The 115,343-nt window shown below is 32.1% G+C and carries 104 protein-coding genes, 23 pseudogenes and 1 riboswitch (2 of these 128 running past the window's edge); of the genes and pseudogenes, 77 read left to right on the top strand and 50 right to left on the bottom strand.

From position 1 onward, the window contains the following. From BAU28_RS18855 to BAU28_RS18825, 7 genes and pseudogenes are all read left to right on the top strand, one after another. A protein-coding gene (locus BAU28_RS18855; protein ID WP_071719533.1) for an acyl-CoA carboxylase subunit beta crosses the window boundary here: on the top strand, positions 1-379 show its 3' portion. Its footprint begins 1,163 nt before the window's first position; 379 of the gene's 1,542 nt are visible here — the last part of the coding sequence; its start codon lies off the left edge, out of view; it ends in the stop codon at positions 377-379. A gap of 49 nt (positions 380-428) precedes the next feature. Further along, positions 429-2,369 (top strand): AMP-binding protein, encoded by a 1,941-nt coding sequence (locus tag BAU28_RS18850; protein WP_071719532.1) that lies wholly within the window; start codon positions 429-431, stop codon positions 2,367-2,369. Between the two features lie 66 nt (positions 2,370-2,435). Then, a pseudogene (locus tag BAU28_RS18845) lies at positions 2,436-2,627 on the top strand (hypothetical protein); the annotation flags it as partial. Between the two features lie 124 nt (positions 2,628-2,751). Then, positions 2,752-3,279: a GNAT family N-acetyltransferase gene (locus tag BAU28_RS18840; protein WP_071719531.1), complete on the top strand. Its 528-nt coding sequence runs from the start codon at positions 2,752-2,754 to the stop codon at positions 3,277-3,279. Positions 3,280-3,339: 60 nt separating this feature from the next. After that, positions 3,340-3,900, top strand: a complete 561-nt coding sequence (locus tag BAU28_RS18835) for a nucleoside/nucleotide kinase family protein (protein ID WP_033718983.1) — start codon at positions 3,340-3,342, stop codon at positions 3,898-3,900. Next, positions 3,893-4,657, top strand: a complete 765-nt coding sequence (locus tag BAU28_RS18830; RefSeq protein WP_071719530.1) for an alpha/beta fold hydrolase — start codon at positions 3,893-3,895, stop codon at positions 4,655-4,657. The genes BAU28_RS18835 and BAU28_RS18830 overlap by 8 nt, the downstream gene beginning before the upstream one ends. Beyond that, positions 4,635-5,093 (top strand): DinB family protein, encoded by a 459-nt coding sequence (locus tag BAU28_RS18825; RefSeq protein WP_071719529.1) that lies wholly within the window; start codon positions 4,635-4,637, stop codon positions 5,091-5,093. Before BAU28_RS18830 ends, BAU28_RS18825 begins: the two co-directional genes overlap by 23 nt. A 54-nt stretch (positions 5,094-5,147) precedes the next feature. On the opposite strand, the gene BAU28_RS18820 is transcribed toward BAU28_RS18825, so the two are convergent. From BAU28_RS18820 to BAU28_RS18810, 3 genes are all read right to left on the bottom strand, one after another. Next, positions 5,148-6,164: a D-alanyl-D-alanine carboxypeptidase family protein gene (locus BAU28_RS18820; RefSeq protein ID WP_071719528.1), complete on the bottom strand. Its 1,017-nt coding sequence runs from the start codon at positions 6,162-6,164 to the stop codon at positions 5,148-5,150. A 181-nt stretch (positions 6,165-6,345) separates the two neighbouring features. After that, a complete protein-coding gene (locus tag BAU28_RS18815) occupies positions 6,346-7,503 on the bottom strand; it encodes a sensor histidine kinase (protein WP_071719527.1) in 1,158 nt (385 codons plus the stop codon). Next, entirely contained in the window at positions 7,493-8,188 is a 696-nt protein-coding gene (locus tag BAU28_RS18810) for a response regulator transcription factor (protein WP_071719526.1), read from the bottom strand. Before BAU28_RS18810 ends, BAU28_RS18815 begins: the two co-directional genes overlap by 11 nt. A 198-nt stretch (positions 8,189-8,386) precedes the next feature. Here BAU28_RS18810 and yqeK point away from each other — a divergent pair. From yqeK to BAU28_RS29915, 10 genes and pseudogenes are all read left to right on the top strand, one after another. Beyond that, positions 8,387-8,995 (top strand): annotated as a pseudogene (gene yqeK, locus BAU28_RS18805) (bis(5'-nucleosyl)-tetraphosphatase (symmetrical) YqeK). Positions 8,996-9,007: 12 nt separating this feature from the next. Then, on the top strand, positions 9,008-9,688 hold the full coding sequence (locus tag BAU28_RS29920; protein ID WP_071719580.1) for a DUF3885 domain-containing protein: 681 nt from the start codon (positions 9,008-9,010) through the stop codon (positions 9,686-9,688). 18 nt (positions 9,689-9,706) lie between these two features. Next, positions 9,707-10,417, top strand: a complete 711-nt coding sequence (gene mtnN / locus BAU28_RS18795) for a 5'-methylthioadenosine/S-adenosylhomocysteine nucleosidase (RefSeq protein WP_071719525.1) — start codon at positions 9,707-9,709, stop codon at positions 10,415-10,417. A 16-nt stretch (positions 10,418-10,433) separates the two neighbouring features. After that, a complete protein-coding gene (locus BAU28_RS18790) occupies positions 10,434-11,069 on the top strand; it encodes an SDR family oxidoreductase (protein ID WP_071719524.1) in 636 nt (211 codons plus the stop codon). Between the two features lie 14 nt (positions 11,070-11,083). Next, the gene (locus BAU28_RS18785) at positions 11,084-11,824 is read left to right on the top strand and encodes a class I SAM-dependent methyltransferase (RefSeq protein ID WP_071719523.1); all 741 of its coding nucleotides are present in this window, start codon (positions 11,084-11,086) and stop codon (positions 11,822-11,824) included. A gap of 27 nt (positions 11,825-11,851) precedes the next feature. Beyond that, positions 11,852-12,700 (top strand): GNAT family N-acetyltransferase, encoded by an 849-nt coding sequence (locus tag BAU28_RS18780; RefSeq protein ID WP_071719522.1) that lies wholly within the window; start codon positions 11,852-11,854, stop codon positions 12,698-12,700. Positions 12,701-12,753: 53 nt separating this feature from the next. Continuing rightward, on the top strand, positions 12,754-13,491 hold the full coding sequence (locus BAU28_RS18775; RefSeq protein WP_071719521.1) for a hypothetical protein: 738 nt from the start codon (positions 12,754-12,756) through the stop codon (positions 13,489-13,491). 98 nt (positions 13,492-13,589) lie between these two features. After that, positions 13,590-14,072, top strand: coding sequence for an SRPBCC family protein (locus BAU28_RS18770; protein WP_071719520.1), 483 nt, complete (start codon positions 13,590-13,592; stop codon positions 14,070-14,072). Positions 14,073-14,148: 76 nt separating this feature from the next. Beyond that, positions 14,149-17,319, top strand: a complete 3,171-nt coding sequence (locus tag BAU28_RS18765; RefSeq protein ID WP_071719519.1) for an ATP-binding cassette domain-containing protein — start codon at positions 14,149-14,151, stop codon at positions 17,317-17,319. A gap of 166 nt (positions 17,320-17,485) precedes the next feature. Then, positions 17,486-17,563 (top strand): annotated as a pseudogene (locus tag BAU28_RS29915) (MerR family transcriptional regulator); the annotation flags it as partial. A 114-nt stretch (positions 17,564-17,677) separates the two neighbouring features. Here BAU28_RS29915 and BAU28_RS18760 read toward each other — a convergent pair. Beyond that, positions 17,678-18,904: pseudogene (locus tag BAU28_RS18760) on the bottom strand (MFS transporter). Positions 18,905-19,206: 302 nt separating this feature from the next. Here BAU28_RS18760 and BAU28_RS18755 point away from each other — a divergent pair. From BAU28_RS18755 to BAU28_RS18725, 7 genes and pseudogenes are all read left to right on the top strand, one after another. Continuing rightward, positions 19,207-19,482 (top strand): annotated as a pseudogene (locus BAU28_RS18755) (NUDIX hydrolase); the annotation flags it as partial. A 265-nt stretch (positions 19,483-19,747) separates the two neighbouring features. After that, positions 19,748-20,500: a class I SAM-dependent methyltransferase gene (locus BAU28_RS18750; protein WP_071719518.1), complete on the top strand. Its 753-nt coding sequence runs from the start codon at positions 19,748-19,750 to the stop codon at positions 20,498-20,500. Positions 20,501-20,636: 136 nt separating this feature from the next. Continuing rightward, positions 20,637-21,470: an alpha/beta fold hydrolase gene (locus BAU28_RS18745; protein ID WP_071719517.1), complete on the top strand. Its 834-nt coding sequence runs from the start codon at positions 20,637-20,639 to the stop codon at positions 21,468-21,470. A gap of 117 nt (positions 21,471-21,587) precedes the next feature. After that, positions 21,588-22,382: pseudogene (locus BAU28_RS18740) on the top strand (VOC family protein). Positions 22,383-22,498: 116 nt separating this feature from the next. Then, positions 22,499-23,251: an aminoglycoside phosphotransferase family protein gene (locus BAU28_RS18735; protein ID WP_071719516.1), complete on the top strand. Its 753-nt coding sequence runs from the start codon at positions 22,499-22,501 to the stop codon at positions 23,249-23,251. Between the two features lie 118 nt (positions 23,252-23,369). Next, positions 23,370-24,170: an ABC transporter ATP-binding protein gene (locus BAU28_RS18730; RefSeq protein WP_071719515.1), complete on the top strand. Its 801-nt coding sequence runs from the start codon at positions 23,370-23,372 to the stop codon at positions 24,168-24,170. Then, positions 24,155-26,038 carry a hypothetical protein gene (locus BAU28_RS18725; RefSeq protein ID WP_071719514.1) on the top strand — a complete coding sequence of 628 codons (1,884 nt, stop codon included), beginning with the start codon at positions 24,155-24,157 and terminating at the stop codon, positions 26,036-26,038. Before BAU28_RS18730 ends, BAU28_RS18725 begins: the two co-directional genes overlap by 16 nt. Before the next feature lie 76 nt (positions 26,039-26,114). Here BAU28_RS18725 and BAU28_RS18720 read toward each other — a convergent pair whose 3' ends face one another. Then, the gene (locus BAU28_RS18720) at positions 26,115-27,083 is read right to left on the bottom strand and encodes a phosphotransferase enzyme family protein (protein ID WP_116500389.1); all 969 of its coding nucleotides are present in this window, start codon (positions 27,081-27,083) and stop codon (positions 26,115-26,117) included. 276 nt (positions 27,084-27,359) lie between these two features. Here BAU28_RS18720 and BAU28_RS31445 point away from each other — a divergent pair, with 276 nt between their 5' ends. After that, a complete protein-coding gene (locus BAU28_RS31445) occupies positions 27,360-27,590 on the top strand; it encodes a helix-turn-helix transcriptional regulator (protein WP_071719512.1) in 231 nt (76 codons plus the stop codon). 51 nt (positions 27,591-27,641) lie between these two features. Further along, positions 27,642-28,435, top strand: a pseudogene (locus BAU28_RS18710) (AraC family transcriptional regulator). Positions 28,436-28,504: 69 nt separating this feature from the next. Here BAU28_RS18710 and BAU28_RS18705 read toward each other — a convergent pair. Both BAU28_RS18705 and BAU28_RS18700 read right to left on the bottom strand, forming a co-directional pair. Continuing rightward, on the bottom strand, positions 28,505-30,196 hold the full coding sequence (locus BAU28_RS18705; protein WP_071719511.1) for a M3 family oligoendopeptidase: 1,692 nt from the start codon (positions 30,194-30,196) through the stop codon (positions 28,505-28,507). A 17-nt stretch (positions 30,197-30,213) separates the two neighbouring features. After that, positions 30,214-31,152, bottom strand: coding sequence for a DMT family transporter (locus BAU28_RS18700; protein ID WP_071719510.1), 939 nt, complete (start codon positions 31,150-31,152; stop codon positions 30,214-30,216). A gap of 127 nt (positions 31,153-31,279) precedes the next feature. Here BAU28_RS18700 and BAU28_RS18695 point away from each other — a divergent pair, with 127 nt between their 5' ends. The 4 genes and pseudogenes from BAU28_RS18695 (at position 31,280) to BAU28_RS18680 (ending at position 34,253) form a co-directional block, all read left to right on the top strand. Further along, complete coding sequence (locus tag BAU28_RS18695; RefSeq protein WP_071719509.1) at positions 31,280-32,650, top strand: aminotransferase-like domain-containing protein; 1,371 nt, start codon at positions 31,280-31,282, stop codon at positions 32,648-32,650. A 20-nt stretch (positions 32,651-32,670) separates the two neighbouring features. After that, a pseudogene (locus BAU28_RS31015) lies at positions 32,671-33,016 on the top strand (carboxypeptidase regulatory-like domain-containing protein). Positions 33,017-33,026: 10 nt separating this feature from the next. Continuing rightward, on the top strand, positions 33,027-33,905 hold the full coding sequence (locus BAU28_RS18685) for an SDR family oxidoreductase (protein ID WP_071719508.1): 879 nt from the start codon (positions 33,027-33,029) through the stop codon (positions 33,903-33,905). Between the two features lie 144 nt (positions 33,906-34,049). After that, a complete protein-coding gene (locus BAU28_RS18680) occupies positions 34,050-34,253 on the top strand; it encodes a hypothetical protein (RefSeq protein ID WP_002172077.1) in 204 nt (67 codons plus the stop codon). 35 nt (positions 34,254-34,288) lie between these two features. On the opposite strand, the gene BAU28_RS31590 is transcribed toward BAU28_RS18680, so the two are convergent. Further along, positions 34,289-34,531 carry a hypothetical protein gene (locus tag BAU28_RS31590; RefSeq protein WP_071719507.1) on the bottom strand — a complete coding sequence of 81 codons (243 nt, stop codon included), beginning with the start codon at positions 34,529-34,531 and terminating at the stop codon, positions 34,289-34,291. Between the two features lie 122 nt (positions 34,532-34,653). Between BAU28_RS31590 and BAU28_RS29910 the strand changes: the two are divergent. The 5 genes and pseudogenes from BAU28_RS29910 to BAU28_RS18655 form a co-directional block, all read left to right on the top strand. Continuing rightward, a pseudogene (locus BAU28_RS29910) lies at positions 34,654-34,773 on the top strand (alcohol dehydrogenase); the annotation flags it as partial. 108 nt (positions 34,774-34,881) lie between these two features. Further along, the gene (locus tag BAU28_RS18670) at positions 34,882-35,739 is read left to right on the top strand and encodes an NAD-dependent epimerase/dehydratase family protein (protein ID WP_071719506.1); all 858 of its coding nucleotides are present in this window, start codon (positions 34,882-34,884) and stop codon (positions 35,737-35,739) included. 66 nt (positions 35,740-35,805) lie between these two features. After that, a complete protein-coding gene (locus BAU28_RS18665; protein WP_071719505.1) occupies positions 35,806-36,303 on the top strand; it encodes a DUF421 domain-containing protein in 498 nt (165 codons plus the stop codon). A 573-nt stretch (positions 36,304-36,876) separates the two neighbouring features. Beyond that, positions 36,877-37,392, top strand: a complete 516-nt coding sequence (locus BAU28_RS18660) for a DinB family protein (RefSeq protein WP_071719504.1) — start codon at positions 36,877-36,879, stop codon at positions 37,390-37,392. A 601-nt stretch (positions 37,393-37,993) separates the two neighbouring features. Further along, positions 37,994-39,190 carry a 3D domain-containing protein gene (locus BAU28_RS18655; RefSeq protein ID WP_071719503.1) on the top strand — a complete coding sequence of 399 codons (1,197 nt, stop codon included), beginning with the start codon at positions 37,994-37,996 and terminating at the stop codon, positions 39,188-39,190. Between the two features lie 1,144 nt (positions 39,191-40,334). Here the strand turns inward: BAU28_RS18655 and BAU28_RS31010 are convergent. Further along, positions 40,335-40,605 (bottom strand): annotated as a pseudogene (locus BAU28_RS31010) (hypothetical protein); the annotation flags it as partial. A gap of 236 nt (positions 40,606-40,841) precedes the next feature. Beyond that, a riboswitch (M-box (ykoK) riboswitch) is annotated at positions 40,842-41,018 on the top strand. A gap of 212 nt (positions 41,019-41,230) precedes the next feature. Here BAU28_RS31010 and mgtE point away from each other — a divergent pair. The 6 genes and pseudogenes from mgtE (at position 41,231) to mgtA (ending at position 47,226) form a co-directional block, all read left to right on the top strand. Next, complete coding sequence (gene mgtE / locus BAU28_RS18650) at positions 41,231-42,559, top strand: magnesium transporter (RefSeq protein ID WP_002172084.1); 1,329 nt, start codon at positions 41,231-41,233, stop codon at positions 42,557-42,559. A 144-nt stretch (positions 42,560-42,703) separates the two neighbouring features. Next, positions 42,704-42,868 (top strand): annotated as a pseudogene (locus tag BAU28_RS18645) (FtsW/RodA/SpoVE family cell cycle protein); the annotation flags it as partial. Positions 42,869-43,091: 223 nt separating this feature from the next. Continuing rightward, positions 43,092-43,418: a heterocycloanthracin/sonorensin family bacteriocin gene (locus BAU28_RS18640; RefSeq protein ID WP_071719502.1), complete on the top strand. Its 327-nt coding sequence runs from the start codon at positions 43,092-43,094 to the stop codon at positions 43,416-43,418. Between the two features lie 168 nt (positions 43,419-43,586). After that, positions 43,587-43,844, top strand: a pseudogene (locus BAU28_RS31005) (DNA polymerase thumb domain-containing protein); the annotation flags it as partial. Beyond that, positions 43,839-44,258 (top strand): annotated as a pseudogene (locus tag BAU28_RS30715) (replication-relaxation family protein); the annotation flags it as partial. The pseudogenes BAU28_RS31005 and BAU28_RS30715, both read left to right, overlap by 6 nt. 274 nt (positions 44,259-44,532) lie before the next feature. Continuing rightward, positions 44,533-47,226, top strand: coding sequence for a magnesium-translocating P-type ATPase (gene mgtA, locus BAU28_RS18630; protein ID WP_071719501.1), 2,694 nt, complete (start codon positions 44,533-44,535; stop codon positions 47,224-47,226). 435 nt (positions 47,227-47,661) lie between these two features. Here the strand turns inward: mgtA and BAU28_RS18625 are convergent, their stop codons facing one another. Continuing rightward, positions 47,662-47,862 carry a DUF2187 domain-containing protein gene (locus BAU28_RS18625; RefSeq protein WP_002172089.1) on the bottom strand — a complete coding sequence of 67 codons (201 nt, stop codon included), beginning with the start codon at positions 47,860-47,862 and terminating at the stop codon, positions 47,662-47,664. A gap of 250 nt (positions 47,863-48,112) precedes the next feature. Here BAU28_RS18625 and BAU28_RS18620 point away from each other — a divergent pair. Next, positions 48,113-48,283, top strand: a pseudogene (locus tag BAU28_RS18620) (SAM-dependent methyltransferase); the annotation flags it as partial. Positions 48,284-48,425: 142 nt separating this feature from the next. Here the strand turns inward: BAU28_RS18620 and pdxR (BAU28_RS18615) are convergent. Continuing rightward, positions 48,426-49,856 carry a MocR-like pyridoxine biosynthesis transcription factor PdxR gene (gene pdxR, locus BAU28_RS18615; protein WP_071719500.1) on the bottom strand — a complete coding sequence of 477 codons (1,431 nt, stop codon included), beginning with the start codon at positions 49,854-49,856 and terminating at the stop codon, positions 48,426-48,428. Between the two features lie 148 nt (positions 49,857-50,004). Between pdxR (BAU28_RS18615) and BAU28_RS18610 the strand changes: the two genes are divergently transcribed. Further along, a complete protein-coding gene (locus BAU28_RS18610) occupies positions 50,005-50,922 on the top strand; it encodes a DMT family transporter (protein ID WP_071719499.1) in 918 nt (305 codons plus the stop codon). Positions 50,923-50,993: 71 nt separating this feature from the next. On the opposite strand, the gene secY is transcribed toward BAU28_RS18610, so the two are convergent. Next, complete coding sequence (secY, locus tag BAU28_RS18605; protein WP_071719498.1) at positions 50,994-52,298, bottom strand: preprotein translocase subunit SecY; 1,305 nt, start codon at positions 52,296-52,298, stop codon at positions 50,994-50,996. A 496-nt stretch (positions 52,299-52,794) separates the two neighbouring features. On the opposite strand from secY, the gene BAU28_RS18600 reads away from it, so the two are divergent. Continuing rightward, positions 52,795-53,109 carry a hypothetical protein gene (locus tag BAU28_RS18600; RefSeq protein ID WP_131801209.1) on the top strand — a complete coding sequence of 105 codons (315 nt, stop codon included), beginning with the start codon at positions 52,795-52,797 and terminating at the stop codon, positions 53,107-53,109. A 585-nt stretch (positions 53,110-53,694) separates the two neighbouring features. Continuing rightward, a complete protein-coding gene (gene pulA, locus BAU28_RS18595; RefSeq protein ID WP_071719496.1) occupies positions 53,695-56,265 on the top strand; it encodes a type I pullulanase in 2,571 nt (856 codons plus the stop codon). 726 nt (positions 56,266-56,991) lie between these two features. On the opposite strand, the gene BAU28_RS18585 is transcribed toward pulA, so the two are convergent. Beyond that, entirely contained in the window at positions 56,992-57,993 is a 1,002-nt protein-coding gene (locus tag BAU28_RS18585; protein ID WP_071719494.1) for an alpha/beta hydrolase, read from the bottom strand. A gap of 683 nt (positions 57,994-58,676) precedes the next feature. Here BAU28_RS18585 and BAU28_RS18580 point away from each other — a divergent pair. Then, a pseudogene (locus BAU28_RS18580) lies at positions 58,677-60,106 on the top strand (ABC transporter permease). An 11-nt stretch (positions 60,107-60,117) separates the two neighbouring features. Continuing rightward, on the top strand, positions 60,118-60,795 hold the full coding sequence (locus BAU28_RS18575) for an ABC transporter ATP-binding protein (protein WP_002172100.1): 678 nt from the start codon (positions 60,118-60,120) through the stop codon (positions 60,793-60,795). 293 nt (positions 60,796-61,088) lie between these two features. Here BAU28_RS18575 and BAU28_RS18570 read toward each other — a convergent pair whose 3' ends face one another. Both BAU28_RS18570 and bla read right to left on the bottom strand, forming a co-directional pair. Continuing rightward, positions 61,089-61,271 carry a hypothetical protein gene (locus BAU28_RS18570; protein WP_071719493.1) on the bottom strand — a complete coding sequence of 61 codons (183 nt, stop codon included), beginning with the start codon at positions 61,269-61,271 and terminating at the stop codon, positions 61,089-61,091. A gap of 327 nt (positions 61,272-61,598) precedes the next feature. Beyond that, on the bottom strand, positions 61,599-62,531 hold the full coding sequence (gene bla / locus BAU28_RS18565) for a class A beta-lactamase (protein ID WP_083594796.1): 933 nt from the start codon (positions 62,529-62,531) through the stop codon (positions 61,599-61,601). A gap of 469 nt (positions 62,532-63,000) precedes the next feature. Here bla and BAU28_RS18560 point away from each other — a divergent pair, with 469 nt between their 5' ends. From BAU28_RS18560 to BAU28_RS18550, 3 genes are all read left to right on the top strand, one after another. Continuing rightward, on the top strand, positions 63,001-64,293 hold the full coding sequence (locus tag BAU28_RS18560) for a hypothetical protein (RefSeq protein ID WP_071719578.1): 1,293 nt from the start codon (positions 63,001-63,003) through the stop codon (positions 64,291-64,293). Positions 64,294-64,385: 92 nt separating this feature from the next. Continuing rightward, positions 64,386-64,694, top strand: coding sequence for a hypothetical protein (locus tag BAU28_RS18555; protein ID WP_244158132.1), 309 nt, complete (start codon positions 64,386-64,388; stop codon positions 64,692-64,694). A 2-nt stretch (positions 64,695-64,696) separates the two neighbouring features. Next, entirely contained in the window at positions 64,697-65,014 is a 318-nt protein-coding gene (locus BAU28_RS18550; RefSeq protein ID WP_071719492.1) for a DMT family transporter, read from the top strand. Positions 65,015-65,054: 40 nt separating this feature from the next. Here the strand turns inward: BAU28_RS18550 and BAU28_RS18545 are convergent, their stop codons facing one another. Further along, the gene (locus BAU28_RS18545) at positions 65,055-66,527 is read right to left on the bottom strand and encodes a sensor histidine kinase (RefSeq protein WP_071719491.1); all 1,473 of its coding nucleotides are present in this window, start codon (positions 66,525-66,527) and stop codon (positions 65,055-65,057) included. After that, positions 66,520-67,185, bottom strand: coding sequence for a response regulator transcription factor (locus tag BAU28_RS18540; protein WP_071719490.1), 666 nt, complete (start codon positions 67,183-67,185; stop codon positions 66,520-66,522). Before BAU28_RS18540 ends, BAU28_RS18545 begins: the two co-directional genes overlap by 8 nt. A 317-nt stretch (positions 67,186-67,502) precedes the next feature. Here BAU28_RS18540 and BAU28_RS31000 point away from each other — a divergent pair. From BAU28_RS31000 to BAU28_RS18520, 5 genes and pseudogenes are all read left to right on the top strand, one after another. After that, positions 67,503-67,764, top strand: a pseudogene (locus tag BAU28_RS31000) (DinB family protein); the annotation flags it as partial. Positions 67,765-67,848: 84 nt separating this feature from the next. Next, positions 67,849-68,526 carry an HAD family hydrolase gene (locus BAU28_RS18535; RefSeq protein WP_071719489.1) on the top strand — a complete coding sequence of 226 codons (678 nt, stop codon included), beginning with the start codon at positions 67,849-67,851 and terminating at the stop codon, positions 68,524-68,526. A 167-nt stretch (positions 68,527-68,693) separates the two neighbouring features. Further along, positions 68,694-69,062 (top strand): DUF4180 domain-containing protein, encoded by a 369-nt coding sequence (locus tag BAU28_RS18530; protein ID WP_071719488.1) that lies wholly within the window; start codon positions 68,694-68,696, stop codon positions 69,060-69,062. Between the two features lie 237 nt (positions 69,063-69,299). Next, positions 69,300-69,803, top strand: coding sequence for a MepB family protein (locus BAU28_RS18525; RefSeq protein ID WP_071719487.1), 504 nt, complete (start codon positions 69,300-69,302; stop codon positions 69,801-69,803). A gap of 224 nt (positions 69,804-70,027) precedes the next feature. Further along, positions 70,028-70,795 carry an arylamine N-acetyltransferase family protein gene (locus tag BAU28_RS18520; protein ID WP_071719486.1) on the top strand — a complete coding sequence of 256 codons (768 nt, stop codon included), beginning with the start codon at positions 70,028-70,030 and terminating at the stop codon, positions 70,793-70,795. Between the two features lie 19 nt (positions 70,796-70,814). On the opposite strand, the gene BAU28_RS18515 is transcribed toward BAU28_RS18520, so the two are convergent. Continuing rightward, positions 70,815-70,997, bottom strand: coding sequence for a hypothetical protein (locus BAU28_RS18515; protein WP_071719485.1), 183 nt, complete (start codon positions 70,995-70,997; stop codon positions 70,815-70,817). Positions 70,998-71,141: 144 nt separating this feature from the next. Between BAU28_RS18515 and BAU28_RS18510 the strand changes: the two genes are divergently transcribed. Then, positions 71,142-71,795, top strand: coding sequence for a YdeI/OmpD-associated family protein (locus tag BAU28_RS18510; protein ID WP_071719484.1), 654 nt, complete (start codon positions 71,142-71,144; stop codon positions 71,793-71,795). Between the two features lie 126 nt (positions 71,796-71,921). Then, a complete protein-coding gene (locus BAU28_RS18505; protein ID WP_071719483.1) occupies positions 71,922-73,037 on the top strand; it encodes an NAD(P)/FAD-dependent oxidoreductase in 1,116 nt (371 codons plus the stop codon). Positions 73,038-73,079: 42 nt separating this feature from the next. On the opposite strand, the gene BAU28_RS18500 is transcribed toward BAU28_RS18505, so the two are convergent. Continuing rightward, positions 73,080-73,337: a hypothetical protein gene (locus BAU28_RS18500; protein WP_071719482.1), complete on the bottom strand. Its 258-nt coding sequence runs from the start codon at positions 73,335-73,337 to the stop codon at positions 73,080-73,082. Positions 73,338-73,473: 136 nt separating this feature from the next. Here BAU28_RS18500 and BAU28_RS18495 point away from each other — a divergent pair, with 136 nt between their 5' ends. The 4 genes from BAU28_RS18495 (at position 73,474) to BAU28_RS18480 (ending at position 76,831) form a co-directional block, all read left to right on the top strand. Next, entirely contained in the window at positions 73,474-74,904 is a 1,431-nt protein-coding gene (locus tag BAU28_RS18495) for a PQQ-dependent sugar dehydrogenase (RefSeq protein ID WP_071719481.1), read from the top strand. A gap of 181 nt (positions 74,905-75,085) precedes the next feature. Then, the gene (locus tag BAU28_RS18490; protein WP_071719480.1) at positions 75,086-75,658 is read left to right on the top strand and encodes a YybS family protein; all 573 of its coding nucleotides are present in this window, start codon (positions 75,086-75,088) and stop codon (positions 75,656-75,658) included. 151 nt (positions 75,659-75,809) lie between these two features. Beyond that, complete coding sequence (locus tag BAU28_RS18485) at positions 75,810-76,373, top strand: GNAT family N-acetyltransferase (protein ID WP_071719479.1); 564 nt, start codon at positions 75,810-75,812, stop codon at positions 76,371-76,373. Between the two features lie 77 nt (positions 76,374-76,450). After that, the gene (locus BAU28_RS18480) at positions 76,451-76,831 is read left to right on the top strand and encodes a nucleotide excision repair endonuclease (protein ID WP_071719478.1); all 381 of its coding nucleotides are present in this window, start codon (positions 76,451-76,453) and stop codon (positions 76,829-76,831) included. A 57-nt stretch (positions 76,832-76,888) separates the two neighbouring features. Here BAU28_RS18480 and BAU28_RS18475 read toward each other — a convergent pair whose 3' ends face one another. Continuing rightward, positions 76,889-77,095 carry a hypothetical protein gene (locus tag BAU28_RS18475; protein ID WP_002172120.1) on the bottom strand — a complete coding sequence of 69 codons (207 nt, stop codon included), beginning with the start codon at positions 77,093-77,095 and terminating at the stop codon, positions 76,889-76,891. 132 nt (positions 77,096-77,227) lie between these two features. Here BAU28_RS18475 and BAU28_RS18470 point away from each other — a divergent pair, with 132 nt between their 5' ends. The 5 genes and pseudogenes from BAU28_RS18470 to BAU28_RS18450 all read left to right on the top strand — a co-directional run. After that, the gene (locus BAU28_RS18470; RefSeq protein WP_071719477.1) at positions 77,228-78,007 is read left to right on the top strand and encodes an undecaprenyl-diphosphate phosphatase; all 780 of its coding nucleotides are present in this window, start codon (positions 77,228-77,230) and stop codon (positions 78,005-78,007) included. A gap of 81 nt (positions 78,008-78,088) precedes the next feature. After that, positions 78,089-79,411: an FAD-dependent monooxygenase family protein gene (locus BAU28_RS18465; RefSeq protein ID WP_071719476.1), complete on the top strand. Its 1,323-nt coding sequence runs from the start codon at positions 78,089-78,091 to the stop codon at positions 79,409-79,411. 63 nt (positions 79,412-79,474) lie between these two features. After that, positions 79,475-80,002 carry a GNAT family N-acetyltransferase gene (locus BAU28_RS18460; RefSeq protein WP_071719475.1) on the top strand — a complete coding sequence of 176 codons (528 nt, stop codon included), beginning with the start codon at positions 79,475-79,477 and terminating at the stop codon, positions 80,000-80,002. A 16-nt stretch (positions 80,003-80,018) separates the two neighbouring features. Then, complete coding sequence (locus BAU28_RS18455) at positions 80,019-80,540, top strand: YfiT family bacillithiol transferase (RefSeq protein ID WP_071719474.1); 522 nt, start codon at positions 80,019-80,021, stop codon at positions 80,538-80,540. A 1-nt stretch (position 80,541) separates the two neighbouring features. Then, positions 80,542-81,015 (top strand): annotated as a pseudogene (locus BAU28_RS18450) (GNAT family N-acetyltransferase); the annotation flags it as partial. 121 nt (positions 81,016-81,136) lie between these two features. On the opposite strand, the gene BAU28_RS18445 reads toward BAU28_RS18450, so the two are convergent. After that, positions 81,137-81,514 (bottom strand): PH domain-containing protein, encoded by a 378-nt coding sequence (locus BAU28_RS18445; RefSeq protein WP_071719473.1) that lies wholly within the window; start codon positions 81,512-81,514, stop codon positions 81,137-81,139. 179 nt (positions 81,515-81,693) lie between these two features. Between BAU28_RS18445 and BAU28_RS18440 the strand changes: the two genes are divergently transcribed. The 5 genes and pseudogenes from BAU28_RS18440 to BAU28_RS18420 all read left to right on the top strand — a co-directional run bounded on the left by BAU28_RS18440 (position 81,694) and on the right by BAU28_RS18420 (position 85,080). Continuing rightward, positions 81,694-82,545, top strand: a complete 852-nt coding sequence (locus BAU28_RS18440) for a patatin-like phospholipase family protein (protein ID WP_071719472.1) — start codon at positions 81,694-81,696, stop codon at positions 82,543-82,545. Positions 82,546-82,557: 12 nt separating this feature from the next. After that, the gene (locus BAU28_RS18435) at positions 82,558-82,929 is read left to right on the top strand and encodes a YxiJ-like family protein (protein ID WP_071719471.1); all 372 of its coding nucleotides are present in this window, start codon (positions 82,558-82,560) and stop codon (positions 82,927-82,929) included. Positions 82,930-83,067: 138 nt separating this feature from the next. Then, positions 83,068-83,753, top strand: a pseudogene (locus BAU28_RS18430) (alpha/beta hydrolase); the annotation flags it as partial. A 21-nt stretch (positions 83,754-83,774) separates the two neighbouring features. Beyond that, positions 83,775-84,182, top strand: a complete 408-nt coding sequence (locus BAU28_RS18425) for a DnaJ family domain-containing protein (protein ID WP_025149064.1) — start codon at positions 83,775-83,777, stop codon at positions 84,180-84,182. 78 nt (positions 84,183-84,260) lie between these two features. Beyond that, positions 84,261-85,080 (top strand): annotated as a pseudogene (locus BAU28_RS18420) (YwqG family protein). 811 nt (positions 85,081-85,891) lie between these two features. Here the strand turns inward: BAU28_RS18420 and BAU28_RS18415 are convergent. Together BAU28_RS18415 and BAU28_RS18410 are read right to left on the bottom strand one after the other, a co-directional pair. Further along, positions 85,892-86,287, bottom strand: coding sequence for a RidA family protein (locus BAU28_RS18415; protein WP_048373803.1), 396 nt, complete (start codon positions 86,285-86,287; stop codon positions 85,892-85,894). 155 nt (positions 86,288-86,442) lie between these two features. Next, positions 86,443-87,528 carry a hypothetical protein gene (locus BAU28_RS18410; RefSeq protein ID WP_071719470.1) on the bottom strand — a complete coding sequence of 362 codons (1,086 nt, stop codon included), beginning with the start codon at positions 87,526-87,528 and terminating at the stop codon, positions 86,443-86,445. A 317-nt stretch (positions 87,529-87,845) separates the two neighbouring features. Between BAU28_RS18410 and BAU28_RS18405 the strand changes: the two are divergent. Then, a pseudogene (locus BAU28_RS18405) lies at positions 87,846-88,202 on the top strand (MBL fold metallo-hydrolase); the annotation flags it as partial. A gap of 47 nt (positions 88,203-88,249) precedes the next feature. On the opposite strand, the gene BAU28_RS18400 reads toward BAU28_RS18405, so the two are convergent. From BAU28_RS18400 to BAU28_RS18330, 15 genes are all read right to left on the bottom strand, one after another. Further along, positions 88,250-88,495, bottom strand: coding sequence for a hypothetical protein (locus BAU28_RS18400; RefSeq protein WP_071719469.1), 246 nt, complete (start codon positions 88,493-88,495; stop codon positions 88,250-88,252). Positions 88,496-88,555: 60 nt separating this feature from the next. Continuing rightward, positions 88,556-89,392: an alpha/beta fold hydrolase gene (locus tag BAU28_RS18395; protein WP_071719468.1), complete on the bottom strand. Its 837-nt coding sequence runs from the start codon at positions 89,390-89,392 to the stop codon at positions 88,556-88,558. A 56-nt stretch (positions 89,393-89,448) separates the two neighbouring features. After that, entirely contained in the window at positions 89,449-90,387 is a 939-nt protein-coding gene (locus tag BAU28_RS18390; RefSeq protein ID WP_071719467.1) for a hypothetical protein, read from the bottom strand. 145 nt (positions 90,388-90,532) lie between these two features. Next, complete coding sequence (dnaN, locus tag BAU28_RS18385) at positions 90,533-91,663, bottom strand: DNA polymerase III subunit beta (protein WP_071719466.1); 1,131 nt, start codon at positions 91,661-91,663, stop codon at positions 90,533-90,535. 30 nt (positions 91,664-91,693) lie between these two features. Further along, complete coding sequence (locus tag BAU28_RS18380) at positions 91,694-92,137, bottom strand: NUDIX hydrolase (protein WP_071719465.1); 444 nt, start codon at positions 92,135-92,137, stop codon at positions 91,694-91,696. A gap of 182 nt (positions 92,138-92,319) precedes the next feature. Further along, entirely contained in the window at positions 92,320-92,736 is a 417-nt protein-coding gene (locus BAU28_RS18375) for a GNAT family N-acetyltransferase (protein WP_071719464.1), read from the bottom strand. 180 nt (positions 92,737-92,916) lie between these two features. Continuing rightward, positions 92,917-94,125, bottom strand: coding sequence for an L-lactate MFS transporter (locus tag BAU28_RS18370; protein WP_071719463.1), 1,209 nt, complete (start codon positions 94,123-94,125; stop codon positions 92,917-92,919). Positions 94,126-94,406: 281 nt separating this feature from the next. Next, on the bottom strand, positions 94,407-94,550 hold the full coding sequence (locus BAU28_RS30460; RefSeq protein WP_025149072.1) for a hypothetical protein: 144 nt from the start codon (positions 94,548-94,550) through the stop codon (positions 94,407-94,409). Between the two features lie 31 nt (positions 94,551-94,581). Continuing rightward, on the bottom strand, positions 94,582-95,610 hold the full coding sequence (locus tag BAU28_RS18360) for a serine hydrolase domain-containing protein (RefSeq protein ID WP_071719462.1): 1,029 nt from the start codon (positions 95,608-95,610) through the stop codon (positions 94,582-94,584). 113 nt (positions 95,611-95,723) lie between these two features. Next, positions 95,724-95,981 (bottom strand): heterocycloanthracin/sonorensin family bacteriocin, encoded by a 258-nt coding sequence (locus BAU28_RS18355; protein ID WP_071719461.1) that lies wholly within the window; start codon positions 95,979-95,981, stop codon positions 95,724-95,726. Between the two features lie 199 nt (positions 95,982-96,180). Beyond that, positions 96,181-96,627, bottom strand: coding sequence for an NUDIX domain-containing protein (locus BAU28_RS18350; protein WP_071719460.1), 447 nt, complete (start codon positions 96,625-96,627; stop codon positions 96,181-96,183). A gap of 25 nt (positions 96,628-96,652) precedes the next feature. Then, positions 96,653-96,991, bottom strand: coding sequence for a divalent cation tolerance protein CutA (gene cutA, locus BAU28_RS18345; protein ID WP_071719459.1), 339 nt, complete (start codon positions 96,989-96,991; stop codon positions 96,653-96,655). Between the two features lie 30 nt (positions 96,992-97,021). Then, positions 97,022-97,480 carry a GNAT family N-acetyltransferase gene (locus BAU28_RS18340; RefSeq protein ID WP_071719458.1) on the bottom strand — a complete coding sequence of 153 codons (459 nt, stop codon included), beginning with the start codon at positions 97,478-97,480 and terminating at the stop codon, positions 97,022-97,024. Between the two features lie 77 nt (positions 97,481-97,557). Further along, the gene (locus BAU28_RS18335) at positions 97,558-98,481 is read right to left on the bottom strand and encodes a nucleoside hydrolase (protein ID WP_071719457.1); all 924 of its coding nucleotides are present in this window, start codon (positions 98,479-98,481) and stop codon (positions 97,558-97,560) included. Positions 98,482-98,765: 284 nt separating this feature from the next. Continuing rightward, positions 98,766-99,674 carry a DMT family transporter gene (locus BAU28_RS18330; protein WP_071719456.1) on the bottom strand — a complete coding sequence of 303 codons (909 nt, stop codon included), beginning with the start codon at positions 99,672-99,674 and terminating at the stop codon, positions 98,766-98,768. Between the two features lie 153 nt (positions 99,675-99,827). Here BAU28_RS18330 and pdxR (BAU28_RS18325) point away from each other — a divergent pair, with 153 nt between their 5' ends. Further along, positions 99,828-101,261 (top strand): MocR-like pyridoxine biosynthesis transcription factor PdxR, encoded by a 1,434-nt coding sequence (pdxR, locus tag BAU28_RS18325; RefSeq protein ID WP_071719455.1) that lies wholly within the window; start codon positions 99,828-99,830, stop codon positions 101,259-101,261. A gap of 45 nt (positions 101,262-101,306) precedes the next feature. Here the strand turns inward: pdxR (BAU28_RS18325) and BAU28_RS18320 are convergent, their stop codons facing one another. Next, positions 101,307-101,837, bottom strand: a complete 531-nt coding sequence (locus BAU28_RS18320; RefSeq protein ID WP_002172152.1) for a DUF4269 domain-containing protein — start codon at positions 101,835-101,837, stop codon at positions 101,307-101,309. Positions 101,838-102,012: 175 nt separating this feature from the next. On the opposite strand from BAU28_RS18320, the gene BAU28_RS18315 reads away from it, so the two are divergent. Next, on the top strand, positions 102,013-102,462 hold the full coding sequence (locus tag BAU28_RS18315) for a DUF2306 domain-containing protein (RefSeq protein ID WP_071719454.1): 450 nt from the start codon (positions 102,013-102,015) through the stop codon (positions 102,460-102,462). 103 nt (positions 102,463-102,565) lie between these two features. On the opposite strand, the pseudogene BAU28_RS18310 reads toward BAU28_RS18315, so the two are convergent. Together BAU28_RS18310 and BAU28_RS18305 are read right to left on the bottom strand one after the other, a co-directional pair. Next, positions 102,566-103,429 (bottom strand): annotated as a pseudogene (locus BAU28_RS18310) (glycerophosphodiester phosphodiesterase); the annotation flags it as partial. Positions 103,430-103,475: 46 nt separating this feature from the next. After that, a complete protein-coding gene (locus BAU28_RS18305) occupies positions 103,476-104,276 on the bottom strand; it encodes a GNAT family N-acetyltransferase (RefSeq protein ID WP_071719453.1) in 801 nt (266 codons plus the stop codon). Positions 104,277-104,794: 518 nt separating this feature from the next. Here BAU28_RS18305 and BAU28_RS18300 point away from each other — a divergent pair. Beyond that, on the top strand, positions 104,795-105,493 hold the full coding sequence (locus BAU28_RS18300) for a hypothetical protein (protein ID WP_071719452.1): 699 nt from the start codon (positions 104,795-104,797) through the stop codon (positions 105,491-105,493). A gap of 191 nt (positions 105,494-105,684) precedes the next feature. Here BAU28_RS18300 and BAU28_RS18295 read toward each other — a convergent pair whose 3' ends face one another. Beyond that, entirely contained in the window at positions 105,685-106,257 is a 573-nt protein-coding gene (locus BAU28_RS18295; protein WP_071719451.1) for a GNAT family N-acetyltransferase, read from the bottom strand. A 593-nt stretch (positions 106,258-106,850) separates the two neighbouring features. Next, positions 106,851-108,146, bottom strand: coding sequence for an MFS transporter (locus tag BAU28_RS18290; protein WP_071719450.1), 1,296 nt, complete (start codon positions 108,144-108,146; stop codon positions 106,851-106,853). Between the two features lie 166 nt (positions 108,147-108,312). On the opposite strand from BAU28_RS18290, the pseudogene BAU28_RS30995 reads away from it, so the two are divergent. After that, positions 108,313-108,582, top strand: a pseudogene (locus BAU28_RS30995) (MFS transporter); the annotation flags it as partial. A gap of 384 nt (positions 108,583-108,966) precedes the next feature. Continuing rightward, positions 108,967-109,899: an NAD-dependent epimerase/dehydratase family protein gene (locus BAU28_RS18280; RefSeq protein ID WP_071719449.1), complete on the top strand. Its 933-nt coding sequence runs from the start codon at positions 108,967-108,969 to the stop codon at positions 109,897-109,899. A 239-nt stretch (positions 109,900-110,138) separates the two neighbouring features. Here the strand turns inward: BAU28_RS18280 and BAU28_RS18275 are convergent, their stop codons facing one another. From BAU28_RS18275 to BAU28_RS18245, 7 genes and pseudogenes are all read right to left on the bottom strand, one after another. Further along, the gene (locus BAU28_RS18275; protein WP_025149089.1) at positions 110,139-110,690 is read right to left on the bottom strand and encodes a TetR/AcrR family transcriptional regulator; all 552 of its coding nucleotides are present in this window, start codon (positions 110,688-110,690) and stop codon (positions 110,139-110,141) included. Positions 110,691-111,038: 348 nt separating this feature from the next. Further along, positions 111,039-112,262 carry a methyltransferase domain-containing protein gene (locus BAU28_RS18270; RefSeq protein ID WP_071719448.1) on the bottom strand — a complete coding sequence of 408 codons (1,224 nt, stop codon included), beginning with the start codon at positions 112,260-112,262 and terminating at the stop codon, positions 111,039-111,041. A gap of 152 nt (positions 112,263-112,414) precedes the next feature. Further along, complete coding sequence (locus tag BAU28_RS18265; RefSeq protein WP_025149091.1) at positions 112,415-113,221, bottom strand: DegV family protein; 807 nt, start codon at positions 113,219-113,221, stop codon at positions 112,415-112,417. A 199-nt stretch (positions 113,222-113,420) separates the two neighbouring features. After that, the gene (locus tag BAU28_RS18260; RefSeq protein WP_071719447.1) at positions 113,421-113,927 is read right to left on the bottom strand and encodes a DUF3189 family protein; all 507 of its coding nucleotides are present in this window, start codon (positions 113,925-113,927) and stop codon (positions 113,421-113,423) included. 79 nt (positions 113,928-114,006) lie between these two features. Continuing rightward, positions 114,007-114,462 carry a CcdC protein domain-containing protein gene (locus tag BAU28_RS18255; protein ID WP_071719446.1) on the bottom strand — a complete coding sequence of 152 codons (456 nt, stop codon included), beginning with the start codon at positions 114,460-114,462 and terminating at the stop codon, positions 114,007-114,009. A 223-nt stretch (positions 114,463-114,685) separates the two neighbouring features. Next, positions 114,686-114,910: pseudogene (locus BAU28_RS18250) on the bottom strand (VanZ family protein); the annotation flags it as partial. Positions 114,911-115,017: 107 nt separating this feature from the next. Further along, a protein-coding gene (locus BAU28_RS18245) for a GNAT family N-acetyltransferase (protein WP_071719445.1) crosses the window boundary here: on the bottom strand, positions 115,018-115,343 show its 3' portion. Its footprint extends 268 nt past the window's final position; the window shows 326 of its 594 coding nt (coding positions 269-594); its start codon lies beyond the right edge, outside the window; its stop codon occupies positions 115,018-115,020.

The following is a 115,343-nucleotide window of genomic DNA, read 5'->3' as shown; positions in this document are numbered from 1 at the left end:
TGTACCGAAAATTTCTATCGTTGTTCGTAAAGCATATGGCGCTGGTTTATATGCAATGGCAGGTCCAGCCTTTGAACCAGATTGCTGCTTAGCATTACCGACAGCTTCTATTGCAGTAATGGGTCCAGAAGCAGCGGTCAATGCTGTATATGCAAATAAAATTGCAGCTTTACCAGAAGAAGAACGTGCAAGCTTCATTGCTGAAAAACGTGAAGAGTATAAGAAAGATATTGATATTTATCATTTAGCATCAGAGATGGTGATTGATGGTATTGTTCATCCAAACAATTTACGTGAAGAGTTAAAAGGACGATTCGAAATGTATATGAGTAAATATCAAGTGTTCACGGATCGCAAACATCCTGTATATCCAGTTTAAAAGCCCTATTTAGGGCTTTCTTGCTCAAAAAGTCAAGGAGGGGAAAACATTGAAACAAGCAGTTTGGTTTCCAACAGAAGAATATAAAGAAAAAACGCGTCTATTTAGTTGGATGAAATCATTAGGCTATGAAGATTACGAAGCTTTTTATAATAAGTCGATTGAAGAAACAGCGTGGTTTTGGGGAGAAGCTGAGAAAGCAGTTGGCTATCAGTGGATGAAACAATATACAGAAGTATTAGATTTAGAAAATGGTACACCTTTTGCACAGTGGTATAATGGGGGAACTTGTAATGTAGTAGAATCTGCTTTATCTCGCTGGCTTGCTGACGATGAAACGAAAACACAGCCAGCACTTATGTATGAAGGAGAAAATGGAACAACGAAGTCATTTACGTATGAAGAGCTTGATAGCTGGGTAAGCCGTGTTGCAAATGGCTTAAAACATGCAGGTATTGAGAAAGGCGATCGTGTAACAATTTATATGCCGATGATTCCCGAAACAGTTGTTGCTATGCTAGCTGTAATGAAAATTGGAGCGATTATTTCGCCAATATTTTCAGGATTTGCTGCTGATGCAGTTATGACTCGCGTACAAGCAGCTGGTTCAAAAATGATTATTACTGCAGATGGATTTTCACGTCGTGGGAAAATTGTTTCTTTAAAAGATGAAGTAGATAAAGCTTGTGAACATTGCCCAACAGTTGAAAAGGTTGTAATTGTTCGTCATGCAGGAAATGATTTTACACCGCATAACTATGATTTTTCATGGAGTACGTTAGAAAAAGAAAAACCATTCACACATGCTGAAGAAATGCATAGTGATGATCCGTTAATGCTCATTTATACATCAGGAACGACTGGAAAACCGAAAGGAACGGTACACACGCATGCTGGTTTCCCACTAAAGTCTGCATTTGATGCGGGATTTGGTATGAATATAAAACAAGGCGACCGGGTATTATGGGTAACCGATATGGGCTGGATGATGGGGCCATTTTTATTATTCGGTTCTCTTATTAATGGAGCAACGATGGTTATGTACGAAGGCGTTCCAGATTTCCCAGAGGCAGACCGCTTATGGGAGACAGTCGATAAATATAAAATTACTCATCTCGGTATTTCACCAACATTAATCCGTGCGTTAATGTCAAAAGGTGATGAGTATGTAAATAAACACTCGTTAAAGAGTTTAGAAGTATTCGCATCAACAGGAGAGCCTTGGAATCCAGATCCATGGATGTGGCTATTTGAAACGGTTGGAAAAGGGAAAGTACCAATTTGTAACTATTCAGGAGGAACAGAAATTTCTGGTGGGATTTTCGGGAATGTCCTTATTAAGCCGATTGCACCAATTAGTTTTAACGCATCTTTACCAGGAATGGCAGCAGTTGTACTCGATAACCAAGGTAAACCGATTCGTGATGAAGTTGGAGAATTATGTTTAGAAAAACCTTGGGTGGGTATGACGAAAAGTTTCTGGGAAGATGATGAGCGTTATGTAAACACATATTGGTCACGTTTTGAAAATAAATGGGTGCATGGTGACTGGGTCATTTATGACGGTGAACAATATATCATAACAGGACGTTCAGATGATACGCTAAATATTGCTGGAAAACGTATTGGACCTGCTGAATATGAATCTATTCTTGTGAAACATAATGATGTAATAGAAGCAGCAGCAATTGGTGTCCCTGACGAAGTAAAAGGTGAGGTTTGTCATTGCTTCGTAGTATTGCGAGACGGTGTAATCTTCTCGGGAGAATTAAAGAAAGAATTAATGAGCTTAGTAAACTCTCATATTGGAAAAGCATTATGCCCTAAAGATATTCACGTTGTAGAAGATTTACCAAAAACTCGTAATTCCAAAGTTATGAGACGTGTCATTAAAGCTGCATACTTAGGAAAAGAATTAGGAGATTTATCGTCACTTGTAAATCCTGAAGTGGTTCAGTTTATTCAGGGGTTACAGTCTAGCAAACTATAAAATTAAAAATATAAAAACTGACCTCTAACAATTAGAGGTCAGTTTTTATATTTTTCTCGCTTTGCAATTAATACAGAAGGACGTACTTATGTAGGTACTGTTTCTTCGGTAACTTGTGATGTCGTGAAGCTTGCTGCTATTCCTGGTTCAGTTGCAGCAATTATATCTGTATGTAAAATTGTAGCAATTATACCACCTGCTACAACTGTTACTGCTGAGTTTGATTTAAATGGTGTTGACGTAGCAAATAAAGCATAATTATGCTTTATTTGTGTAAAGCCATTCTTGTGAATGGCTTTTTATTTTATACAAGAGGAAATATATTTTTCATATAGAAATAAGTTTGAGGGTATATAGAAGGGTGTACGAAAGGAGAATAGGAATGATTAAACTAGAAAACTTTACAAGAAATGATTTTAAGCAATTAATAAATTGGATCGATTCCAAAGAATTTTTAATACAATGGTCAGGAAATGCATTTACATATCCATTAAATGAACAGCAATTAGAAAGATATATCGAAAGCGCTAATTGTGAGAATGCAAATACGTTCGCTTTTAAAGTAATAGATGAAGAAACTAAAAACGTTATTGGGCACATTTCGCTTGGACAAATAGACAATGTAAATAAGTCTGCCAGAATTGGAAAAGTATTGGTTGGTGATACAAATATGAGAGGACGTTCTATAGGGAAGAAAATGTTGAAAGCTGTACTATATATTGCATTTAATGAGTTAAAACTGCATCGAGTTACACTTGGTGTTTTTGATTTTAATACTTCAGCCATTACATGTTATGAAAAAATAGGGTTTGTAAAAGAAGGATTATTAAGAGATGCGAGAAAAGTAGGAGATACGTATTGGAATTTATGGGAAATGAGTATGTTAGAATATGAATGGAACAATAATTAACAATAGTATTTTATAATTATATTATGTTAACAACAATGAAAAGGGTATGGTGTGAAAATTATGAATGAGAAAACAAAGGTAATTACAATTGCAGCTGTTTCAGGGGGTGGGAAAACAACAATTACAGAAAGATTAACTCAGGAGTTAAAAAATTCAAAAGCTCTATATTTTGATAGTTATAAGTTTAATAACTGCCCGGCGGACATTTGTAAATGGATAGATGATGGGGCCGATTATGATGAATGGGTACTAACACCATTGATTACTGATATTCAGCAACTCCTAGAAAATAGTAATATAGACTATCTTATTGTAGATTATCCGTTTGCCTACTTAAATAGTAGCATGCGGGATTTAATTGATGTAACTATTTATGTTGACACTCCTTTAGATATTGCGATGGCTAGACGGATTATAAGGGACTTTAAAGATGAACCAATTATTGAACTGCATAAAGATTTGAAGCATTATATAACGCATGCGAGAAAAGCTTATTTAGAGGCAAGTAATACTGTTAAGCCAAATTCGGATATCGTTTTAGATGGTTCATTATCTGTAAGTGAAATAATTGATCGAATAGTAGAGGAACTTAATCGAAGAGAAGTGATTGTGAATGGTTAAGTGTATAGAGGAATATGTAAAAGTTGATGACTTTAAAATATATACGAAAATATTCCAAGGAGAGAAGCTGCAGCCTGTTATTATAATGGAAGCAGGTTATGGTGATTATTCAAAGGCATGGGATCATATTGCGGAAGGACTGACTGAATATGGGACGGTACTTACATATGATCGAGCTGGATTAGGGAAAAGTGGGAAGAGTTCCAAGCAACGTATTAGTTCTGAAATGGTAAAAGAATTAAGAGATTGCTTAAAGCAATCACAACTTAAGCCACCCTATATTTTTGTAGGACATTCCTTTGGGGGGATAAATGTACGTTTATTTACGGCTTTTTATCCTGAAGATACGATGGGAGTAGTTTTAGTTGATTCGACACCAGAAAATTATAAAGAGGATTTTTTGCCAATAATGTCTTTTGAATTTCAAGAAGCTTACTATAAGCAATTTATATATGAAAGCCCATACGAAGAGTTCATGTATAGTTTAGGTGAAGCAGGTAAACATTGTAAGTCAATGAGAGATATTCCACTTGTCGTGTTAGCTGCAGGTAAAAAAGCTTTTTATTCGCAAGATGCACAAATGAAATGGTTACAATTGCAAGAAGAATTATTACAATTATCAACCAATAATAAATTTATAATTGCAGAAAATAGTGGTCACCATATTCAAAAAAATGAGCCACATTATGTAATAGATGCTGTAAAGTGGATAATAGATATGGAGAGTACTAAATGTGCTAGTTTTATTTCGGTATAACTGGCAAGTAGGAGAGGATTGGTTTAAGTGGTGTGAGCAACTTACTGAGGAAGAATTGCTTCGCAAACGTATTGGCGGTGTTGGGAGTATTTTAAAAACACTATTTCATATTGTAGATGTAGAGTATAGCTGGATTAGTGCTCTTCAAGGAAAAGAAGATAGAGCATCGCAGTTTAAAGATTATCAATCAATCCAAAAAGTGAAAGCGTTATCTGATTTATATCGACGAGAATTAGAAGAGTTTTTGCAAGTATGGTCTGTTGATTTAGAAAGTAAAACATTAAAAGCTTCATGGACGGACAAAACATATACATACGGAGAAGTTTTACGACATGTAATTGTACATGAGATTCATCATATAGGGCAAATATCTGTATGGGCAAGAGAGTTAAACATTCAGCCCGTTTCAGCGAATTTAATTGGAAGGGGATTATAGATTTAGAAACCGACTTGCTAAATGCAAGTCGGCTTTTTATATAAAAGAGAACTTTTAGTTAAAATCCTCTGATTTTTTTTGACGTATATGTAAAAACATTAAAATTGTAATGATGAAAAAGATCATAATCGTTTGTATAATTAAATTTTTAAACTGAAGCAATATTGTCCAAGATGTAACAGCGTCTTTGAAAGCTTGTAGTGCAGAATAGGAGGAAGGTTCAAAACCGTATTGAAGTAGTTTTTTTGTTTCAACAAAAGCCGTGTTTTCTTGATTAGCGTCTAAAACTATAGAAATATACCTTGTATCTCCTTGTTTTGCTGTGCCGACAAAACTATAATTACCGTTAGTTGAAAAACTTGTTTGTAAGCCATCAACACCTTTGAATTTAATGTTTTCATCAAGGGAATAAATCATTTTATTTGTGTTGAAAACTTGGAAATCTTTGAAGGTAAATTGGTAAGAGGTTAGTTTAGTAATATTTAATACATCAGGATAATCTTTTATTAATTGCGCTGTTATTTCAGCTGCGTCTATTGCTGTTGTAATCGATTGTTTATTATTCTCGTTATTTATTCCAGTAGAATTTAAAAATGGAGATTGTTGTGATAACTTTAGCTGTTTTGCTTTTTCATTCATTAACGTTGTAAAATTATCCTCATTTCCAGCAATGTGTTCTGCTAGTGCAAGTGCAGAACGATTATTTCCTGTTAAAAGCAATGCATGAAGTAAGTCACGAACAGTTGTGTTATCCTCCGATGTTACTTGTAGTGGACTCGTTTCTGTGTGAAAAACTTCGTTACTTATTTTCACAGATTCATCTAATTGTATTTTGCCATCATGAAGTTGTTCCAATACGATATACTCCGTCATTAATTTAGTTAAAGTGGGTGATTGAATAGGAGTTCTTTCATTTTTTTTATAAACAACTTCACCTGAATTAGCATCTATTAAAATGGCTGATTTAGCCTGGATAATTGGACCATTAACATATAAATAAAAATATAAAACAATAATTACTGTGATAAGAAAAGATAAAAATAATATTGCTATTTTCTTAAAGAATTGCATACGCGATCCTCCTTCAATTACATTAGTAACATTATTGTAAAAAGGAATGCTTAAATAGGAAGAAAGAAAAGGTAAAGAATTTCTAAAGAATTTTAAGGAATTATTAAATTTTGGATATTAATGGAAAATAAAAGGTTCAATTTCTTATCATATAAGAAATTGAACCTTAAAAGATGTAATATTAATTTTTATATGGAAGTAATTTTACAGTGAAAGTTGTCTTTTTATCATCACTATATACTTCAATTGTTCCTTTATGCAGTTCGACAATACTTTTCGCAATTGCTAAGCCGAGCCCAGATCCGCCTGTGTTTGTTGAGCGTGATTTCTCTACGCGATAAAAACGTTCAAAAATATGAGGTAAATCAGTACTTGGAATAGGTTGCCCGTAATTTGTAATATCAATTGCAATCATAGTATTGCTTTCATAAGTTGTAATGTCTATGTGATCTCCATCATTTCCATAAGTTATAGCGTTTATGATTAGATTTTCAAACACACGCACTAATTTATCGCCATCAGCTTGTACCATTAGCTTTTGCGATGGGAAAGATGGGCGACATTCAATATTTGCTTCTTGGAGCTGTATCCGGAATTGGACAGTTAATTGCCCAAGCAGTTCTACAATATCAATGGGAACAGAATTTAAACTTAACTCTTTATTTTGAACACGTGTATATTCAAACAAATCATTCATTAATGTGTTTAGACGAGTAACTTTATCGTAAATGACTTGTATATAATGACGCAATTCCACTTCGTCTCTATAATTATCATGATGGATTAAATTCACATATCCAACTATAGATGTAAGGGGAGTCCGTAAGTCATGTGATACATTTGTAATAAGTTCGCTTTTTGCTTGTTCCGCCTGTCTTTCTTCATCAATTGACACTTTTAACTGTTCAACAATGTGATTGACTCCAGTAGCTAACTCTTCTAAATAATTATGATGTACAATCGATACTTTATGATTAAAGTGTCCGCTCGCAATATAACGAATTTCCTCGATCATTTTTTTTATACAAGCTTCATAGTAAAGCTTCTTTTCGTGGCGATAAAAAATGTAAAGGTAGGATGAGAAAATGGAAAATAAAAACAAATAAGAAACGGTCATCATCCATAAAGATTCCTTTAATCCTTTATATTTTTCATACCCAAAGATTCTAATAAATTCTTTGCCAAGTTCACTTAGAGTAAGTGAACTTTCAATTACACTTGTAACGAGACGATATATAATTAATTCGGTAATAGGTGTTAGTGTAATAGCCAATGAGAGCCAAAAAATTATTTTCCATTTTGGAATATCTTTCAGAATATCAAATGCTTCATTTCTCAATTTTATAGCCTACTCCCCAAACAGTATGAATAAATTTATCTCCATTCATTACAGTTTCAAGTTTATCTCGTAAATTACTAATGTGTACCATTACTGTTTTATTAGAACCATAACCATCTTCATTCCAAACGCGTTCAAATATTTCTTCAGAACTAAATACTCTTCCTGTATTACTTGCAAGTAAATATAAAATATCAAATTCAATAGATGTGAGCTTAATATATTCACCATGTACCTTAACAGTATGATTATGTTTATGTATTTCAACTGTGCGAATACGAATATTGCCGTCTTCTTTCCTTTGTGTAGAAGCGTTTTGGAAAGAGGATCTTCGTAACAAGGCTTTCACTCTAGCGACTAATTCTAGTGGATTAAACGGTTTGATCATATAGTCATCTGCACCGGTCATTAGGCCTAATATTTTATCCATATCTTCAGCTTTGGCACTAAGCATAAGAATAGGTACAGTATTATTTTCTCTTACCTCCTGGCAAACTTCTAATCCGTTTCGTTTTGGCATCATAATATCCAAAATCATAAGGTCAACTTCATATGTAGAGACCATTTGTAATGCTTCATCACCATCATAAGCTTTATAGATGTTGTAACCTTCATTTCGCAAATAAACTGCAAGCAATTCTACAATTTCTTTATCGTCATCAATTATTAATATGTTCTTATTCATTATATAGTTAATTCCTTTCCTTACAATTAATCAACATTACTATAATATCAAACATTTATGTGTTTTGTAGTAAAGATTCCATATAAAATTTCATGTAACGTATTAAAAAGGTATAAAAACTTTTATAACGAATATAGAATAGAAGGATTATTTAAATTTCACATTATATTGAAAAACAGTAATCAGGAGGATATTAACGTGCTATATAATGACATATATACATTTACTCCAACTGGAAAAATAGAAAATGATATAAATTCATTTCTATTAAAATACAATAAAGAAATTACAAATAAACACTCTATTCATGTAGCAAATGAAGCACGAAAAATCGCAAAATTGTTTCATGAAAACGAAGAAAAAGTAGCTATTGCAGCATATTTACATGACATTAGCGCAATCTTTCCGAATAAGGAGCGGATAGCAGTTGCTGAATAATTTGGAATAGAAATTTTACAAGAAGAACGAAAATTACCGATGATCATTCATCAAAAACTATCGAGAGTAATTGCGAAAGAGGTATTTAAAGTGGAAGACGAAGAAGTATTGAATGCAATTAGTTGTCACACTACTTTACGTAAAAATGCAACGAAGATGGATTTAGTACTGTTTATTGCGGATAAAATTGAATGGGTTCAAAAAGGAACGCCGCCATACATATTAAAAGCGAAAAATGGACTGGAAAAATCATTGGAACATGCTGCTTTCGCATATATCTCATATTTATGGGAAAGAAAAGATACACTGAAAGTTATACACCCATGGCTAGAAGAAGCATATTGGCATTTAAAAGAAATTGTAGAGTAGAAAGATATGAAAATGCAATTAAAAGACTATATGAGTCACACATTTCCAGGAGTAACATTAGTACCATATACATACTCTCAATGGGAAAACCATCTTCATTTTGATTTTGGGAAAGACATATATCAAAACATTGAAGGCTCCGATGATTTAAATATGGAATACTTCTCTCAACTATATACATATAATAAATATTTATTTGAAGATATATTTTCAAAAGGAGACACAGTTTTTATAGTTACAAATGTTTATAGATATAAAAAGGAAAATATAAAAAATCCGCAGAAAATAAATGTATACAACCGATTTATTAAGAATATGGATTTGAAGTTTCATATAAGACAAGAAACATTACCTTTTCTATTTGAAGATGAAGAAGCTGACTTGTATTGTACATATCAATTTTCTTTAAAATGCCTTACGGAGGATATAAAACCTGTACCACTAATTAAAGCTGCTAATCATGAAGATTTTCCAGGGCTTTATCCGCGTTTTGGACGTAAGAAAGAAATTTCTTATCCGGATGTATTTCTCATAAACAAAACGAAAGATATTGTCATGTTTATTTATGATGATAGAGGATGTGAAGTAATCGCGAAGAATAAAGAAATGATACGGGATTTATATGAAAAATATAAAGAGTGGATTCCAGATTATGAACGAGAAAGTATAGATGACTTATTTAGACGAAAATAGGAGGAAGTGAAGTATGTAATGAAACGTATTGCAATTGTATCTGCATGGGAACCAGAACTTACGTATTTGCATCAACATTATCCAAGTGATCGTGTAGAAAAGAGAGCAGCTTGGGAATTTCATTTTCATTATATTAATGAATTAGAGGTGATTTCAGTTGTAACAGGCGTCGGTAAAGTAAGTTGTGCTAGTTCTGTGCAACTATTAATAAGTGAATTCCAACCAGACCAGTTATTTATGACAGGAATTTGCGGGAGCTTATCAGATAAAGTGAAAAATGGGCACATCGTTGTAGCTCTTAATACGTTACAGCACGATGTTACTGCGGCTGGGTCAGGAGAAGATATTTTTAATCTATATAATGGTAGAACAGCACCGATTGAAACAACTAAATCACTCGTAAAACGAATGAAAAAATTGCGTTCGTATGACCCAGTTCATTTTGGTACCTTTTTGTCAGGGGATCAGCGTATTCGTAGTTCAGAAATGAGATATTTACTGCATACTGTATACGGAGCTTTAGCCGTTGATCAAGAAGTGGCGGCATTCGCTTATGTGTGTCATGTAAATAATAAACCATTTTTATGTTTAAAAGCTGCTTCAGATCAAGCGAATGATAAAACGAAAGAAGAACAAAAGATTTTTAAAATGTTAGCCTGTGAACGAGCATGTGAGCATTTAATTGCTTTTTTACGTGTTTATGAAATTACAGTAGTAAACAATGGATAATAAGAGGAGTATAGTGATGGAAGCTACAAATAAGATAGCGATTCTTGGTGCGAATGGAAAAGTCGGAAAATTCCTCATAAATCAAGCGTTAGAAAAGGGCTATCAAGTACGAATATTAACGAGAAATTCTAAAAATATGAGGATAACTAATGAGAATATAGAGACTATCAGTGGAGATGCCCGTGATTTCTCAGCTATACAGGAATTACTTCAAGGGTGTAAAGCAGTGATTAATGCGGTAGGTCAGCCCAAAAATGAATCTTATATTTTTAGTACAGTTACGAAGCATATTTTAAAAGTAATGAAGGAATATGAAATGAAGCGCTATATTCTTATTTCTGGGGGCTCCTTAAATGTAAAGGGAGATAAGAAGAGAATTGTAAATAAGATAGGGGCTAATTTGTTTCAATTATTCCTTCCAAAGATGATGCAGGATAAATATAAAGAATTGCAAATTATACAAAGAAGTGATGTAGATTGGACAATTGTTAGATTACCATTTGTCATAGAAGGAAATGGTATTGGAAATATAAAAGAAAGTTTAGTAGATATGCCAGGAATTAAAATTAAGAATGGAGATATTGCACCGTTTGTTATAAAACAAATAAATAGTGAGAAATATGTAGGGAAATGTCCACTTATTTCAAATTAAGAGGTGAATTACAAGTGCTTACGTATTATGGTGAACTTTGTACAAAGATTTATGAAAGTGACAAATCAATTGCGAGTGGAAAAGAATTGGATTTTTATCTTTCTTTTGCAAAAGACAAAAACATGACAGTGTTAGAACCGATGTGCGGAAATGGTAGAATGTTAATTCCTTTTATGCAAAATGGTGTGAATATAGAAGGATTTGATATTTCGAAAGATATGCTTAAGGTGTGCAAAGATAAAGCAGAAAAACTAAACTTAAAACCAGTTGTGTCACAAGGAAGAATAGAAAAATTCCATAGTGATAACAAATTCGATCTTATTATGATTCCTATTGGATCATTCTCCCTTTTACCAGATAATTTAGTAGATATTAGTCTTCAAAATATGAAAAATAACTTGAAAGAAAATGGAAAATTACTTCTTACTGTTGTACAAGGTGGAAGTGAAACAGAACAAATTCTAGATTGGATAGAGACAAATAGAAAAGAAATTAACAATGAATTAATTGTTGAGTATAGAAAAGTATCATATGATGAGACGAAAAAGCTCTTAAATATTATACTGAAATATGAAGTTAATCATGATGAGAAAATAGTAGAAACTGAGATCATGGATTTTCCTATAAGACTATATGATTTAAAAGAATTTGAAAACATACTTATTACTAATGGATTTAGTCAAATTGTTATTCATGAAATAAAGGATGGATATGGTGAAGGGAATTCATTTCATGTGTTTGAATGTAGTATATAACAAGTCATAGCGGAGGATTATACTTATATGATTCAATACAAAAGATGTAGTGAAGTAAGTATAGATTTAGTATATGAAGCTTTTAAGGACGGATTTTCAGATTATATTATTAAAATGGATGTTTCAAAAGAAGATTTTATAAAAAGGTTTTTTGGACCAGAAGGGAATTCACTGGAGCACTCCTTTCTTGCTTTAGATGATGATAAATCTGTTGGTGTAATACTTGGTGGTATAAAGATTTACGAAAGTATAAAAACAATGCGCTGCGGAACGTTAGCTGTGCATCCAAATTATCGCGGCGTTGGTATTAGTCAAAAGTTATTTGAACTTCATAAAGAAGAGGCGATTCAAAATGAATGTAAGCAACTTTTTCTTGAAGTCATTGTAGGTAACGATCGAGCAATTAATTTTTATAATAAATTAGGTTATGAAAAAGTGTATGACCTTTCTTATTATAGTTTAAATGATTTTACTATAATAACTAATAAAGACTTTAAAAATATTGAAATAAAACAATTAAAATTTCAAAAATTTAAAGTTGAAATTCAAAAATGGCTTAACTTCCATATAAATTGGCAAAATGATATTGATTATATCGAAAAAACAAATAATACATATTACAGTGCATATGTTGATAATCATTTAAAAGGTACTGTATGTATAAATGAACAAGGTAAAATTAGCTTTATATTCGTAGCCAAGGAATATAGAAATATTGGTATAGCGACGAGATTATTACAAGTCGCACGTGAAGAATTGAAATTATCAAGTTTATCAATTGGGTTTCCTAATAATAGCTCACTTCAGGGGTATTTGAAGAAATGTGGATTTGAAAAAAACTCTTTAGCACAATATGAAATGTACCATTTATTATAAAAGCAGAAGAATAATTCTTACTGCTTTTTATTTTGTCAGGAGGAGAATATATTATGGAATCTGTAAAACAAGTAGCATTAACATGTATTACCCATGATCCATCAGGGGGCTTGTTACCTACTATAAAAGAACTAAAAGAGGAATTGCTAAATTTAAATTATGACCAAAAATATATAACAATCAGTAATGTAACTCCAAGGGAGATTGTAAAAGAACTAGAGGAATGTAATTTTCATATAAATATAGTCGAAAAATCAGGAGTAGGGAATGCCCGAAGAGATTCTCTGGGATTTGTTGGTAACTATGATCATGATTACTATCACTATTGTGATTTTGATCGTTTACTAACTTGGATTATAGAATATCCAGAGGAGCATAATGCTTTCATCCAGAATATAGTGGATGTAGATTATTTAATCATCGGAAGAACGGAGGCAGCTTTTCATACCCACCCTGAGGAATGGCAAGTTACAGAAACAGTATCAAATAAAATTATGTCATTACAATTAGGTAAAGAAGTAGATATTACGGCTGGTTCATGTGTGTTATCAAAACGAGCAATAGATTACATAATAAAACATTCTAAATGCAGAATGACTGATGGAGAATGGCCGATGATTATAAACACTTTTACAGATTTTAATATTGATTACGTAGCAGTGGACGGTTTAAAATATGTGAACAAACTTAATCAAGACAATATTATTGATCCAATAAAATCATGGTCAATTAGATTAGAGCTCTCGTATATAATAAGTCAATCAATTTTGGAGCTAACAAAAACTTCTTAAATTAATTGAAGTGTAATAGAGATTTCTTTTTCAAATGAAATCATGTAAAATAAACACAGAACGTACATTCGTTTTGATGAAAAGGAGGTTAATTAATAATGTTAGCTGTAATAAATAAACAAAGTAATGAATACGTAGTACAATTTGATCGTCATTTTCCATATACGATAGAAGAAGTTTGGTCTGTATTAACAGATAATAATAAGTTAAAAAAGTGGATGTCTAATTTGCAAATAGAAGACCTTTGTACAGGTGGAATTATAAAGTTTGATATGATGGATGGCACATTTATAAACATTGATATTTTAGAATGTCAAATAAATTTAGTACTAGAATTCACATGGGGTAAAGATCGTGTCCGATTTGAAATACATAAAAAAGAAAATGGATGCCTTTTACTACTTAAAGAATTTATTCATGAATTAACAGATCATACACCGAAAGATATAGCAGGATGGCATATTTGTTTAGCCCTTTTTTCTTCTGTTTTAGAAGGGGAAGAAAAAGAGTTTTCAAAAGATGAGTGGGAATATTGGTTTAACAAATATAAGGTGAAGATCGATGAATTGAAAGGGTATTGACTATGCAATTCGAATTTATTGTGTAATTATTATCTTATAAAAGCGGTTTTTAAAAACGATAGGAATAGAGGTTAATATGAAAGTAAATCAATTAATTGCGAACAATATAAACAAATTAGACGCAGAAATACCAGTAAATAAATCGTTTGGAATTGCTGGTTTATCTGGATCTGGTAAAACAACTTTTTGTCAAACAATTGGTGAAGAATCCAAAAAGCGTCTTGTTTCGTTATTGCCAAAAGCTGAATATCAGTATTTATTTCCTAATATTATGGAAACAAATTTTAGTGCTATTAAAATGGAAGAAATGCCTTTAGTACTTTTTCTAGGTAAATCATCGATTTCTTCCAATCCACGTTCTACAATTGGTACCCATACGGGCGTATTTAAAGAGATTCGTGAGAGGCTTGCTGGAAAATTTGATCTTTCTCCAGAGGTCTTTTCATTTAATAATCCGTTAGGTTGGTGTCCTGGTTGTAAAGGACGCGGTACTACTAAAAATATTGAGTGTAAAAAATGTGAGGGCAAACGATATAGTCAAGAGATTGAACAATATACAATTGAATTGTTTGATAATCCACATACTATTTCTGATATTAATGATCTAAGTATTGAATCTATTCTTTCGTTAGCAGAGGCTTTAAATATTAGTGAAGCGAAACAACATATTCTTCAAAACATTATCAATATGAATATTGGCTACTTAACATTAAATCGAATAATGGGTACACTGTCAGGTGGAGAATTAACACGACTTTACTTGGCTGAATTTATGGCAGTAAGTGAAAATACAGTAATAATTATTGATGAAATCTCAGTAGGGCTTGATCATCAAACACTATTGAAGATATTAGAAGAGATTAAACAATTAGGATGTAAGAATCAGATTTGGCTCATTGATCATTCAGATACAGTGCTTGATACAACTGATGAACAATTGTTCTTTGGACCAGGTAGCGGGAAATATGGCGGGAAAATTGTTGAAGAATCACCAAGGCCAGAGCCAATACATTGGGAACGTAATCAGGAAATGCCAACAGAATATTATACATTCCATGATTTATATTGCCGTAATATTCAAATAGCTGAGTTTCGGATTCCTAAAAATAGGCTTGTAACTGTTTTGGGAGAATCAGGATGTGGTAAATCTACACTTGTCAATGAATGTATAGCTAAAGATTTCTTGAAACGATATCCAAAAGATAAATTAGTTATGGTAGGTCAAGATCGAAACCAATCAATTACAAGTCGATCAACTGTTGCAACTTTTCTTGATATTAAAAAGAAACTTACAAAATATAGTGACGATATAGATGATATTTTTGAGCGGTCGATTGAAGAGATCATTGATGACCTTCCAAATGAAGATATCGCTTATAAACGCTTGTGCCTATTAATCAAACTTGGACTTGGTTATTTGACATTAGAGAGAAAAACACAAACATTATCAACTGGTGAGTTTCAATGTGTTCATTTAGTTTCGGAGTTATTTGCAAACTCAAGAAACCCACATACACTATTTATTTTTGACGAGCCTTCAAAAGGTTTATCACAAAATATTTTAAATCAATTTATTGATAGTGTCAGGGGTATTTTGCAAGATGATTCAGTTTCAATCGTAATGATTGAACATAATGCTTATATGCTAAAAAGCTCTGACTTTATCGTTGATTTTGGTAAAAGACAGCTTGAATCTGTAGAATACCTTGATGTTGTGAGCCATGATGAGTATTATTGTCAAAAAAATGTTGTAGATAAAGTTGCTCCATTGCAAATTTCTTCTACTCTTAATCAACAAAATGGAATTAATTATTTAGAAAAAAATCATATTGCTTATTTTAAAAATGCAGAAAAAATCTATAAGGGTGGCATTTTAAAAAGCTTATCTTCAATGGCACGATTAATTTACGGTGAATACGAATCTGATACAATTGCCCCTGTAGTCGCTATTGATCTGGAAAGACATTTGTATAGTCAGTATAGCTTCCTGTATGAAATTGGTGGATTAATTAATCATATTGTGGCCGCACATCCGACTAATAAAGATACGAGAAGCTTCGATTTCTATTCCCAAGATAATCATTGTCCATCATGCTCAGGACGACTTAAAATTGAGATCTTTGATAAAGAGATTGTAATCCAAGATAAAAACGTTCCATTTTGGGATGGTTTATTCTATCCAGAAATAATGAAAGTATTAAAATTTTATCAATATGAAAAAATAGAATTTCTATTTGAAGAAATTAAAAATGAGCTTGGTCATGATTTGACGAAAACTTATAATGATATGTCTGATGAAGAAAAACATACATTTTGGTATGGTTATTTTGAAAAATCATTTTATGATAAGAAAGGAAAAACACGTAGAACATGGGTAGGATTTAATACGATTATTGGTGGATATATTGTTATTTCAAAAGCACCTATTAAAGAAGATATTAAGGCTTCTAAAGAAATGATCATATGTCCAATTTGTGATGGGACGGTTTTAAACCACCATAAACAGCTTAAATTTGAAAATGTAGATATCCGTGAAATTATCAATCAGCCACTTAACAAAGTATTAAAAATAGTAGGCGATTTACCTGCACTCGTTAAATTGAAATCCATTGTAGGTGACGATATGGTTCTAACCGAAGATATTTCGTTACTATCTAGAAAAACGCAAGTTGCACTGAAAATGTTTGAACTAGAACAAGCAAGTTTCTCAAACTATGAAATGGTGTTACAAAATGTCTTACCATTCTGGGGCGAAATTAAATATAATATCGAATCAATCAGCGATAAAAATAGAGTAACTATATGTGATTTCCAAAATATCAATGAAACAAAAGAAGATATTATAGAAAAATATTTCACAAATGGGAAATATAAAAAGCTAACATATGTCTATGAAGCTTTTGGATACAAAAAATTAATTACGCAAATTAATAAAATAAAAAAAAGCAACCCATGTCCATTTTGTAAAGGTAAGAAAGTAATAACAGAAGATAATCTACATGACGGTGTGTTTAAATTAACAATTCCATGTGTAACTTGTTATGAAAGTGGTATCAATGATGAAGGGCTTAAAGAAATTGTTGATGGCATAGACGTGCAAACATGGTTAACTGGTAAAGTAAGTGATGTTGTGGATGAAAGCTTACGAACGGAGGATGTTGCAGGTATTCTAATATTTAATCGAATTCGTGAGTTGAATAAACGAGAAATGATGGCAGTTTATGAATGCCTTGAGAAAAATAATTGAACTTAATAATTCGTATGTAGTTTAATTAAGGCGGTTACAAAAACAAAAATATGCACAATTCATTATGTTAATATAACATAATGAATTGTTGTTTAAATAATTATAAAGGGTTGACTCACACGCTATGTCATTGTTTATGCTATAGTTGAGCTTCGAGATTGATGTAATTTATCACGTTAGTCCAGCGATGGAATCAGATCCTTTTAAGTGCGTTACTGAAGTTTGTTATCCAATTAAAAAATGATAAAGAAAAAAGGCATAATTTATATGCCCTTTTTTATCTAAACTTAACCGTAAATATCAAAATTGGCTTTTCTATTTCAATTAACCAATCATACATAAATATAACTCCCATCCATCATAGTTTTCGTATCGGACTACATAATGCAATAAAAACTTCAAGTAGCTTCGTAAAAGCAGCTAAAGCAAATACAAACACTGGATTATAAGCTGAAATAATGCCACCTACTAATGCCCCCAGTGGCATAGCTAATCGAGTAAGTACACGTGAAAATCCTAATACCCTTCCTTGCATATTTGATGGGACAGTTTCCTGACGAACCGATGCAATAATTGTATTCCATGCAATATTACAGGTCATTGCGATACCGAAAGCGATGCCAGGTGCTATCCAATATGTACTCCATAGTGCAATAGTTAAGCCAAGTGCCCCAAAAAATAGGAGTAAAGGAATAAGAGCGCCGCGCCGCAACCTCTTTTCTAAAGGAACTGCAATCAAGCTTCCTAAAAGACCACCTATTCCAATTAACGTATAATTAAAACCACTTTGTTCTGGGGTAAGATGCAATGTGGATAGTAAATAATACATGAGTACACCTAAAACCGCACTTGCTCCAAAGTTTCCTACCATGGCTTGAAGAGATAAAGCTATATTTAAGCGATCATTTTTGAGCTATTTAAACCCATCAAACAAATCAGCTAGTACATTTTGAAGTGTGTTCTTATCATTATTTTTACTGTTTAAAGTTTTAATTGATGGTAATAACATCACAGCAACTAATGTTGCGATAAATGAAAGAACATTAATCCAAAGCACTTGAAAACCGCCAATAAAAGAAATGAAAAGCCCGGCTAACATAGGTCCAAAAAGACTAGATAGTTGATTTACCATTTGATATAAAGAATTGGCCTTTGTTAATGATGCTCCAGCAATGTGCGGAATAACTGTAACCGTTGTTACATCAAAAAGCATAGACATAACAGCTAAAATAAAAGTAATTACGTATAAGTGCCGTATTTCTAATAGATGTAATGAATGTAGAATTGGTACGAGACTTACTAAAATAATACTGATTGCATCTGCAATCCATAGTAATCTTCTCTGATCGTATCGATCTACAATAACGCCAACTATAGGACCAAATAAAACGATTGGTAATACGTTAATAGCAAATAAAGAACTCATGATAACTGCTGAACCAGTTAATTGATAGGCAATCCAAGGTAATGCAAAGGTGTAGAGTGAATCCCCAATCCTTGAAATAAGTAAACCAAAAATGAAAATCTTGTACTCTTTAGAAAAAGCTGTGCTTACAGTCATACTTCTTTCTTGTTTCAATTTCAAAATTGTATGCACCACCTTTTTATCGAGGAATTTGAAAATACTCCGTCCAATACTTATTAAGTATAGATTTCTGTAAAAATTTGTTGAATCCTACTTTGATAAGTTTTATTTTGTAAATAAGAAGGAGAGATAGAAATGAAGGCAGCTTTCCTAGATTGGGAGTTATGGCAAGAAGTTAATTGGACTGTGAGTTTAAAAAAAAGATAACCATAATATAATTATAGTAAACTGTTTTGATGGATAATAGTTAATCATTTTCAAGATAGCATTGGGAAAACCATTGGGGATTTGGAGGGGGAAGTTTGATACATATTAATGGAAATGTACGAACATCTGGAGCTTATGTTCTTTATAAAAATCTATTTGTTTTTCAAGTTGGCCCAACGAGTAAAGGTGATTCATTAGGTGTAGTAAGGTTGGGAGGACATAAAGAAAACAATGAAACAGTAGTAGAAACTGCTAAAAGAGAGGTGAAAGAAGAAGCTGCTATCGACATTACTATATTGAATTCACCATTTACATTTTACAAAAAGAATTGGAATGCACGATCAAAGAAAATAAAAGTAGAAAACGAAGTGTTTGGAAATTTAATGTTTTAATAATTTGTATTTTATAATATATAATTAAATAATGTTACAGGTTATTATACATATAATCTTCCAAAAGAGGTGAAATTGATGAAATGCCGTATTGTTCGAAGTAACTAGTTATTTGGGGCTGAAAAATGCGTACCAAATATCAAAAGGAACGTAAGCCCCTTTATGAAAATATCACCGTTGAGTCTATTTCGGGAATTATCAAAATTAGATATTTAATGCTTTTCTGCAAAGGGGAAATAATAAAATGAATGAATTAGAGTATAAGAATTTTTATAATAAAGTGGGACGAGCAAACGGGTGGGACTTCAGTAAGCTGAAATGTGAAACTGTAGGTGACACTTGGGATTTTTATGGCGAAGTGAAAGAAAGATGCAAACAATCTGATATTCTACTTGATGTTGGTACAGGCGGAGGAGAAAATGTACTAAAAATAGCATCATCAGCTGCTTTATTAATTGGAATAGATAATTCTAGCGGAATGATTGAAACGGCACATTCAAACTTGAATAAAGCAGGCGTAGAAAACGTTAAGTTTCTCCAAATGGATTCTGAAACTTTAGCGTTTCCAAATTCTTATTTTGATATTGCTTCAAGTTGTCATGCACCGTTTGAAGCATCTGAATTGGCAAAAGTAATGAAAAGAGGTGCTTTTTTCTTATCACAACAAGTTAGCGAACATGATAAATTAAATCTTAAAGAAGCATTTGGAAGAGGGCAATGCTTAGGTGAAAGAGATGGAACTTTAAAAGAAAAATATATGAGTGAACTTATTAGTGCAGGATTTGAGCTCGTGCAAGTACGGGAATATGATGTTACCGATTATTACAGTACACCTGAAGACCTTATTTTCTTATTAAAACATACGCCTATTATTCCTAGATTTGGAGAAGAGGAAGAGGATTTCGATATTTTACAAAAGTTCATTGATACTAATCGTACTGAAAAAGGTATTCGTACGAATTCAAAAAGATTTATGATTTTTGCGGTTAAATCTTAATATACTTAGCGTAAAAGCTTATTTTCTGTAAACGAAAATAAGCTTTTTTGTGTGAAAAAGAATGCAGGGAAAACTTGAAAATAATAGAAATAAGTAGAGTGTTAATCTGAAAATCGAGATATGGAGGATAATTGTTGTGAAACGTTACTATATTAAAAGTGAAAAAATAAACGTACATATTACTGAGTGGGGAAATGATGACAAGCCCGTTATCTTTTGTTTACATGGATTAGGTAGTACGAGTTTAAGTTTTATAGAAATTGCAGAGAACTTAAAAGACAATTTTAGATTCATATCTATCGATGCACCAGGACACGGTAAAACACCTCCATTTGAACGAACGGAAGAGTATGAGATGCAACATTTGGCGTATTGGTTAAATGAAATTGTAAGTGCACTTAAAATTGAACGTTTTTATTTTCTTTCTCATTCTTGGGGAAGCTTTGTCGCGTTATTTTATTTATTAAATAATCCAGATAAAGTATTAGGAAGTATTCTTATTGATGGTGGTTATCAAACAAAAAGACTTCAAGAAGAAACACTTCAAGAGGAAATAGCTTATTACGAAAAGGACTTTGATGAATATGTTTTTAATAATTGGGATGGATTCTTCAAAAGCGAAAAAGAAGCTTATACTAGGTGGTCTCCATTATTAGAACTTGCAGTAAGAGATCTTGGGATTGAAATGAATAATAAAGTATGTTGGCATGCGCGTGGGACAACAGCTAGCAATATAATAAGAGGTATGCATAAAGATGAAACGATAGATATATATGAGAAGCTACCAGCTAATATTGTATTACTTCGAGCTACAGTTCCACAAATATGGGATGAATTTAGAGATAAGACCGTAACTATTTTTAAAGAGAAAACTGACAGTGTTGTAAAATTAATTCCTAATACTACACATATGTTGCATTGGGATAAACCAAAAGTTGTTATAGAGGAAATAAAAAGTAATTGGAGCTAACATATTCATACTAAAGTTGTAGTTTCTATATAACAAATCCATCCTTCAGTTTGATTTTATCTATTTATAATTGTAATACAATACGAATAGATAATATGAAATAGAGGGGGATGTAAAGTGATTACACATATAGCAGATATAAAACTACAAACGGTTTCTATAGAAGGGGTAAAATAAGTCTATAAAGACATATTATCTTTTCCGATAAAAACAGAAACAGCAACATTTATTCAATTTGAAGTCACACCTTACACAACAATTAGTTTCCAGGAAGTATATGAACCGATTGCACCTGCGCATTTCGCTTTTGAGATTCCTTATTCAAAATTTCATGAAACGGCAAAATGGCTAGAAGGATCTGGGTTACTCATTGCGAAATGGAAAGATGGTCATACAATTGATGAGGAGAACGGTCTTTTCAATTTATACTTTAGAGATGGCGATGGAAACCTTCTCGAAATTATCGCACATAGCTATGTTGAGGAAAATATATTAGTTCCGCATTCACCTTTAAACATTTTATATGTAAGGGAAATCGGTCTTCCGGTTAAAAGTGTGCCCGTATTTACAGAATGGTTGAAATCAAATCTAGACATGAAAATGAAGGAAGATGGGGATATTTTCAACTTTGTTATTGGTGGAACTGCATATATTGTTGCAACTTGGTGGCAGCGACCTTGGATTCCAATTGCGATGAAAGCTTTACCACCGAAAGTACACGTATCTTTCGGAACATCTGATCACGCATTTTTAAAACGAATTCAAAATAATTTTAAGAAAAATAGTGTTCCATTTGAAAGCAAACATAATGAAGTACTATTTATTCAACAGGGGTATACATTTTCTGTTTTGCATACACCAGATTTTCATTCCGATATTCCTAGAAAATTAAACTTACCACTTTCTATATAATTATAGGAAGTGGTAAGTTTTTTGCATTTTCATGAAGAAGGGATTCAGCATAATTACACTGAATTTATAGAGTAGTGTAGGGTGTAATACTAATTTACTGTAAGGAGAGAAATGAATTGAATTTAGGAAATCCGATAGCAAAAGGAAATACGGCTGAAATTTATCTTTGTGATAATAAAGTTGTGAAACTATTTAAAGAATACCTCCCTAATACAGAATCTCTATATGAAGCACAAAAACAGAAGTATGCATATTCACGTGGTTTACACGTTCCTAAAGTATTCGAAGTTACAGAGATACAAGGTAGACAAGCTATTATTATGGAATATGTAAAAGGGAAAAGTGTTGGTGAGCTTCTGCTAAATAATTTAAGTGAAGCGGAGCATTACATAAGTATGTGTGTTAATGAACAACAAAAGATTCATGCTATTTCTGTAAGCTTGGATGAAATAGAACAGATGGAAGAGAGACTTTATCGTCAAATTCAATCTGTTCAAAATCTAGATGAGAAACAAAAGAAGAATATATTGAGCAAAATGGATTCAATCGTGTTTGAACCTAGATTATGTCATGGTGATTTTCATCCGTTTAATTTAATTATGAGTAATGATAATGTGAAAACTATAGATTGGGTTGATGCTAGTTTAGGTGATATTCGTGCAGATGTGTTTCGAACATATTTGTTGTACTCACAATCTTCGGTAGAATTAGCTGAAATGTATTTACATATATATTGCAGGAATACCGGAATATCAAGAAATGAGATTTTTCAATGGGCACCTATTATTATTGCGGCTAGAATATCTGAAAATGTATCTGCTACAAACATTGAATATTTGAATGATCTGGTAGCACCGTATTGTAATTAAAGAAAAACTTTCGATATTTTAATTTTTAAATTAAATACGTTCTAACAATACAAACAGATGAGTAAAGGTATTGAGATTTACAATCAGATATTAAATTTGCAAAGAAGGAGTCCATTTTATGAAATCTTTTGAATCGATTTCAGGGGAACCTGAATGGGAGGAATCTGCTCCCGCGCTACAAATTTCGAAGCTGTATAAACAATTCGGCGAGTTTATTGCAGTCAATCATATTGATTTAACTGTTCCGAGGGGATCTTTTTATGGAGTTGTTGGCCCTAATGGGGCAGGAAAAACTACTTCGTTGTCGATGTCTGTTGGTTTATTACGACCAGATGGCGGGAACGCTAAAGTTTTTGGGGTTGATGTTTGGGGAAATCCTGCACAAGCAAAGACATTGATCGGGGTATTACCAGATGGATTGGCCTTGCCGGAAAGACTTACTGGTCGCGAATTATTAACATATATGGGCCTGTTAAGGGGAATGAGTGCCAAAGAAGTTAATCGACGAACAGAAGAATTACTTACAATACTAGAATTGAATAATGCTGAAGGAACGCTAGTTATCAATTATTCTACTGGCATGCGTAAAAAAATTGGTCTTGCACTTGCACTCCTCCATGCACCGAAATTACTCATTCTCGATGAACCATTTGAGGCAGTAGATCCTATTTCTGCAACTACTATTAAAAAGATTTTACAGAAATTTGTTAGTTCTGGTGGTTCAGTAGTATTTTCAAGTCACGTCATGGCGTTAGTTGAACAACTTTGTGATCACGTTGCAATTATTTCCAAAGGAAAAGTGGTATCTTCAGGAACAATGGTAGATGTTTGCGGTGAAGAAACGCTCGAAGACATTTTCGTTCAGTTAGTAGGCGTCCCTGCTGTTAAAGGAGGAGAACTGTCTTGGCTAGTGTTTTGATTCGAATGAAGTTATCAATCCTAAAAAATTCAATGAATAGTGGTAAAGCAGTTCTTTTAATTATTACAGGAATAGTTGGTTTATTGATTGCAATTGGAACCATCTTGCTCTTTTCTTTCTATCCTACGGAACATAACGTTTCAAAAAGTATTCTATATGTGATATTCGCTCTGTGGACAGTAGGGTGGATTTTGGGCCCACTTCTTACTGGGGGAGATGGAATGTTACGTCCTGAATATTTCGCGCTGCTTCCACTCACTTCATTTAAACTTGCTAGGGCGTTACTCGCTGTAGCTTTTATAGGATTAGGCCCACTTGCTAGTCTTATAGCATTCATAGGATTATTAATTTACGCAGCTAGGGCTAGTTTAACTGCAACTATAGTTGCAGTTCCAGCAATTATTTTACAGTTAATATTTGTCGTGCTGTTATCAAAAGTAGTAGTTAGTATAATTGGTGAGACGATGAAATCAAGGATCGGCATGGAATTTGGAGCAATGCTCTTTGGTTTCATCATTGCGTTTTTAAATGTAGGCTGGTATGCACTTCCTGCTATTAATGGGATAACACTTAACGAACCTACATTTCTTTACATGTTTCCGTCTAGTTGGGCGATACTTGCTGTAGAGTTTGCTATTCAATCTAATTGGTTATTAGCTTTTGTTTTATTAATTGTTCTAACAATATTATGCGGACTGCTTTTATTTATATGGACGACATTACTGATGAAAAGTACAGTGAAGGATACTAAGAAAATCCAAAATACGATTACTATTATTAAACATAGAAAAGCTCTACGAATCTTTTCAGAAAAGAAAATTGGAGCAATAATAACTAAAGAATTAAAAAGTTGGGGAAGAGATCCACAACGAGGTCGTTTCCTCCGGATGGGTATTTGGATAGGAGTGTTTTATGGTATTTTAATTACAAGTGCTCATATATCGTATTTAATGCCTTGGGCAGGGGTAATTATGATTGTTTTCACAAGTATGTTTGCCTGCAATATATATGGGTTTGATGGGAGTGCATTATGGTTAACATTAACGACACCTGGCGCAGAACGGATTGATGTGCGTGGTCGCCAATTGGCTTGGTTGATAGCTATTGGCCCGATTGCAATTTTAACAACAATTATTTTCACTATCTATAGCGGACTTATTTTCGTTTATCCTTGGGTATTTGCGATAATTCCGGCATTACTCGGTGGAGCTGCAGGTCTTATTATGTTGTTTTCTGTATTTAACTTAATCCCAATAACTGATCCTCATCGCCGCGGAAGAGGAACCGTTATCTCAGGTGATGATATGAGTGCCAGTAAAATGTTTATAACAACGTGGTTAATGATGGTGATGGTATTAGCAACAGCTATACCCGCTTTGTTAGTTGTATGGATTGGGACATTACTACATATAGAGCTCTTACAATGGCTAGGTGTACTGACTGGCATTTGTACAGGAGTGTTTTTAGCTTGGTGGCTTGGTCGAATTGCTTACTTAAAACTTGAAAAAAGTGGCCCTGAGTTGCTATTTGCAATGAAAAGTGGCATGAAAATATTGCGCGATGATAACAAAGAGAAAAATAACAGAATGGCGGCTGAATTACCTAAGAAAAAACTTGCTGTTGTTGTTCTATTAGTATTTATGGGTATCTTTTTTTTGATTCATCAAAGTATAATACCGTTAATTTTTGAGATATTTAGTGTAGATGAAAAAGTTCGTCTTTTCTTTCTCCCACGCTACTTTTCGCATATTGTTCGTATTCCTATAATCGTCGTATTTGCTGTATTAGGTATAGCATCTTTGTATAAAGCTATTTTAATTAAGAAAAGACATGGGAAGGAAGATCAATTTATAAAAGATGAAATGTAGAATATACCTAAAAATAAACTAGTAATTACATGATGTTGTTCAACTATGATAACCGTGTAGTTGAACAACATCTGTGTTATATGTTAATGAAAGAATGATTATTTTCGATCTTCATTCTATAAAGATTCATTATCCGTACTTGTTCCTCAGTTAATTCTTCTTTATCCCAATACATATGCATTAAGTTATATTCGAATATCTCCTTTAATTTAATAAACAATGGTAGCTGGTCTAGCATCTCTTTAGGTAAATCATGTTCCTCTTTGTATCCTTCAACTATTGCTTTTGTAATAGAGTTCTCATAGTCAACTATGTTACCATTCCCAACGAATGAATATTCTATCGCACTATAGATTGGAACTGCCAAATCGAATATATAAAAATGTTTTTCACAGTCTTGAAAGTCAATCATTGTTAAATTCAAATCATTTTCCACTAATATATTTTCTAGCCATAAATCTCCGTGTATTAACCCGTAATTTGAAGGGGATTTTGAAAGTTCCTGTATAGAAGTTAAAACATCAGATGCAATTTCTCTTATAGTAGTTTCTTCTATAGGGATATAGTGAAGAAAATTATATTCTTCATTTTCATACCAATCGTTTATATGTATTACCGGTTCAATACTTTCAAAGTTTTTAGATATACGATGTAATTTGCCGATTTGTTGTCCTAATTTTTTAAATACATTGGAATTCCATTCGCTTTTTGGCAAATGAATACCGGGAGCAGCTTTATATAATACAGTAAAGAGTTCTTTGTCTAGTGTTATTTTTTCTACTAAATTCCCCGTTAAAGAAGGTATTATTGGAGGTACTCCTAATCCTTCTTTATATAAAAAGTCCGTATATTTTACTTCTTCCAACTGCTCTTCATAAGTTTTATAGTTAGTTATTCTAACGAAATAATTTCCTTGTTTCGCGAGACATTGATACATTTCATTTGTTACTGGTGTAATGTTAATAAAATCCAATGGATATAGCTCGTTAATTCGTTTAAGTATTTCTTTTTCTATATTCTTCATATTAACTTCCTTTCCAAACATGGCTTTTCCATTTACAAAGCTACTAGTTTCTTAACTTACAAAATTCGTGTTTTATTTTACAGAATCCTTTAAAAAGTATTTCTCAGACTGATTAAGTTTGAACTTTATTGGAAATTTAAGTAAATGTATGACGAAATAAGATAGCTGAAAAAATATGAAAATAAAAGTTACATATAGTATTTAAAGATTTTAGAGGATATTTAACGTTATAAATCACAAGAAATATCAAAAGAAAGAAATGGATAGCTCGTATAATTTTATTCAGGGGTGAGGTTAATGAATGAACATATACAACTTATGATCGATTGGATTGAAACAAATTTAAATAGTGAATTTTCATTAGATGCATTATCTAATTATAGGGGTTTTTCTCCTTATTACTGTTCTTTTAAATTTCACCAAGTAACAGGTATAAGTATTAGACGCTATACTTTTCTTAGGAGATTGTATTTATCTACGGAAGATTTGATGAATGATAGAAAGATAATTGATATTGCATTTGAATAAGACTATTCTTCTCAAGAAGCTTATAGTAGAGCCTTCAAAACTGTTTTTGGTATAACCCCAAGAGAATTCCAGCTTAAGAAAATGCCTGTCCAATCATTTAGTAAACTCTCAATCAATAATGGTAAGGAGTGGTGTAAAATGAATATTTCTAGAAAAATTGAGGTAGAACAGCTAAGAAATAAAAAGAGTGAGTTGTTTGATAGAGATGTACTTAACATATTAAATGGTCAAGTTATGTATGAAGAATTTAAAAATGAAAAACTAATGGGAGAGTCTGATTATGCTCCATTTAATGAAGCAATGTGTGTTAACGCAGCTACTACACAAGTTTTTGATGATGAGTTTATTAAAATGAGGGCGGAGGGGCATAATAGCTCAGTAGAAGATTATATAAAAAGGTTATTGATCCATTAGAGAATCTTTTTAAAAGAGAGTATAAATGTATCGTTTTATGGTTCGGTGAAGATATGTTTTGCCAAATAAATCTACTTACATTACTTTCATACCTTGAACATTCTGGTTATGACGGGAAGGTATACTTCAATAGCTTCAGAGAGGATGAATTTAAAGTAAGTCAGATGGAACTTGAGTTAGGAAACTATGATGCTATTTACAATGAAGTAGTAATAAATCATAAAAAACCATCTCATGAGGTATTACCCGTAATGTATCAGGCAATAGATTTGTATTTAGATATGCTGAAAGAAAATAATGCAGTAGTAAAGTATATCTCCAAAAATAAAGATTTACCAACACAAGAACTATTAAAAAGGTTATTTAATCTTTTTCCCACAATAGGATATGGGGATCTACAATATATAAAGCTTATTAATAAAGTGAGATAAAAATTGAAACAAATTAGGAGAGAATACGGAAAAAAGATGCACCTAAAAGGATAAGTGCATCTTTTTTTCTTATATTTGTTTAAGTAAATTTAATTCTGCTTCTACAAATGCCATTAATTCTTTTATTGTTCCACTAGAAAAATCAAAACGAATTCCAGCTGCTTCATATACTTCTGTTAAAGATTTAGAGCTACCTAATGATAAAGCTTTTTTATAATTTTCTAGTGCTTGTTTTGGATTTGCTTTATATTGTTTATACATTTGAAGCGCACCAAGTTGTGCGATTGCATATTCGATATAATAGAATGGCACTTCAAAAATATGTAGTACAGGTAACCAGCCAGTTGCTATCCAATTCTCATAACCTTCAATATTTACCACATTCGATTGGTAAGTGTTATGTAATTCTAAATATTTTTCATTTCTTTCTTTAGCAGTATGATTAGGGTTTTCATACATCCAATGTTGGAATTGATCAACGATAAGCATTTGTGGTAAATACTTAATAATATCTTTAAAGAAATCTAATTTTGCTTTTATAAATTCTTCTGTATTCTCATAAAACGCATCCCAATACTCCATCGAAAACAATTCCATTGTCATGCTAGCTAGTTCGGCTGATTCTGAAGGGATTTCTAAATATTTTTGTAGCTCTAGCTGCTTCATACATTCATTATGAATACTATGGCCCATTTCATGGAGGAAAGTAGTAACATCATCATGTGTATGATTGAGATTCATAAAAATAAAAGATAATTGAGAAGCAGGTAAGTGTTCGCAAAATCCTCCGGGTCCTTTTCCTTTACGACTTTCTAAATCTAAGCAATCATTTTTATGCATACGGCTCAATAATGCAGAAAATTCAGGGTCTAATTTGTGTAAAATGTGGGAACTTTTTTCGATTAAATCCTTCTCGTCTTCAATAGGTCTTAATACTTTTTGATTTGGTGCGGCTGCTTTTAGATCCCACGGACGAAGTGTATCTACTTGAAGCTCAGCTTTTTTCTCATTAAATATATTATCAATAAGTGGTACAACGTATTTACGAACAGATTCTGCAAGTTCGTAGCAATCCTCCGCGGTATAATCAAAACGTTCATATTTTTTGAACATATAATCACGATAATTATCTAATTGAATGTTTTTTGCCTTTTGATGGCGAATTTCAACCAATTTATTTAAGATGTTTTGGAGTTCTTTCTCAACAGTTAAATACTGTTCTGAGATAAGTGTTCTTGCTTTTTTACGTATATCTCGATTTGGATCTTGTAAATATGATTGTAATTCAGTTAGTGTTTTCTCTTCACCATTCCATATTGCACTTAAACTTCCTGTGATTTCAAAGTACTCTGTTACGAATTTATCTTCCCTTATTTCTAGTTCAATATTTTTCTCGCAAAATAATGTTTGAGCATTTTGTATTTTTTTATCCAACAAACCATAGTCTTTAGAATCTAATTCCATTCGAAAAGGTGATTCTAAATATTTATTATCAAATGAATTTTGATAACGTTTGATAAGTGGTCTTACGTGCTGCTGATCGTATTCAAATGTATCTTTAATATCCTGATTATCTGTATTACATTGAAAAGCGATATAATGAGATCTTAGCTGTTCTTCGATTTCCCAAATTAATTTAGATTGCTCTTTTAGCCAGTTTTCAAGGTCTAGTTTTGAAGAAATGTGTATATCTAATAAAGACGAAAGAGCTTTTTCTAATTCTAGTACATTACTAATATCAATCGTGTTCAAGCGCTGCATTTTACATCCCTCACTTTTTATTTATTCATGGAAATATTCTTCTTTCGCGCTAAAATTCCTTTTTTACCCAAAAAATTTGTACCTATTACACCAATAATAATCATAATTGTACCGATGATATGATAGTAGGCAATTTGCTCGTGTAAGAATACAACGCCTGCGATAATGGTAATAAGTGTAGATAAGTTGCTAAAGACACTTATTTTAGCTGCTTCAATATAAGATAATGAATAGTTTAATAATAAGGCCGTTAGTAAGGATGATAGTAATCCTAAATATAAAATGGAGATAAGAAATGTTCCGTTTGTAAAGGGTTTAAAATATATAGTTATTGTACCTTTATTTAAATGATCGACGATTGCGATGGAATTAAAACTAATAAAACCGAGCGCTGTCATTGTGTAGGTTAAATCCATTAGCTTGAATTTCTTTGTCATTTTTCGAGCTAACACATTATAGCAAGCAGATGATAATGCTGATAACAGGATGAGAATAACACCGATGAAGCTAGTTTTATGAGCAACGATACCATTCATGATAAATATATAAATGACACCGATGACAGAAATGAGTACAGATGTTTTTTGCCATATATTCGTATACTCTTTTAAAAAATAGGAAGCGAGTATCATTGTAAATATAGGGATAGCAGCCTGTATAATTCCAGCTTCAGATGAACTTGTATATACTAAGCCAAATGCTTGGAAAGCAAAGAACAATGCTGGATAAAATATTGCAAGTGGCAAAAGTGCAAGTATGTTTTTGAATGAAATATTCAACTTTACAAAACCAAAAATAACTGGAATACTTGCTGCTATGAAAGCAACTGTAAAACGATGAGCAAGAGTATCAAGAGGGTTCGTAATGGTTAATGCTAGTTTCACAAACATAAATGAAAATCCAATAATAAATGAATAGAGTAACGCTGATATATATGCTTTTGTTGTATTTTTCATAATTTCACCTCATAGTAGTTGATTTCTTACTGGCCAGTATACGTACATAGTAATCTTTCTGATCTAGTGCTACAATGTGAACAAATACAAACTGTACCGGTACAAATTAAATGTTGGGGTGGTAATGATGTATAAATATTTACATGTTTTAAACGACTTAGAAAGTATGATTCAAAATGGAGAGATAAAAGAAGGAAAGAAATTACCGTCAATACGATTACTTGTTACGCAATATGAATGTAATAAGGCTACAATTATACGTGCGCTTCATGAACTAGAAAAGCGTCATATTATTTATTCTGTACCTCAAAGTGGATACTACGTTGTTAAGAAATCTGAGAGTTACATAGAAAATAACGAGATGATTGATTTTGCTTCCTCAGCACCTGATCCAGATGTTTTTCCGTACTTAGATTTTCAACATTGTATTAATAAGGCAATTGATACATATAAAAATGATTTGTTTGTATACGGAACACCGAAAGGCTTACCGTCTTTAATTCCAGTTATTCAAAAACAGCTGGCAAACTATCAAGTCTTCACAAAAGAAGAAAATATCTTTATAACGTCAGGTGTGCAGCAAGCACTTGCAATATTAACTTCTATACCATTCCCGAATGCACATAGCACAATTCTAATTGAACAGCCAAGTTACCATTTATATATTGAATATATAGAAACAAATAACGTCCCTGTAATCGGAATAAAGCGTACGCATAAAGGGATAGATTTAGATGAACTAGAGAGGGTATTCCGAACAGAAAAAATTAAATTCTTTTATACAATACCAAGATTTCATCATCCGCTTGGAACTTCTTATTCTAAAAAAGAGAAAGAGAAGATTATTCAACTTGCGAAGAAATATAATGTGTTTATAGTGGAAGATGACTACTTAGCGGATTTAGAAACTGATTCAAAAGTAGATCCGTTTTACAGCCAAGATAATTGTAATCATGTTATATATTTAAAAAGTTATTCGAAGATTATCTTCCCAGGCTTACGAGTCGGTGTTGCAGTCATTCCGCAATCTATTGGAGAGGCATTTTATAAATATAAAAAAATATTAGATATAGATAGTCCTATGATTTCACAAGCTGCTTTAGAAATTTACATAAAGAGCGGGATGTTTGAACGGCATAAACATAAAATTAAAGCATCTTACTACAATAGGTCAAAAAAACTTGCGGAAGTAGTAGAAGGTGTTCAAAATGAAAATCCACATTTGTTTACTTATAGAGCAGTAGATCCAATTGGAATACACACGTGTTTACAGCTGAAAAGAAACATAGTTACCGACACATTTATTGAAAATGTAAGCAAGAGTCAAATAAGCATAGATTCTATTGATAAAAATTATTTAAGTAACTTTCATAAAGAAAGATTGTTAAAGTTAAATGTATCAAATGTAAAAGAAACCAATATTGAAGAAGGTATTTGTAAGATAATTGAGGAAATAAAACGAATGAACCGTGTGGATTTTCAGTTCAAAAAAGAATAATGTTTTTTAGGAGGCTTATTATGAAAAGAAAAATAATAGCCTTGTTTGTATGTATTGCTGTAGTAATTGGAGTGATTACAATTACTATATAATAAAGAAAGTGATAAATGTATAGCGATTGCTATTCACTCAAAGTCAGTTGTTGTTGGCCGAAACGACAATCCTATATCATTTGTGAAGATTTACGCAGGCTCAATTAAAAATAAGGAAGTCGCTATATCAAATATGCAAGGCGAATTTCAATTTTATAATGGAGTTTGCGGTGTAATTACGCTAAAATTTATTACTCCAGATGGAGAAATCTATACGAAAAAATATGATAGTAAGAGTGTACTCAAAATAATAAAACTTGATAATGAAAATTAAGGAGAATGATATGAAACCATTACAAGGTAAAGTAGCAGTTGTAGCCGGGGCAACAAGAGGTGCGGGTAGAGGTATTGCGATGATGCTCGGCGAAGCAGGCGCAACTGTCTATGTAACAGGAAGAAGTACAAAAGGTAATCTATCCTCTATGGGAAGAACTGAAACGATTGAAGAAACGGCAGAACTTGTAACAAAACAGGGTGGGACAGGAATTGCTGTCCGTGTTGACCATACGGTTGAAGAGGATGTGAAAGCGCTATTTGCAAAAATTCAAGACGAGCAAAATGGACAGCTTGATATTTTAGTTAATGATGTTTGGGGCGGTGACCCTTTAACAGAATGGGGCAAAATGTTTTGGGAACATGATTTACATAACGGATTATTGATGCAGCAAAGGGCAGTCCATTCTCATATGTTGACGAGTTATTACGGCGTGCCATTAATGGTGAAAAATAAAAAAGGACTCGTTATTGAAATTACAGATGGCGTCGATTATCAATACCGTGGTAATTTGTACTATAGTTTAGCCAAAGTCTCCACAATTCATTTAGCAGAAGCGATGGCGAAAGATTTAGGGAAGGATAATATTACAGCAGTTGCAGTTAGCCCAGGATTTCTTCGTTCCGAAGCGATGTTAGATATATTTGGTGTAACAGAGGAGAACTGGCAAGAAGGAGCAAAAACGGATCCTCATTTTATCGCATCAGAAACTCCTTTCTTCATTGGAAGAGCTATTGCAGCTTTAGCAAGTGATCCAAATGTTCATGAAAAAACAGGCCGTGCGCTTAGTTCATGGGAATTGGGAAGAGAATACGGATTTACAGATGTAGATGGAAGAAGACCAGATTGGGGAAAATACTTCGAAGAGAATGTTTTAAATCAAAATTAATATTTTTTTAGAGCACTCATTTGTAGGAGTGCTCTTTTTAAAATTTAATTATTATAGATTTTCTGTTAAAACAATGGTAAATAATTCCTGTTTGATGATATCCTATAAAGTATAGTTTATTTATTTTATATGGGGGTAAAGTATATGGCAGTTCTTTTAGTGGAAAATTTATATCAAATGTCTATAGTTTTACTGCTCTTATGCTCATTTTGTTTTTATAGATATTTAAAGAAGATGAAAAGAGAAAGAAAGCTTACAGGTTTTGAACTTACGATGTATATCGTAACACAACTTGCGTATTTCATTTGGGCATTCACTTCTTTTATTAAATTATTGTCTAAATCATAATTTGTATTAAAATTATCTATTTTAAGTGTTTCCTGTTACCTTCTAGGAAAATATATATAGTCTGTGTCTAAATCAATTACAATAACACTTAAAAAACCTTTGAAATAAACCTTTGAAATACGTTGGTAATTATTTTTAACGCAAAATAAAGTAACAATTTCGTTATAAGATAGATCATCTTGTTTTATGCTTTGATACTTTTTCTTCAAATCAGCAATAGAACAGTTACTTCCAATAATATATTCATTTATTTCAAATCCTTCAAATTCAACAATCACTTTATCACTGTTGGTTGCTAGCCAACTCTATAGCTTTAATTTTGGATGAGACATCCATATTAGTTATTATATATAGTTCAAAAGTTAGTTTGAATACATTTCCATAAAAAGAGAGGATAACAATGAAACAATATAAGTTAGTGTTAGAAGGACCCAAACAACTTAAATGGGAAACGGATGAAGTCAGGTTATTACAGGACGATGAAATAATAGTTAAAACAATAGCTGGTGCAATTAGCCTTTTAAAAGTGTACGTTTCATATGAATAATGAAAAACTAACCAAATATTTGTCACATACCTTACATATGTTTCGTCTCAATTATGATATTCAAAATGAGGAGGAACACATATGAAGATTTTTGTAGCAGGTGCAACAGGTGTAATAGGACGTAATTTATTACCGATGTTAATAAATGAAGGGCATACGGTATATGCAATGATTCGGAGTGATTCACAAAAAGAGTCATTGAAAAATCTGGGGGTATTACCGGTAATAGCTGATGTATTTAATCGTAAAGAAGTATTCTCTGTTTTAAAAGAAACATTGCCAGATGTAGTCATCCATCAATTGACGGCGCTATCAACTTGGAATTTAGAGGACAATGCAAGGATTAGAATTGAAGGTACTCGTAATCTTGTCGATGCTGCTAAAAATGTAGGTGTAAAGAAAATAATTGCCCAAAGTATTTCGTGGGCGTATGAATCGGGGGATAAACTTGCGACAGAAACAGACCCGCTAGATTTTTACGCTCCTATGCCTCGTCAAGTTACGATAAATGGTATTGCTAAATTAGAAGAAACAGTTTCTGAATTACCTGAAGCAGTTATACTTAGATACGGTACGCTATATGGACCAGGAACATGGTATGCGGAAAACGGAGTGTTTGCGAATCAAGTTCGTAATAACGAAATTATTGCAACAGATGGTATGAGCTCTTTTATACATGTGGAAGATGCCGCTAGAGCAGCTGTGTTAGCTCTTGATTGGCCTTCCGGAATCGTAAATATTGTAGATGACTCTCCTGTAACTAGTAAAGAATGGTTACCGATATATGCAGCTGCAATAGAGGCACCTGAACCTAAAGTTCAAGTTTGGAAAAATAGTTGGGAAAGAGGAGCTTCAAATAATAAAGCCCGTAAAGAATATGGATGGAAGCCTTTATTTCCATCATGGTCCGAATGGTTTAAAAACTTGAAAAGTATGTAAAATATAATAAAAATGATCCTTTAATGGGAATGCTAGTAACATTCACTATTAAAGGATTGGGCTATTATGAATATTCTTTTGGAAAGCATTATTTTAATCCTCACTGGAATTATTGTTTTAAAAATGACAGGTAGTAAATCTGTTAGCCAAATGACGAGAGCTGAAATAATTATAGTTGTATCAATTGGACGTATTATTGTAGAACCAGTATTGAGTAGGAAAGTGATTCCATCTATTTTTGCAGCTATAACATTTTCGAGCATACTATTTATTATTCATTTCTTAGAATTGAAATCACGGAAGGTAGAACAATTTCTAAATGGAAGTAGTATTGTAATTGTTGAAAACGGAGAGATTGTAAAAGGGAATTTGATGCGGGCAAAAATGTCAGAACAACAATTATATATGCAGTTAAGAGAAAAAGGGATTCATGATTTAAAGAGTTTACAGAAAGTTACAGCGGAACCGAACGGGCGTATTGGGTATCAACTTAATGCATTAGCGCAACCAGTTACTTTGGAAATGCTAGAAAAAATATTAGATCAGCACATTATGAAAAAGTGATTTGTCATGAGAAAAGCCAATACTACATTACAAGTATTGGTTTTTCTCATGTTTATAAATGACTTGATTTCAAAAAAATACAAATGGTTTTCATGAGAATGTATCGAAAAATTAGGAGGAGAAAGGTTTTGTACTATGACAATTCCAAGAAGTAATACAACAAAAAAATAATCCTTTTATTAATCAAGTGAAAATATTTATAAATAAACATTTTCAGGAATTGCTATATTTTGTGGTGGAATTAGTTTTGTTCTTATAATAATAACGTTAATGGATTGTTCTTTAATCAACGTCGGAAATAGAACTCGATTAAAGTGACATGACATTAATAGATACCATAGTGACATCTCTGGAAAAACCTGTATTAAAAAAATTGATAATTTTAAAAAAAAGTTTGATAAACCCCTGTATAATAGGATTTTTCTTTTGACCCTTTAACTTCATCTGGAATGTTCAATTAAAGGGCCAGTTTGTAGAGGGTTTTAATAGGTTCTTAGAGTTATTATATAAATAGGGATTTTGAAGTCTATTGGTGAATATTAAATATTAATCTAAAAGATGGAGGTTGCTGTGATGTTGAAACTGTTTCAATATAACTGGCAAGTTCGTGATGCTTGGTTTACATTGTGCGAAGATATACCGGATGAAGAACTATTAAAAAAACGGGTCGGTGGGTTCGGCAGTATCCTACATACCCTATTTCATATTGTAGATGTGGAATGTATGTGGATCTTAGGTTTACGAGGTGAACCAGTGCCTGAGGAGCTATTGTTTGAAGATTATGCTAATTTACAAAAAGTGAAAAATCTTTCAGCTCAATACCACGAGAAAGTGAAGGCATTTGTGACATCTTGGACAAATGAAATGGATTCTCGGAAACTTTCAGAAACTGATTTCAATGAAAAACCGATTAGCTCTAGAGACGCACCAATCAGGCGCCGAGTCATTGAATGTACACATGGAGAGATTATACGTCATGTCATTGCCCACGAAATCCACCATATCGGCCAGTTATCTATATGGGCACGTGAAATAGGAAAGGAGCCTGTTTCCGCAAATCTGAGAGGAAGAGGGCTATTCGATAATTAGACTGCCTTTGCCAATTTCACAATTGGACGCTTTAATAGCACAAGGATCAAGAAATGATCAAACTTATTTCTACGATTTTTATGCATTAACGTGAGATTCTTTTGAAGTGTACCTAAAGATGCGGCAGGCTATCGAGCTATCGAAACAAAATTCCCCTGAAATTAAAAAGTACGCTATCCTATCTGTAGAATCATAAGAAATGATGGTGTTTTGATGCTGGTGAAAGAACACTAAAGCTTTCGCACGTGAACCTAATATTATTAATTTCTATACCAGCATCTTCTTTTATGAAAATAAGATAACAATTTCATTTAATCTTATTTGTTTTATAGGAATTATAAGCTATGCTGAATGTAGGTGCAAAAATGTACCATTTGAAAAAGAGTGTGAGGCAAAAAGGAACCTATAAAAGGTTCCTTTTTTGTGTTTAAAAAATGAAGAAACATTATAAATCTGGAATGAAAAGGGGTTTTATAAACAACAACATATTAAGTTGTGTTAATATATTGTTACAAATATATTGTTATTCAGTGAATTATCCTAATTTTACGGAAACATTTGATATAATAAACTGCAAAAAATAAATATAATGGAGGCTATTATGAAAAAAATAATTGGTGCAGCAACAGCAACAGTTTTTGGGTTGGGGGCTTTTACAACATCCGTTACCGCAGAAACTATTGTAACAGCTGATGTACTAAACGTACGCGAAAACCCAACTACAGAATCAAAGGTTGTCGGTAAAGTATTAGATGGGCATAAGTTAAATGTCATACATACTGAAAAAGGGTGGTCGAAAATTGAGCTAAACGGTAAAGAGGCATTTGTAAGTTCCGAGTTTACAAAAAATATTTATCATGTAACAGCAAACTTGTTAAATGTACGTTCTGAAGCGAACACAGAATCAGAAATTCTTGGCAGACTGAAAAAAGATGATGTAATTGAAACAACGCAGCAAGTGAAAGATGGATGGCTGCAATTTGAGTATAAAGGAAAAACAGCGTATGCAAATGTTTCTTTCTTATCAAGTACAGCAACAGTTGAAAAGAAAGGTGAAGAGAAAACGCAAGAAGTAGTAAAAGCGAAAAAAGCAATGCAAGTGAAAGAAGTAGCAAAAGTACAGGAAGTAGCGAAAACGAAAGAAGTAGCAAAAGTACAGGAAGTAGCAAAAGCAGGAGAAGTAGCAAAAGCGCAGGAAGTGGCAAAAGCGCAGGAAGTAGCAAAAACGAAAGAAGTAGCAAAAGCGCAGGAAGCAGTGAAAGCGCAGGAAATAGCAAAAGCGAAAGAAGTAGCAAAAGTACAGGAAGTAGCAAAAGCGCAGGAAGTAGCAAAAGCGCAGGAAGTGGCAAAAGCGCAGGAAGCAGCAAAAGCGCAGGAAATAGCAAAAGCGAAAGAAGTAGCAAAAGCGCAGGAAATAGCAAAAGCGAAAGAAGCAGCAAAAGCGCAGGAAATAGCAAAGGCAAAAGAAGTATCTAAAAATAACACACAGTCTGCTAAACGTGAATTAACGGTTATAGCAACAGCGTATACTGCTGATCCAAGTGAAAATGGTACATATGGTGGACGCGTATTAAGTGCGATGGGGCATGATTTAACGGAAAATCCGAATATGAGAATTATTGCAGTTGATCCAAAAGTAATTCCATTAGGATCAAAAGTATGGGTAGAAAATTATGGTGAAGCGATCGCTGCTGATACCGGTAGCGCAATTAAAGGTAATCGTATTGATGTTTTAGTAGGTTCAAAAAGCAAAGCTATTAATTGGGGAAGACAAACTGTTAAAGTAAAAGTTCTATGATAATTATGGTTACCCAAATAGAAGTCATTTCTCTTTATTGAGACTGGCTTTTATTTTTTGAGTTAGTGCAACTCATTGCCGACCTAGGCATTTCAAGGGACTTATTGTTAAACCTGCACCTAAATATTAATATATTGGTTCAAAACCTAATTAACACGTAAACGATTTAAAATAAAAATTCGAAATTATTAACACTGATAAACTGTCAAATAAAAAAAGACCCTGTAAAAAATACAGGGCCGGATACAGGGTTAAGGGAACACATAGTTTCTTAGCAACATAATAGCATATGCTTTTGGGGAATTACATATGAAATTTGACAACTTTAAGAACAAGATAGAAGGTTTTTAAGAGAACAAATATAGTACTGGAATTCGATTATACTAAAAAAGAAAAGACACCTTTTTGGTGTCTTTTCTTTTTTAGTATACAGCTCACGCGTTGCTGAATTAGATATGAAACCATAATTCGATTATGAAATAAACAACATAAGAAATTCTAACATAATTTGGACTACAAAGAATATGTAATACTGCATTCTATAAGTTTTTATTTACTTTATTGGATATAGCAGCAATGTAAGTAAAAAGGGCATGCAGTTGTATCTGCCGCCCTTTTTAGGAGGAATTTATTCTGGATAAAAACTACGAATAACCAGAAAATGTGCTTATGATCTGTAAAATCCAAATATTAAAGAAGCTAAGGAGGAATTCAAGACACCAATAGGACACGTATTGGTAAATAGGTTCAAAAATAGTATATGTGAAAAGGGAGAGTCTTATACAAAAAGTAGACAGAACCTTACCCTTTCTGCTTTTTCAAAAATCAATTTCCTTCCTGTTTAAAATCAGTACAGCACGCAATTTCTATATGGTTTGAAATGAAATCAGAAAAAGTATATATGAAAATGGCAGGCAACAATTTTTGTTGCCTGCCGGTACCAGTGGATTGAATGAGTTAGTCAATTACAATAAATTGCTTTCCCATTACCAGAAGAGTGAAGCCGCTAGTTCAAACGGCTTAGACATAGTTTGCCTAATAAATAAAAAATTATGAGTAAAAATTCTGTTTGCTCTATATGAAAAGATAAATAGATATTCATCAGACAAGGATAAAACAGCATATCTTGAATAGGGTGTAGGAACTAAATAAGGAAAAGGGTATTCATGAAGGAAGGGACTGAATCAGGAGTGGGGTTTTCAGACAGGATTTGGAGAGCGGTAGTTGCTTGTATATAGCCATTAAAGTCTACTGAAGAATAATAAATTTCTTTTGGTATACTTTCTTTAGACTGGAAATGTGCTTTTGAGTACTTTACATAGTGGCTTTTAATAATTTTTGATTCAGGAACAATAGTATTTTTGTGTAACAGTAGAAGATGGTATGAACTTAACAGAGTCTTGATAATGATGATTTTAATATACTATTAAACCTGCTTAATGAGTTCATGGTTAATATTTTATAGTTTTAAAAATTTAGCGCATAAATTGTAAGGTTCGCTGTATAAATATAAATTATTATACAGATGTTTATATCTATGATTTGGGAATGTTTTGATATTAAAAGGTGGAAAAATAAGTTTTATTATAACTTGACAAGTTCAAATATAGTGGATATGCTTTAACATGAAACAAGCAAAAAATTTTAAATATTTATAACCTGTTAGGTGAGGCTCCTATACAAACACAGGCTATTGCCCAAAAATATCGAAAGATGCCAATGGGTAGAACAGGAATTGTCGGATTAAGGCTCTTCTTAAGATAGCTAAGTGATGAATGATTCATCCTTTACGTTGTATAGTGCCAAAACTCAACTAGGGGGAATGAGCTTTATTTAGCTATGTCTTTTTTAAAATCAGCCTCCTTTAGTTGAATCACTAGGGGAGGTTTTTTATATGCAAAATTTTATTTGTAATAAATCTCTTATAAAAGGGGGGGAAACTAATGATTGATGATATTGATCCCATATTTATTAAGAAATTTGTTTTCCCAAAAGTGGGAAAATGAAAACAAGTACCACTGTCCTTAAGGAGGAATTACGATGAAACAATGTTTACAACAATTATTAACGACAAAAGACATACACTTAGTGCGAGAGCTTATAAAAACTCAATCCTATGATATTGCAATGGAAATGAAAGATTTTCATCATAAAGATCAGATATCTTTAATGAAATGTTTTCCTACTGAAAAAGGTGCGAAAATTCTTAGTTACCTTACTCCAGAGGAGCAATATAATATTTGCACCAACTTGTCTGTGGATAAAGGGGAAGAGCTATTAGCTAGGCAATCTATTGATGACCTTGTTGATGTAATTCTTTCAATTCATCCACTTCAGGCTGAAAAGTTGATACAACTTTTGTCTGAAGAATCTCAACAAAGAATTAGAAGTCTGCTGGTTTTTCAATCTGGAACAGCTGGCAGTCTGATGACAATTGACTATATTGCTGCCAGAGAAAATTGGAAAGTGAAAGATACGCTGTCGCATATTAGAAAAATTGGGGCAGGGGTAGAATCAATTTCGTATATTTATGTTCTTGATACGCGTGGTCAGCTTAATGGAATTGTTTCTATTCGTGAATTATTGCTAGCTTCAGATGATAAGACTTTATCATCAATAATGGCATCAGATGTTATTTCAGTTTCAGTGGACCTAGACCAACAAGAAGCTGTACAAAAGCTAATGGATTATGATTTATCCGCTATACCTGTAACAACAATGGATAATCGGATGATAGGTATCATAACCTTTGATGATGCAATGGATGTTTTCGAAGAAGAAGCAACTGAAGATATTCAAAAATTAGGAGGGAGCACACCATTAGATAAGCCATATTTCGAAACCTCTATTTGGCAAATATACCGTAAACGTATAGGGTGGTTATTACTTCTGTTTGTAGCAGAAGCATATACTGGTTCTGTACTTCGACATTATGAAGAAACCTTGACTCATGTAGTTGCACTGGCTTTCTTTATTCCATTGTTAATTGGAACTGGTGGAAATACAGGTACACAGGTCGTAACTACATTGGTTCGTGCTGTAGCTCTAAATGAGGTGAAATTTAAAGATATATTTCGTGTTATGAAAAAAGAAGCATTAGTAGGTATTTTACTCGGGCTTACATTAGCCGTGGCGGCATTAATTCGTGCGTACACTTTAGGCGTAGGTACAGAAGTCGCACAAGTTGTAGCTATTACTGGATTATTCATTGTTATTTGGTCGTCTATTGTTTCATCTGTATTACCCTTGATTCTAAATAAGTTAAAGCTGGATCCAGCTGTTATCTCAGGTCCGTTCATTACGACATTAGTCGATGGGACTGGGTTAATTCTGTACTTTACCATTGCAAAAATGTTACTAGGTTTATAAAAAATTTATATTAAGTTTTTATACCTAAGTTCGTTCCCGCAAAGTTTGTAGACAAATTTGTTGGAAGTATGGGGAAAGAGAGAATAGAAATGAAAAAAAGTATTAAAGTTAATAGATTATCCGTTGGTGTTTTCGCTTATCATTACAATTCAAAAGGAAGGTTTTTTACCTGAGCCTCATACTGATTTTATTATGTCAATTGTATCTGAGAAGCTTGGTATTATAGGGGTACTGATCATATTAACTGGTTTATTAACTATAGTACTTTGCTCTTTTAAAATTGCTCAAGAGTGTAAAAATCAATTTGGAAGGTGTCACGGGAATTTTTCCCCCTTCCGTTTATAAAAATGAGCCCATAGTAAAAATAACCTAAAAATAGGCATATGAACAAGCTGCATCATCTAGTGATAGGTCATATTTTGTTGGTGTACGTATTGAACTTAGTTTATAGCGCTATTTCTACTTAGATTTAACGAACAGAAATATAGGAAAGCATCGATGGGGTTCTAGTTTATAAACGGAGGTCATGAAAATGAATAAGTTTCAACAAGAACTACAAGCGTTAAGCCTTAATGATTATCAGTCTGGAAATGTTGTGTATTGGGACCAGCAAAACCAATATCCATATTACTATATTGAAGATGATGCTCGTCGCTGTGGCGGTTGTGGTCGTTGTGGCGGTGGTCGTTGTGGTGGATTTCGTTGTGGTGGATTCCGTTGTTTTGGTTGCTTCGGTTGCTTTAGTTGTTTTGGTTGTGGTGGTTGTGGCGGTTGTGGTGGTTGTGGTGGCGGTGGTTGCTCTAATTGTTTTGATGGTTTTGCCGGTACTACTGATACTATTGTAACATATGAATATTGATAAGAGACAAAAGGAATCCATTTTGAAAAAAGATTGATCAAAATGGATTCCTACTTTTTTAATAATTATACGAATTTTGTAAAATGTTTAATCAAAACTCACTTAGAATTTTTTACTTGAAGGAATAAAGCATCGTTTCTTTTTTATAAATATCGTAACTTTATTTCAAAGCTACAACGACCACTTAATAAATTTCGGGGAATTCCGCACAAAACAGAAGAAAAGTTAAACCGAAAGGGAATACATTCTATCGGAGATTTGGCCATTTACCCTCTTAAACACTTAAAACAAAGCTTCGGTAAGAACGGAGAGGAATTGCACTTACATAGCAACGGAATTGACTTCAGCCGTAATTCGGAGAAATATATGCCTGCTACAACTTCTGTCGGGAAAAGCCAAATCCTAATGCGTGACTATACAAAAGAAGGGCATGCAAAGTTTGGTGATGATGGGAAGGTTGTATCAAGTGGAAAGCTTGCGCATGCATTACAAAGGAACGAATCATGGTTACGTTTATTATGTCCAGATGATTGGCAAGTAGAAACAGAAATACGCTTCAGGAAGAATGGAGAGAAAAAGAAAATTATTCCGTATGTGAAATGTCGAGATGAAGAAGGCGTGCTCCATGCAATTGAAGTAAATCGCTCACAGAAAATGAAAATGAATGAAGAGAAATTAAAAAAGTACGAAGAGTTCACATGAATTTATAAACAGAAATATAACGGGAAAATGCCGAGTATTCATTTTTTTACGATTACAAAATACAGAGAAAAGAAATTGGAAGAGTTAGCAGCTAAGTATGATGTTTTTGTGAAGGTGTATGTATTAGAGGGAATATAAAAAAGTGCTAACAAGTTTGCAAACGAAGTTCAAAAATAATAAATGAAGAATCTACACTACTATACTAGCGACAGACCACATTATATTCAAAAGTTTTGCTGCTAATAAGAGGAAACTTATAAATAAAAATTACTTTTTACGGTGAGAATAATACTATTTAAGTGCAATAGCACTTCTAAATTTAATTGAAAATTCAGGGTGATTTTAAAAATGTAGTTTTAAAATTATATTTTGAAAAAACTGGGGGATTTTATTTAATGGATAGGAGGCTAAGTTGTTGCGATCTAATAAAAAAAAATCTTTTTATAATCAGGAAGTACTAAGCAAAAATTATAAAATGCTAAGTGAAATTGCAAAAAGTGATGTTGAGTCGACGTTAGCTTTTTTTAAAACAACGTCTCATGGACTTTCTCAGGAGGAAGCTACTAAGCGGCTTGAAGTATATGGGGAAAATAAAGTAGTTTATCAAAAAAGAATAAAATGGTACATAACATTATTTAATTCTTTTAGAAGTCCGTTTATTTCTCTTCTAATAATATTAGGGATGTTATCTTTTCTTACTAATGATATAAAGGGTACTATTATTGTAGGGATTATGGTGGCTGTAAGTGCGTTAATTCGGTTCATACAAGAAATTCGTTCTCAGAAGTCTATAGAAAAATTACAAAATCTTGTATATGAAAAGGTAACCGTCCTCAGGGCGGGGAATGTTTTATATAAAGAAAATAAGAGGGCGGTATTAGAAGAAAGTGAAAAGGTACAAGTTGCTCTTGAGAATCTTGTACCAGGGGATATTATAGAATTATCTGCTGGGAATATTGTACCTGCAGATGTACGAATTATCTCATCGGAAAATTTACTTGTAAATCAATCATCACTAACAGGGGAAGCATTACCTATTGAAAAATCAAATCAATATTTCCATATGTACAAAAAACGTAAAATTAGAAAAATCCAAAATTTAATTGAATTAGAAAATCTCTGTTTTATGGGAACCCATATTATAAGTGGTACCGCAAAAGCAATAGTTGTAGGTACTGGAACAGATACTTACTTTGGTTCAATAGCAAAGAATCAGTTCAAACTGAACAAGAAATCTGATTCTAGATTCGATAAAGGGGTAAGCAAAGTTAGCTGGCTATTAATTAAATTTATGATTATCATGACACCTATTGTCATGATGATACATGGGGTTATAAATGGGAATTGGTATGAGGCATTTTTATTTGCTATAGCTGTAGCGATTGGACTTACTCCAGAGATGCTTCCAATGATTGTAACCGCTAATTTAGCTAAAGGTTCTATTAATATGAGTAAAAAGAAGGTACTTGTAAAACAACTATCTTCTATCCATAATCTCGGAGCTATGGATATTCTCTGTACCGATAAAACAGGAACGTTGACAGAAGATAAAATGGACCTGGTACGCCATACAGATACAAATGGGGAGAAGTCGGATGAGGTTTTGAAATTAGCGTATTTAAATGGTTACTTTCATACAGCATATAAAAATGAAATTGATCTATCGGTTATGCGTTATGTAAGAGATAGTAGTAAATATGATATATCTCAATACACAAAAATAGATGAATACCCATTTGATTTTGATCGAAGACGAGTTTCAGTTGTTGTAGAAAAAAATGCTAACGAACGAATAATGATATGTAAAGGTGCTGTTAGAGAAGTTGAATCAATTTGTAGTTATATAAAAGAAAATAATAAGATTATTCCTATTACAGATGAAATCCAACGTAAAAATAAACACTTAATTGAACTCTGGCAGGAAAAAGGGACGCGAGTTATTGCAGTTGCATATAAGCAGTTAAAGAGTGATAAAGTGGGGAGTTACTCAATTGATGATGAATCAGATATGATACTTGTTGGATATGTAGGCTTTTTAAATCCACCCAAACAATCGGCTATCGCTGCACTTCATACTCTACAAAAGAAAGGAGTACAAGTGAAAATTTTAACTGGTGATAATGAGTCCGTGACAAGAAATATATGTAGGAAAATGGGCTTGTATATAGGAGAACCAGTACTGGGTTATGAAATTGATAGTCTTCCTGATAAAGTATTAGTAAAACTTGCAAGTAAAACAAGTGTGTTCGCAAAATTAAATCCTAGTCAAAAATTCCGTATTATTAAGGCACTTCAAATGAATGGTCATACAGTTGGGTTTATGGGGGATGGAATTAACGATGTGTTTGCTTTAAAACAGTCTGACGTTGGTGTATCTATCCATACAGCAGATGATATTGTTAAAGAGTGTTCAGATATTATACTTATAGAAAAGAATTTACATGTTTTAGAAGATGCTATAGTGGAAGGTCGGACAACGTTTGGAAATATACTGAAGTATATTAAGATGACAGCAAGTTCAAATTTTGGAAATGTATTAAGTTTTTTAATTGCTAGTGCATTTCTTCCTTTTCTTCCAATGCTACCAATCCAAATATTATGTCAAAACTTACTATATAATCTATCCCAGCTTTCAATTCCATGGGATAAAGTAGACAATGAATTTTTAGTAAAACCAAGAAATTGGGACACAAAAGATTTATTTCGTTTTATCATTTTTATTGGGCCGGTAAGTAGTGTTTTTGATATAATCATTTTTATTGTAATGTGGAATATATTTGGTGCAAATATTCCTGAAATGCAATCCTTATTTCAAACGGGTTGGTTCGTAGTAGGGTTATTAACACAATTATTAATTGTACATATGATTCGTACTCAACATATTCCTTTCTTACAAAGTACGGCTGCTGGGCCAGTTTTGGTACTTACAGGCTTAGTTATGATTATAGGGATTTCCCTTCCATTTACCAGTTTAAGTGCTCAAATTGGCTTAACTCCACTTCCGTTTTATTATTTTCTGTGGTTATTGGGAATTTTAACAATGTATGCACTAGTTACTCAGATTATAAAGAGAATATACATCAGGAAGTTTAGTCGATGGCTTTAAAACTAAAAAAATTGGTCAAAAAACAAGTTTTACTAAATACTATATCCTTTATGAATAAGGAACTAATGGCTAATACAATGTATATTTGGTTTGGCTGAAAATGAATCAAGTAGAAGTGATTTTTTAACAGTTACAATAAACATAAAAGAACAACCTCACGTCAGCCAATCGTAATAAAGGTGGTTCAAAAAGAAAATAACTTTTTGTAACCTAGCACCTAACAGCAGTAGTTACATATCAGACGGGATGTTACCATCATCTTGTCTTTTATTTATTCACTATTTTATTTATGCATATGATTGTAATGGAAAAGTCTATACAAGTAATTGTTTCACAGGATACTTTCCACCATGCGGTACCCTTAAGCGTGGTAACTGTCCAACGTTAGATAAAAAGATCCTAGTGGGTACTAGGATCTTTTTATCTATTATAAGTTTACTTCATTTTGTGATAACAACCATGTTTTACGACTTGTCTAGTTTCGTCTATAGCATGTGTTTCTGCAATCTCTGCAATATCAACTACAATCGTATTTTGTAAGATATTCACTACATAACCTGTTAATTGTAAGGAGGAGTTATTACGATAGGGAAATTGTACGAAAGAACCAATTGTAACGTTATTTTTTGTTTCCATATGATACACCTCATTGACACTAGTTTTCTTCTTGTGAAGTTTCTTTCATCATATAATACATGAATGAATAAAAAATACAAGAGCAAAAATCAAGTATACATGGGGAGAAGTACTTTTGACTAAGGGTGTTATAAATAGTTTTCACATGATGAAAACTATGAGAACTAGGGCATTTGTAAAGCTTACTTATTTTATCAAATAACGTTAAATAATCGTACAATATAAAGCTGAAATTAATAAAAAGAAATAATATTCACTAATGGAAGGCGTGAAAATGTACTTCTATGATTCTGAATCCGTAAAACAAGATTTTAATAAGTATGGATTGGTACAAGTTTCAGAAATTGACGAACCAAATAAGAACGCGAAAAATAAGCCTTCAATAAATTTTTTAATGATTAAATGTAAGAAAGAACAATAAGGGTAAATTTGTAGATAATAATTACAATTGTTATATATAGATTACACACAAATAAAAAGGACAAGCATATATTATAAATATCCTATTAACTTTAAGTAACATTAACATTCGTTATTAAGGTATCTCAAAATCCCTGAAAAGACTATTTAAAATTGCTTATTGTATCATGTAATTTCTCTAAACCAATCAACATATCTTTTTCATTTAACATTGAATAACTAATTCGCAAGTGATTACATTGAGTTTCATGATTTAATAGACAAGCTGTGCCGGGTAAAAAAGAAACATCTACTTCATTAGCTTTTTGTAGTAATGTAAAGGGATCGATTGAGTCAGGAAGTGTAACCCATAAATTAAATCCGCCATTAGGTATTTCAAACTGTATTTCTTTTAATGGCAATAATATATCAATTGTTATATCACGTCTTATTTGTAAAGCTGTACGTAATTTTTCTAAATGATTTTTCATACGTTCTGCACGTAAAAAGGGAAGGAGTGCTTTTTGTGTTAATAAAGGACTGCCAATATCCATTGAACCCTTTACTGCATAAAGCCATTCAAAAATAGGTCCTTCGGCTACAAGTGCTGCAATGCGAAGTCCTGGTGCTAACGTCTTACTAAATCCTTTTACATATATAACATGACCATTCGTATCAAAGCTTTTCATTGGAGGTGGTACTATAGCATCCTCAAAATATATTTCTCCGAAAGAATCATCTTCAAGTATAAAAAATTGGTATAACTCTGCTAGCTCTACAATCTCCATGCGTCTTTCTTTACTCATCACAGTACCTGTCGGGTTCTGAAAAGTAGGATTCACATACAACAAAACAGGATTCTTTCTTTGACAAATATCATCGATCAAATCAGAGCGAATTCCGTTTTCATCAAGACTGATAGGTATAATTTGAGCTCCTTTATTAACAAACACATCAAGTGCAGCGCCATAACACGGACTTTCTACTAACACTATGTCTCCAGGTTTTAATAATGTTTGGGCGATTAAATTGATTCCTTGCTGGGCTCCGCTTGTAATTAATAATTGAGATGGATCTGTAACTAATTGTTGGTGTTCTTTTAAGTAATTGGCTATTTCACCTCGGAGCTCACTATCGCCTTGAACAGGTCCGTAAGTAGCTAGTATCATCTGGTCTTTATTAAGTAATTTGTGCATTTCATCAGATAGAAATGGATTTGGTAATAAACGTGGATACAAGATCGCTTGTGAAAAATCATAATATTTACGATGTTGATTCATTACATATTGAGAACGCAGAACATTGATGGATTTCGTTTGTTGCCATTGATATGGAATTGGTTTGAAATCTTTCTTTACACGTTTATATATATAAGCACCTTTTCCTTGCTCAATCCGTATATAACCTTTCGTTTCTAACTGTTTATATGCCTTACGAACAGTTAATAAGCTAATTTGCAAATCCACGGCCATAGAGCGTAAAGAAGGGAGGGAATCACCATGTAAAAGCATTCCGTTTTGCACTCTCTCAACAATTTGCATATATATTTGTTGATAATAGGGTATGTTCGATTCTTTACGTAGTACAATCTTCATGGCATCACCTATTTTTCTTTTTAATTTTATTAAAGCGAAAAATATGCTAGTAATCAACTATAACTGTGGGCAACTGTTATAAGCGCTAATACACTGTTATACACCGTATCCTCTATACTCATTTCAAGAGTAAAAAGGAGGAAGCTTAATGGTCATTTTCAATTACATTTTAGTATGTATCATTTTTGGAACAACATTTTTAACGATAAAGCTCGGAATAGAAGCAGGTGCACCACCTTTGTTTTCGGCAGGAATTCGTTTCTTTTTGGCGGGGATTATTCTTATGGTTATATTTAAGTTAAAACGAAAAGAAATTATGCCGTATTTATTTTCAAAGCGTATTATGTACGCTGGTTTTTGTTTAACATTTATGACATTTGCAACATTGTACTGGGCTGAACAACATATTTCTTCTGGCTTAGCTGCTGTCCTTTCTGCGACGGGACCAATGATGATTTTGATATGGCAGTCAAGGCGAAATAAAACGAAATTACAAAAAGAACAACTCGTTGCTTTAGTTATAGCACTTGTAGGTGTTTTTTGTATTTCTTTACCTGGACTGCATCAAGAACTAACATTTATATGGAGCATCGCTTGCCTCGTTATATTAGTGGGAGAGTTATTTTACGGAATAGGTTCTATTCATTCAAAAGAAATACTTTCAGATTTATCGGACGTATCACCATTTCTAATTAACGGTATTCAAATGTTTTATGGTGGGATTTTGTTATTAATTGTATCTATTGCATTTGAACAGCCAAATCTAGCAATCTTAATATCTTGGAATGTACAATGGCCGATTTTATATCTCATATTTGTAGGGTCGATTGGTGGACACGGCTTATACTACTGGCTCTTATCAAAAACAAATCCAGTATTTCCATCAACGTGGTTATATGTATCACCATTAATCGCTGTTATTGTGGGATATATCATTTTAGGAGAGCCTTTAAATCCTGCAATGGGTATTGGAGCTTGTTTAATCTTGATTGGTGTATTTTTAGCGAATCGTACTACACTTGGAGTTTATTTTAAGCAAGGGAAGTTATTGAAGAAGGAAATGTAGTTTTGAAAAATAAGTTTTTATAATAAAAAACACACTAGATAACAAGTGTGATATCTAGCGTGTTTTCGTAATTAATTCACTTTTTTTATAAATCCTTTATAATGACGTTTCACAAGTTGGCTTTCTAACGTCTTCATCGTTTCTAATGCTACACCTACGATGATAAGTAAGCTTGTACCACCGATTTGAGCAGATGGCGGTAATGTAGCGATTTTCGTAAATACAAGTGGCAATATTGAAATTGCTCCTAAGAAAATTGCGCCAATAAATGTTAAGCGATATAAAATTTTTGTTACATATTGTTCTGTAGATTTACCTGGACGAATGCCAGGTACGTATCCATTTTGCTTTTTCAAATTCTCAGCCATTTGTTCAGGGTTCACTTGAATGAATGCATAGAAATATGTGAAAGCAACGATAAGACCTACATAAAGTGTCATTCCAATTGGATGTGCGAAATCGAAGTTCGCAATTATCCATTTAGATAAGCTTGAATCAGGGAAGAGCTGCGCTATTGTACGCGGCGTCATTAAAAAGGCAGAAGCAAAGATGACAGGGATAACACCTGCACTATTTACTTTAAGAGGTAAATGAGTATTTTTTGCTCCTTGATATTGATTGTTTCCTGAAACAGCTTTTGCATATTGAATAGGTATTTTTCGAACAGCTTGTTGGATGTAAATAACACCTACAACAATTGCTAAAATAACAAGTCCAATTAAGAGAATTTTTATGATATGCATAAATAACTGATCGCCTGCGTTTTGAAATTGTTGTAAATAAATTTGATTTGCAACGTTTGGAATCGCTGCAACAAGACCTGCGAAGATAATCATTGAGATTCCATTACCGACGCCGTTAGCGGTGATTTGTTCACCTAACCAAAGTAAAAATGCAGTACCAGCAGTTAAAACTGTCGCAATAAATAAGTATGTAGTCCAGCTTGGATCTGTTATTAATTGTCCGCCTGCTATATTATTAAAGCCAATAGACATTCCAATGGCTTGTATGAATGCGAGAATGATTGTAAAGTATCGAGTGAATTGAGCTGATTTCTTGCGGCCCATTTCTCCTTGTTTTGCCCATTCTGTAAATTTAGGTACAACGTCCATTTGTAGTAATTGTACAATAATAGAAGCTGTAATATATGGTGTGATACCTACAGCAAAGATTGAGAAGTGTTGCAGTGCTCCTCCGCCAAATACGTTCAGCATGCCTAAAACGTTGGCTTGATCTTGTACTTTTAATACCTCTGCGTTAGTATGAGGAACTGGAATAAACGTGCCAATTCGAAAAACAATTAACATCGCTAGTGTAAAAAGAATTTTGTTTCTTATCTCAGCCACTCTCATAAAGTTTGAAATCGTACGAAACATCATGTCGCCTCCTGTATTTTTATCAGTTCAATAAAACTGATTATTATATCCCGATGAAATAACCACAAACCTCCTTCCGCATTAAATTCATTTGACAAATGGAATTTCATACATTTTGTAGTTTTCACGGATATAAAAATATAAGGTGTTATATAAGCGACCTATAAATTTTTCGTAATCATTCAATACCCATAATATATCGAATAAATTAACAAATGTACATACATACGCATTAAAAATGAATGAATAGGGTGATTTTTTACATTTATTTAATGTTTGATTGATAGAACATGTTCTTAATTGTTATAATTTTCTTAACGAATAAAAGGAGGTGAGTAGATCGGATGAAGTCTTTAAAAGAGAAACATGTGGAAATACATCTAGATCTTTCTCACATAATTGATGGTGTATACATTAATAAGTATTAAGCAGTATTTTATACATCATACATAAAGTACATTTCCACATTGTTTAAAAACGTGATGAGGTGGATTGTATGATGAAATTAAGTACGATGTTAAAAGTGGTCGTAACTGTTGATGAAGAATGGCGAAGTTCTTTTGCTGAAAATATTTTAACAAACTGGGAATACGATGAAGGTAATCTTTATTACATGCGTGCTAGCTCAAATTTTGTATTTATTTTTCAAAATAATGGTGAGCATTTTTTCCTTAGATTTGTAGAAAAAGAAGAAAAAAGTACAGAAGCTATTCAAGCTGAAATTCATATTTTGCAATATTTATCAAGTTGTTCATTGCAAGTGAATGTACCAGTTTTATCGAAAAATCAGTGCTTTATTTGTACCGATTAAAAAAATACAAAATAACAAATAACTTCATATCCGAAATATAAGTTTAAATAAGTTGTATAATTAAGTAAGTTAGAAATATAGTTTTTATTCATATATTAATACATTACAAAAAAACAGCTAATATCTTGATATGATATTAGCTGTTTTTTTGTAATGTAGCAAGGCATTAGCGGAAATAAACTTATTTTGTCTAGAAGATAAGTTTATTTTCAAATTTAAATACTATTCACTCTGTCTAACTTCAATAAGTTGTGACTTTAACCATAAATGAAATCAGTAAAAACAGAAAATTAATAATATATTGACCTCTTAATAGTAAGTGCTATAGAATGAAAGCGATAACAAACGATTGCTTTAAAATGATTTCCCTGATCTTTTAGTATTTACAAATATAAGAAGGTATAAACAAATCTATTTTTTTAATCTTTAATGCAAACGATTTCGTATTAAAAGATCATTGAAATACATATGTGAAAATAGCAAATATGGAGGTGAAGTAAAAGAGATTTCTAGATTAATTTAAGCAGTGTTATTTAGTATGAGTATAATAAATCGCTCGTAATATTTAAAGAAAGGGTGTATGTGGTGCGAATTACAAAAAGATTAATTAACAAATCGTTTTTATTACTTACCATTATCGTTATGTTATCATCTGTTTTCTCTTTTCAGAGTGTGAAGGCCGTTTCAAATTCGAAAACTACTGAAATTATCATTCATTACAAAGAGAAGTCTGGAAATACAAAAGACTGGAATCTTTGGATATGGGGAGAAAATGCAAATGGTAAATCTTATGAATTTAATGGTGAAGATGAATTTGGAAAGTACGCTAAGATAAAAATAGATGGTGACTATAATCGTGTAGGATTTATAATTCGTACGAATGAATGGGAAAAAGATGGTGGTGATCGCTGGATTGAAAATATAAAGGACGGTCGTGCTGAAGTATGGGTCCTTTCTGGCGATGAAAAAGTATATGATTCTAAGCCTTCTTCTGAACTCTCTATTCAAAAAGCTACTATTGATAGTTTCAATGAAATCACTGTAACTACTAATGTTCCATTCAATATTAAGGAACAGAAAATTGAAATTGAGGGCATTAAAATTAAGGGAATTAGTCCTCTTGATACAAATGGTGGAGATATTACAAATAAAGTTAAAATAATTACGGAACAGAAAATTGATTTAAAACAAACATACAAAGTTAAAATAGAAAACTTCGCTGATGCGAATACTGAAATAGGCAAAGTCATTCGTAGCGAGGAATTTGATAATTCATTTTATTATGGTGGTAATGATTTAGGGAATATATATACTCCACAACATACAAAGTTCCGTTTATGGGCTCCTACTGCGAGTGAAGCGAAGTTAGTTACATATAAAAAATGGAGCGATAAAATAGGTACTGAAATAAACATGCAACAAGGTGAAAAAGGAACTTGGATAGCAGAACTTAAAGGGAACCAAAAAGGTCTCTTTTATACGTATAAGGTGAAAATTGGTGATAAGTGGACTGAAGCGGTTGATCCGTATGTGCGTGCTGCTTCTGTAAATGGAGATAAAGGTGTAGTCGTTGATTTAAAAGAAACAAATCCGAAAAACTGGAAAGCGAATAAAAAGCCAAAATTTAAAAATCCGGAAGATGCTATTATTTATGAATTGCATGTACGCGATCTTTCCATCCAACCTGAAAGTGGTATTAAGCATAAAGGAAAATATTTAGGTGTAACAGAAAAAGGAACAAAAGGGCCTGAAGGTGTAAAAACAGGGCTTGATCATATTAAAGATCTTGGTGTTACTCACGTTCAGTTTTTACCGATATTTGATTATGCTTCAGTAAATGAAGAAACTTTAAACGAACCACAATATAACTGGGGATATGACCCGAAAAATTTCAACGTCCCAGAGGGCTCCTATTCTACAAATCCTTATGAGCCGACTGTTCGAATAACGGAATTAAAGCAAATGATTCAAACACTGCATGATAATAATCTTCGTGTTGTGATGGACGTAGTATATAACCATATGTATAATGCCGCTGAATCTAATTTTCATAAGTTAGTTCCAGGTTATTATTATCGTTACAATGAAGATGGAACATTTGCAAATGGAACTGGAGTAGGAAATGATACAGCTTCAGAACGAAAAATGATGAGGAAATTTATGGTTGATTCTGTAACATACTGGGCAAAAGAATACAATTTAGATGGGTTCCGTTTTGATTTAATGGGTATTCATGATTATGAAACGATGAATGAGATACGTAAAAGTGTTAATCAAATTGATCCTTCTATTATTCTGCATGGAGAAGGCTGGGATTTAAATACACCTCTTGCAGCTGAATTGAAAGCAAATCAAAAAAATGCAGAGAAAATGAAAGGGATTGCTCATTTTAACGATAATATACGTGATGGATTGAAAGGTAGTGTATTTGAGGATAAAGATAATGGTTTTGTAAATGGAAAGCAAAACATGGAAGACCGTATTAAAAAAGGCATTACAGCAGGTATTGACTATGATACAAACTCGTCTACCTATCAAGATCCAGAGCAGGTGCTAACTTATGTGGAAGCACATGACAATCATACATTATGGGATAAACTTGAGTTGACTAATTCAGGTGACAGTGAAGAAGTGCGAAAACAAATGCATAAATTGTCTTCTTCTATTTTATTAACATCGCAAGGTATTCCATTTTTACATGCAGGACAAGAGTTTATGCGCACAAAGTATGGTGATCATAACAGTTACAAATCTACTGATTCAATTAACCAAATGGATTGGTTGCGCCGTGCAGCGTATAATAATGAAGTAGAGTATATGAAGGGCTTAATAGATTTACGCAAAAAATACCCAGCTTTTCGAATGACATCTGCAGAGCAAATTAAAAAGGATATATCTTTTATTGATGCTCCAAAAAATGTTGTAGCTTATACAATAGATGGAAAGGGTAATGAGAATAAAACTGAATACTTTATGGTGGCTCACAATGCAAATAGAGAAGCGGTTGACATAACGCTCCCATCGAAAGGTCCATGGAAAGTACTAGTAGACGGTAAGCAGGCGGGAAGTAAAACACTTTATGTTGTCCATGACAATAAAATTAAAGTTCCTGCATTAAGTTCATTTGTTTTAAAATCAGAAAAGCCGATTAAATAAAAGCAAATAATGTGAAAGTGTATACTGAATTGAGCAAATTAAATAAGGATTATAAATGCAAAAAGCGAAGTGACGGTTGTTTTCACTTCGCTTTTAAAGTCAAATTAGTATAATTTCACATACTGTAATTATATTACAATTTAATAAGAAAAATAAACAAGAGATTGTTGCTATTGTAACAGTAGGGGGGAGATATTTTTGTATTTATTTATAAAATTATCTAAAATACATTTTTCTTTTTCTAGACTCATGAAGAGGTATGAAAATCAGAATTTACAATTCAAAAGCCAGCTTAAAGTAATTGCAATAATCACTTTAGATATTAATCTTAAAAAAATAAACAAAAAGAGAAGAACTCACCAATGTTCTTCTCTTTTTTATATGAAATTAGGGTTTCCATAACTGTAGATATGGATGGTGTAAATTAATGGATGAATAATTTACTCTTAAAATTATAACAGAACAAATAAAGATTATTATATGTAATATTGCATATAAAGGGTAAACAACAATAATTTCTTTTGATAAAAAGGAGCCACTGGTGAAAATGATGAGTAGCGCTTTTTCATATGGCGAGTTTGTTTCTTAGTTATTTCCTAGACTTTAGTTCATTTTCCAATCGTGTAAGGTTAAGGGAGATACCAGTAGAAAGGAAGATTTAAAAATGAGCTTGGTATAAAATGAAACATTGCAAGTATAAGATTCTGTACTTAGTAATCTCCCGTCTTAATGCATGTCATTGGGTAAGTGTGGGGAGTTCAATCGATTCCGAATAAAATCGATAGTATCAATTGCAATTTTTTTACGTTTAAGAACAATCCCGGCATGTCCACATGTATAAATATATCGTGTAGGTCTTTCCCAGGATTCCCACAAGTAGTCCGTATCCTCAGAGTGCACATATAGATCGTGCTTGCCTGAAATTAATAAAATATTTTCTTTTTTTACTTTTGGTAATGCTTGACTCGGTTCAGTGATTTTCCAATAATCTATTAAATCATCATATGTTACACCATGATGTTCCAAGTCTTCTCTAATAAATTTACCTGGATTTGTCTTCCAAATTGAATACGATAGCCGATTTGCGTAGAAAATGGATGCTAATACATCAATCTCTGGCTCAACAAGAGATGTTAGGTTAGTAATAACCCCACCTAAACTGATTCCTATTAGAATCAGGGGACCATTTTTATTTGCTTTAACCCATTTGATCAAAGTTCGTAAATCAGCTACCGCTTGTCTAGTTGCTTCTACAGTTCGTTCAATATTGGCACTTACCATGTACTCTCCACTGAAAAGGGATTGTTTGGGTTTTCTTTCAAAGTGATATGGTAGAGTGAAATAATACATATTCCACCTCAAGTTGGTCATATGGTCGTGAAATATTTTTTTTACACGTTCGTTAGAATCCATTCTCCAACCATGAACAAAGATGACATGAGGTGCATCTTCATTTTTATGTAAGAATATTTCTCCAGTTACAGAGTCGTTGCGTGAATCACCAGATTGAACCGAGCTTTTATATTTGAATTGTCCAACCATGTATTCCTTTTCCTGTTTTGAATGCTTAATGTTAAAATGAATATCAGATGGTTTTACTTTATAAAAAAAATCTATGTCCTTTATATCTAGTGAAGTGTTAGAAAGAGAAGCATACTGAAACTCTACACTTCTTTTTTTGTGCAAATCATACAAGGCGTATCGATCAATGAGTTTTGAAAAAATCAAATTAACCTCCTCCAAAATACATATTGTTTAAAACATGGGCAAAATTTATGTTTTATTTATGCTGTAAATTAATTATAAAATATTAAAAGGATTATACATCATGAATAATCTAAATGTATTTCTAGAAGAATATCAATTTATCAAATGTTCTCTTTTCCTAATATTAGGTGCTTGAATTATAAAAATAGGTGATAAATTTGTATATTATATTATAAAACTAGCAATAAAATAAAACCATAAATAATTTATACTAAAATCTAAAAAGAAAGTTAATATTCTCATTATTATAAGAGAATATTAACTTTCTTTTTTTCGTATTAAAAGGTACACCTTTTGAAGTGACGTGCTTTCTATGAAAGACATTAATAAATACCCATATAACTATCCAAATAGGATGCTTTTTCTTTGTTGTGTAAAAATTACACAACAAACATAAATTTGTATGTTATATACATTAAATAAAGCTTAACTCTTCCTTTTTTCTATAAGTGCCTTAAATGGAGTGACTCTTTACCAATATTCAAAAACGATTGCGTTTTTGAAATTGTGCTCCAGTTTTTCTTGATCAGGTCAATGCATAACTACACATAAACTCCTTATATCTCTAGATAAACTACCGATTAGCTCCATATAGACTCTAGATAACCTATATAGAATACAAGTTATCAAGGAGGTAAGAAAAAATGAATTTTATGAAACGAGCAATTCTCAGTATGAAAAAAAGAGTGGGAACATCATTAATTTTGATGGCAGTCTTCCTAATTGTTACAAATTTAGTGTTGGCAGGATTTGCAATCCAAAATGCATCCAAAAAAGCTGCGGATGCAGCAAGAAAAAAACTAGGTGCAGATGTTACTTTAAGTCTTGATTTTGACAAATTAGGTCAACAAGCTCGGGAAACTGGAGAGATGCCTAATCCGCCGAAGCTCAACACGAAAGAAGCAGATCAATTAGCGAAGTCAAAATATGTAAAAGACTATAATTACATAAGCAATACTTTCGGAATTTCGGATGGACTTAAACTAGTAGGAGCTTCAGAAGGAGAAGAAGAAGGAAAGGGTAAACGGGAATGGCGGCTGTACGAGGCGGTTCAAGCTCCGGTACAGAAATAGATATGAATGCTTCCTTTATGATTGAGGGAGTTCGCAAGACTGCATTACAAGAAAGCTTTAAGAACGGAAAAAGTAAAATCATTGATGGGAAACCAATTACAGAACAGATGAAAGATCAGAATGTAGCTTTAATGGAAAAACGATTAGCGGAATTAAACAATTTGAAAGTAGGAGACAAAGTTAAAATGCAATCAGGGGATAAGAAGGAAACCCTTGAAGTTGAAATTATCGGCATTTACGAAACGAATGAGCAAGCAATGGGTCAACAGGCCCCTCCTATAATGGATCCAGCTAATAAACTATATATGCCGCATTCAACTATGAAAAAATTAGAAGTAGACCAAGGTATAAGTAGCGTTCAAGTCGTGTATTTCTTGAAAGACCCACAAAACATTGAAGCATTTAAAAAAGAAGCAAAAAAATCTAATATTAATTTTAATTATTATAAATTAGATGCACATGATTCATTGTACAAACAAATGATTGGGCCTATCGAAAATATCTCATCTACTTCTCAAATGATTATTTATATTGTATCAATTGCAGGTGCGATTATATTAGGGTTAATCATTATGTTATCGATTAAAGGGCGTCGTAAAGAAATGGGGATTCTATTGTCCATTGGAGAAAAAAAGTGGAAGCTGATGGCGCAGTTTGTAGTAGAAGTAGTATGTATCGCTATTTTAGCATTTGGATTATCCATAACAACAGGAGCTAAAGTTTCTCAATTCATAGGGGATAATTTACTTTCAAGTGAAGTTGCTACAGCAAGCGAAGAAACAAACACCCCGCAAAATGGGACTGTAATGATGTCTGGACCTGGTGGAACTGTACAAAATCAAAAAGAGGATCCGATTGATAAAATTGATGTAAGTGTAACAGGAGAAGATGTAGGCAAAATGGGAGGGATAGGACTAGCTATTGCTATATTAGCAACGCTTCTTCCAGCATTATCTATTCTACGTTTAAACCCAAAACAAATTCTTTTAAAAGATGAATAAGGAGGCTCGATATGGAAACGATTTTACAATTTAAAAATTTGGACTATTACTATGAAAGTAATGGCAAAAATGTAGCGATATTAGATAATGTTAATTTTTCTTTTCAAAAAGGGCATTTCTACACGATTTTAGGACCATCTGGATCTGGTAAAACCACAACTCTGAGCTTAGGTTGTGGACTGGATGTCCCTAAAAATGGTTACGTACTGTATAACGGAAAAGATATTCGGAAAATTGGTTTGGATCGATACCGTAATCAAAATGTATCTGTAATTTTCCAATCTTATAATTTAATTACCTATATGACTGCTCTTCAAAATGTCCTAACAGCTATGGAAATTACAGGTGTTAAAGTGCAAAATAAAACTGCAAGGGCATTAGAATTATTAGAGAAGGTAGGGCTCACAGAAGTAGAAGCGAAACGTAACGTTTTGCAACTAAGTGGCGGGCAACAACAGCGTGTAGCAATTGCTCGAGCGTTATCTTGTAATGTTGATTTACTGATCGCGGATGAGCCAACAGGAAACCTCGACGAAGAAACGGCAATGGATATAATAGAACTGTTTCAAGAACTTGCACATAAAGAAAATAAATGTATTATTGTTGTGACGCACTCACAGGAAGTTGCTAAAAAATCAGATCGTGCAGTTTATTTAAGTAAGAAGAAGTTAGTAGTAAACGAAATCTAATATAAATACTCTAATTTTTTATTCACATAATTTTCGGAAATTAGTTTCTTCAAATATTAATATTTGATATACAATAAAACCAAGCCATTATCAAAATGGTCTCCCTGTATTGAATGTTAAGATAGTTTGTTGTTCCTTTTTTAACAATATTTGAAAAAGAACTTGTAGAATATTCTACAGGTTCTTTTTGTTATGATCGGTTAATATATCATTGAGGAATTGCATATGAAAAACGAGACATTACCTAGATGTAAGATCTAAATACTGTCCCGTTTAACTGTTTATCTCTATAGTTATTGAAGAATCAAACCTACAATCATAATGAAACTAAATACTATCATCCAACCAAACGCACAATAGCCGAAAATTCTAATCCATTTAGGTAATTGATTCATGTTAACTTTATTTGTGGGAACTCCTTGCATAGAAAGCATCATTTTTTGATCTCTATCCCTATTATTTTGTTGTTCATACATAATATCATCACCCTTCTAGAACGATTGTGTTTATAGTATATCAACCTGGAGATAACTAAGCACAGAATATTCGACAACTATAGTGAATTAACCTGTTTTCCAGTGCTGCATACTAAATTTCAAAAAACTAAAATTGGATTAATCAAAAGCTATATACTAAAGTATTTGCTCATTTAAAACATAGTAAACCTATTAACAAGAGATGCTTATTATTTGGTATTGAATAATTTAAATACATTCAATGATACTTCTTAGCGTTTAGATACGTAAATGTCTTTCAAACTATATGTACCGTAAAGTAGGAGCAGCTTACATTCATGACTATTATTATTTATTCGTTACTTTTAAAGAATCTAACACTATTTTGGTTGCGTCTGCAATAAGTTTATCATCGTATTCCGCATCCTCTTTAGCATGATTAGAAAGTATCGCAAGAACAATTGGCTTTTTATTTGGTGGCCAAATAATTGCGATATCATTCCTTGTTCCATAGGACCCAGAGCCAGTCTTATCGGCTACTTCCCATTCTCCTGGAACTCCAGCACGAATTAAGTTGTCCCCCGTAGTATTCCTTTTCATCAAATCTATTAAAAAGTTCCGTTTCTCAATTGAAAGTATATCGCCTAGCGCGTAAGCTTGAAGACTAGTAGCTAATGCCTTTGGGGTACTAGTATCACGAGTGTCTCCTGGCTGTACTTCGTTTAATTCTGGTTCAAAACGTTCAGGATTTGTAACAGTATCTCCTATTTCTCTCAGTGATTTTTTGAATTCACTTGGCCCACCTAATTGCTTAAGAATAAGGTTTTGTGCAGTATTATCGCTATATCGAATGGAAGCATCCACAAGCTCTTTCAAAGTCATACCTGTATCTATATATTTTTCAGTAATTGGATTGTAATTCACAAGATCTTTGCTAGTATACTTAATTCTTTGTTCTAAATCTTCTATTGATTTCTTTTGTAACAGTGCTCCAACAGCAAGGGCTTTGTGGGTAGATGCGTATGCAAACCGTTCATCTGAACGATAAGTAACAGTTTGATTCGTACTTGTGTCCAATGCATAAATACCAAGTTTAGCATCATATTCTTTTTCAAGTTTAACAAAAGATGGATTACTTATATGTTCTTGTTTGGTTTGTTTGGGGGATTCAGATTGAGTATTACTATTGGAACAGCCTATAATCGTTGCACATGAAAGTAATACTACAGATAGCATCTTTTTATAATGTGAAATATGAAAAAACTTCTTTGAAACTATCATACATTTTCAACCTCTTTCAAGAATATATGGATTTTGTTTAGGTATTTTACATACCGATACAATTAACAAATGTACAGGATAGCACTCCTCTTGTATTTCTTACGTTACAAAATGAGAGAACTACCAAGAACACCTTTTTTATACGTAATAGACAATCTAGGTAACACATTTGTTCCATTTATGATTAAGGTTTTGAATATATCCATTAATTTTATTTATAAGAATCACAAAATCCACCTTTTTTGAACTCCACTTAATTTAATATGGATTTAGATTGAGTTTCCCTCGTAATGGGAATTTCAATTGGATAGCGCATATATAACAACCTCGTTTCGGATAGAATAAGTAATAACAACTACTGATTTCATTTTAAGTGAGGTGTTATATGATACATACGACAAAACAAAAAAGACTTGTGGTGCAAAGTATAACTACATTTAGTCTACTAATAACGACTATCTTCACACCCATGCTTATTTATATTGTTTATGGATTACAGATTTCGAAAGGCTTTGAGGGATACTGGCCATCAATCTTGTTTTATACAACCTATATGACGGGTGTGTTTATCTGGATACCTATTGTGAATAAAGCTGGGATTCAACGCTCCTTATATTGGGCTATTTCTATTCTGATAGTATCATTACTTAGTGTTACTTTCTTTGGATGGAGTTCAAAATGGCTAGAAATCAGTGCGTTAGTTTCTGGTTTTGCAGTTAGTACAATTTCTACGATGACGAGTACTTTATTGTTTCTACATGTTGAAGGTGGGGGAAAGATTTATAATAAAAATCAACAAGCGATTATTATTGGTATCGTTTTTCTTTTACTAATCATCGTATTGTTAGCGATTAGTTTTCTATCGCCGCCGCTGATAACATGCATATATGGGATTTGTTTAATCAGTATCCTTTTTGCTATAAAAATGATGCCGAGAACGGAGTTAGCCAAAGGGTTTTTACCTATCTCCATCGTATCGGTAGTAGGAAAGTTTCTTTTTGTCTCAATGCTTATTCTTATGATACGAACAAGTCGTAACCTAAATAATGAACAATATATTTTCTATTTTTTTCTGCTCTCTATAGCGCTTATTTGTTTCATGTTTTTGAGTTTGTTGAAAGGAAAGTTCTTTCATAAACTTTCATCTTCTTTACCAATTCGATTAAAGGCAGAATCATTTTTACTTGGATTAGGAAATGGATATTTATTTTTGATGGGTATTTTTTATAGTTTTACTTTCTATAACATGTTAACCTGTATTTTCATTGTAGTTGGTCCATACCTATTAGGGGTTTTGATGTCCATATTTTTAGATATCAAAGCTGTTAAGAAAGTTAATCCAATCCATTTGTTTTTAGTAAGTACCTTAATCATGATATTCGGGTTTTATTCTCCAATATTTATAGTCCTTAGCGTTACATTTGGCAGCTATGCCATTAATAGTATTTCTTCTCAAAATAATATGAAAGTATATATGGTGAATGCTACACAAAGAGAGCTTTCTTTACTCATTTACACAACATGGAGAAATATGGGGAATATATTTTTACAATTTTTTATTTTGATTGTGATTGTGGGAGTAGGGGTGTTTTATGATGTCGAATGGTCGCAACTTTTCCAAACAATTGTTGGGAAGAGTCAAATGCAGATTGAAGGGTTATCCGTACAACGATTGATGTTTATGTTAGCAATTTGCTGTTGGCTTGGCATGGTGGGCTTAGGTATGTGGATTGGTAAAAAAGCTAATCCCAATATTGCTTAAAAAGTATCTAGAAAAATACCGGTACTAAAAAATGGAGTACCACAAATATCTGAGTGTAGTTTTTAGTTTGTCCACGATCTAAGTAACGTAAGGTGGATGATAAAAATAAAGGGCGTAAAAAAACGAGATGTAATCGCATCTCGTTTTTTATGTTATGCGAGGTGTCAGATCAATTTAAAAAACTAAAGGGGTACCATTCGTATTATGGTCACGAGTATGTCAGTACCCATATCGCTTGCCGCTTTTTAATAGAGCTTGGTTACGAATGGGAGTTTATCGAAAAAGTGTTAATGATTACAGAGTTTCATATGAAGATGTTACATGGCGGAGAAGAAGCAGCGCGTGAAATCTATCATTACTGCGGTGATGTGTTCCTATTATTATGGGAGGTTTATCATTAGGGATGCATGGACCGAGTGCACTAAATTTAACGTTTCCAATCAACTTTTGGATTTTAACACTATATTTGGCGATTTTCGGTACGTTGTTAGCATTTTATATTCAATTAATAATGATACGGAAAACATCCCCCACACGTGCAGGCTTACTCATGGGAACAGAACCAGTTTTTGCTGTTCTTTTTGCTGTTATAGTAGGGGGAGAATATTTAAGTTGGATACAGTGGATTGGGGGAGCCTTAATTGTTATCGCTACTTATTACGGTCGCCATTTAGAAAATAGAATACGTCATAAAGCGAAAATCCAGCCTATTGATTCCTAATAAGTTTATACTTACTACAAAAACAAACAAACTCGTCCTACTAAGAGGGGAGTTTGTTTGTTTTTTGTTTAGATAATGGAATGCTCATGCAAAATTGTACACTATGTTCCATATTATTTATAGAATATTTTATACCTAGCGTTTCAAGAATTTGTTTAACAATATATAGCCCCAAACCACTTCCTCCAGTATTTCGATTCCTTGATTTTTCAATTCGATAAAATGGTTTGAAAATTTGTTGTATATCTTCTTCTTTAATATTGACACCTGTATTCATAATTTTCATTTTGATTTGACCTTGTTTAGAATCCTCACTTAACTTTATATAGACTTTTTCATTATGTGGTGAATACATAACCGCATTATGGATAATATTTTTACATGCTTTTTCAAAAAGAACACGATCTGTATAAACAGAAAGGTCAGAATCAATTTCTTTTATTATTTGGATGCTTTTTTGAGAAGCAAAAAATTCGAGATCTTTTGTGATTGTACCTATTAACTTTGAAAGATTAACTTCTTCTATATTTAGTTTAAAGGTATGTTGTTCTAACTTCGACATGCTTAAAATTTCACGAACTAATTGTTCCATACTTTCAATAATTTGATGATTTTTCTTTAAATATTGATCACGATTTTGATAAGGGCCAATATTGTATATCATCCCTTCTAAGTATCCTTTCATTACAGTAAGAGGGGACTTTAATTCATGTGCTACAATCGCAAAAAACTCTCTGCGTTTTGTTTCTATTTCTCTTTCTTTTTCAATATCATTTTTTAATTGTTGATTTGCTTTTTTTAAATCAAACATAGCTTGTTGTAAGTTAATAGACATGTCATTCAAACTATTAGATAATTCTCCTAACTCATCTGTAGAGCGAACCTCAATTTTTTCGGAGAAATCTAAATTTGCCATCTTTTGTGCACCTTCATTAATATAAATAAGTGGCTTTGTAATAAACCTGGAATAGAAATAAGCACTCCCTACACCAATTATGAGTACAATGATACTAATATAGGGAAGAAAGCGTACTAAAACCTGTGAAGCTTCATCTATCGGTTGAAATGTTGCGTACACTACAAGCGTTAAACTACCATCTTGGAATTGAATTGGTTTCGTAACGTTATATGAATTGCTAAGGGTACCTGCATTCTCAAACCGTGTCGCTCTAGTAACTACTGTTGTTTGCGAACCACTTTGAGTAAAAGAAAATGAAGGAGAGTATTTAACTATTCCCTCATTATTTTGAAGATAAAGCATCGCATTATTTTTTTTTGCATATTCATCAAAAAGTGGTATCGCATCTTGAAACGTAAGATCTTTAGACTTATCAATGATTTCTTTTATCCCTGTTTGAAGTTGATCTGTTTTGTATTGCTCATAAAACGTAGGGAGAAAGAAGTATAAAGTTAAATAAATCAATACTGCAAAGGATAACAAAATGAGAGAGGTAGTCATAAAGAGTTTATAAGTAATTCGCTTCATCTTCATGATTTTCACAATACTATTCATCAATTTTATAACCAATACCTTTTATTGTTTTAATGTAAGGGATAGCTAACTTTTTACGTAAGTTTTTAATATGTGTATCGATTATTCGTGTTTCTCCAAAATAATCGTACCCCCAAACTTTTTCTACGATATTTTCTCTTGTGAGTACTTTTCTCTCATTTTGAAATAGTAGTTGTAGAATTTCAAACTCTTTTGTCGTTAATAAAATTTCAACGTCATTTACATATACTTTATATGCATCAACATCGACACGCACTTCTTTAAAAACCAAATGATTATTTACATTGTTATCATAACTTCTTCTTAGTACAGCTTCGACTCGTCTAATCAAAACATGAAACGAAAAGGGTTTTGTTATATAATCATCGATTCCAAGATCAAACCCTTTCATTTGATCTTCTTCTTCCTCTAATGCAGTTAGCATAATAATTGGTATATTTGACTGGCTTCGAATCATCTTGGAAACTTCAAATCCATTAAGATTGGGCATCATTACATCTAGAAGAATTAAATCAAAGGATTGCTTATTAAATTGTGTCATACCCTCTAATCCATCTGATGCAACTACAACTGTATACTGTTGTGTCATTAAAAATTGTTTAATTAATTCTTGAATTTCTTGATCGTCTTCTACCACGAGAATATGATAGTTCCTCATAATATCACCTCTGGTAGTCATTATAGCCTTACTATCTGGAGTTTATGTGGAGATGCATTACGAGACTTTACAATACGTTTATCGTGTTAGCTCCACGTTCTCCACGTTCAAGATTATGTGTTATCAGCTAATAAGTATTAATAGCCTCATTACTTTTTTATGGATAAATAATTGTATGCTTGAAAAAAATACTCATCGTATAAAAAATGAACGATTAATATTTACGAAAAATCAATGTATAATAATGTAAATTGGATGTAATTTCTTAAACTGTATGAAAATATACTTTTGCTTCTTTACCAGAAGGGGAAAAGGAAATGAATTTCAATATAAAAGAAGCTACCGAAATTCTGGAGCGTGCGCCACAAACTTTGGGTTCTTTTATCTGGTTTATCCGGCGAATGGCTAAATTGTAATGAAGAGGTAGGAACTTGGAATACATTCGAAGTGGTTGAGCATCTAATTGATACAGAGAAAAACAACTGGATTCCAAGGCTAGAATTTATTCTGCGGGAAGGTGTAAATAACTCCTTTTCTCTGTTTGACCGTTATTCTCACCTAAATAACAACTCTCTTAGTAAACCAAAAGTTTAAAGGTACGAACTAGGGATTATTTATATAATGCGAGAAAGGTTGTGAAATTATTTGAGGGGCTATAAAGCAATGCTATTTGATTTAGATGATACGTTACTTGATAGGGATAAGGCAGTAGATAAATTGTTTTCAATCATGTTAGAAAAGTTTTATGGGGAGATTAAACAAGATTCAGTAAAAAACGAAATGTTACAGAAATTCAAGGAATATGATAAAAAAAGCTATGGCCACAATGACAAAGTAAAAGTTCTGGAATTATTTTTTGATGAATTCCCACCGAAATATAGATTACCACGCAATCGCATTCAAGGTTTTTGGAACAATAATTTTCCTTATTGTTTTTCTATAAACCAACATACTATTAATATCATAAATACTATAAAGTTGCGTATTAAAGTTGGAATTATAACAAATGGCTCAACTCAGAGGCAAAAAGCTAAAATAATTAACACGAATTTAAATAGTTATTTTGATACAATCATTATTTCTGAAGAATCGGGATTTAGTAAACCTGACAAACGCATATTTGAATTAGCATTAAATAAGCTAAATGTGCAACCAGAAGATGTACTATTTGTTGGAGATGACTTAGAAAAGGATATTGGTGGCTGTCAAAATGCAAATATAAAGGGTATATGGTTCAATCCTAATATGATTAAGAATAATACCGACACAAAACCATATGCCGAGATTACTTCTTTTGATAGTTTATTAAGTTATTGTGGAGGGATACATTTTCAAAAATAGTGATAGATTATCCTTAATTTCATTGACCGTATGAGAAATTTAAAAATAATATTTATTTACAACGGTATAGAGAGAATATTGAGCCAGGGCAAATCATCTATGTGTGTTAATGAAGAGCTACAAAGCATGTTTAATATATGCTTTTTAAATTATGGAGGAGTGAAACTATGGAAATAAAGAAAATAGTAACTAGCGGAATAAATATTGCTGTCGTAAGAAACGATACAGTAGTAATATCTGACGTTCAATCTGCATTGGATCTTATGGCAACAGTTCAATATGAGGTAGATGCGAAACGTATTATTATCCATAAATCATTAATAAGTGAAGATTTCTTTAACCTAAAAACACGTCTTGCGGGTGAAATTCTTCAAAAGTTTATAAATTACAAGGTAAAGATTGCTATCGTTGGGGATTTTTCTATGTACGCTAGTGAAAGCTTAAAGGACTTCATTTATGAGTGTAATAAAGGCAAAGATATTTTTTACTTAGCAACTGAGCAACAAGCAATTGAAAAATTAAGTACAGTAAAGTAATTTGGTCGATTTGTTTTTGTTCCATAGGATTTTTTTGAAAAAATACAATCATACTTCTCTTTTTCTAATGCTGCTATTTGTATTTTTAAAACTTAATTCAAAGTTGATACTCTTGCATAATCATATTCCACTAAAATACCCCTCTTTTTCACGTCGCTAATGACCATATGTTATTTATCCAATATATAAGAACTAACGTTTGTGATAAACTTAGTGATGGATAAAGGGGGCGTTTACTTGAACAATTTTAATGATATAATCCGAAATTTAAATAATATAGTATATAAACCAAATAACTTAATGATAACTAATTTAAAAGAAGAAAAACAAAACTCAGAGTATGCAGGGGCGTTATTTCACTTAAATAACAAAACGATACGTTTTAGAGTATCAAAAATTACTCCTAATAAAATTGGTCAATTTGTTTCTTTTTGGGAGAAAAATGAAAACATGCAAAATCAAGCATTTTCTTATGACTCTGCTCCTGACTTATTAGTTATCACTTGTATAGACGATAATAAACTAGGACAATTTATTTTCCCAAAAGATATTCTTCTTAAAGAGAAAATATTGAAAACTCAAAGTCAAAAAGGAAAGATGGCTATGAGAATTTATCCGATTTGGGATACCCCTGTTAGTAATCAAGCTAAAAAGAGCCAAATGTGGCAACTTCAATATTTTGTTGATTTAAGTGATACTAATAATTTATCCATAGACAAACTATTACATTTATATTCGTAGCTTTTTGTTTTAGTTTTGTATGTGGCTCCAAAAAGTAGGTTTTTTTCTGTATCCCAGAGGCATTTATAATAATGCCTCTTATTTTAATTTTCATATTAAGTTATCTTGTGAATCAGTTTTTTCGTACCGGTACAGTTAAACGAAATGTACATTGTTACAGTACCCCATCAAATTTACAATCAGCATATACTATTTTAACTTATAACTATTAAGGGGTGCTGGATATGAAAAGTTTACAAGATCAACTCTTTACAAGATTAAACCTTGAAAAACGTACTGAAATAAAATTTGAAGAATTAAGTACAATACTCTTTGCATTTGCACACACTATACCGTTTGAGAATTTAGATGTAATAGCAGGTAATACGAATAAAATCTCTATGGAAAACTTACAAGAGAAAATTTTAACTAGTTCCCGCGGTGGACTTTGTTATGAATTAAATACTCTTTTTTATTATTTTTTAAAGGATAGTGGTTATGATGTACAACTCGCACTAGGTACCGTATATAAAAATGATATAAACGCTTGGGCACTTGAGGACGGACATATAACAATTATTTTAAATAATGATAACGTACGGTATTTAATTGATGTAGGTATAGCTTCGTTAGTACCTCTCGTTCCTGTACCTTTTACTGGTGAGTCTGTTTCTTCAAAAAATGGTTCGTACCGGGCGAGACGAAAAGATACGAGTAAAGGAAATTATGTTCTAGAAAGAATAGATGTTGATGGAGAATGGAAAGTTTGTCATGCTTTTTATATTCATATTATTGATGAGGCAGTAGTAAATGAGGTTCAAAGACGAGTAATAGAAGATGAGAAGTCTATTTTCAACAAGGGACCAATTGTAGTAAAGTTGACGAACGCTGGCCATGTCTCTTTAACGAATACTAGTTTGACTGAAATTATTTATGGAGAAAAAACGAAGCGTGAAGTTACAGACGAACAATATAGAGAACTTTTATATACTTTATTTGCTATTAAGTTATGAATATACAAATAGCCGGTTCTTATTCAGAATCGGCTATTTGTATAATTTTCGGTTTAAAAGGTTTTCTTCTAATATGTTTTGGAAACTGCGGTATAGTTAGTGTTCTTAACGTTTCTGTAGCCTCTTCATACGTATGAAAAACGGGTTCTTTTCCATTGTCTCCTTGCAAAACTAGTCCTTCATCACGGATTACATACGGCATAAAACCACTCCTTCTAGTAAAAGAATTATGTCCTTTTGAAATAGAATGATACGATTTAAAGTTTGATTTTCTTAATAGATATAATACACTAGAACAGTATAAAAAAATATGTACAATGAATTTTGAATGTAAAGGAAGATTATTATGTCAGTTATCGATAAATTGAAACTTAATAAGTATACAAATATGGTCGTTATTAACGAACCAAGTGATTACAACATTTTTACAGGTAAAGAAACTGCATTTTCAAAAGAACACGATGCTATTTTTATTTTTGTTGAAACGCTTGATGACATGGTGAAACAAACGAATTTTATTATTAGTAATGAAGAATTACTAATTGAAAAAGGTTATGTGTTTTTCGCATATCCGAAAAAAGGCAATTCTCGTTACAGTACGTTTATTCATCGTGATGAGATGTTTCCAGCATTACAGGTTGGGGACGACGGGTATGTAGGAAAAAGCGATATTAAATTTGCGCGAATGGTAAGTATGGATGATGTCTTTACTGTTGTAGGTTTAAAACGTGAAAAGAAAAAAGCGACGAAAACGCCTGCTGCGAGTCAATGTGTAGCTGATTATGCAGATCGAATTCAAGATGTTGAAGCATTGTTAACTAATCATCCGAATGAACTTCAGTTTTATCAAAGTTTAACACCTGGATACCAAAAAGATTGGGCACGTAATCTTTTTTCTGTAAAACAAGAAAAAACACGTGAAAAACGTCTTGAGAAAATGATTGAAATCCTTTCACAAGGCTATAAAACAATTGAATTATTCCGTAAGAAGAAAAAATAACGATTAGGAAAGTCACAATGATGCAACAATTAATTGCGATGAGTACATTGAAAAAAGTATTCCTTCCATTATACTAAGGAATGTTCTTATATTTATATAATTAGCAAAAGAGAAAAGGTGTTTGAAATGAAATCTTATATTGTAGTTGGAGCTGGAATTTTAGGAGCGTCTACTGCTTATCATCTTGCTAAGGCTGGTGCGAATGTTACTATCGTAGATCGCCAACAATTAGGTCAAGCAACTGATGCAGCAGCAGGTATTGTCTGTCCATGGCTTTCACAACGTCGTAATAAAGCGTGGTATAAAATTGCTAAGGGCGGTGCACGTTACTATTCTTCGTTAATTCAGCAATTAGAAGAAGACGGTGAAACGGATACAGGATACAACCGTGTAGGTGCAATTAGTTTACATACTGACGAGAAAAAACTAGATCAAATGGAAGAGCGAGCTTATAAACGACGTGAAGATGCGCCAGAGATTGGTGAAATCACTCGCTTATCAGCTGAAGAAACGAAAAAGTTATTCCCAGCATTATCGGAAGAATATAGTTCTGTTCATATTAGTGGAGCTGCACGAGTAAATGGAAGATCATTACGCAACGCATTAATAAGCGCTGCGAAAAAACATGGTGCAACCTTTATAAAAGGCGATGCAGTATTAGTCCGTGAAGGGAATCACATTACTGGAGTTAAAGTAAACGACGAGACAATTTTAGCAGAAAAGGTAATTATAACTGCAGGCGCTTGGGCGAACGAAATATTAAACCCATTAGGTATTAATTTCTTAGTTACGTTCCAAAAAGCACAAATTGTTCATTTGCATATGGAAAATACTAATACAGAAAATTGGCCAGTTGTTATGCCGCCAAACGATCAATACATTTTAACATTTGACAATGGTCATGTTGTAATTGGTGCAACACATGAAAATGACACTGGTTTCGATCATCGTGTAACAGCGGGTGGTTTACATGAGGTATTCCATAAAGCATTGACGGTTGCACCTGGTTTAGGAGATGGTACAATGCTTGAAACGAGAGTTGGATTCAGACCATTTACACCAGGATTCTTACCTGTTATCGGACCACTACCTAACTTTGAAGGTATTCTCGTTGCGAACGGATTAGGAGCTTCAGGTTTAACGGCTGGTCCATACTTAGGAGCAGAACTGGCTAAACTAGCGCTCGGACACCCTATTGAATTAGATATAAATGATTATGATGTTACTGGTGCAATTGAATAATAAAAAAGATTAGGATTCTATCCTAATCTTTTTTATTTATACTTAATTACTATATGGAGTGGGGGTTCTTTTGAATAAAAACACTACTGACAGAATAATAATTACAGCCTTCAAACTGCCCCAATATGGATAAACAGCATGGTCTGTTAAACTAGCATATTGAAAAATATTCTCTAAACCGAAAATCCCTATCATGACTGCTAAAAGGAATGAAGCTGATCCAAACCTCCCATTACGATAGCGGGCAAATAAATACACTGCGAAAATTAGTGGTAAGATGATTTGTAGTACGATTGTCATAGTTCGTCCCCCAGATTATTAATAATTATATTATATACAAAATTGTAATAAAAAGGAATGTTGCTTGTTTGATACTAATAGAACTACTCTAATCATATTCTTCTATAAAAAAGAATAAAAAGGGGTGTACAGTTAATTGACAAAAGTTAAAGTTAGTTTACGACCCATTGTTCATAATATAAATTTACCGACTGTAATGAAAACAACTATACTTCCGGGTGATTCAACTGAAAGACTATTTATTGCAACACAACTGGGAGAGATTTTTTACATAGGAGACGGAGTTATAAAAACATTTTTAAATATCCGTCCGCAAGTTATCAAGTTAGGTACATCTGAAGAAGGCGTTTCTAGTAGTGGCTATGATGAACGTGGATTGCTAGGTCTAGCGTTTCATCCACAATTTTATCAAAACGGTTTATTTTATCTTCATTATTCAGTAGCTGGAACTCAAGGACCGGGTGCGCTTACTGAACAAGTTAAACCGAATCCTTGTGACCCTAAAGCTTTAAACTTAAAGTGGGTAAATAGAGATACTCAATATGATCATATCGATACAGTTGAGGAATGGATTTTACAGTCACATGGTCAACCTCAAAAAAGACGAACATTACTTAATATAAGAAGGCCATTTTTTAATCATAACGGAGTCAATAGTTTAAACTTTTCACCGGAGACTGGAAAACTTATTTATACAAATGGAGATGGTGGATCGGGTTATGATCCATTTAATTTAAGCCAGGATGATTTAGAAATAGCGGGTAAAATAATTGAAATCGATGTAAGTAAAAATACATTCATACATAATCCGCCAGTTGTTACACGTTTCAATGAACTTCCTTTATCTATACAAGAAACACTTACAGTAATTGCGAAAGGAGTTCGTAATATAACAGGTATTTCATTTCAAAGATTTTATAATCAATTTGTAAAATATGCTGGAAATGTCGGACAGGATATTGTAGAGTCTATTTTTTCGTTTGTTCATTATAAACCAATCCCGGTTACCGAACTTGTTCAAACGTATTTAATGAGATCTACTCCTAATCAAGAAGGATTTATTAACTTTGGTTGGCGAGGGTGGGAAGGAGAATTGCCCACCTCTTTTATAAGACACTGTTCTGAGAATCCTACTTTGGATGAGAGAACAATGGCTTATTATGATGAAACAATACAAACATCAGTGAAGCGTATTCAGCCTCTTATTAGTTATTTTCATAAAGATTCTAGACCGGATAAGTTTGGAGGAACTGCACTTACAGGAGTTCAGCCATATATGGGAACTGCAATCTCGAATTTAAATGGTAGCGTTGTGTTTACTGACCTCGCCAAGAAAGAAGAATCTCAATCTCCAGTTAAAGGCGTTTTAGCTTATACTAGAGCAGGTACAGACGGTAAACATAATGACTTTCATGCTATTGAAACCAATTATGATTTTGGTGCTCAAGCAGCTTATTATGTTAGTTTGGCAACAAATTTGGATCAAACTAGATTATATTTAGGAGTTTATGGTTCTATGAAAGTATCTGATTTTAATCAAGGTACTATTTTTGAAATTGTTCCTTGATACGATATAAACTCTCAGTCTAAATTCTTCAAAATGCACGATCTGTTGTCCCCCTAAAAATACTTCTATGTATAAACGACTATTGTATAGGGATCGATAACCAGCAGAAAGTAACGCATAAACAAAAAGTGTATGAATAATATAGGAAGTGATGAATTAGGTATATTTAGGGGGGATTTTGATGAATCGGTTTGTACGTTATTGGTATCAACTGATGATAGAGCAGGATGCGAACTTTGTTCATAAAAGAAAGTTATCCCTAGTATATAAGTTAGTAATTACAGCTTTAATGAGTGCATTGGCCACCATGTTTCAAGCGGCGGGGAACTTAATTCCTGGTATAGGATTACTCATTAGTCCATTTGCGACGTTACCGATTTTTTTTGCTATTTGTTATTCTTTTCGTGAGGGAATACTCTCTTATGCCCTTACTATTTTCCTACTATTTATTATTCAACCAAGCGAACTATTTGTTTTCCCTTTTACTACAGGTATTTTAGGTATAGCGTTAGGAGTATCCTTTCTACAATTAAAGAGGAGAATATGGGTTGTTTCCTTTTCCGCGACATGCCTACTTATAGGTATTATGATCGTTCTCGATATTTTCCATTTTCCAGTACTCGGTCCTGCTGTTCATACAACTATGGATATAAAAATTATTTCATTAATATTTATACTGAGCTTTCTATACTGCTGGATCTATGCAGGTCTTTGTAGAATAATGATGAATAGATTATATAAAGTATTGTATTAATAATGTCATAAAATATTTCTGAACGAATATACGTGTGATGCCATAAAAATTTAAAAAGAATCAATACACATAAAAAGGCTACTGTTTAGTGCCAAAATAATTTACAATATAAACTTTTCTCGGATATTTTCATAGATTGGAGAATTAATTCATGACTAACGTTGCGATTAGAAGACCGAATTCGAATGATTTAGATGAACTGTACTTGTTTTTCCGCATGGTTATTACGAATACATATAAAGATGAAGGATTATCACAATTATTGGATGACAAAGAAAATGAAATTAATACGAAAAAGCAATATTTGAAAAATGATTTTGATAGTAATGGAGAAAATCGTTACTTTTTATTAGCAATAGATACAAGTAACGAAAAAATCATTGGAACAATTGAAGTCGGTCCAGCAAGTACATTGATTAATAGTTGTACTGGCGATGTACTTAAAAATTTATATGAAATAGGAACTGTATTTGTCCTTCCTGAATACCAAAGAAAGGGTATAGGCAGTTTACTACTAAATGCAATGTATCTTACATTACTTAGCAGAGGGATAACCGAATACTGTTTAGATAGTGGATACAAAAAAGCACAAAGTATATGGACAAAAAAGTTTGGAGAACCTAGTTATATACTGAAGGATTATTGGGGAGAATCAAGCGATCATATGATTTGGAAAAAGAGTTTGCATGATATACCTATAATATTTGAATTATAAAATGAAATATAACTCTGAACGTAGCTTTTCTTACATATGTATGCTATTATTTATCTTTATAATAAAAGAGGACGTGAATGAACTTGATTAAAATTAATATTCCTGAGGCTGATGTTTCAATTACTGAACGTAAACAAGTTATTAAAGGAGACGAGCCGATAATTACTCCTATTAACGGTTTTATCGATTTCCACTTGTTCCCTAGAGATAAAGGCGGCATTTTTATGTTTTACAATATTAATGACGAACTTCTTTTCGTAGGTAAAGCTCGTAAGATTAGACAACGTATTAAGAAACATTTTGAAGACAATGTTTCACCAATTAAAAATCACCGTGATGAAGTATACCGCATTGATGCATGTATCGTAGAAGATCCAACAGAAAGAGAAATTTACGAAACATATATCATTAATGAATATAAAGCAAAATATAACATTGATAAAGTATTCTATAAATAAGCAACATAAACGAAAAACAATCCTAGCATATATACTGGGATTGTTTTTTATTTAGCTTCATTCTTCATTTCTTTCTCCTTTTTTAAAGTGATTAGCAACAATTAAACAGAAAAGCCCTATAAATAAGATTATTACTCCAAGCGTTTTATGTTTTCCTTCAAAGAAAGGAATGTCTGAAATAACATTGGTCATACATAACCCTAAAAACACAAGGATAGGTCCCACCCAAAGTAATACATTGCCGAATTTTGTATGCTTCCACATATTAACCCTCCTCGATTCTCTTTACATATATATCCATAATTTAAAAGTAAATTCATAGAGAAATATAGTTTTTTTCATATCGAAAATTTAACCTTCATATATTGGTACAAGCAAACGAGAAAGGAGACCATCATGAATTGGTTAGAAGCTTTTATTTTAGGCATAATTCAAGGTTTAACAGAGTTTTTACCAATAAGTAGTACAGGGCATCTTTATTTAGGAAGGCATTTGTTTCAATTAGATGAAGCTGGATTATTTTTAGATACGATGCTGCATATTGGGACTTTGCTTGCAGTGTTTATTTATTACAAAAAAGAATTTATATATTTAATTAAAAATCCATTTTCAAAGCTAATGTTATTACTTATTGTCGGGACGATACCTGCGGTCGTAATCGGATTATTATTTAAAGATTTCTTTGAAGATATTTCAAAAACAGGTATCACCATTGGTTGGGAGTTTTTAGTGACAGGTTTATTTCTGTATATGGCCGATAAACAAAAGAATGGTCGTAAAAAAATGGATGACATTACATATAAAGATGCATTTATCATCGGTTCATTTCAAGCAGCTGCTATTTTCCCTGCAATTTCTCGCTCTGGTATGACAATTGTCGCTGCATTATGGAGAAAGCTAGACCGTGAAACAGCTGCTTACTTTTCTTTTTTATTATCAACACCAGCAATTGTCGGAGCTATTATCTTGCAATTTGTTGATGTTTTTCAAGGGAAAGCAGAATCTATTTCTGGTACATCCTTAATTGTCGGAACGTTATCAGCAGCTTTCTTTGGTTACATAGCAGTTTCATGGATGATTCAATATTTAAAACGTCATTCATTAAAAGTATTCGCGTATTACGTATGGGGGCTAGGTATTTTAATTTTAACGTTGCAATTTACTCATGTATTTTAAATATAATGATAAAGAAGCTATTAGTTTAAGATCCTGTTTCATTCATACACAACAGGATCTCTTTTCATTAAGGGGGAAAATATGTTTAATAAAGCTATTGTTATTGGTGGAAGTATTGCAGGAAAACTCGCAGCAAAAGCATTATCAACTACTTTTAAAGAAGTAATCATTTTAGAAGCTGGGGAAAGATGGAACGGAATAGACCCTTGTAAAAGAGTTCCACAAAGCAATCACCCTCATGTGTTATTAAAAGGCGGAGAAAAAGCAATTGAGGAATTGTTCCCTAATATTACTAATGAATTAATAGAAGCAGGCAGCATCGTAAATAACTTTACTCGGGATTTAAAATGGCATCAATTTGGCTTATGGAAACAGCCATTTATAGGAGAAGTGCATATGATCCAACAAAGTCGTCCTATGCTAGAATCACATATTCAAAACCGAATTGAACAAGTTTCAAATATTACTACGAAGTATGAAATATTGGTTGAAGCATTACAAGTAGATGAAAAACGTAACAAAGTATATGGAGTAAAGGCTAAATGTTTAGAGAAAGGCACGCAAGAAGAAATTCACGCAGATATTGTTGTTGATGCGAGTGGATTTGGTTCAAAAAGCATAGGGTGGTTACGAGCATACGATATTGAAGTGAAAGAAGAGAAAGTACGCATTGATTTATTTTACGCAACTAGAATGTTTAGGCTAAAAGAAGATGAGACGTTAGACTATTGCAATATGCTAATGTCTCCAAGTTTTCCGGAAAACCCTTATGGTGTACTTATACAAACGATTGAAGATAATCGTTATTTTGTTACTTTTAGTGGATATGCAAATGAGAAAGCACCACGAACTGATGATGAGTTTTACAATTTTGCTGAAAATCTTTCAATCCCTAATGTAACAGATTTTCTAAACAAAGCTGAGGCGATTACCGATATAAAAACGTACAAAATTCCTTATCAAGTACGTCGGAGATTTGATCTAGTTAATAATTTACCTGAAGGATTGTTAGTAGTTGGAGATGCACAATGTCGTTTTGATCCCGTTTTCGGTCAAGGTGTTTCAGTTGCAGCTATGGAAGCTCACCAATTGCAATTACTTCTGCAAGGGAGAAAACAGCTCGATAAAACATTTACACAACAATTTTATAAAAAAGCCGCTAACATAATAGAAACCCCTTGGGATATGACAACAACGGAAATATCACGTCACCCGCAGCTAAAGAGAGAATTAACTATGAAGCAAAAGTTTCAGCTTTGGTACACGAAACAAATATATCGACTATCCGCAAGTGATTCTGACGTTTATATTCGATTAGTACGAGTGATGAATTTAATTCGTAGTCCATTTCATCTTTTTCATCCGAAAGTGTTACTAGCTGTATTACTTAATCGAAAGAAATAGCAGGAATATAATCGATTAAAAAAGAATGTATAGCAGTTAGTAAATTAAGAAGGAGTATACGGGATGGAAATATACATAGAGCAACTAAAGAAACAAGATGCTGAGGATTTATTTACGTTTGAACTTACGAATAAATCTTTTTTTGAAACAATGGTACCAAATCGCGGTTCAAAATATTACGATTTTGAATATTTTCAAAAACTACTAGACGATTTATTAATAGAACAGGCAGATGGAAATTCTTATTTTTATTTAATTCGTAATGATGAAAAAGAAATTGTAGGACGAATAAATTTAGTAGATATAGATACGGAAACTCGAATCAGTTCGTTAGGTTATCGAGTTGGAGAAAAGTTCACTAAAAAAGGAGTTGCAACAGCAGCTGTAAAATTAATTTTAGACGTAGCGAAAAATAATGAAATTAATGAGGTTCATGCTAAAACAACGACTAATAATCTCGCATCACAAATTGTACTAGAAAAAAGCGGATTTTCTTATAAAAACGAAGCAGATACAACTTCTGTAGAATTAAACGGAGAACATGTAAATTTTGTACATTATATTTGGAGAAATACTTCGTGTTCAAAATAATAGGGGGGACTTATTCATGAAGGATTTACGTTATCCAATTGGCCAATTTACTTATGAAGGTACAATTACAGAAGGAATGATTGATAAATGGATTCAAGAAATTGAGGATTTACCAAATGAATTAACAAAAGCGATAAAAGACTTAGATCAGAAACAGCTAGATACACCGTATCGTGTTGGTGGATGGACAGTTCGTCAAGTCGTTCATCATGTTGTAGATAGCCATATGAATAGCTACATACGCTTTAAATTAGCACTAACAGAAAAGAATCCGACTATTAAGCCATATAAAGAAGAAAAGTGGGCAGAGCTACCTGATTCAAAGCTACCAGTAGATGTTTCACTTGTTATGCTAGATTCATTACATAAAAGATGGGTAAACTTATTATATTCTTTAGAAACTACGGATTTAGAAAAGACATTTAATCATCCTGAATCTGGAGAAACAAAACTTGCTGCTGCAATCGGTTTATATGCATGGCACGGTCTTCATCATACAGCTCATATTACGTCGCTCCGAAAGCGTCTAAATTGGTAAAATGGAAATTACATTAGAGAAGGCGACAGAAATTGATGCAGAAATTATTTTTCATATGCAAGTAGAATCATTTAGCTCATTATTAGAAAAGTATAAGGATTATGAAACAAGTCCAGCAAGTGAATCCATTGATAGAACAATTTCAAGAATAAATCATCCGGACGGTGGTTTCTATAAAATTATAGTAAATACGAATCTTGTTGGCGCGATATGTATATCACGAAAAGAAGATCCCTCAAGATTTTGGATTAGCCCAATGTTTATTCATCCAAACTATCAAGGGAACGGAATTGCTCAAAAAGTATTAATTTTAATCGAAGAGATGTTTCCGGAAGCAACTACTTGGGAGCTTGCTACAATTTTAGAGGAAGAACGAAATTGTTTTCTATACGAAAAGATAGGGTATAAAAGAACAGAATTAAAAAATAAATTAAATGATAAAGCAACTTTAATTTATTATAAAAAAGAAAGGTAAAGCACATTTTAAACGCTTTACCTTTTTGTGGTGTTTTAGATTAAATATACAAATTTGATGTATATTATTCCAAAATATTCGGGTTAGTATTTTTGAAATAGAATAAATATACAAAAACAAACTATTTTGTCGTGTATGTTATTAACGCTTTTTGAATACTTAATATGCTATCGTCACCTTTAAATTCTTTCGTAATTGGCGTGCTCAAACTAGAAATCCAAATTTTAAGTTCTGCATCTAAATCAAAATGCCCAGCTGTTTCAATACTAAATTGTGTAATACTTTTATAAGGGATAGAATGGTATTCTGTTTTTTTACCAGTTACTCCTTGTTTATCTACTAAAATAAGACGGCGATTTGTAAATACGATTAAATCGCGAATTAATTTATACGCATGCTCAACTTTTTCATCATCTAGCATAATCTTTTCTAAATCACGTTCTACACTTTCTGTACTCGCATTTGATGCATTTCCTAAAATACCACTAAATAAACCCATATGAAATTCCTCCTTTATAATATGTGGAATGAGTTTCTTATATTGTACCATGCTATTGAATAAGAAATTATGACATACGTTCAATAGTTTTTCGCCAAAGTTGCAATTAATTTATATAACCTCATCCTAAAATCTTGTGCTAACATGTAATTAAGAAAACAGAAGCAGAGGGATTAAGCATGAATAATATCGGTTTAGTTTTAGAAGGTGGCGGAATGAAAGGGTTATATACTGCAGGAGTACTCGAGTATTTTATGGAAAGGGACTTATTCTTTCCATATGTAGTTGGTGTATCCGCTGGAGCATGTATGGGAGCAACATATTTGTCACGTCAAAAAGGAAGGAATAAGAAAGTAAATACAGAGCTAGTAGCAGATCACAGATATATATCTTATCGAAACTTAATTCGAAATCGTGAATTATTTGGAATGGATTTTTTATTTGATGAAGTACCAAACAAAATTGTACCGTTTGATTTTCAAACTTTCCTAAATTCAAATGAACAGTTTGTAATCGGAACAACCGATTGCGAATCAGGACAGGCAGTTTATTATAATAAAACAGAACATGGAAATGATATTTTGAAAGTTATTCGTGCATCAAGCTCTGTACCATTTATTGCACCTGCTGTAGAATATGATAATCGAAAATTGTTAGATGGAGGGATTATAGATCCTATTCCAGTTTTCAAAGCACAGAATGATGGTTATAAAAAGAACGTTGTTATTATGACAAAGCCAGAAGGATATGAGAAGCAGCGGAATAAATTTTCTGGACTGTCCAAAATTTTATATAGAAGATATCCGAAAATCGCAGAACTTTTAGTAGAACATTATCGTTTTTATAATGAAACCGTATCTTATATGAATCACAACGAACAAAAAGATAATTTTTATGTAATTCAGCCAAGCGCACAGCTTCCTATAAGCGGAATAGAAAGAAATAAAGAAAAGCTCGTTAATTTATATAATCTTGGATATAACGATGCTCATAATCATTATGAAAACTTATTGAATTGGATGAAGAAATAAGGGGGTGGAGAGCTGATATTAGGAAAAAAGGTTATTTTTAATGAATTGCTGAAAATGCATAGTCTTCTGAATAAGCCATTTCCTTATCGTGACACACGAAAATTGCAGCAAGACTATAAAAATACATTGTCAGAGGCTGATTGTATAAATGCCGATTTAAATTATTGTTGGATGCATATAGCAGGAACTTTGAGTAGGGTACTTAATAAAAACGAACATAAAATTTCGTTTCAACAAATACTATGGCTACGAAAATCGTTTTTCGAATGGTTTCCCCAATATCGTATTCTTGAAACAGAAATTGTGAAATATCCCATTTTATATAGAGATTTCATGAATTTTGAAAAGGCTAGAAAACTGTTACTTTACTACCTTACTGTATAAAAACGAACAGGCTAAATGGCTTGTTCGTTTTTTAGTTCATAGAATATACAATATTCTACATTGTTTATATAGGAATTTCTCTCATGAGAAAGAAGTACATATAGAATGCTGTAAAGGAGGGAGGAGGAGTACAATTATAGTTCACTTTTAAATAACACACGTAAGAATCATATTTATGCGCCTCATGATTATTCTCACACTTCACACCTCCAAGAACTTCTCGTTGTATTTGATGGAAATTCATTTATTGAAAATCTTTCAATCACAAGAACACTTAATTATTTAATTTATGAAAAAGAAATTCCATCTTGTATTACTGTTGCTATAGATCATGTAGATCGATTAGATGATCTCACTTATAACGATAAAATGATTGCATTTTTAAAAGATGAATTACTTCCGTGGATTCAAGCTAGATATCATGTGCTTAAAGAACCAAAGCATACAACAATAGCTGGTTTAAGTCTTGGTGGTTTAGCAGCCTTTTATGCAGCACTTCAAAATCCTCATATTTTCGGGAATGTGCTGTCATTGTCAGGATCTGTACATTGGAAAAAGGAATGATTCAAAAATAATATTCCTTGGATGGAGAATCAAATTACATCTGTAAATTTAAATGCAAATCATGTTCAATTTTATATGACAGCAGGATAACTTGAAAACGAACCTCTTTTAACGGCGAATAGACACCTGTACGGAGCTTTAAAAGAAAAAGGATATCAAACACTTACGAAGAGCTTCAAGGCGGGCATGGTGACATTTGGTGGCGTAAAAAGTTATCTGATGGATTGGAAACATTAAAATATACAAAAACGACACTGTAAAATGAAAGGGAGAATGAATTTATGAATCAAGATGAATTAGATAAGAAACTAAAAAAACAAGAAATTTTAGTGAAAGATGAGAAAGTTTGGTCTTATACGTATGAGGATCATATTAGTTCTATCGTTAAACGGGCAGAAAAGACAGGAGCATTTAATGATTTACCTGGTAAAGGGAAACCTCTTAATCTTGATAAAGACCTTTCGTACAATCCTGAAAAACAACTTTATAGAACTTTGAAGAATAATCATGTTTTACCTAGGTGGATTGAACTTTCGAAGGAAATTGATAATCTAAAAGAAAAGCAAAAAGAGGCAACAGATGCAGAAGAAGTAGCTAAACTAATTCAAACTATCAATAAAAAGGTCTCAGAACATAATTTACTTTGTCCGCCAAGTGCGCAAAAAATGAGGGTGAAAACGGATTTTTAGCTTTTTTTAATGAAACTACTTTTCGCTATCTAATAGGGGTAGGCATTTATAATTTATCTTTAAAGAGAGGCAAGAGAAATGAAGAATACGTATCAGCTTAAAATACCGAAAGAACTCGAGCAGTATCGAAGTGTTTTTGAAGAAAGTGTGAAACCTTATATTAAAGTGTTTGGAACTCAAGCAGAAACAACGCTTTTTGAGAGTGAATTTGGTGGATACCCGTATTTACCTTTAAATCATGATCATCCTAAAGATTCAAATGGACAACCTATGATGTTACTTGCGCAGTGAAACTTTGAAGATATTCCTCATATTGAATTTATGCCAACTAAGGGACTGTTACAATTTTTCATTAGTGCAGAAGATGAACTTTTTGGAGCAGACTTTGAGCAACCAACTACACAAAAAGACTTTCGTATTATTTATCATCCTGAAATAACGCAAGATTCAACTAGGATTATCATTGATTTTAGTTATTTAAACACTTTAAATTTAGAGGAGTTTATCATACCTGAAGCAGCAAAACTAACATTTGAATTAGACTATCAACCTGTATCTGCTAGAGACTATCGATCCGAAAAGATTTTTCAAGATAACATTGATTTAGAAAAAAATATTAATGATGAAAATGAAATACTAGAACTAAGCGACCTATACGATGAACATTATGATGGTGAAGGTCATAAAATTGGTGGATATCCATTCTTTACACAAACTGATCCGAGAGATTGGAGAGAAGAATTATTAGAACATAATGTGTTATTATTACAAATCGATACTGATGACGCTTTAAACATTACGCGGGGAGATGCTGGTGTAGCTAATTTTCTTTATACATGAAAAAGATTTAATAAACTTAGATTTTTTCAATGTAGTTTATAATTGGGATTGCTATTAAAATAACAATTTAGAGCATTGCTTATTTTGAAATAGGGAATAGGAGCCTATTTCTTAGCGTATATATGTATAAGTGTTATAAAACAAAAATCTTCCTAACAGTTAGGAGGATTTTTTTATAAGAATAATTAATTATGTTAACTAAATTAATAATAGAAATTGTAATAAAAGTCAAGTGATGATATGAAATAAATAAAAATAATATAACATGTAGCAAATCGTATATGTAGCTAAAAATGATAAATCAATCAGTGGAAAATTTATTAGTCATAGAAATATTTTAATCGAATTTTAATTTTTGTTATAAATGTATCGTTACATAAATTTTTTTGTGCTTATAAACAGAACGATTCATGAATTTTAAGTTCGAATTTGCTATGAACTGATTGAATATAAATTTAGTGATAAAAACGTAAAAAGTCATTTAAATTTGATTTAGTATAAATCTCATTAAAAATCTCTACCTCATCTCATTAAGTATAGTTTACTTGGTTTTTGATACAGTGAAGTGTCTATTTTATATAACTTTGTATAATATATATTATGTAAACTAGTAAAAGTTAAAAACTTATTATATATTAGTTCAGGTTGTTGCGCTTCCCTTTTCTTTGTTTATTCATGATTAGTTGTTTGTTTTACGGTTTGATAAAGTTTGATAGCCTGTTATAAGTTGCTCTAATTAATTTTCGGTGTTTACTGTCGAATTATTACCGCGAACAAATTGTTTTTAAGACTATAAAAAGCAATTTGTTTAAAGTTAACGATTAAACAAATTGCTTCGGTATTAATTGAATAAATAATACGTTTTTAAATTAGTTTGCTACAGCAATTGCTTCAATTTCAATTAATAGTTCGTCGTGAATTAGTTTGTTAACTTCTAAAGCTGAACTAGCTGGTGGATTATTTGTGTTGATGTATTGATCTCGAATATCTCTAACAATGGCCATTTGCGAAATATCCGTTAAGAAAAATGTTAATTTTACTACATCGTTAAAATTTAATTCTGAAGTTTTTAATGCAATTTTAATATTTTCAAATACTTGTCGCGTTTGTGTTGCTAAATCTCCAATTCCAACTATATGGCCATCAGTATTAATAGCTACTTGTCCAGATATGTAAATTGTGCGTTTAGCATTATTGACCTCGACTATATGCGAATATCCGAAAGTTGCTGGCATATTTTCTGGATTGATAAATTTCTTTTGCAAGGTGCCTCTCCCCTTTTTATATCGTATTTTCTTCATGTTTAATTTCAATTTTGGATGACTATCTATTTTACAAATGATCTTTCACATATCCTACTGCTACATATGCGAAGTAATAATATGCTGCTTATATTTATAAAATTAGGTATTTAACGTATTTAATTGATTATATATGTTTGATTTTCTTGAATGCTGATTCTAATTATGTCTTGTTTTATTAATTCTTCAGTTACTTTTGTATAGAAAAAGTGATACCACCAAATAAAAAATTCTTCGTAAGTTATTTCTTTTGAGTATCTGCTGCTTGCAAAGTATTCTTTTAAAGGTTTCTCATTTTCTTTAAATAATAAGATCAAATCTTCACTGATCGTGTTCGCGATTTCGCTAAGTATAGATAAGTCTGCGGCTTTAAAAACTGGGATAATTGAATGTGAATTTTGATATAAGCCTAATTTTTCGTATAATGCAATTAAATTTAAGTCTACTGGTTTATCTACTGCTACAAAATTTTTAACTAATTGCTTTTTCGTATAATTAATATCAGTAATAACATCGTGAAAATGTTCTTTAAAAGCTTCTTTATTCGCATTTATTAAATTTAAAGTCGTATATCGAGTGTTTCCATAAAGTCCAATTTGATATTCTCCTAAATCCAAATACGTATTACCATACATTCCAAAGGCCTCTTTGTCTGTTTGTTCTTGTTCTAGAATCGCATAATAATATCTTTTATTGTTTCTCAAAGGCCGTTCTGTTTCTAAATAGTTTTCTTCAATGTTAATTATTTGTCCAAAATCTAATAACACACCGCTATAAAGTAAAAGACTATACGATTCTTTAGCTAAATGATTAAATGTCTCGATTCTTTTAGAAATAGCATCAATTTGATTATAATACTTCTCAATTATGTTAAGTGTAGGTTTAATTAGAGGCTCACATAGGTTATACAGCTTTTCTCCTTCATTAGCTGTTATAACCATACACGTTGGATAGTAACTCCCTTCTGTCTTTTTCAATAAACCTTCTAGTTCTAGTGCACGCATTTGTTTTTCGAATTTCTCGTTAGTCCAATTTAGCTTCGTTTTTATAGCATTCGATTCTATGCCCAGATGGAGCATTACTAGTAAATATCGTAGATTTGTTCCACTTATTTCTATTGATGGATAATTATCTCCAGATGAAATCATTTTAGCCTCATAAGCTGTTTGCAGTATATTCTCTGGGGTATTATTAACAACTAACATTAAATCCCTCCTTCTTTAATAAAAAGATTGTAAAATCTATGTATTTATTATGTTCTATAAATAAAAATAAGTATCCTCTAATAAACTGAAATTAAAATCCTCAGTATACTCCTTTTGGATAATTAGATGAATTCCTGCTTCTTAAACCTATAGAAAAACTTATATTCTGCGTTGTTTATGATAAGGAATTTACTTAATTAAAACAATTTACAATTACATAATATTAGTTTTAGCTGCTGCTAAATGAACTTCATTTTATATTTACAAATAATAAATTTGACGAATTTATGAAATGTACTGCATTTAAGATGAAAGGTAAAGTCTTCTTTAGTGGTGATAGTGGCTATGCTCCCCACTTTAAAGAAATTGGTGATAAATACGGCCCGTTCGACCTTACTTTAATGGAATGCGGGCAATATGATACGAGATGGTCTGCTATTCATATGTTACCTGAAGAAACTGTTAAAGCTCATATAGACGTTAAAGGATGATTACTTGGTCCTATACATTGGGATGCTTTTACATTAGCATTACATGAATGGAGCGATTCAAACGAACGAGTTACGAAAGAAGCAAATCGTTTAGGGGTTAATATTGCAACGCCACAAATTGGTGAATCTATTACTTTAAAATCTACAGATTATCCTACGTCAGCTTGGTGGCGAGAAATTTAATCATTATAAAAAGCGAACTATATTAAGTCAGTTCGCTTTTTGTTAATTCACTTATTATGGACTTCTCTTATGTGTACTGGAACTGCATTTTTCATCTTTTCTTTTGTCCAATATCCTGAAGGGTCCTCTGTATTGCTTGAGTCTTGAATTGTAGATGGGATATTTGTAGCTTTTTTTAATTGAGTAAGAGTATCTTTTTTGATAGATGCTGCAAAAGCTAAATAAATTATTGAGGATAAAATAATAATCATACTAGTGATATTTATCCAAAATAAAAGCTTTTCTTTTTTCATGAGCTCCTCCTTCTTTTACATATTCCCTCCTAGTAAGATATTTAGCTCTAAAACATATATTTATTTTAATGTATCCTTTACAAACCTCTCAAACTTATCCATTTCCTCGACAAATGGATTATGATTACTTTCTTCAAATGTTGTTAAAGTTGCGTTCGGGATTAGATTTGCTATTTCTTGTGAAAATATATACGGGCATTGTGCATCATGCTTGCCGCAATATATAAAACTTGGTATTTCTATATTTTTAAGTTTCTGACGGACATCGTAGTCTTTATATTCAACTTGTCTAAAATAATTTAACCGATCCCCAACTACTTTTCCGCTATTCGGTAGTTTTAATGATTCTTCTAGTTTTTCTTCAGAATAAAAAGACATAAGTGCCCATTCTCTATTTAATGTTTTTCTTTCTTCTTGTGCTGTATTAGGGTCATTTAAAGAATTCATAATTGAAACGATTCTATTGAATTTTTTGTTTTCACTGCAGTATATACTATCTTTATGAGATGCATATTCCTTACTTGCCGATGCGCCACCAGCAATAATTTTTGTTAAACTTTCTTGTGCTTCAGTTGCATAAACAAGAGCTAGCATACCTCCTGTAGAATGACCCGCAAAAGCCCACTTATTTATATGTAAAGCTTTTCGAATCGCTTCTAAATCTTTAACTGATTCCATCACACTATATTCTAAATCGCCATTTGCTAGGTCTGAATTACCACACCCCCTTAAATTAATTAAATACACGCTGTAACAGTCAGTGAACGGGTTTGCGAAAGTATTTCCATTATCGTTATATTCACTATACAAATGTGTGACACATAAAGGAGGGCCTTCTCCCTTTTGAAAATATTCAAACTTTCCTCTTGGCGTTGTGATAATGTTTGTTTTCCACATATTGAACCTCCACCTAGAATTTCTTTTTCTCTCCATTTGTTTTTATAAAAGTTAAACTATTTCACTATATTTGCTTTCCCGCTATCTAAAACTCTACTTGTCGGTACAGAGGTAATATTAATAACTGTATCCATGCTCTTATCAGTCAGTTCGATGAGTTCGTTTTCGTGATTTATTTTATTTAAATCCCATACCATTCCATTAAACTCGTTATGCTGTCCGCTTACTCTTACAATACTTTTTGTTTTATTTGAAGGCTGTATTTGAAGGTTTGTAAATTGATTCCCACTTATCTCATTTGGTGTAGTTACATGACTATCCATATAAATCATATTTACACAATCCTCTAGAGAAAAGTTCATAAAACGATTGGCATTTATCCAAGCATGTCCAGAGTTCGGTTTTTTTGCTACTAATTTTATCCCAATTTCCATTCCTACAACTTTAATGTTTTCGAAGTTAATAAACGAAATTTCATTTTCTTTTCCACCGGAATATAAAGAAATTCCTGTACCTTTATTTGTTTCAGTCCAATTTATAATATTTATATCTTTTATTTGTGTTTTGTGCCAAGTGTTATAATACTTATTCTTTCCGTCTAAATATATAACTTCAGAATTAAATTTAGGATCATCGATAGCTATATAAGCTCCTTCAATAGAAGCATTTTTTTCTAGTTCTAGAACCCTAAAGTTTCCCTCAACAACAAATTGTGTTCCATAACCGAATAATAATTTCACCCCTTTTTTAACAATAATTGGTGACGTGATTTTATACTTTTTATCATCGAGCAATACTGTTTTAATTTTACTAGACTCTGCTTTATTAATAGCAGATTGTATTTTGTTTGAATCATTGTTTCCTTTAAAGTCTTCTACATACAACTTATCATTTTTAGCCAAACTTTCTTTATTATAGTAATGATAAAAAGCAAAAATAATTAGAACTATACCTATGAGTAAAACAATTAATTTCTTCATCACATTCATCCTCATATAAAATTTCTCCTTAGTAACTCTTTAAAGGCACTATGTTTTTTATATTTAGGTAGTAATTATTTTGCTATATATTACAGATTACAATTGATACTTTGTTTATGATTGAATTGTATTTAGAAGTTATTTATTCCTCCCTTTTTTCCTAATAAGCTCTAACTGGTGATATAAGATGTACAGCTGCAGATTGTTCTCCTGCTTCAATTAATATCGGTCTCATAGAACCACCAAAACTTAAAGTAACTATATCTTCTTTTATTGCTTTTAAAGCATCAACCATAAAGCGTCCATCGAAAGATATATTTAATTGCTTTTGTCCGTGAATGGTATCTATTTGTTGTGTTTCTGATATTTTACCGACCTGAGAAGCGTTAGAAGAGATTTTTATTGTGGATTCGTCGATGATTTCTAAATTTACGTTGTTATTTGCCCATTCACTTGCTAATAAACTGGATCGATCTACACCTTGTAAAATCTTTTTTCTATCTATGTTAATTACCGTTTGAAATTCATTTGGTATTAGGCTAGATATATTAGGGTATTTCCCTTCAATTAACCTTGAATACAACGTAATTGTACCGAATTTAAAAATAATGTGACTCTCTGAAAGATATATGTATACAAGATTTGAATTGTTGTTCATTAATTTTAGAAGTTCACTAATAGTTGAACTTGGTATAATGCAATTTGCTTTCGAATGAGATGAAATTAGTATTTCACGTAAAGCCAGTCTATGTGAATCAGTCGCAGCGCAAACTAATTTATTGTGATCAAATACGATATGTACGCCAGTAAGAACTGGTCTGGATTCATTTTTAGCAGCTGCAAAGGAAGTTTGTTTAAATGCTTCGATTAATTTTTCAGTCTCTACTTGTATTTCTGCCTGTTCGTCTATATATGGTACATTAGGAAACTCATTCGCTAAGAATCCATTTAAGTTTAATGTAATTTCATCAGATTGAATGGTAATTATTTGCTCATTCATGCTTTTTATTAAAATATCACTTGGCATTTTCTTTATAATTTCAATGAAATATTTAGCCGGTACAACAATACTTCCTGCTTTAAAGATAGTTGCAATTTTTTCGTCTTCAATTGAACTAGGTATAAATTTTTTAATGAAAATATTGGAATTGCTTGCGATTAAAGTTATTCCAGATTGATCTGCTGTTATTTTAATTCCAGATAATATAGGAATTAAAGTTTTTGTCGAGATAGCTTTACTCACTTCTGAAAGAGCTTGTGTAAATTGTTTGTGCTTAACAATAAACTCCATTTTTCCCCCGCCTTAAATGAAATAATATCTTTATGAAGATTGATGAATTATAGTTCCATTAAAAATATAAGGTACTGTTTCTATCCCTTGCAAAATTCCTTTTAATTGTTCTGGTATACGTAAATAAGGTTCTGCTGTATGTAATTCCATCCAGATAATCTCTTCAATTTCTTTTGGCCGCGATATACATATTTCTCCTCCGATTATTTCCCCTAAAAAATTAAAGAAGATTGCATGATGTCCTCTCTCCTCAAAAAGGGCTTCGCTAATGAAACAAATCCCTTTTATGGATATGTCTAATCCTGTTTCTTCTTTCACTTCACGAATAGCAGCCTCTTCTAACGTTTCCCCGGATTTAACTGCGCCACCTGGTAATGTGTAATAAGAACCATTTTTCCCTTTGTTTTTAACCATTAAAAGTTTTTCATGAGTTTCATCATATAAAAGTGCGTATGTTACATTTACTTTTTTCATATGTAGTCCCCTTCAACAATAAGAATTTTCTGTCTTTATTACATTCTACCATTAATTTGTTTTGATTCATAAAAAGTAATATGAGTAAATAACGAATACGAAACGATATCCCGTTCATAAACACAGAAAAAAAGAGCATATTGTGAAAATGATTCATCAAAATACACTCTTAAATGCTTCATTTATAACCTTTTTTCTAAATAGTAATGATTATGCCCTTTAGGGTGATCTTCACTCATTCCAATCACTGTATAGCCATGCTTTTTATAAAAATTGGGGGCTTGGAAACTAAAAGTATCTAAGTTTATCAGCCGACATTCTTTTTCAATTGCAACTTCTTCAATAAGATTCATTAATTTGCTCCCGTAACCTTCGTGTCTATATTCTTCAGAAACCCATAGGAAGTCAACATGTACATGGTGCCAAAATGTGATTGCCGTTATCCCTCCTACTATTTCTTCTTTTTCATTTTTTACTATAAAACTAACCTTTTCTGAAGGTGTTTTTTCTTCATTTGAAAGTTGTTTTTGGTTATATTCAATTACTTTTTCTCTTATGTAATCACTATCTTCTTGTACCCATTGCTTTACTATTTTCATTTTAAGTATCACGCTCCTTTATGTTATTTATTCAATTTAATAATCGAATTGTCCTGTCTTCTTTAATATTAGGTTATGTAGTAAGTAAAGAGACAAAATTAGATTTTTTGAATGACATCCATTGTTTATACATTATTTTGTAATGAAAAAAAGCCCTAGTATAAGGACTCTTTTTTAGCATTAAGCTATTTTCCGATTTAACTGTTTTATTTCCTTCTTCTTTTCTGTATTTGGTGGGCGGATTAAAATAGAAATAACGAAAGATATAATACTTAAAACACCGATTGTAATGAAAGTTGGCTGAAATCCGCCGAGTAGTGCGCCGATAAATGATCCTGCGAGGGCACCAAATCCGAACCCTTGGTAAACAATCCCATAATTAGTACTATGATTTTTTAATCCGAAGAAATCCCCGACGATGGCTGGGAATATAGTGATGTTACCACCAAAACAAAAAGCAACACTTGCTACACAGGCAAAATAAATACCGTAATTCAATGGAATAAAACTTAAAGTAAAAACGGACAATCCAATGATAATAAATGTTGCAGAGACGATTTTTAATCTGCCTATTTTATCCGATAACGTTCCAAGAATAATTCTCCCCACTGTATTAAAGATGGCAATCATTGCGACGGCATTAGCTGCGGTTGCTGCACTAAGACCAACGAGCTGTACTCCAATGTCTTTTACCATTCCGATTAAATACAAACCACCCATACATGATGTGAACAGCATAAAAAATAAGAGATATACTTGTTTAGTTCGCATCATTTCACGCGGAGTATAGTCATTGTGTAATGTTTCAGTTACGGTGTTACTTACGTTTGCTTCACGTAAGAAGAACGATCCGATCAATACTAAAAGTAAGACGATAATACCCCAATATAAAAATGCTTGTGATACACCAAGACTATTAATAAGATTCCCGTTTATATATCTAAAGATTAAGCTACCCATTCCGTATGCTGAAACAGATATACCAGAAATGAGTCCTTTACGATTCGGAAACCATTTAATTAAATTAGATAGTGATGTAATATACGCAGTTCCATCTGCATAACCAACAACAACACCAGCTAATAAATAAAGTAATGGTAATGATGAAACTTGTGAACTGAGTATTAAACCGAGTCCTAGAACAATACCTGCAGTAGCAATGAGTTTACGAAGTCCTAATTTTTGTTGTAGCTTTGCTGCAAATAGTGTTGAAAATGATAAAGAAAAACTCGTAATAGAGAAAGTGATTGCGACTGAATTAAGGTTCCATCCAAACTTACTTACAAGGGGCTGATTAAATAAACTCCATGTATAAATTGTTCCTAGGCCAATTTGAACAATGATTGTACCTAGAACAATTAGCAACGGATTTATAGATGTTTGTTTCATACTAACTGTCCTCTTCTTTTATCATGACATGAATTTTCACAGTTAGTATATCCATGATAAATTGCAAGATACTGTACGGAAAATGGAAATTAAGTTAGTATACACAAAAAGACACTTCATAAAGAAGTGCCTTTTTGTAGGTTATATACAGAAATATTTAAAGAAAGTTTTGTTAAGATAAGACATTTTCAAATGCTTATGTACATATGTTATCAAATAATTGTCTAAATGTGATGAGACTTAAGACGTATTTTTCTTTCATAAAAAAGTCGGAGAGAAAATTAATATTCAATTTCCTCGAAGTCTTTCGGTTGCGGTACAGTTTGCATATTAGCTGCATCTTTCGGATCACTATAAATCGCGTTTTGTTCCGTATTTACATCTTTTATATTTTGCTTCTTATTTTTACGCACTTCTTTCTTCATTAAACCTCACTCCTTTACTTTATAGGAGTAGTTATGCCCTCATCGTATTATTTTTATTGCTGCTAAATGTATCAGCGACTAAATTACTAAATTCACGTAAATAATATAAATAATTATCCCCGCCGTAGTTATATCTTTTGTTGTACATTTTTGCGACAACAACATTATATTCTGGAATCACTAAAATTGTTGGTCCTGTAATTCCTAATATTTGATAAGACCCTTTAGGAACTCGTTCACCAAGTTCGCTAAGCAAAGCAGGTTCGTTTTGAACGAACCAAAATAGCCCGTTTTGTGGCAGTTCTTTATTTATATAGGCTGGACTCTGTAAACTAGTAGCAATTTTTATAACTTCTTCTGGCACAATTTGTTTACCAGTTATGACACCTTGATTTAAATGAAGATTTCCCCAATAAGCAAATTCTCTAGCAGAGACAAAAAGATTTTTTTCCGTACCATCATCTACTGTGCCAATAGTACATATCGCGTCATCGTTTGGATTTACAACAACATTAACTAAATTATCATCTTGCTGTCTTCTCCATCCTGTTTCTTTGAAGTTAGCTGGTTTAAATACACGCTCCTTTAACAGTTCAGGAAAACTTTTATTATAAAGCTGATAAATAAGACGTGTAATCATTCTTACATTAATATCTCTATATGCCCAAGCTTGTCCAGGTTCAAATTCACGATAAATTGTCCCATCATCAGTTTCATTTAATCCGTGCGAATGGGTTACTAAATGTCTTATTGTTGTTTTACCGAGTAACGAAGGATCATAGTCTTTAAAATAAATTACTGCTTCGTCATCTAGAGATTTTATTTTCCCCTCATAAAGCGCATATGCTACCATTAGTCCTAAATAACTTTTTCTAGCGGAAGCAACATTGAACTGTGAAGTTGCTGTTATCTTTTTACTATTTGGTGTGTTTGAATGATTTCCGCTATAATGCTCTAGTACAATTTTATTATTTTTTATAATACAAAGTGCTGCCGCAGAACTTTGGTTTGTCTCTTTAATGTTTTCTACCCATGAAATTAACTTCTCAAATGTGTACAAATGAACATCTCCCTACAACGTATAAAAATGACAGTATGAAAGAAAAGCGTCAATACTATATAATCGGGTATCTACACTTTTCTTTCATGAAATATACTATTAATTTATGTTACTTAAATAATCCACCAGCTCCAGCAATTAGAGCAGCCGAAACAACCAACACAACCAACACAGCCTACACAACGTCCACCACAACCACCACAGCGTCCACCACAACCACCACAACGCCCGCCGCATCCGCCACAACGCCGTGCATCATCTTGAATGTAGTAGTAAGGATAATGACTTTGTTGTTGATCCCAGTACACTACATTACCAGGTTGATAATCATTAAGGTTTAATGATTGTAGTTCTTGTTGAAACTCATTCATTACGAAAACCTCCATTTATAAATATAAATTCCGTCCAAATTTTTAAGTATATTTACTTTTTAAAATAAAGTAGAAATAAGGCTATAGACTAAATGCGTACATCAACAAAATATGACTTTACATTAGGTGATGTACCTTGTTTTTGAGCCTATTTTCTTTATATCTTTTCGGTGGACGTATTTACTATAAATAGAGCGACTTAAAGGTTACTAATCCAACAATTTAGTAGTTCATCACTTAATCTTCTTTCAAGTAATTCTTTAACTAAAGGCGACGGCATTATTTTATAAGAATTAATACTCTCATTATTAAAACCAATCCAATGAAATGCTAGATGTGATTCTTTAGATATTGGTGCTAAATTACAATGTAACTCTTGTGAATCTATTTCAAAAACGTGGTTAATTTCATGATGAAGTGTTTCTCTGTCTTGCCATTGGTTTTCAATGACTCCTAAAAATTGTTTTATACTGCAACTTACTCCAAGTTCTTCTCGTAACTCTCTTATTAGTGCGTTCTCTGCTGATTCACCAACTTCAACATGACCGCCAGGTAAAAAATAGTGATGTCCTATGTATTCAGCAACTAGAAATTTTTCATCTTTAATCATAACAGCTCGTACAATGTGATGGAATTTACTGTTCAATTGATATTCCTCCTAGTTATTTACTTTATACCTGATTAAAATAGGCATTTAAAATTGGGATAATGTAAATCATAGGCGTCTCATAAGGATGAATTTCATTTATAACTTCGAGAGCATCTTTTACAAGTTCTCGTTTACACTTTATTTCAACTTTACATTCTTGACCTTCACATATTTGATCAATTTCGCCATTAAAAGGTGTTGCCTCTGCCAATGGTCTCCAGTATCCTTTAACTGAACTATAAGAAAGACAATTGTCATAATGTCCAGTTCTACAAGCACCAACTTTATTTAATTCATCTCGTAATAATACAACGTATTCTTCAGGAATAAACACTTCGATTTTAACCTCAGTAAATTGCATGTATCAGTTCACACCTTTACCTTATTAAAGTTATACAAATAAACGATATACTTGCTCACCATCATATATCTTTCCTAATGGTTGAAAACCGTAACGTTCATATAGTTTTTTTGCAGAAATATTATCCTTATGTACAGTTAATCTAATTTCTTTACACTCTTTAAATCTATTTTTTATTAAATTAATAATTTCCTTTAACGCTGCTTTACCATATCCATTTCCTTGCTGCTTTTTATCAATGATAAATCCGTTTATCCAATACATGTCTGTTGTCTCCCGTACAAAAGCGTGCATAATAAAACCAACTATAAGATCACGATCATATATAGCGAAAGGAATATATTCAACGTTTTCACCATCTGGCTTTATGTATACTTTAGCAAGTGATACTGCAACTGCCGGGACAAATTTTGTTTGATTTTCTTTAACTTGTAAGTTTAATGCCTCTTCCCAATTTTCTCTCGTAACAACTTTTAATTGGACGTTCAATATTGTAAGCTCCTTTGTATAGAGAATGTATCTTTTATATTCAACGGAGTGAAATAAATCCCTTTTTCGACATCGCCTTATAACATGATTTTCATAAAATCCTGAATGAATTTTTCCTCATCTAATTGTAACGCAATACGAGCCCCTTCAGATTTAGAATGTGGGCGAAAATCAGCAAATGTTTGTCCCTTCGTTTCGCCGCATATATCCACAGTTACTTTTCGAGATGTATATTTTAAAAACGTAGGATTCACCAAACCGCTTATAGCAAGTACATCATGTAATAATGGCCCTTCAATAGATGGATTGAGCTTTTGGTATGCTGATAAATAATAATCGTACATGGGTTTCATGATCGATTTAAATGGATTTTTTGTATTAGCTAAAATATAAGTAAATACATTTGGAGTTAAAACTGTTTTATTTGTTACATTTAAAGGGAATAACGTTAAATTTTTCGCTTGCTGAAGTACAATTTTACTTGCTACAGGATCTCCGTACACATTTGCCTCTGCTAATGGAGAAACATTTCCTGCTTCTAAAAAGACACCACCCATAAAATAAATTCCTTTTACATTTAACATCATGTCGTGCCATAAATTAAAAGCAATCGCTAATGAGGTAGATCTTCCTACATCAACAATTGTTAAATCTTTGCCATACTTTACGAGAATTGCTGCAATACTACCAAAATTGTATATCGGAATAGATAACACGCTTTCCGGTACATGAATGGGACCTAATCCTTCTGGTCCATGAATTTCAGGATAATACGTTGTAATTCCATTTGTAAGTGGACTAGTTGCACCGCTAATGACAGGAATATCTTGTCTGTTTGCTAAGTGTAAAATATACGCGGCATTATGAGCGGCATGTATATGTTCAACATTTCCATATCCAGTTACGATACCGACAATTTCAATTTCAGGATGTAGCAAACCATACATAATTGCAAAAGAATCATCAATACCTGGGTCTCCGAAAAATAAAACTTTCTTCAAGAAACGTTCTCCTTTCATAGGTAAGATAATTATGTATATGTAGAAATAATTTAAATCTATACAGTTCTAAGCAAATATTAATGGTAAGTAGTGTATTGATAAAAAAGAACTAGCATAATGCTAGTTCTTACTCTGGTAATAATCTAACAGTATAATTTAATTTCGTACAATTGCTAGACTAGCGTATTTTAATATAGATATTTTCCGCTATATCTATATTAAAAGCACCATATCAATTCAATATTGTTAGTTTGCAAATTGCAAATACTCACTGAACTGTATTACTATAATTTTTCACTCTCAATTTGCATATAATTATCTTTTTTAAATGTTAAATGAGCAATCACAACTCCAAGTATAGTAATTATCCCTCCAATTATCGAAACAAAGGTTGGCAACTCACCTAACCATACCCAAGCAATAAAACATGCAGTTACTGGTGTTAAATATAGAGAACTTGTTGCCTCAGAAGCACCCGCATGGGATGTAATATATGCTAATGCAATATACGGCAGTACTGTCGGGAACACACCTAAATATATAACACTCAAAGTAGTTTCTATAGGAGCTGCTACGATTTCTTGATAAATCCCTGGTAAAAAAATAAGCATACATACAGTACCAGACCAAATTGTATATATCGTAAATGGCAAGAAACCGTACTTTTTTAAATACGACTGTTGGAAAACGAAAAATAGACTTTCTGAAAATGCCGCTAATAATATAAGTAATACCCCGCTATTCAATTGAATGGAATCTCCTTGACTTAATGATAAAAAAGCAATTCCTACTAGACTAATTACACCACCAATCCAACCATTTAATTTCATTTTTTCATTCATAAAAACAGAAGCAAGAATTGCCGTTAATATAGGTGTTACTGATACAATTAAACTAGCAGGTCCAGCATTCACATTCTGTTCACCGTAGTTCAGTGCAATATGATAAATAGTAAATCCTAGAGCGCCAAATATAAAAATTACTGGAATATCTTTTAAGTCAGGTAAACGTAATTTGTATATAAACGAAAACAGTAGAAGAATCAAAGAAGCGATTAATAATCTTAGCAAAGTGAGGTGCTCAGGCGTGTAAGCTTCAAGCCCCATTCGAATCCCTGGAAAAGCAGTTCCCCATATAAGAATCGTAAAAGCGTGAGCACATACAATACGAAAATCCCATTTTTTATTATGCATATTTTCTCTCCCTCTCCAATAAACCAGCCATTTTCTAATTACCAATTATTTCTTTTCATCATATTTAATAGTTGATACAATGTCTTCAACCAGTTATTCCTCGAAAAAACCAACCACTTTGCATTTTTAAAATGAATGAGGGAGTTTTTTAATATGTCTACCGATAAAAAATTGCCAAAATATCGACAAATAATAGACTATATGACAGAAAAAATTGAAAACGGAGAATGGCCAATTGGAAGTAAGATTCCTAGTCAGCGGCAGTTAGCAAAATTATTTCATGTAAATCGTAGTACTATAATAACTGCACTAGAAGAACTTATGGCAGATGGTTTAATTCAAGGGAAAATTGGAGCGGGAACAATTGTAATGAATAATACATGGTCATTATTGGCGACGAATCCCCCGCCTGATTGGAGTGAATATGTGAAAGCCGGTATTCATAAACCAAGTAAGTTAATGGTTCGAGAAATTAATGAAGCAGAAGCAAATAAAAAATTCATTCATCTTAGTAAAGGAGAACTTGCACCTCATCTTTTCCCGTTAGAAACTATGCAATGCATTATGCGAAACGTATGTGAGGAGCTAGATTATTTCGGATACGAGGAACAAAAAGGATATTTCCCTTTACGTGAAGCGATAAGTAATTATGTAAAATCATTTGGAATAAATACATCTCCAAATTCTATATTAATAGTCTCTGGTGCATTACAGGCATTACAATTAATATCAATCGGTCTCTTGCATAGAGAATCAACTGTGTTACTTGAACAACCTTCTTACTTATATTCGCTTCATGTATTTCAATCGGCTAATATTCACCTTTCTGGAATACAGATGGATCATCGTGGAATTATCCCTAATGATTTGTTAAGAAGAATTAATTATAGTCAAAAGAAAAATATTTTATATTCGATTCCTTGTTTTCAAAATCCGACGGGTGTATTAATGTCCGAAGAGCGACGAAAAGAAATACTAAAAATTTGCGAAAAAGAACAATTGCCTATCATTGAAGATGATATTTATCGTGAGTTATGGATTGATGAACTACCTCCGCCTCCTTTGAAATCAATGGATAAACATGGACATGTATTATTTATCGGTAGTCTATCTAAAACACTTAGCCCGGGACTTAGAATTGGTTGGATTATTGGACCAGGGCCTGTTATTGATAGATTGTCAGATATAAAAATGCAAACTGACTATGGATCAAGTTCTTTATCTCAAAGAGTTGCTGCGGAATGGTTAAGTAAAGGTTTTTATTCGGAGCATGTAGCGAACGTAAGAATTCACCTAAAAGAGCGAAGACAAATAATGATACAAGCTTTAAATAAGTATTGTGCAGATATTGCCACGTGGGATATTCCTAATGGTGGATTATTTATATGGCTAAAGATTGTTCCTAACATTTCGATGAAAAAACTATTTTCAGAGGCTCAATCAAAGGGTGTTCTTTTTAACCCGGGACGTATTTATGAGGAAGAATCAGATCAGTTTATACGTTTGTCATATGGATATGCTTCTCCTGAACAAATTACTCAAGGTATTATTATATTAAGTAATTTGATTCGTAAGTTAATGGCATAATAAAAAATCCTCTTTTATATAAAGAGGATTTTTTGTGTACCTTTTTTACCACAATCTCATTTCCTGTCCTAATAAAATAAGTTCTTTATAGGGATCACCATCAATTTTTAATACTTGCGCAAATGCCGGTTCTGTTTTTACACCTCGTTCTTTTAATTCAATTACTTCTCCTCTAATGTGTGGGTGCTGCATTAATAGCATGTGCTCCACTATCATATGTTTATATGCATTTTGGTTACGAACTGGCTGCGGTTGAGCAAATAATTCAAATTCAAAACCTTCAAATTGAAAATTCACCTTTATTGTTAAGATATTTTTAATATTTTTCTTTTTCATTTCAAATCCTTCGTATGAGCCATACAATGATCTGATTTCCTGTTCAAAAAAATCATAATTATGTACTTCCATTACAATGTCTAAGTCAGAATGAAGGGTATCAATTCTAATAGGGATTGTCCCGCAAAGTACAGGGCTATATAAAGCTAAATCCTCCATTATGTTTAGTTTATTAATAACTTCGTAAACTTTTTGTTGCTTATCATTCCCAGATTGTAAATATGTGATAGATGTAAACATAGAAGTCTCTCCTTCATTTAACGTAATACTCGTCTCACTAAATTTGAGAAAAAATTTAATCGTTTTATTTTGTTCTAGGAGTACCTATATTTCAATATATTAAGCCGAACTAACAATATTTTTCAACTTTTCTCCTATACTGCAATACTATAAAAATAAAAAAGGAGGAATTTTTATGAGCATTTTCAACATGATTTTGATCATACACATTTTATTTGGAGCAATATGCTTAATCACTGGTATCGTAGCGATGCTTGCTCAAAAAAAGAAAGGAAAACATACAGAATGGGGCGAAATATATCATGCATCCTATGTTGTTATAACCATTACTGCAATTATATTGTCCTTATTAAATTGGGATAAAATCGCATATTTATTTTATGTAGCAATTATCTCCTATGCATTTGCGATTTACGGATATCTTGCAAGAAAAAAGAGATGGAAAAATTGGCTAGGGCATCATATTAGAGGTATGCTAGGCTCTTATATCGGTGCAGTTACAAACATAGGGATGTATATTCCTGTTATAAATTTACTTCCACCAATATGGTTTTGGTTCTTACCTACACTAATTGGCATTCCTCTTGTATCTAGTGTATCAAAAAGGTATAAAAAACAAAGGTAAAATTAATTACAGTTTAATTACTTTCTAATTTATTTTTATAGGGATGACCAGGAAGAGAAAATAAAAAGAATCCAATAATACTTGGATTCTTTTTATTTATGATTTTTTTAGACGAAATTGAATGCAAACGATCCGGATAATTAGTAAATATCCCGTCTACACCCCATTTTAGTAACTTTTCCATATCTTTTTCATTATCTACTGTAAATGGATGAACTTCTAATCCATGTTTCTTTATTTTTTTTACATAGACTGCATCAATATATTTGTAGTTCATGCCTAGGCCAATGCAGTATGTTTTATAGTTTTTAATTTCTAAATCTGTTAATTGAACTGCTTTTTTAAATGATAATAATTGTACTAATGGTATATTGGCATTTAAACTATGAATCTTTCGTAGACTTTCTTCACTAAATGATTGAATAATAACTTTATCACTTATTTGATATTGATTTATAATTTCTAATAACTTTTCTTCCATTCCCGGATATTCATCTGGTGATTTTGTTTCGATATAATAATTAGCATTCTGTCCAAACGTTTCAATAATTTCTTCTAGTGTTAGAACTTTAGCATTTTCAAATTCTTTCTTTGCTAAATTTGGATACTTTTTATTGAAAAAAGAACCTGCATTCAGTTGTTTTATTTCATCTAACGTATGATCTTTTACAAAACCTGTACCGTTTGTTGTGCGGTTTAATGTTTCATCATGCATAGCTACTAAATGTCCGTCTTTTGTCATTTGGAGATCTATTTCTATATAGTCACCTTTTAATTGCTGTCCTAATTGATACGCTTCTAATGTATGTTCCGGTGCATATGCAGAAGCCCCTCTATGCGCGATGTTTTTAATATGGTTTGATTGATTAATAGCTTTTGTATATTTATGTTCATTTTCTTGTTGAAAAACAAAAATGCTTATTACTATAAAGAAACAGATGATTGTAATTATAGATATTTTCTTCATAACGGTATGTTTACTCCTATATTTAAAGCGATTTGACTCGGGTGAATTAATCAATTAAATGCCGATTTTCAAAAACAGTCATTTGTCCTACAGCTTGAAATCCAGATTTTTTATAAATATTTATTCCATCAGGTGAAGCTTGTAATACGCAGTAAGTATCTTTAAGTTGTTTTGCTTCTTGAAGCAGGAAATTGAACATAGTAGAACCAAATCCTTTTCCTCTCATATCTTCTTTAGTCGCTATATCATAAATACCGACGCTATCTTCCGTACATACTAAAGAGCCAACAGATACTACCTTGCCTTTATAAAGACCTAAGTATAGTTTCATGGCATCACTATTCCATAAATCTAAAGAGGCAATTTGATTATAGTATGCTTGAACGTGAGTACCTTCTGCTGATGTACCGAATAAAGCTGCTAACGTTTCACCAAATTGTTGTATTTGTTCTGGTGTAGACGCTTTTTGAATTATAAAATCTGCTGGTACGTCTATTATTGGATGTATTATTTTTAAATCTGCAACCATTGCAATATTATTTTCTGCTTCTTTTAAGCCGAGCTTTATTAATTCGCTTTTAACGTTTTGCTCTTGCTCTTCATTCCAGAACCAAACACTCATTGGAAAGCTCTTTTGATTAAAGTGTTCTAACGCAGTATATAATTGATTGACTCCTTCCGATAAGTTGTTGTTTAGTAAAGTGATAATATTGAATGTATCTGCAGGTAAACTGCAGTCAACGGCAATATAATCCTTTGTTTCTTTTACATTCATACCTTGCACATGACGGGCAACATAGATAATTTTGTATATAAAATTATCTATGAGTAAATTTTGATAATTCATCAATTATTCTCCTTTAAAAAATAGTAATTAAATAATATCTATATTAAATATAATATATAAGAAATTTCACATAATCTATGCCCCTCTCTTTTTTTACCCCTGTATATCACACGATGTAGCATGAGAAGAATTAAAAATGATATAACATTGTCGGAATGAAAAAAGTGGTATATAATAAATATTAACATTACTAGTAATTATTTTAGGTATTCCTAGAATAAAGGAGCGATACATATGAAAATTACTATTTATTTCGGAAGTCATGAAGATCAAGATGTTCGTACTATGGACTGTCATTTAGATGTAGAAGATACAGAAGAGATTGTTTCTGTATCATAATATAAATAGTTGGGATGAACCCTCTTCCCTACAGCGTTTAAGACACCTTTTATAGGTGTCTTTTTTGTTGTTTTTTTCATCAAAAAACCTTTACTTTAGAGCGTTTTAATAGTAAAATATAAATATACGAACAAACGTTCTTTTTTATTTTAATTGTACATGAAGGGATGATTTTTACAATGGCTCAAGCAAAGCGCAGAGGAAGAAAAAAGCAAACACCTATTATTTCAAATACAGGCTTTATCGGCTCTGTCTTTATTGATACATTGGAGTTACAAAAGAAATCCTATTATTTCGCTCGTAAAAAACTTCAAATTGTTCATCACGTATTAGATGGTCTATCTGGAGCAATGAGTGCTTTATTTAAAGAACATAATATTTCAGCACATATGTCATGTGTATATTTACATAAACAAAAGAAAATCGGATTTGTTCTTTCAACAAAACCGTTTGAACAAAATGATGGCGTTGCTTACTTTATAAATTATTTGATTGAAAAGAATTTTTACGGTGACGAAGATATTGAATATCAAGAAGTATTTAATACAGGCTTTATCGGTGTAGTATTCGCCGATTTATCTAGTATAGATCGTTTTAATTTTGATTTTGAAATGAGCATGTTATCAAAATTAATGAAAGATATGATTATTCCTGTTAAGGAACTCTTTTTACGCCACAATGTACCAGCATACATCTCTACCTCTCATTTAGAAGAACAAAATAAATTAGGTTTCGTTCTATCTGTAAAGCCATACGATGAACGCGCTGAAGCCGATTTATACTTCGAAACATATTTAAAAGAACGTGGATTATATATTGGTGATGAAGAGGATGATATTGATAAGATTGTTATTAGAAAAACAGCTGAATTACGATAGAAAAGCGCAGGATGATACGCCTGCGCTTTTGATAATTTATGAACAACGGGTATATCCAAAAATCTTATCCACGAAATTACCCTCTCAAGTAATGATTATTCTCTAAACGTACATTTTCGGGATATGAACTTAATTGTTTTTCTTATTTATCAAACATATAACCCCGTTCAAAAGAGAACTGGTTAGAAATTTTAAATATTCATGTATTCTTCTTTGAGGATACCGAATATTTCTAAATCGACAACTCCCTTACCAGACCATAATGTGGCTTGTCTTAACAATCCTTCCTTTATAAAACCGTTTTTTAAGAGAACCTTAGTTGAAGCTTCGTTTGCGGGCATGACTTCTGCTTGAATTCTATTTACATTCACTTCATCAAATAAAAATTTTAATAGCATACGAACGGATTCAGTTGCAATGCCCTTTCTCCAATTGTCCTCTGCTAAAAAGTAACCAATAGATACCATGTTCACTTTTTGATTAAAATCCATAGCTTCTATAATTCCCAACAATGTATTACTTTGCTTTTTCTGAAAGATTCCCCACTTAACTCTACTTTTTTTATGGTAATCCCTATCAAAATGACCAATCATCTTCTTTACCGTTTGTATATTATGTTTAGGAATGATCCCGCAATATTCAAATACATTTTCGTTGTCATAGATCATATATACTTCTTGTAAGTGTTCCTCTTCAATTTTTCTTAATACTAGATTAGCAGACTCCAATATTGGGAAATCTCCAAAAATCATTTCTAAATTCATGTTATTCTCTCCTTAAAATTATTCCTCAATGGGTATGTAAATCTTCATTTTCATTTGGAGATATTGAATTTAAGACATCGGTAATATCAGTAAGTTCTTTTCAATGAATTCAATTGATTTTTGTATACTTTCAAAGTAATCCATTCCTCAACACCTCTGTATAGTTCATATTTTATAATTTAAACAAAAGATTTTTTTGATAATTTGTACATTTATATTGTAACCTACACATTATTCTTTTTTATGGGATTTTGAGTTCAATTTAAAAAACAGCTTTCCTTTAACGTAAGGAAGGCTGTTTTTTAAATTCTATAAAATGTATTAGTGTGGGTTTTATATCAAAATGTTGGTGGTACCCCTTTTTGTACTAATGAAATCTTCTCCATTTTTCAAAATGAATTTAAAGGTTAACTTTACACTTCTTTTATAGTTTTCTTGTGTAAACTCATTACCAAAAACTCACCTTCAAGAATTGCTGCATTCGTTTCTTCCCATACTAAAACATACTCCTCTAGTAAATTTACGGTATGACAATCAGATACTATTCTATAATTAATTTTATAACACTACTTAATAAACAATTTAAGAAGCTACTAAACACTATAATCTTTCGAATGAACTTCTAATATTAAACGATTTGAAGAAACCTTATTCAATATTAGATAAAAGATTCCTCCTATAATTGGAATAGTATAGGCTGGAATATAGTTTAATAATATACCTGATAGTGCCATTGCTATAGGGAGCATCATTTTACCTATACTTAATCCAATGCTGAGTACTCTCCCTCTATATTCATTTGGAATCTCTTTTTGCATGAAACAAGCTAATGGTATATCAATTAGAACTATAATTAGCCCTAAAAAGAACATAACAACACAATACGTAATAACGTATGCAAAACCATTTACTTCAAAACTTTTGAATAAAACTGGAATTCCTGAAATAATCATAAAAACTGCCAACATAAAACTTAACTTTTTTAAAAGATAGGAGTAAGAAAAACGATTAGTTATCTTTTTTACTAGTATTGCACCAACTATCATCCCTACTGGAAAAGTCCCTTGAATCATCCCAAATTGTTTAGAACTTAGATTGAGAACCGTGTTAATAATGTATGGCAATGGAACAGTTACTGCAAAGCCTAAGAAGAAATTAAGTGATATTAAAATACTAAACGTATTCTTTAAGCTTTCATTTTCAATTAAGTAAGAAAATCCCTCTTTTATATCTTTGATAAAATTAATGCCTGTTTGTGAACATTCCTCATTTATGTTGCACTCGAACAATTTAAAGTGAATAAACAACATGGATATGCCCGAAAGAATAAATGAAATACCATTTATAATAATAAAATTTTTTATATCTAAGAAAACAAAAACGATGCCACCTAGCATAGGACCGAGAATTAAAGATACAGAATCGATAATTTTACTTATAGAGTTAATACTCATAAGCCTCTCTTTAGAGACAATATTTGGTTTTGCGGCTTCTAATCCTATTCCAAAAAATGTTGTAAATACCGTCATAAGAAAGGTAGTAGTATAAATGATGAATAAGTTTAATCCATAATTGCTGCTGAATATATATACTGCGATTAATACCCCTCCATTAAGTAGATCCATACAAACAACCAGCTTCTTTTTATCAACCTTATCTGCGATTACGCCGGCAAATGGATTTATAATAATCATTGGAATAGTTCCTAATATGAGCGTAAGTGCAAAATTGAATGCTGACCCAGTTATTTGTAAAACATATAACCCTAATGCGAAACTATAAATAGAGCTACCAAATATAGATACTGTTTTCGCAATTGAATAGAGACAAATATTTCTTAGTTCTTGATTGCTTTTTTTATTTTCTAAACGTAATCGTAAACTCCCCATAACTTTTCCCTCCCGCTGAACTTTGTATTACGTACAGTATAAGTTCTCGGGTCAACCCAATATCAATATGCTATTATTAAAAACTTCTAAAAGAAAAATTTAAAAAGATGGGTTAACCCCATGACCATCAGCTTAAGGTTTTGGTATACTCCCACAACGATAAAATCAACAAAGGTATTTAATCCAAACCGCCCCAGACACATCAGATATACAGCAAAGCTTTAATAATTCCGTACTACAAATCGGAATTTCACTCGGGTCTGCAGTCGGAGGTATAGCTTTAAAGCAAGTAAATAAAGTCGCCAACATGACCTGGGTTGGCGGATTTCTAGTTCTTCTATCTTTAGGTTTGGCTATCTTTTCTATCACTAGACATACGCTGACAAGAGAATGCCATGTGAGTGCTAAACGTATAGATATGCACACTTCTATTTAATTTAACTTTGGTGTTACTATATAATTCGTCTAATAAGTAAAAGAGGAAGTGAATCGCTTGTTTTAATAAAAAGTCCGGTTATAAAACCGGACTTTTTTTATTTAGCCATAGACTATTAATCTTTTGATTATCTATTCAACACTCTTATAAACACTTTCTAATTAAGATGCTGAATTCATTTTAATACATGAGTTCACCAAAACACCTTAAAATAATTAACACTTTCAACACTTTTGTTGAATATCCAACAAATCCAGCTAATTTAACCATTGTATGTAGTTTCCTATTAATTATAATTATAAACAGTTGTTGATTAACAAGATCTCATTTGCTTTAACTGATATTACAAACAAGTTTTATAATGAATATTTAGGAGGTACATGTATGAAAGTACTTATTATTGGCGCAACTGGATACCTAGGTTCAACGATTGTAGAAAATTTCAAAAAACAAAATGTTGAACTTTATGGATTGGCTAGATCTATAGAATCATATAAAAAAATAAAAAGAATGGGCATTTCCCCAATAAAGGGAGATATTTTTAAACCAGAAACATTAAAAGTAGCTACAGAACAAGTAGATGCAGTGATTCATGTAGCTGCACCAGGTAATGCATTTAATGATGGAGCTCCTGCGTTTAATGAGGATCACGAAGCTATCAAAACAGTTCTAGATACAATGAAAGGAACAAATAAAACCTTTATATATTCAAGTGGTGCAATGGTTATTGCGGACTTACAAAAAATCGGAGAAGCAGCTCCACATATGTCTGAAGAAATACCTGCGATTAATCCACCTTCTTTTGTTGCCAAGAGGGTAGAAACAGAAAATATGGTTTTACAGGCAGCAGACTTTGGAATTAGATCGATTGTTATTAGAATTCCTCACATTTATGGTAAGGGAAAAAACTTTATGTTCCCATTTTTAATTGATACGGCCATGAAAGAAAAAGCTAGCTTTTATATTAATGAGGGGGAAAATCTTATCTCCTTTGTTCATGTAGAAGATTTAGCAGAGCTCTATTGGTTAGCATTGAAGAATTCTCCTGCTGGTGAACTGTATCATCCAGCAAGTTTCGACATGAATATGAAAAGCATTGCCCTGTCAATCAGTGACAAACTAGGTTTTGTTGTACAAACAAACAGTATTTCGTTCGAAGAAGCTAAAGTACTTTGGGGAGAGGCTCCCTCCCTTGTGTTCGGAATAAATGCAAATTTAAACAGTACCAAAGCAACTAATGTATTACATTGGATTCCCAAATATTCCTCAATTGACGAGGAAATTGAGGAGATTTTCAAACTGAAGTATGGTAACTAATAACACTTAAGAGGATTTTTCAATTTACGATCCTATTAAAATTCGGATTTCTTTCCTCTAAATAGTTTTTTTGTTATTTTGAACCTACTATATTCTTAATTTTTCTCTTATCATCCAAGAAATACCCTATAGAATGGACTTTTTTCTATGTCTATTCTATAGGGTACATTTTTATCATTTACGTATACCTTTTATAGTTTTCAAAATGATAAGTAGGGTTAAAACTGTAATAGGAACACCTATATATTTCTTTCAATCAATATCTCAAGTTGTTGCTCCATTACATGTGGTGGATAAGGCATTTTGTTCATAAACCACCACTCCACTACTTGTACGCAAGCCGCCCCCAAAAATTGAAGAATAACTTCTTCTTTTACCCCTTTATTTTTCCCCTCATTTGTATTTATCCTCCTAGCATCCTTGATACTTTCAATGAAAAACTCCAGGAACCGTTTTCGGAAGAATGGGGCTCCTTTGCTGCATAACATCGCTGAAAAAAATATATAATTGCTTTCAAAATATTCGAATGAGCTAGTGATCCCATCTGTAGAAGCACTTTGAGATGGCATCTCACAGATTCCACGCAATTCGTTAATATGTTCCTCAATAAGTTTATCCAACAAATCATATTTATCAATATAATGAAGATAAATGGTTCCTCGGTTAACATCTGCGCTATTAGCAATATCCTGTATAGTAATGTCATCAAATGATTTTGTACACATCAGTTCAGTAATAGCTTTTTTAATAGCTTTTTGACTTTTTGTTATTCTCCTATCCACTTTAGACATAACTCGTTCACCAAACTTTCCTAAACGTAATTAGTAATTCCCATTAACGTGCTGAATATTAAGTAGATAACGCTCACTTAAAATATTATAATATTTTCAATAAAGATTATAGACAAATGTTGATTAATCACTCAATGTTTATTTTCCAAAAGCTTTAATTATCATAACTATTATAAGTCCAAAAGAAATAGCAATAATAAATTAAAACGTAATGAGTATATAAAACTGCTGTTTAATCTCTTACAGAAAAACGGACGAAAATCCCATAGGTATGAGATGAAAACCTTATTTGATATCTTAGGTGTCATATACAACTTTTCTATGTCGCACATTCATGTAGAGATGGGATTACCCCCATCTTTTTCCGAAAAATGAATATGTATAAATTTCTTCTCCTTGAACAAAGAAATCCTCGTATTTTCCGCCTCGTTCCAAATAACTTGAAGTTCTTTCATCAATGGATTGAAACTGTAGATTTTGGATTTCTTTCGTTACTTTTGAAAGTGTAAAATTTTCTCGAAACCTAGTTACAATTTGGCTGTTTATGCTAAAATTTTTAAATAAAATAAATAAACTTAATAAAAAACAATCAGGTTTTAAAAGAGAATTTAATTTGTGAAGTAAAAAATCTTCATGCTCAAAACTGTAATTACTAGTACCAGACTGATCAATTACAATATCAACAGACTGATTCTGAATAGGTATATTTAAAAAATCAGCACAGATAAAGAGGATGTTTCTTTTCGGATTGCTTCTCTCTAATACATCTTTTAAAAATAGCAGTTTATTCAAATCTCGATCAACTGCAATATATAAGCAATCTTCGGGTAGTTCTTCATAAATGTTTCGCAAAAAGAACCCAAGACCCGATCCTATATCAAGTAGTATTTTGTTATTTAAATCTAATTGTATTAGTTTCTTTTTCGCCCATTCTCCTTCTCTATGCATATTTTCCAAATATGCAGTATCAGTTTCATGAATATAATCCGAAATAGAATCTTCAAGTGAAGTTCGCTCATATGCTTTAAATAAATTACCAGCTGTTATAATCCCTGAAGTAATAATGTATTCTTCACCACAGTTACAAATTAACTTCCCCTCTGTAATTTGATTGCTTTTAATAATTCCATTTTGAAGAATTAAGTTTTTGCTACACTTAGAACATATAAGTAAATGAAGTACGCTTAAATCTATCCCTAAAATAGAATTCGAAGTTTCATTTGTTAGAGATAAATCATTTAACACTTCTTTTAATTTATCTCTTCTCTCCTCTAAAATTTGTATTTCTTGTTCAATCTTTTCGTATTTCAATTTAAATAAAGATTGGTAAAAAGTATCTTTTTCGTAATTCATAGATTTCGCTAAATTTTTATAAAGAAAAAGTTCTTTTATTTCATTCAAGCTAAATCCTAGCCATTTGTACTCTAATATAAGCTCTACATCTTTTTGACAATACGCATCAAAAAAATAGTGGCCACCCTTCTTTTCAGGAATAATTAGTCCGAGATCCATATAATGTCTGATTGTATCTATACTTAGATTATTTATCTTTCCGAACTTACCGATTTTCATAATATCACTACCATTATAGTATTTGTTTATAAATACTTCTTTTTTTATAGTAGAAAATCCTTTTATCTATACATTATTATTTATGATACGGGGATGATGTAATGAAGGTTTTATATAATAAAAAACCCGTGAATCATTCACGGGTTTTCCTTTTAATAACTAATTGCTATTGTACCTTCACCGGCATGAACAGCAAATGAAATTGGTAATGGATACAGTTTGAAATCCATTTCAGGGAATGCTTGTCTTATATCTGAAATCCATTCCTCAGCACCATCTTTATCATTAGCATGGAACATATGGAGTACTTTTGGTAGCTCTTTCTCAAGCTCATTTTTAATGTATTCTCTACACTTTTGGATTTTGCGTACTTTCTTTTCAAGTAAAAGTTCCCCACCTTTTACTTCCAAAATTAAGTTGACACTTAATAAACTTCCAAGTAAAAATTGAACTCCTTTTACACGACCACTTGCATATAGACCTTTTAAACTCTTTGGAAATACATGAAAAGGTCTTCTTTTTTCATCTACTAATGTTTTGTGTATATCTTGTAAAGTCATACCATCATTGTATAACGATTTCGCTTTTCTAATTAGTTCATCCATTGGATAACTTGTTGTTTCACTATCTAATACAGTTAAATGGAAACCTGCCATTTCTGCAGCTAGCTTCATATTTTGATATGTTCCACTTACTTTTCCGCTAATAGCGACTGCGAATCCTTCTTCGTATTCTTCTTTACATTTCGTAAATAACTCTACCATTTCCCCAATGTTTGGCTGTGATGTAGTGACAGTTTTACCTTCGTTTAACGCATTATAGACGCGTTCACGCACACCTTCTTCACAATCTTTGTACGGCACTCCATCAATAATAACTTCAATTGGGATAACAAAGTTATCTCCTTCTGTTGTAAAACTCGCAGTTGTACTATCAGTAATCCAAGCAACACGCTTCATGTTGTTCCTCCCTTAATTCTATTCCTCTTTTCTGACTTTTCTATATATTTATATTACAAAAAGAGAATATCCCTGTAATAGTAACAGGACTTTCTTATTTTTGCTATAGTAGATGAATATTAAATGTGAATATTTTTTGTCTATTTCACAAATAAAAAAGAAAATCAGGATATTTTCCCGATTTTTCTCTAATAATACATTATTTAAAAGTTTCATTATCTAAAATTACAACATAATCATTGGTCATTCGCCCAGCTTCTTTCGTATAACTTACAAGTCGTTGTATGTTATCACAGCAAATTTTCGCTCCCCATACGAGTAACGGTACACCGATAAAGTCGATGTGTAACCTTCTAGAAAACAGACCACCTAAAGTCATTGGTAAAGGAACTGTTGGTGATGTATTAGAAAAAATAATCTTTTCATGGCTTTGATAATGTTTTTGCAGAATCTCTCCTAAATGCTTCATCGCAGGTACAACGACTTTTGATGCCCCGCATCCAATTGTATATACAGGATTCCCATATTCATCTTGTCCATGAAAAATAATTTTCCCCATATCTTCTGTTTTCAATTTATTAAAGTAATCCACATTTAAAATTTCTTCTTTCGTTAACTTCCGATCAGTTGGTAATTTATTTAGATGATAAGCTGCAGCGAGTGAAGTTGTATGTGTTCCACCGAAGTCTGTATAGATAAAAATCATAATATCATCCCTTATTATAAAAAGTTCAATGTTAATTAGTATCACCATTCAAAAGATTGTTAAACAAGGGATGAATTTTTTATACTTTTTGTGTTAATTCATTATATTTCTTCCAAATATAATATCGTCTACTAATAACAGTACCTAATGTGATACATAAAAAGGCATTCGTTACAATCATTAATGTATAGGGCGTACTGCCAGAAAACATGCTTTGCTTAATTACGATTTTCGCACCTAAAATAACAAGGAGAATAACTGTACTTAACAAATTTCCTTTTCGTAATACATGACCCGTTTCACTATCTAATCGAAATGTTAAAGCTTTGCCTCTTATAATTCCAAGGACCAATCCAATTCCAAGCATTGCAACGAAAAGAAGTCCTTGCAATAAAGTTACTTGCTCCATGTGAACAATGGATTGAGTTGTTACATAACACAATAAAGCTGGAACGAGCCAAATACGATTAATTTTTATTTTACGTTCTTTCCCTTGCATTAAAACGATAATAAGAATAACAACGATAATATCCAATTAAATCCCCCCCTATTTACTCACTTCCCTTTAAAAATTATATTTCCCTTTCTTTATTCCATACTTGAAATACAATAGCTACTTTGAATTGTAAAATATAGAATGTGATTTTTCATCAGTCCTAAGCATTATTTATAAAAGCAAAAAGACGCACTTTTTACTTGTACGTCTTTTAGTACCTTTATTCAAAACAAGTACATTTTTTATGAACTCGTTTAAACTTTTAGTTCTCCTTAGATTCTACACCTTTAGAATTAGTTTTATCTAATACTTGAATGTTAAATTTAGCAGCTAGTTTTAAAGTGATTTTATAAATGAAATATCCAAGAATAGAACCTAGAACGTTACAGATTACATCATCAATATCGGTAATGCGTCCCCATCCACTAATTATCGACTCAATTAATTGTAACAATTCAATACAAACTGATATAACAAACCCTAATAATTAAGTGTATATATAACATAATTTTTATGTTTCTATAATTGAAATCCATTAAAGAAAACCTTCATTTTGTATATAAAATGAAGGTTTTCGATTTATCGCTTATCGCATTAACTAAAATACTTTTCAAAGCAGATGCAATCATGAACCCGTTTAAATTGTTTTCTTATTTCTTCTTTATTTTCACCTGTATAATGAGCAAATGTTTGAACCGGATATAACTGTTTTATATTACTATTTATCACATCTTTTATTTCATCTGTATGATCAGAATATACATGTAAATAGGAATCTACGTTTACAAAATCATTATTTCCATACCATTGTTGAACCCATAAATCATCTCTAGTCCATGCTTCCAGTCGATTTAGCTTAAGTTCTTTCGCTAACTTTTCTGCTTCATTTAATAGCTGATTACCAATTCTCATTCTGCGAA

This window comes from Bacillus paramycoides (assembly GCF_001884235.1).
GTDB lineage: Bacteria > Bacillota > Bacilli > Bacillales > Bacillaceae_G > Bacillus_A > Bacillus_A paramycoides.
This window is presented reverse-complemented; position numbering and strand designations above follow the sequence as displayed.

Bases quoted from the DNA above. Each gene is read 5' to 3' on its own strand.
- BAU28_RS18840 (WP_071719531.1), top strand. From the start codon at position 2,752: ATGATTAAACTAGAAAACTTTACAAGAAATGATTTTAAGCAATTAATA.
- BAU28_RS18835 (WP_033718983.1), top strand. From the start codon at position 3,340: ATGAATGAGAAAACAAAGGTAATTACAATTGCAGCTGTTTCAGGGGGT.
- BAU28_RS18830 (WP_071719530.1), top strand. From the start codon at position 3,893: ATGGTTAAGTGTATAGAGGAATATGTAAAAGTTGATGACTTTAAAATA.
- BAU28_RS18820 (WP_071719528.1), bottom strand. From the start codon at position 6,164: ATGCAATTCTTTAAGAAAATAGCAATATTATTTTTATCTTTTCTTATC.
- BAU28_RS18810 (WP_071719526.1), bottom strand. From the start codon at position 8,188: ATGAATAAGAACATATTAATAATTGATGACGATAAAGAAATTGTAGAA.
- BAU28_RS29920 (WP_071719580.1), top strand. From the start codon at position 9,008: ATGCAATTAAAAGACTATATGAGTCACACATTTCCAGGAGTAACATTA.
- mtnN (WP_071719525.1), top strand. From the start codon at position 9,707: ATGAAACGTATTGCAATTGTATCTGCATGGGAACCAGAACTTACGTAT.
- BAU28_RS18790 (WP_071719524.1), top strand. From the start codon at position 10,434: ATGGAAGCTACAAATAAGATAGCGATTCTTGGTGCGAATGGAAAAGTC.
- BAU28_RS18780 (WP_071719522.1), top strand. From the start codon at position 11,852: ATGATTCAATACAAAAGATGTAGTGAAGTAAGTATAGATTTAGTATAT.
- BAU28_RS18775 (WP_071719521.1), top strand. From the start codon at position 12,754: ATGGAATCTGTAAAACAAGTAGCATTAACATGTATTACCCATGATCCA.
- BAU28_RS18770 (WP_071719520.1), top strand. From the start codon at position 13,590: ATGTTAGCTGTAATAAATAAACAAAGTAATGAATACGTAGTACAATTT.
- BAU28_RS18765 (WP_071719519.1), top strand. From the start codon at position 14,149: ATGAAAGTAAATCAATTAATTGCGAACAATATAAACAAATTAGACGCA.
- BAU28_RS18750 (WP_071719518.1), top strand. From the start codon at position 19,748: ATGAATGAATTAGAGTATAAGAATTTTTATAATAAAGTGGGACGAGCA.
- BAU28_RS18730 (WP_071719515.1), top strand. From the start codon at position 23,370: ATGAAATCTTTTGAATCGATTTCAGGGGAACCTGAATGGGAGGAATCT.
- BAU28_RS18720 (WP_116500389.1), bottom strand. From the start codon at position 27,083: ATGTTTGGAAAGGAAGTTAATATGAAGAATATAGAAAAAGAAATACTT.
- BAU28_RS31445 (WP_071719512.1), top strand. From the start codon at position 27,360: ATGAATGAACATATACAACTTATGATCGATTGGATTGAAACAAATTTA.
- BAU28_RS18705 (WP_071719511.1), bottom strand. From the start codon at position 30,196: ATGCAGCGCTTGAACACGATTGATATTAGTAATGTACTAGAATTAGAA.
- BAU28_RS18700 (WP_071719510.1), bottom strand. From the start codon at position 31,152: ATGAAAAATACAACAAAAGCATATATATCAGCGTTACTCTATTCATTT.
- BAU28_RS18695 (WP_071719509.1), top strand. From the start codon at position 31,280: ATGTATAAATATTTACATGTTTTAAACGACTTAGAAAGTATGATTCAA.
- BAU28_RS18685 (WP_071719508.1), top strand. From the start codon at position 33,027: ATGAAACCATTACAAGGTAAAGTAGCAGTTGTAGCCGGGGCAACAAGA.
- BAU28_RS18680 (WP_002172077.1), top strand. From the start codon at position 34,050: ATGGCAGTTCTTTTAGTGGAAAATTTATATCAAATGTCTATAGTTTTA.
- BAU28_RS18670 (WP_071719506.1), top strand. From the start codon at position 34,882: ATGAAGATTTTTGTAGCAGGTGCAACAGGTGTAATAGGACGTAATTTA.
- BAU28_RS18665 (WP_071719505.1), top strand. From the start codon at position 35,806: ATGAATATTCTTTTGGAAAGCATTATTTTAATCCTCACTGGAATTATT.
- BAU28_RS18660 (WP_071719504.1), top strand. From the start codon at position 36,877: ATGTTGAAACTGTTTCAATATAACTGGCAAGTTCGTGATGCTTGGTTT.
- BAU28_RS18655 (WP_071719503.1), top strand. From the start codon at position 37,994: ATGAAAAAAATAATTGGTGCAGCAACAGCAACAGTTTTTGGGTTGGGG.
- mgtE (WP_002172084.1), top strand. From the start codon at position 41,231: ATGAAACAATGTTTACAACAATTATTAACGACAAAAGACATACACTTA.
- BAU28_RS18640 (WP_071719502.1), top strand. From the start codon at position 43,092: ATGAATAAGTTTCAACAAGAACTACAAGCGTTAAGCCTTAATGATTAT.
- BAU28_RS18625 (WP_002172089.1), bottom strand. From the start codon at position 47,862: ATGGAAACAAAAAATAACGTTACAATTGGTTCTTTCGTACAATTTCCC.
- pdxR (WP_071719500.1), bottom strand. From the start codon at position 49,856: ATGAAGATTGTACTACGTAAAGAATCGAACATACCCTATTATCAACAA.
- BAU28_RS18610 (WP_071719499.1), top strand. From the start codon at position 50,005: ATGGTCATTTTCAATTACATTTTAGTATGTATCATTTTTGGAACAACA.
- secY (WP_071719498.1), bottom strand. From the start codon at position 52,298: ATGTTTCGTACGATTTCAAACTTTATGAGAGTGGCTGAGATAAGAAAC.
- BAU28_RS18600 (WP_131801209.1), top strand. From the start codon at position 52,795: ATGATGAAATTAAGTACGATGTTAAAAGTGGTCGTAACTGTTGATGAA.
- BAU28_RS18575 (WP_002172100.1), top strand. From the start codon at position 60,118: ATGGAAACGATTTTACAATTTAAAAATTTGGACTATTACTATGAAAGT.
- BAU28_RS18570 (WP_071719493.1), bottom strand. From the start codon at position 61,271: ATGTATGAACAACAAAATAATAGGGATAGAGATCAAAAAATGATGCTT.
- bla (WP_083594796.1), bottom strand. From the start codon at position 62,531: ATGATAGTTTCAAAGAAGTTTTTTCATATTTCACATTATAAAAAGATG.
- BAU28_RS18560 (WP_071719578.1), top strand. From the start codon at position 63,001: ATGCTTATTTATATTGTTTATGGATTACAGATTTCGAAAGGCTTTGAG.
- BAU28_RS18550 (WP_071719492.1), top strand. From the start codon at position 64,697: ATGCATGGACCGAGTGCACTAAATTTAACGTTTCCAATCAACTTTTGG.
- BAU28_RS18545 (WP_071719491.1), bottom strand. From the start codon at position 66,527: ATGAATAGTATTGTGAAAATCATGAAGATGAAGCGAATTACTTATAAA.
- BAU28_RS18540 (WP_071719490.1), bottom strand. From the start codon at position 67,185: ATGAGGAACTATCATATTCTCGTGGTAGAAGACGATCAAGAAATTCAA.
- BAU28_RS18535 (WP_071719489.1), top strand. From the start codon at position 67,849: ATGCTATTTGATTTAGATGATACGTTACTTGATAGGGATAAGGCAGTA.
- BAU28_RS18530 (WP_071719488.1), top strand. From the start codon at position 68,694: ATGGAAATAAAGAAAATAGTAACTAGCGGAATAAATATTGCTGTCGTA.
- BAU28_RS18520 (WP_071719486.1), top strand. From the start codon at position 70,028: ATGAAAAGTTTACAAGATCAACTCTTTACAAGATTAAACCTTGAAAAA.
- BAU28_RS18515 (WP_071719485.1), bottom strand. From the start codon at position 70,997: ATGCCGTATGTAATCCGTGATGAAGGACTAGTTTTGCAAGGAGACAAT.
- BAU28_RS18510 (WP_071719484.1), top strand. From the start codon at position 71,142: ATGTCAGTTATCGATAAATTGAAACTTAATAAGTATACAAATATGGTC.
- BAU28_RS18505 (WP_071719483.1), top strand. From the start codon at position 71,922: ATGAAATCTTATATTGTAGTTGGAGCTGGAATTTTAGGAGCGTCTACT.
- BAU28_RS18500 (WP_071719482.1), bottom strand. From the start codon at position 73,337: ATGACAATCGTACTACAAATCATCTTACCACTAATTTTCGCAGTGTAT.
- BAU28_RS18490 (WP_071719480.1), top strand. From the start codon at position 75,086: ATGAATCGGTTTGTACGTTATTGGTATCAACTGATGATAGAGCAGGAT.
- BAU28_RS18485 (WP_071719479.1), top strand. From the start codon at position 75,810: ATGACTAACGTTGCGATTAGAAGACCGAATTCGAATGATTTAGATGAA.
- BAU28_RS18480 (WP_071719478.1), top strand. From the start codon at position 76,451: ATGAACTTGATTAAAATTAATATTCCTGAGGCTGATGTTTCAATTACT.
- BAU28_RS18475 (WP_002172120.1), bottom strand. From the start codon at position 77,095: ATGTGGAAGCATACAAAATTCGGCAATGTATTACTTTGGGTGGGACCT.
- BAU28_RS18470 (WP_071719477.1), top strand. From the start codon at position 77,228: ATGAATTGGTTAGAAGCTTTTATTTTAGGCATAATTCAAGGTTTAACA.
- BAU28_RS18465 (WP_071719476.1), top strand. From the start codon at position 78,089: ATGTTTAATAAAGCTATTGTTATTGGTGGAAGTATTGCAGGAAAACTC.
- BAU28_RS18460 (WP_071719475.1), top strand. From the start codon at position 79,475: ATGGAAATATACATAGAGCAACTAAAGAAACAAGATGCTGAGGATTTA.
- BAU28_RS18455 (WP_071719474.1), top strand. From the start codon at position 80,019: ATGAAGGATTTACGTTATCCAATTGGCCAATTTACTTATGAAGGTACA.
- BAU28_RS18445 (WP_071719473.1), bottom strand. From the start codon at position 81,514: ATGGGTTTATTTAGTGGTATTTTAGGAAATGCATCAAATGCGAGTACA.
- BAU28_RS18440 (WP_071719472.1), top strand. From the start codon at position 81,694: ATGAATAATATCGGTTTAGTTTTAGAAGGTGGCGGAATGAAAGGGTTA.
- BAU28_RS18425 (WP_025149064.1), top strand. From the start codon at position 83,775: ATGAATCAAGATGAATTAGATAAGAAACTAAAAAAACAAGAAATTTTA.
- BAU28_RS18410 (WP_071719470.1), bottom strand. From the start codon at position 87,528: ATGTTAGTTGTTAATAATACCCCAGAGAATATACTGCAAACAGCTTAT.
- BAU28_RS18400 (WP_071719469.1), bottom strand. From the start codon at position 88,495: ATGAAAAAAGAAAAGCTTTTATTTTGGATAAATATCACTAGTATGATT.
- BAU28_RS18395 (WP_071719468.1), bottom strand. From the start codon at position 89,392: ATGTGGAAAACAAACATTATCACAACGCCAAGAGGAAAGTTTGAATAT.
- BAU28_RS18390 (WP_071719467.1), bottom strand. From the start codon at position 90,387: ATGAGGATGAATGTGATGAAGAAATTAATTGTTTTACTCATAGGTATA.
- dnaN (WP_071719466.1), bottom strand. From the start codon at position 91,663: ATGGAGTTTATTGTTAAGCACAAACAATTTACACAAGCTCTTTCAGAA.
- BAU28_RS18380 (WP_071719465.1), bottom strand. From the start codon at position 92,137: ATGAAAAAAGTAAATGTAACATACGCACTTTTATATGATGAAACTCAT.
- BAU28_RS18375 (WP_071719464.1), bottom strand. From the start codon at position 92,736: ATGAAAATAGTAAAGCAATGGGTACAAGAAGATAGTGATTACATAAGA.
- BAU28_RS18370 (WP_071719463.1), bottom strand. From the start codon at position 94,125: ATGAAACAAACATCTATAAATCCGTTGCTAATTGTTCTAGGTACAATC.
- BAU28_RS30460 (WP_025149072.1), bottom strand. From the start codon at position 94,550: ATGAAGAAAGAAGTGCGTAAAAATAAGAAGCAAAATATAAAAGATGTA.
- BAU28_RS18355 (WP_071719461.1), bottom strand. From the start codon at position 95,981: ATGAATGAGTTTCAACAAGAACTACAATCATTAAACCTTAATGATTAT.
- cutA (WP_071719459.1), bottom strand. From the start codon at position 96,991: ATGCAATTTACTGAGGTTAAAATCGAAGTGTTTATTCCTGAAGAATAC.
- BAU28_RS18330 (WP_071719456.1), bottom strand. From the start codon at position 99,674: ATGCATAATAAAAAATGGGATTTTCGTATTGTATGTGCTCACGCTTTT.
- pdxR (WP_071719455.1), top strand. From the start codon at position 99,828: ATGTCTACCGATAAAAAATTGCCAAAATATCGACAAATAATAGACTAT.
- BAU28_RS18320 (WP_002172152.1), bottom strand. From the start codon at position 101,837: ATGTTTACATCTATCACATATTTACAATCTGGGAATGATAAGCAACAA.
- BAU28_RS18315 (WP_071719454.1), top strand. From the start codon at position 102,013: ATGAGCATTTTCAACATGATTTTGATCATACACATTTTATTTGGAGCA.
- BAU28_RS18305 (WP_071719453.1), bottom strand. From the start codon at position 104,276: ATGAATTATCAAAATTTACTCATAGATAATTTTATATACAAAATTATC.
- BAU28_RS18300 (WP_071719452.1), top strand. From the start codon at position 104,795: ATGGCTCAAGCAAAGCGCAGAGGAAGAAAAAAGCAAACACCTATTATT.
- BAU28_RS18295 (WP_071719451.1), bottom strand. From the start codon at position 106,257: ATGAATTTAGAAATGATTTTTGGAGATTTCCCAATATTGGAGTCTGCT.
- BAU28_RS18290 (WP_071719450.1), bottom strand. From the start codon at position 108,146: ATGGGGAGTTTACGATTACGTTTAGAAAATAAAAAAAGCAATCAAGAA.
- BAU28_RS18280 (WP_071719449.1), top strand. From the start codon at position 108,967: ATGAAAGTACTTATTATTGGCGCAACTGGATACCTAGGTTCAACGATT.
- BAU28_RS18275 (WP_025149089.1), bottom strand. From the start codon at position 110,690: ATGTCTAAAGTGGATAGGAGAATAACAAAAAGTCAAAAAGCTATTAAA.
- BAU28_RS18270 (WP_071719448.1), bottom strand. From the start codon at position 112,262: ATGAAAATCGGTAAGTTCGGAAAGATAAATAATCTAAGTATAGATACA.
- BAU28_RS18265 (WP_025149091.1), bottom strand. From the start codon at position 113,221: ATGAAGCGTGTTGCTTGGATTACTGATAGTACAACTGCGAGTTTTACA.
- BAU28_RS18260 (WP_071719447.1), bottom strand. From the start codon at position 113,927: ATGATTTTTATCTATACAGACTTCGGTGGAACACATACAACTTCACTC.